Here is a 115,343-nt window from a genome sequence, read left to right as displayed (position 1 = left end):
AAGCAGGATAATAGTGGAATCACATTTGAATATAATCAACGTGGTCATCAACGTTATGATGTGATGGAGTTGAGTGCTGTAGACGGAAAAACCAAAGCAATTATTTCTGAGCGCAGCGCTACATTCATTGATTATAGCGGAAAAAAATACCGGAATGATCTCAAAAAAACAGCCGACATCATTTGGGCCTCGGAACGTGATGGATGGAACCATCTGTATCTGTTCGATGCCAGAACTGGAGCATTGAAACATCAGATTACCAAAGGAAACTGGGTGGTGCGTAAAGTCGTTAACGTCGATGAGGATAGCAAAAAAATTATTTTTGAGGCGAGTGGTATGGATAAGGGATCGGATCCCTATTTAATCCGTTATTATTCGATTGGCCTTGACGGTAAGGGAATGAAAGAACTCACCCCCGAACCGGCTAATCACCAAGCAACATTTAATAACGATCAAACCTTATTTGTGGATCTCTATTCTTGTGTTGATCAAGCGCCAAAGACAGTCTTACGACGCGCTGTAGATGGGCAGATCGTCATGGATTTGGAACAAGCTGATATTTCGGACCTGGAAGCCACGGGATGGCGCAAACCAGAGGTATTTAAATCCCTTGCTAGAGATGGTAAAACCGATATTTGGGGGATTATTGTTCGTCCTAGAAATTTTGATCCCAACAAAAAATATCCTGTGATCGAATATATCTATGCTGGTCCGCATAGCTCTTTTGTACCCAAGTCATTTTCCGCTAATCCTTCAGGACTTACTGAACTTGCGGAATTGGGATTTATTGTGGTGCAGATCGACGGAATGGGAACATCCAATCGTTCGAAAGCATTTCAAGATGTCGCTTGGAAAAATCTAAAAGATGCGGGCTTTCCTGATCGCATTGCCTGGATGAAAGCTGCCGCGCTTCAATATCCTTATATGGATATCGAAAAAGTTGGTATTTATGGTACTTCTGCCGGAGGACAATCTTCTGCTGGGGCACTGTTATTTCATCCTGAGTTTTACAAAGTGGGTGTTTCCTCTTGTGGTTGCCATGATAATCGTATGGACAAAATATGGTGGAATGAACAATGGATGGGCTGGCCCATCGGACCTGAATATGCGGCATGTTCCAATATCGAAAATGCGTATAAATTAGAAGGAAAGCTGCTATTGATCGTTGGCGAGTTGGATGATAATGTGGATCCGGCATCGACTTATCAGTTCGTCAATCAGCTGATTAAGCATGGTAAAGATCACGACTTCATTATGGTTCCGGGCATGGGACATGCTTCTGGTGGTGATTTTGGTGAAAAGAAACGTCGCGATTATTTTGTCAAACACTTGCTTGGGGTAGAACCTCCAGCTTGGAACGCTTATTAAAGAAGGTCTAGGATAATCAGGGATTTAAACTGATGTAAAAACTTCGTTTAGCCGTGCAACGTGCCAGGATGAGCACTTTAATCAGGGTAAGCAGATCTACACAGTCATTTCTTTAGGAATGAATAAAAATTGAGCTTAGTAGCTCATGAAGTCGAGCTGAGGGCTAGTATGGCCTTTAAAGAATAAACCGAGCTTGCGAGCTCACAAAGTAATGATATACCAATGAAACCATCATGAGCACCCACGCATAAAAGGCGATGAATATTGCTCATGATAGGTTCATTACAGATAAAAAACAATTTATATCAATGAAAAGTTATACAGTTTTTTTACGTTTTATCCTCGTCGCCACAATCCTAACCAAAGGGTTAAGCCCGGTACAGGCGCAAAGTGGTGATCAGATTTTGGATGGAATCGGTGAAACGGGAATGATCGCACGCTATGTATTTAATGGGGATCTGAAAGATTGGTCCCGCAACAATCTGCATGCAACCGCTGGTCGGAATGCGACATTTATCACCGATAAGCGGTTTGGGAAAGTATTGTCGTTGTCGGGCGAAAGCAATGATTTTATCCAGATTCCTACTGATGCTTTGACCGATATGGAGTCGCTGAGTATTTCGGGCTGGGTGTATCTGCGTTCGGAAAAAAAAGGTCAAGTATTTTTTGACTTCGGAAAGGATGCACGCAAACATTTCTTCGCTGCTCCTGTTGGAACAAAAAGTCAGGTTGGTTTCCAGAGTTTAATTACTTCAGGAAAAAACAACCAAAAAGGAGCAGTTTCTTCAGCGATCACGTTGAATAAATGGGTGTACCTCACTATAGTGGTGGATATCCCTTCCAAAACGATGTTGACTTATGTCGATGCTGTGCCCGTTGGTGAATCCAAACAGATTCCGCGTGAGTTGACGGAGGTTTTTGGATCTGCAGGAGAGAAGAATCAGTTGTATATCGGAAAATCACTTTTTGCAGGATCTCCTACGTTGGATGGGATGTTACATGATTTCCGGATCTATCGCGTTCCGTTGAGTAAAAATCAGCTTACCGGAATTTATACCAATTCACAGCGAGGTAGGAGTAACGTTGCTGTAAATGTAACCAAGGTGGAGGATAACCTGCCCGATTTTCCTTTAACGCAAGCACAACTCTACAATGCGTACTTAATTGCTGTGCCAGATGTACAGGTGGAAACGGCATTAGGCGATTTGCCGCGGTTACCGAGTTATGTACAAGGAATGTATAAAGAGGATATGGTAGGGCCTAAAGTACGTGTCATTTGGCCTTCGCCAAATGATAATAGTACTGTTCTGGAAGCTGGTCGCTATACCATTACAGGTCGGGTCCCAGGTACAGATTTGCAACCTAAAGCGATCGTGACTGTCAAAACAGGTACTGCAGCAGCGCCAAGCTTAAAATTGGAAAAATTTGATTTAAATCAGGTTTCATTGCAGGCCGATGCGCAGAACCAAGAAACAAAATTCATTGAAAATCGCGATAAATTTATCAGCACATTAGCAGTTACTGATCCTAACTCTTTTCTTTACATGTTTCGTGATGCGTTTGGGCTGCCACAGCCTCCAGGAACTAAACCTTTAGGGGTATGGGATAGTCAGGATACCAAACTCAGAGGACATGCCACAGGTCATTACCTAACTGCTATTGCTCAGGCGTATGCCAGTACAGGATACGATAAAACCTTGCAAGCGAATTTTGCCGAGAAAATGAACTATATGGTCAATACCCTATACGAAATGGCACAATTGTCGGGTAAACCGCAACAAGCTGGAGGTACAGCTGTCGCTGATCCGACAGCAGTGCCTTATGGTCCTGGAAAATCAACCTACGACTCGGATCTGAGTCAGGAAGGTATCCGTACCGACTATTGGAATTGGGGAGTTGGGTATATCAGTGCCTATCCACCGGATCAATTTATCATGTTGGAAAAAGGAGCCAAGTACGGTGGCCAGAAAAATCAAGTTTGGGCTCCCTATTATACCTTGCATAAAATTTTGGCCGGTTTGATCGATATTTATGAAGTGAGTGGCAATGAAAAGGCACTTCAAGTGGCGACCGGTATGGCAGATTGGGTACATGCACGTCTCAGCCAACTACCTAAGGAAACGCTGATACAAGTGTGGAGTACTTATATTGCCGGAGAATTTGGAGGAATGAATGAGACTATGGCTCACCTCTATCGGATCACGAATAAAGAACACTATTTGAAGACTGCACAGTTGTTTGACAACATCGATATGTTCTTTGGAAATGCGCAACATGCACATGGATTGGCGAAAAATGTCGATACGTTCCGAGGATTACATGCCAATCAACATATCCCTCAAATTGTAGGTAGCATCGAGCTATATCAAGCTTCCAATCTGCCTGAATACTATCGGGTAGCCGATAACTTTTGGTATAAGGCTGTCAACGATTATATGTACAGTATAGGAGGAGTTGCAGGGGCTCGAAATCCGGCTAATGCAGAAGTGTTTACAGCAGAACCTTCGACCCTATATGAAAATGGTTTTTCTGAAGGAGGACAGAATGAAACGTGTGGTACTTATAATATGCTGAAATTAACCAGTAACCTGTTTCTTTTTGATCAACGTGCAGCATATATGGATTATTACGAACGCGGATTGTACAATCATATTTTGGCTTCTGTTGCTGAAAACTCAGCGGCTAATACCTATCATGTATCCCTAAGACCTGGCGTACAAAAGCAATTTAGCAACGCCAATATGACCGGTTTTACCTGCTGCAATGGTACCGCGATCGAGAGTAGTACCAAATTGCAGAATAGTATTTATTTTAAAAGCAAAGATGATCAGGCTTTATATGTCAATCTATTTATTCCTTCAACTTTGGAATGGACGGAACGCCAGTTGACGGTAGAGCAGAAGACAAGCTTTCCAAAGCAAGACGAGACGGAGCTGACCATAAAAGGGAATGGAACATTTGATCTACATGTGCGTGTACCCAGCTGGGCAACCAACGGATTTTATGTCAACATCAATGGTCAAGATCAACAAGTGCAGGCTCAACCAGGTACTTATTTGAAATTGAGCCGTAATTGGAAAAATGGGGATCGTATCACCTTAAAAATGCCTTTCCAATTTCATTTAGATCCAGTGATGGATCAACAGAATGTTGCCAGTTTATTCTATGGCCCCATCTTATTAGCTGCTCAAGAACCCGAAGCGAGAAAAGATTGGCGTAAAGTAACTTTAGATGCGAAAGATATCAGCAAATCCATTTCAGGTGATCCACAACGTTTGGAGTTTAAAATCGATGGGGTAGATTTTAAACCATTTTATGAGACCTACGGAAGACACTCAGTTTATCTGGATGTTACATTGAAATAATTGCAATTTATACTGAAAACTTGGAGGGGTACTTTGTTTGTCGAGGTACCCCTCTTTGATACATACTGATCATGAAAAAATTATTCTTTTTAGTGCTCTTTGCTTGCTCAATAGGTTCAGTACCTGCTCAATCGTTGAAAAAGCATGAAATGCCAAATACCTTAAATCCATTATTGCCCGGATATTTTGCAGACCCAACGATAAAAAAAATAGGAGATACCTATTATATCTATGCCACGACAGATGGTAACGGTTGGGGAGCAGGACCATCGCAGGTATGGACTTCCACAGATTTTAAGAATTGGACCATACAACCCATGAACTGGCCCAATACCCATTGGTATTGGGCTCCCGATATGACTAAAGGATACGACGGAAGATATTATTTATATTATAGTCAACCGGTCGAAATATTTGGTGCGGTATCGGAGACACCGATAGGGCCTTGGCAGTCCCTGGCTGATGATCATCAATCGATTATACCCAATTATATGATTCCGGGTGTGATTACCTTGGATGGTCAAACGTTTACCGATCATGACGGACTCATGTATATGTATTGGGGCACCTGGGGGATTTATCCAGACCACGGGTGTGCCGTGGGGTTAATGAATCCGGATATGAAGAGTTTTAAAAAGATCGAATTGATTCCCAATACCGTGGCAAAGGATTTTTTTGAAGCTCCGTATATGTTTGAACGCAATGGTATCTATTACCTCATGTATTCTTCTGGTCATTGTGAAGATCATACTTATCGTGTCCAATATGTCAAGAGTACAGTTGGCCCGATGGGGCCCTTTGAATATCCTGCTGATAACCCCATCTTGGTAACCAATGAAGATGGTACGATCCATGGCCCGGGGCATCATAGTGTGTTGGAGGAGGATGGTCGGTATTATATCGTTTACCACAGGCACAATAATCCGCATTCGGGTGGTGGTTTTCATCGTCAGGTTGCAGTAGATGAATTATTTTTTACTGCTGACGGAAATATTCAAAAAGTAGTTCCCACACATCAAGGGATTGCTGATCTCATCAAACCGAAACCTTATCCCGAAGATCTAGCGTTCGGAAAACCTGTGCAGGTGTCTTCTTCTTATCATGCTGATTTTAGAGCGTCTTTTTTGGTGGATGACAATAACGGAACTTTATGGCGAGCAAAAGAAAACCATCAGCCAGCATGGTTAACGATCGATCTGGAAAAGATAACAGATGTAGAAACTGTCGCCATCCAATTTGAATATCCTACTTATGCGTATCAATATCGGATCGAAACATCAACAGATGCTAAAACCTGGACGACATATGATGACCAGTCCAATAATAATCGTTGGGCAAGTCCGGTCTTGGCCCACGGAAAGGTGAAGGCAGGCTATGTACGCTTGCATCTCTTGCAGACACAATTGCCGGGGCTACCTCGTGGAGTATGGAATATCAAGGTCTATGGTAAGTCGCTGGACCAGCAAACGGTCTGGTCAGCTCCGCAAATTATGCCTCCTGAAGAAACCATTTTTGGTCCTTTGATCCACATGGATGCGGAGGACTATCAGGAAGGGGAGCGTATCACAACGATTCAGAATAAAGGTTTACTTCAAGGAACCCTAGATAGTGAAAAGCCTATTTATGTGAAAAACTATCAAGGGAAAAAAGCATTTTTATTGAATGGTTCAGTTTCCCTTCGTTCTACATTTAAAGTGCCCCAATCACTCGCGGGCAACAGCCCCTATACAGTCTCCATGTGGATCAATAATCCACGAATCGATCGTTTTGAAAGTGTGGTTGCTTGGTCTAAAGGTAATCAGGATATCAGCAAAGCGATCGTTGGCTACGGCAAAGATGCGCAGCGAGGAGCTGTTACACATGGTGCCTGGCCAGATATGGGTTTTAAGACGCTACCGCAGGAGGATCAATGGCATCATATAATCATCTCATTTGACGGTTATATGGAACGTATATATGTTGACGGAAAGCTGCAACGTGAAGAAAATCGCATGTTATTTGTTCATCCTGCCGATTATTTTGTGGTAGGTGCTTCTGATTTATTGGATCAGCATTTTTCAGGTTATATCGCAGATATTAAGATGGCCAATATCGACTTATCTGCTGATATAATAAATGAAGAAAAGAATTTCTCCAATCCAAAAAAATTATTTTTTGCTATACAGACCGATAATCTTGCTACAGGAAAAATCAGCAAAGTGCGCAATCATGGTGCGATCATGGCTCATGAGGTTGCGGTTGATCGAGGAGAGGTTGTCATACAGGGTAACCGTACTGCACTGAAAATGGATACATGGAAAGATCCCATTTTGACCAGCATTCTTACTCAGCCGTCCTACACCTTAGCTTTTGATTGGTTTGATGGCCACCGTTGGAATCATGGTTTGGCACTGTATGATCAGGGCAAGACGGTGTTTTATAAGAACAGTAAGCAAGATCAGGTACAAAATATCAATAAATTACTTCGGATAAAGGATGGTGAAGTTGTTTTTCAGCACGCTTTTCATTTTTTTCGTGCATATCCTAAAAAATTTAATATAGACCAGATAGAGGAAAATTATCAGATCTGGAAAGCAAAAAGTGCAGCTGATTTGAACAGGTATGCGCCTAATATCGCGGTGAAGCCGTATTGGATTAACGATGACGATTTCTTTGTCCAGATCCGTGCAGATCAAGCAGACCTGATGTATCTATTTTCGACAGATCAATATGATTCGGGTTGGATTCAAGAGCCTTACTATTTATTTAATCGTGCGCATCTGGGGAAGACCATTTCGATTTTTGCGAAAGATGAGTTTGGAAATGTGAGTCAAGCACAGCTGATCGCTGTGCCGAAGCAGAAATCATCTTTACGGGTAAAGGATTTCGATCAAAACTTTACGTTAGAAGAAGAAGAAATTCCGGATTGGGACGGTTATCAAGTCGGTGTATATCCCGATAGTACAAAGGTGGGGATTAAGGGTGTAGATGGGCAATGGACCTTGAGCTCTAAGCATACAAAATGGGGTGATGCCTCCTTGTTACCACCTTTTATATATAAAGAATTGGAGGGGGATTTCACCTTAGAAGTTCAGGTAAAAGATGTCGCGGGATTAACTTCTAAAACCCGCACCTCGAGTGAAGCTGGTATTATGATACAGGCTATAGGAAACCCAAATGCTTACATGAATAATACCGTGTTAACGGGTTGGAATTTGGGTAATCTTGCCAGAAGTATAGGCGATCAGATCCATCAGGAAGGAAATAATGGAACGGGATTGCAGTATTCACCTTATATCCAGGTACAAAAAGTGGGTAGTTATTTCTTCTTGCGCAGTTCTCAGGATGGAATCACATGGATCGATCTTCCGAATACACCTTTCCTTCGTGAAGATCTGAAAGGGAAAAAGCTGCGTGTAGGACTGTATCAGATTGCAACCAATAATCAGGAAGGTTATGGTGTATTTGAGCAGTTCAAGATATGGCAATAATCCGGTGATATCAACGGAAAATATAAACCGTGATCGTCTAATCTTCGGGAGGCGATCACGGTTTTATCTTTAATAAGGGGCTATGATTAAGTATAATACGATTTTTTTTGATCATAATATAAGTGTTATTGGTTAAATTCGGATTGAATTCAAACCTGATTCTCCTTTACCTTCGAGTATCTATTAAACAACTAATATTAACTAACCAAATTAATTAATTTATGAAAAACGTAGGTCTTTTATTAGTCCTCGTGGTTCTCCTTTCGTTTGATGTATTTGCTCAACAGGTAACAGGTGTGGTCCGGGATGTATCGGGAAGTGCCATGGTCGGAGCGACGCTGAGAAATTTATCTACCCAGATAAGTGCACAAACCAATAGCAAAGGAGAGTTTACGATGGTCGCAAAGCCGGGAGATATGGTCGAGGCAAGCTTGCTTGGATACGAATCAAAAAGGCTAAAAGTGGAGGCACAGTCGCCGCTCAATTTTGAACTGAATACGACTTTCTCCACTTTAGATGAAACGGTCGTCATCGGTTATCAAAAAATCTCTAGAAAGAAAACTACCGCAGCCATTTCCAGTATTTCGGGTAAAGAATTGGCTAATCTTCCCGCGGCAAGTTTTGATCAATTGCTGCAGGGACGCCTATCGGGTGTAAATGTACAGAATTTTACAGGTGAACCAGGGGCATCTCCTACCGTTCAAGTACGTGGAAATACAAGCTTAAATCGAGAGTATGATGAGTTTAGCGTCGGTAATGCCCCGCTGTATGTTGTAGATGGAGTACCTCAGCCTCCGCAACAATACACTTCTCCAGTGACAGGTACAGGTACAAATTTTATCGCAGGTATTAATCCGCAGGATATTGAAAGTATTGATGTGCTGAAAGATGCTTCTGCTGCCGCTATCTATGGATCGAGAGCATCAAGCGGTGTCATCCTGATCACCACGAAAAAGGGTATCAGTCGTGAACCACAGGTGATGGTTTCGGCATATTCAGGCTTGACACAGCGCCCTGAGTTGCGAGATGTAGCGATAGGAGCTGAAGAGAGACGTCAAAAAATGCGCATTTTAGAAGAATTACAGCAATATCGACCTGATATTGATAATCGAAACATATCTTTTCTGCTTACGGATAGCTTAAATCCTGCTTTTAACGGAGCTACCGATTGGCAGGATATGTACTACCGAAAAGGAATGGTCAATAATGCTGATCTGAGCCTGAGTGGAGGGGGATTTGGGGGATCAAATTATCGTTTCAGTGCCGGCTTATACGACGAGAAAGGAATTGTGAAAGCCACCGGATTTAAGCGCTATTCAACACGGCTAAACTTAATGTCCAAGGCACTGAATGAACGGTTGATGATCAATCCGATTGTTGCTTATTCGCGTACAGAGCGCACCCGAGCTGGTGGCGGCGGAGTGGGGGTAACAGCTAGATACACCCCTGCATCTTATTTCAACCTCAGTGAAACCCGAAAAAATTATCTTTTGGGAATGTATAATGATGATTCGGATGTCAATACGGGTAATCAGTTTACCTTCAACCTGAATCTGGGGTATGATTTTTCAAAAGCGTTAAAATTTACCTCTCAAACTTCTTATATCTATTCCAACAGTAGACGTGATGTGAGTACACCCTCATCAGTGGCTAATTTTACAGGAAACAGACAAGATGTCTTTTCAGATAATCAGGTCAACGTGTTGTCATCTAATTATTTCAGTTATACTAAAGAATTTAACAAACATAGCCTGAGCATGATCTTGGGAAGTGACCTGGAATATAATCAATACCGGTCAGTGGGGGCGGGTGCTTCGAATGGTTCTTCAGACCAAATCAAAGTCATACAAGGATTTCAGCAACGTTATCTGACGGCTTGGTCCGATTATCAGGCTTATAGTATGGCTTCATTTTATTCGCGACTGGCATATGACTATGATTCTAGGTATCTCGTTTCTGCCAGTATCCGTGGCGATGGATCATCCCGCTTTGGCGTCGGTAATAAATGGGGGTATTTTCCGTCGGCTTCCGTAGCATGGCTCGTTTCGGAAGAATCCTTTATGAAAGACAAAGAGTCTTTGTTTTCGATGTTAAAACTGCGTGCTAGTTTGGGTACAACGGGTGGACTACCCGGAAATAATTACTTGCAATATAATCTTTATCGGGTCAATGCTGGAAATTTCTGGGGAAATAACAATGCAACCTCTTATAATGGTGTCACCGCGATAACGCCCAATCTGGTAGATGGGGTAGCACAGCCTAATATCAGCTGGGAGCGCTCGACACAGTGGAATATCGGTGTGGATGGAGAAATTGCTAATGGCCGTTTTTCTTTTGCACTGGACGTCTTTAACAAGGAAAATAAACAATCCTTGTTTGATGTTGCATTGCCGGTCACAACAGGGTATGATCGCGCATTGACCAATTCGGTTGGCGTAAGGAACTATGGTGCTGAAGTGGTGCTGATGGCTAATCCGCTTCCAAGAACAAGTCCTGTTCAGTGGTTTAGCCGATTGAATGTCTCCTATGTGAAAAATAAAATCATGAATCTGCCTAATTCGGGTCGCGATTTGGTGGTCGCCGGTTCCCGTTTTGATAAAACACATATTCTATCCGTCGGTAGCCCGATCAATACTTTTTACTTGTACCAAACGTTAGGGATTTTCTCAAATCCTAATGATATTCCAATCAATCCGCTGACAGGTGACCGCTATAATTCTGGAGGAAGCCCCTTTGCTCCGGGTGATATGTGGATCAGAGATGTGGATGGAGACTACATGATTGATCCCTTCAATGATGGCATCAATCCGGATAAACTTCCGCTAGGCGATCCAAATCCCAAATTTACCGGTGGCTGGACGAATAATGTGACTTGGAAGAATTTCAATGTTGGGGTACTCTTCACCTTTTTGTTTGACAGGGATGTGCTCAATCTATATCAATCTGATTTATTTGAGAATGGTGCAGCGACCAATTCAACCGATGGTTTTGCACAGTATGCGACACCTGATTTTAGTAAGATCAATATCTGGCGTAAACCGGGAGATCGAGCCGATTATCCAGCCTATCCTTTAGGATCTTGGCGCTATTATACCGTTGCTGGTCAAACATTTTTCATGGACAAAGGTGATTATTTCAGAGTGAAGAGTGTGAGTCTTTCTTACAGTCTGCCCAATCGTTTAGTCTCGGGATGGGGGATGAAAAGTATTCGCATGTATGGTATCGTAGATAATTTAATGATGTTCCAGCGTTCGAAAAGATTACCGGATGCCGAGGCTGTAAATTATTACGGTGAATATGAGGGTAATGGTTATCCGATCCCGAGCAAGTTTACTTTTGGTGTTGAATTACAATTTTAATCAGAGCGTCATGAAAATATTATTTATAAGCAATTATTGGAAATGGGTACTTCTTGTGACTATTGGTTTGAGCTCCATATCGTGCTCTAAATTTTTAGAAGAAGAACCTCAAAATTCCACCTTCAAAGAAGTATACTGGAAAGATCCAAAAGCAGGTGAAACTGCGATCGCTGGTAATTATTCCTTATTGAGAAATGCCTTGATGGATGGTTTTTCTGGAGTTGGAAATCGCTATTATATCTATGGGGATATGACTCCTGATATTTATATCGGTATCAATCGGGATAGTTACAGTCATCCCGAAATCGGAAAAGGAAATTGGACCAGCAATTATTTTGCACAGTCTTATGGCAATTGGACCGTATTTTATAAAACAATAGCAATGTCCAATATCATTCTCAAAGAAATGCCGTTGGTCTCAAATGATATCTTGATCTTAGAGCAGGCAGATCCAGAAGCTTTCCGTAAAAAAATTATGGGACAAGCTTATTTTATTCGGGCTTTTTCTTATTTCATGTTGACTAAAATATGGGGAGATGTTCCTTTAGTGACAGAGTCTTATGATGATCCGATCAGTGCGCCTCATCTGGGTCGTACTCCTAGAGTTGAGATCATGAAACAGATCGAGGAAGATTGTCGCCATGCAATAAACTTGTTAAGCTGGGGCTATAAAACAGTCGCAGAACGAGCTGTTACAGCAAATAGAGGTTCGGCTTATGCCCTATTGGCACATTTGTATCTTTGGCGTGCGACGACAACTGATCTCGCATCGAACAATCCGATCATGAATGATGTGAGTAGTGCCGATACGACGATCAATACTTTACTCGCTCAAGGGGGGTACACACTTGCAGATACCGCTAAATATGGTGATATTTTTAAAGGAAGATCGAGCGAAGGTATTTTTGAATTGAATGTAAGTGAAAATACATTAGAAGGATCGAGCGCTCATATTGGGATGAAATTTTTGAACAATAGCTATATCCCAACGTATGGTGCAGAAGCCGATTTCTTTACCAAACCAGCGTATTTAAGTAGTCATTTTTACAAGATCGAAGAGAAAGAGGATTGGGTCTGGCATGAAGACATTAGGCAATGGGTCTGGGAAACCGTACAAACTCGGGGACTCGATACATTGGATGTACGCTTTAAAAATAATTTTGTGAACTATACAACGAATAAACCGGTGTGTATTAAATATAGCAATATTGTCTTTAGAAATCCAGGACAGCAACTTGAACCCTATAACAGTAATAACTTAATCTTATTTAGATTGAGCGATATCAAATTGTTGCAGGCGGAAATAGCGCTCTATCAGAATAATCCGAGTCGGGCGATTACCATTATCAATGCCTCAAGAACGCGATATGGAGGTGATCCGTCGATTTTATTAAAACCGGGTCTAGCAAAAACCGAAGTGATGAAAGAATATATGATCGAACGCGGAAAAGAGCTGTATCTGGAAGGTCATCTATTTTTTGATATGATCCGCACCCGGACCTACTCAGATCATATCGCTTGGTTAAGCGAGGCTCGTTTTAAACAGGGTGGTTTTTTCTGGCCTGTAGATCCTCGTTTATTTAGTGAGAATAGACTTTTGGTACAGACAGAATACTGGCGTGGAAAGATTTAATGACGCATTTAGAAACTTAAATTCTTTAGAAATAATGACTAAAATAATAAAAAAAACTGGTGCATATCTATCATTTGCCTTGTTGTTTTTTCACATATTGACTTCATGCACGAAAGATGATTATATCAACGATGGAGGTATTCATCAAGCGAAAGTGAATATGACCACCTATGATTTTCTGGCATCGCATCCAAAATTTGATTCATTGGTGCGGATCATCGATCGGGCTAACTTAAAAGAGCTGGTGAACAGTGATATCACTTTTTATGCGACAACAAATTGGGGCGTAGCGGCATACGTGAGTGCAAAAAAGCAACAGCGTATCGCAGAGCTAGGGGATGAAAATATCTCTTTTACCATTGATGATATTGATCCAAAACGATTGGATTCATTGAAGATCTATATGTTTAAAGGAAAGGTTGAGCGCGAAAAACTCGATGTCAATGGCGCATATTTTAGCAATTTATTTGGCCCTATCAGTGGGGTACGATTTCAGTTGGGATTGAGGAGAACAAGAGATTATAGCTCTTATGTCGATTATGTGGATTATTTATATTATGCAAAAGTGAATGGAACGCTGGATGCGGAAGAACCAAACCAAAATGCGATCCCAGAAGCCGAGCGGGATCAACGCGTAGATGTACAGACTTCAGGAATTATTACCACCACAGGTGTGATCCATGTGCTGCATGGTGATCATCATTTATTTTTTAATAAAGAAAAAATGGCTGCCAATTAATTTGAAGATCATCTTCAAGATTGGGAGCTTAAAATGCTGTGTTTATAAAATTATGAGGAGTAAAAACTCAACAAAGTGATCTATACTGCTCATGATAGCATTATGACCGATAAAAATAAAATATATTCCAATGAAAAAGAATAATATAACCAGATATACGATCCTTTTATGCGTGATGGCCGGTATGATCCTCTCCTCCTGTTCGAAGATTGAGGAAGGATTTTTGAGTGATACCATTCGGTATCGTGACAGTGTGATTTACTGTAAGCGGGGAATGACGCTCACACTTTCGGATCGGATCAATGCAGATGGATCGACGCCTCCATTTGATTTTAAGATGATCAACCTGCGCAATAAATTGACGGGAGAACCTGCTCCGGCAGAATTTTCAAAGACCTACGAAATTGAAGTTTTTAAAGAAGGAATGACGTTTAATGCTGCCACTGATACCACTGTCGCTCTTCTGAAAGCAAAGCGGGAGTTGAAGCAGGTAACACCAATGGAATTTAACCCGATCAGCGGGCAGATCAGTTTTAATCGCGCATCTGCAAATCTACCTTTAGGGGTCTATACTTTTGATTTGCAGGCAACGAATCGCAAGGGCACCAAAATCTATAAAGCATTTGCCGAGATACATGTGATCGAACCATTTTTTGAGGACGTTTTTGCAATAACATATGCCTCGCTTACGGGATCAAATGCATCAGAAACGTTTACACCGGCTTATAATAGTAATATCAAATTGACCTGTAAAAAGGTTTCTGATGAAGGTGCACGTGTGATCCTAAAAGTTGTTGATAAAAATGGTCGCGCATGGGACCCAAGTGCGAGACAGGTCATCAAGCGTGGAGATCGTCCTACGTTTGAATCGCACGTTCGTTTCAATCCGGTTGTTGCCACAAACAACGCATTGGTATGTGATTATGAAGTAGCTCCGTTTCCCCTAACAAAATTCAATGATGGGAAGACAAATTGGGATTACAATATTTATTACCGTATACCGATGCGCTTTGCAGCGATGGATGGACATCCTAACCATAATATCAATCCTGTATTTGGATTTCGTGTTTTGATGGAAGGAACATTTGAAGTGGAAGTGAAGTTAACGAATGTCGCGGCGATCAATTCATCAGGAACGCCTACGACAGGAAATTAAGTCAATCACACATGCTGCGCAGATGTAACGATAATGAGAAGTGATGGAGAATGTCTCCACCATAGTCATCACTAAATAGATCGCATCATATCCAAGAGCTGAGGGAAGTTAATTATTTAACTTCCCTCAGCTCTTTTGGGTAAAAAACGGTTATCAAAAGGTAGTTTACAAGGACTGGACTTCTTTATTTTTAGTTATGTTTAGGGTTTTACCAAATGCTGGGGAACATATGAAAATTATTGAAAAAGAAACGATTGATGCGATACTTAAATACGATAAATTGATTGAAGCGCTGCGCCAGATTTTTCAATCAACATTCACGATGCCAGTTCGGCATCATCACTTTTATCAAAATGCTGAGGGAACTGAAAATACCCTTATTTTAATGCCTTCCTGGACGGACAATTATATTGGAATCAAACAAGTTGTTGTCGCTCCTGATAACCATACCAAACAACTACCGGCTATTCATGCCTTATATACCTTATTGGATGCCGTCACCGGGCAACCTGTAGCGCAGATGGATGCAGCAGGCTTGACTTCCCGAAGAACAGCCTGCACTTCTGCTTTAGCGGCATCTTATTTAGCTCGAGAAGATTCAAAAACTCTGTTAATTGTTGGAGGAGGGAAAGTTGCTCAACATCTTTTGCAAGCGCATTCGGCGGTACGTCACTATAGTCAAGTATTCATCTGGACACGTAATCCATCGAAAGGGGCGACATTGGTATCCGACTTGCAAAAGGCAGGATTTGATCACGTGACCTATGTCGATAATTTGAAGGAAGCAGTGGGTCAGGCAGATGTGATCTCCTGCGCTACGCTGAGTCATGAACCTTTGATACTAGGAGAATGGATTAAGGCGGGTACCCACTTGGATCTAATCGGGTCTCATACGCCTAAAACACGCGAAGTAGATGATACAGCCATTATGAAGAGTAGCATCTTTGTCGATTCGCGAGCAGGTGCGCTTCATGAAACAGGGGAACTAGCGATTCCAATTGCTACAGGAGTATTGGATCCGCAAAGTATAAAAGGGGATATCAAAGAACTCTGCTGTGGGGAAATTAAAGGGAGATCATCATCGACTGAAATTACACTCTTTAAATCGGCGGGACTGGCTATCGAGGATCTCGCGGCGGCTTTGCTCGTGTATCAGTCCGTTGTTTGATCTTCGGGTATCTGAATCATAACGGATGCTTGAAAATCATATGTCCCTGAATAGCATGTTTTAATATGAGATGAGTGATTATCTTGGATTGTGGTAGTACCATGGGTCATCATTTTAAAATAAATAGGTTTAATTCCACGGTCGTTCATATCATCGGAATGGATATCTTTTTGCTCATTTTTCTTCCTTTTTTAAAATAAAACAAACGTTACGCTCTGCAGACCGTTATATAGGTAGAGAATAAGAGTGGTTAGCATAAAAAATGAAAAATAATGATGAACGAAGAATTAATTCAACTTTCACAAAAATTTCCCGCCTGGTTATGGAATACAGTATTTATCCTATTTTCTTTTCTGATCGGTATTCTGATAAAAATTCTATTTATACCCATTTTACGTTATCAGGCAATAGCGCAGTCTTCCTACTCTTTATTTCGATCTTTTATACGTCGATTTAACAAGATTTTGAGCCTATTTATTCCGCTCGTTGTCTTTAATGGTCTGTTGCCCTTGAGTCGATTCAATACGTCGACACTTCATATCGTCAGTAAAATTAACGAAATCTTATTGGTCAGTTTTTTTGCGGTAGTTTTGATCCAAGCCATTAAAGTTTTTGAAGATTACCTGTATCATCGCTTCGATATCAATAAGGAGAATAATCTACGTGAACGGAAAATCAGAACGCAGATTGTGTTTATCCGAAAGGTTTTTGTTGCTATCATTATTGTCGTATGTTTTGCCATTATCTTATTGAGTTTTGAAAGCATGCAAAAAATCGGAGCTGGATTATTAACAGGTGTTGGTGTTGGAGGTATTATCATCGGTTTTGCTGCACAGAAGTCGCTTGGCAATTTATTGGCAGGTTTTCAAATTGCGTTTACACAACCGATCCGTATGGATGATGTATTGGTGGTAGAAGGGGAGTGGGGCAAGGTGGAAGAGATCAATCTGACCTATGTCGTGGTCAATATTTGGGACAAGCGACGCTTGGTCTTGCCGATCACCTATTTTATTGAAAAGCCTTTCCAAAATTGGACAAGATCTACCGCGGAGATTTTAGGAACTGCTTTTATTTATGTTGATTTTGGTATTCCTGTACAACAATTGCGGGAGAAATTAACCTCATTGCTTGAGCATCATCCTTTATGGGATGGGAAAGTTAATGTATTGCAGGTGACAGACCTGAAAGAAAAGACGATGGAGATTCGCTGTTTGATGAGCTGCCGCAATTCAGGACAGGCTTTCGATCTGCGTTGTTATATACGCGAAGAGATGATTAACTATATTCGAACAACTTTTCCAGAATGCTTGTCGAAAACGAGAGTGAATTATCAACCGGATGCGATTGGAATAAAATAAGAAGTATAATGCTATGCGAATAGGAATAGGTCATTGACCTATTCCTGTATTCTTTTGATCGCTTCTTCGGTGTCTAAGGATTGATGATTTTCGTCATAAAATACCTCAGCAATATCTGCTTTTGAAATCAGAAAGAATTTTTCATTTTTTGAATTGATAAATGTTGTCTTGACCACATTTTGTCCATCTTCCATTAAATTTTCACTAAATGTGGGACTCAGGTCATATGTCTGTTCATTTAAAATATAGAGCATAGGTAAATCGTATAAAATGAATGTTTAAGGTCTCACATTTTTAGCGTAGGCTGAGCTTTTATTCAACCAAACTCGGTATGGGAGATCGACTATTTTTAATGGTGAAATATTTTTCAGGATAAATCCACCTTCTTCTTCTAGGTATGCATCTGGATTTTCGCCATCTGCAATATGTAATACTTTAAAAATGGCATCTTTGTCCGTTTCATTAATATCCGATTGGAGCAACTTAACCTGATTTTCCAATAACCAAACACTTACATCTTTATTGCTGAGTGCCACAACATGTGTAATTTCGGAATCAAAATTAGCTAATTCCTGTGCTGCTTCGTTCGGGAAAAAATTATTTAGGTAATTTTCATAGATCTTTCGGTCTTTATTGCGTAATGCATAATTTTTGATGATCAATCGATGTGGATGTCGATCAAAATTAAAATTTGTTGGATTTTCTAAAAATCCATAATGCTGATTATACAAGATAATCCTGGCTTCCATATTATTTTTTTCTTCTTCCATAAGAGTCTTTTTAATCAATAAATTGCTATGAGTACCTTATTACCAAAGGCTTAATCTGGCATACTTAAATCTAACGATCGGTGCTTTTTTTGTTATGGATACGGTAAGCTATCGTTTTATTTAATCGATGTCTTAATTTTAACAATTTAACTTCCATTAAGTTCAGTTTAGGATGAATATAGATGATGTTTTGATTTCCATTCAAATGTTGTGCAAGTATAGCTTTTGTTCTTAGACATTATGATGATCCAAGAGTGTTTATTCGGAATTATGAGTAGGTATCGTTCTATATTCTGAATTTATTTATGTTTTTTGTATTGATCGAAACTATACTGGCGAAAAATAGATACTAGGGATTAGTAATTTTAAAAAGACAAACCTGTATGTAGATAAATTATGCTGAAAAGGAATGTAAGGCGAAATGATGATTAAATCTATTAAGATGTTAATCATATTGATGATAAAAGATAATGTTATCAAAAACATTGCCTTTTTATAAAGTTATCAAGCGATAATTTGATTTCCATTTTGATCATTAATATGGTCTATTAATGTAGGATTAAGGATATTGCAAGATTTTAACATTTCTCTAACGGGATATTTTTCAACAACATTTTTTAAAGATTGCAAGTGCTTTTCATGATGTAAATCGGTACCAACAAAATCATACATACCAGATTTGACTAGTGTCATTGCTATTGCCTTTACATCAACACCATAATATCTACTCAGGGACAATAGATTTAATTGTAGTAAGCAACCTGCATCTTTAATTTGTTTGTAAATATCAAAATTAGTATGATAGTAATTGTAACGTTCTGGATGTGCCAAAATAGGCTTATATCCTAATTTATTTATATTTAGAATAGTTTGAAATAATGCTTTTGATTCCGATAGATAAGACATCTCGATCAGTACATAACCTCCTGGCATTAAACATAAATCGTTGTTTTGAATTAATGTATGCAAACCATCGTCTATCATATGCTCCGCAGCAGGAAAAATTTCAATATTGCTACCAGCTTTTCTTAATCCTTCGAGCAGAGCTTGATGAGATTGTGTGATGCTAAATTTAGTGTTAGGATGAACACCATCCATAATATGAGGAGTACAGATAAATTTTTTAAATCCTAAACTGTTAAGCTCCTTAATAAAACCGAGCGACTGCTGCACCGAAGTACTTCCATCATCAATCCCTGGAAGTAAATGATTATGCATATCGACTTCTAGAAATTCCAATTGAATTATCGATCTAACAGAAGTAGATTTTTTTTCTCTTTTAAATAGATTACTGAAAAAAGCCATGTTTCGATATGGGAATTATTTTTCTTTTAACGAAAAATTTAATGTTACAGATAGTATTTACACCTATTTAAGAAAATATCAGCAGGAAACGATTACTATAATATCATTAAATTCTTTGTTTTTAATCAAAAATATATCAAACAACATGCCAGTTTTAAAGATTATACATGATGGCTTTGCTTATCATCTATGTAAAATGCTGAAATAGAATCGTATATAATTGTGGGTTTGCGAATATTATTTTTTTTGTAAAATTATTTTTATTCAATTGTAGCCTTCATTATTATATGGTTTCCGTTGCAAGTATTTTATGTTTTGGCACTTGATTAAAAAAGCCGATTATTTTAAGTTTAGGATATGTTATTATTCTTAAGAGTATATCTCTGTCGATAAATTATTAACAAAATCTCTTTTCTTGTAGAGAATGAACTACAAATTGATGAATACTCCTATATTTTAGCTGCTTTTAGGATATATGGATGATTAAAATAGTTATTTTTGCTTGTATTTTAAATCACAAATAATTCGGCATTAGGCAAAAATATCTAGGAAGATGTTGGCGTTCATCTGTTAACTGTAAAAATACGAACTCTTGTCCACAGTAAAAAAGAAAAAGACATTCCTGCTCAGGAAAATATTAATAGCAGCACTTATTGCTTCTTTTGCTTACCTCATGACGATATTTATATATCAGTACTTTGAGCAGCAAAAAGTAAAAGAACGGCTTAATGCCGCCTATGCAGCTTTGAATGAGCGATCATCTGGATTATACGGCTTGTTTTCTGTGTATAATGAAGCGGACAACCTTTTTCGATTACATACCGTCAATTTTGATAAAAAAAACTACGATGCTTATAAAAATAAGTTGGACACGGTCAAATTATTTGTTGATTCATTATCCAAATTAACACTACATGACCACAATTTGGAAGTCAGCGCTGCGGATGTTGCTCATAAAAAGAGATTATCGACAGAATTTGCTTCTCTCAAGCATACGGTCGATCAGCTGATCTTTTTTACCAGTGATTCTTTGTCAACATTATCTTCGGAAACTAAAACATCTTATCGGGAGCCTAAGTTTGAGAAACTGGATCCGATTGTCAATCGGATCATGAGTGATAGCTCTTTCAATACACTCAAACGCGATACGACAATCCGAAAAAAGGAAAAACTATTTAACCGGATTTTTAAAGCTAAAAATGATACGCTAGTTGCCAGTACCATCACACAGGATTTTAGTATGATCCAAAGAGATGTGATTTCGCGTAACATCGAATATTTGATCCAACAAAATAGAAAGGTTTACCGCGAGAATTTTAGCGCACTTCAAGAGAAATTTACGGCATTGCAAGATAAAGAAAAGGAACTTATTCAAGCTAATCGTGACTTGTTGGACAATCTGCGAAAAGGTATTGATAAAATCAGGGATCAGGAGACGGTACAGCTTCGTCAAGCGCAGGCAAAGGATCTGATGCTCTATCAAGTAAACACGGTTAATTTCAGAAATCAACTTGTTGCATCGTTTATTATTATCCTCTTATTAATTATTATCACCTTTTTCTATCAGTCCAACGCTGTTGCTTATGAACGGAAACTACAAGAGGAGCGGGATTATGCCGATAAGATAGCTGCTGAAAAAACGACCATTTTGGCCAGCGTAAGCCATGAGGTTCGCTCACCTCTTACTTCGTTGCGCGGTATCATTGATATTTTGAGAAAGAATAATGACAATAAATTAATTCTACCAGAATATTTGGATTCGGCATCGCATGAAATTGAGGTGATCAATACGACGGTCAATGATATTTTGAATTTGAGTAAATTGGAGGCTGGCGCACTGGAGGTTCAATACGAGTATTTTGCAGTGCATCAATTGCTCTTGGATATCATTAAGGTTCATGAGCATCAGGCTTCAGTAAAAACTATCAGACTCGTGGCTAAGATTGATATTGATCCCACCTTACTCATCTATAGCAGTGCTTTTAGAGTCAAACAAATTGTCTCCAACTTATTGAGCAACGCCATTAAGTACACCCCAAAAGGAGAGGTGTATGTCGCTGCATCCATGAAAATCAAAAATGGTGAATCATTTCTTTCTGTTGAAGTGAAGGATAGTGGTGTCGGTATTTCGGAAAAAGAGCAGGCTCTGGTCTTTAGACAGTATTATATGGCTGGTGCTAAAAATCAGTCGAGTAGCTTTGGTCTTGGTCTGTATATCTCCAAATTATTTGCCGAGCAATTAGCAGGAACCATAGACCTGGTCAGTGTACTGGAAAAAGGATCGACCTTTACACTATCAGTGCCTATCAAGCAGACGAAGAAGATCGAGCAGGTGCCACAAACGTATGTGCTGGAAGATCTTCCTGATATAGATATAGTAATCATTGAAGATAATCGGATCAATATTCTTTATCTGAAACATTATTTTAAGAATTTTCCTAAAATACATATTTTTGAAAAAGGGGAGGCCGCACTAGCCTATATGGAAGAGCAGCCTGTAGAAATTGTGATTACCGATCTGCATATGAACGATATGGACGGCTGGGAAATTCTAAATCGGGTTCGCAATAATCCAGCATGGCAGCATATCCGTGTTTTTGTCTTTACAGCCGATAGTATGTATATGGAGGTAGAACAGCAAAATCATCAAATTTACTTTGATGCTAAGCTGAAAAAACCGATGGATGCCCATGATCTTGTTTCTTGTATTAAGGATGTAAAGTGATCAGTGTAATTTATTGTTTAATATAAGCTTCATAGGCATGTGTCAGAATCTGACCATCCTCAGTTACGCGATTGAGTGTTCTATTATTCTCCAAAACATAGCGTAAGGAGGTTTTTTGATTGTTTTTCTGCGTATTCAAGATCACATTTTTATTGTCTGCGATCGTGTATGATCCTTCTTCATAGATGCTATTGACCTTATCGCCTTTTATACGCACGATTTCATAGGAGTAATCTGGCTTAAAATGTAATTTGAGATAATTATCGCCTCCCCCATAAATGATTTCTGAGGACATATCTTTTCTGAGCCAAACGGTTTGGCTTAAGATATTGATTTCTTCGGGTTCAATGTTTTCTTTTGAACTGCATGCCGCTGAGCACAGTGTAATCGTTAGCAGGACAAGTGCTAAAATCTTTTTCATAAGGGTAATATATGGTTATGTAAAATGACAAACTAAGTGCTCTTTTATAAATGTAATGACCTGTATTCTATTACATTCAACGTTTTATAAAGCAAATATAACAGCACGAGAAGCTTTTATATAGAGACCCTGGGGTTCTATTTGTAATAATTTACCGTTAATATTAAGCTATTTTTTCAAATACTTAAAATCTTATTATTAATGCGCAAAAAAATGATTCAACGTGATCAAAAAGATCGGATGCTTTGCTCATTAATTACAAAATAAAACAAAAGTATGAGCCCTGTTACGAAAATTAAATGCTTCTGTTGGGGTAATGAAAAATTGTGGACAAAGTCTAAAGATTAAAGAAACACCCGATTAGGTGTTGCCCATTACATATAACTGTGTGAGGTCTGGAGTGGGGTTACCGCCTATGGTTTCAAGTGTTATGGCGAAGGCCTGTGCTGCTGGGATCTGGTGCATTATAGTCACCTGGTCGGTTTTGTCCAATGGAAATACACCTGCATCGACAGGTTTGCCATCGACGATTGCCCATAGCTGATACTGCTTGCCTTTTGGTGCAGCAGGTAGATTTTCTAAGCTCAAGTATACATCTGTTGTTTTTGTATTCCAAAAAACATGGGCTTTGAGCTGCGGGTGCTGCTCCACACCGACCAGAGTCACGGTCTTGATCACGGGGTCTTGCAACAATTTCCATTTCTCTTGGATATGTTGAAGCTTTTGCTCAGTGGACTGGTTTTCTACTAATGCCTGTACTAGCATATCTTGATCATTGACACTTTGATTGTGGTAAAAGATATTGGCACCGATACTGGCCACCAGTAATATCGAAGCTGCAATGGCCCAATTGCGTGCGGCCAATGTGCGTACTGGTCTTTCTGCTGCAGATGATGGTGACGCCATCGGTTTGATGGACGCAAGATCTTGTTGTTGTGGTTCCAATGGACTCGAAGAGGTCGTCTCCTGTTGCGATAGTGTATTCCAGATCGCAGCTTTCAATTCGGGAGGAGGGGACATAGCTTGACGAGTGGCAAGATTTTCTAAGGTCATTTCTGCCTCCAAAATCGCTTGCTCTACTTCAGTATTATGTTGACGTATGCACATCAAGATACTCACCTCTTCTTCACTGGCGAGACCCATCACATACGCTTCTATAATTCCTGACGATATGTATTCTTTAGTATCCACTGTTATTCGTATTCTTTAAGTATTTTTTTTAATTCTAAAAGTGCGCCCCGAGTACGGGTTTTGATCGTCCCTAAAGGAATATTCAATTTCTCGGCAATCTCCTGCTGCGTGTACCCTTCGTAGTACGCCATCTCAATAAGCTCTCTCCACTCTGCTCGTAATTCATTCAATACATTTTTAAAACCAATATGATCAACGTGTGTCGAGATGCTAAAGTTATGTCTTTCTTTAACATCTACGATATCTGGAAGAGATTGGTTTTTTTGTTCGTTTTGAACACTCTTAGATTTGACATAATCGATAGCCGAGTTGCGGGCTATATTGATGATCCAAGTATAAAGCTTGCCACGTGCCGCATCAAATGAATCGATATATTTCCATATTTTGACAAATACATCCTGAATTACTTCATCCGCATATTCTTTGAACGACACGATCCGGATCACGATTCCATAGAGCGCCCCTGCATAATGATCGTATAGATAATTAAATGCACGTTGATCCTTCTTTTGCAGTAAGGAAATGAGGGTGTCTTCTTCTAAATGGTGTATCGGACTCAATCAATTAGTCTTTGAGTTCCAAATATATGTATTTAGATTAATAATTTATGCATCTCTTTAAAAATTTAATGCATTGGTAATGATGCACTAACATCGCAGCTCTTTTTTATCTTTAAAATAGTTGTTGCACATGAAATCCGCTTGCACCATAATGTCGTATATGATAGAAATGACATCTTTAAAAAACTAAGAAATGAAAACGAAATTAAATTTTATGGCACTCAGTCTGTTAGTCATGGGTGTTCTATGCAGCGGAAATGTACTGGCACAACATGCCGACAAAATGAAAACAGTAATGGTAGGCGGAGCACCTATGTATCCAACTAAAAATATTGTGGAGAATGCGGTCAACTCAAAAGATCATACCACATTGGTCGCTGCTGTCAAAGCTGCCGGCCTTGTCGAAACATTATCGTCAAAAGGTCCTTTTACGGTGTTGGCACCTACCAATGAAGCATTCAATTTATTGCCAAAAGGTACGGTGGATAATCTATTGAAGCCAGAAAATAAAAAGATGTTGACACAGATCTTGACCTATCATGTATTGGCTGGAAATTTTAATGCTGCTACCATTTTAAAAACAGTAAAAGAAAAAGGTGGTAAAGCTCAGATGGTAACGGTAGAAGGTGGAATGTTAACGTTTTGGATGAAAGGGAAAGATCTGTATATCCGCGATGCAAAAGGAAAGGATGCTAAAGTCACCATAGCTGATGTACAGCAGTCAAATGGTGTAATCCATGTGATCGATCATGTTTTGATGCCTTAAGCAGATCTTGTATTGAAATTCCTATAATTTTAAATCCATTTTAATCATTTATAATAGCTGTAATCCAATCTAGAATGGGGTTGCAGCTTTTTTTATACATTAATGTGCATATCGTTGGTGTTTCGAAGTATTAATTGCTTAAGTTTATTTACTGTAATAGCAGGAAAGTTTAATAGATTTTACTGGTTTATTTTTTATAAAAAATTTTATAAATTAACATATAGTTCCTGCTTGTTTTATGGAATGGGATCGAATTCTTCTATTATTAATTTAGGTTAATAGTCAACTTGTTTTTATTTTTAATATAAAATATAGTATAATTTTATACCTTTGTTAAGCTTAAGGAATATCACATTCTATAATCATCAACATTATGAATTATAACTTATTAAAAGAAACGATTGACCTGATCGAGCAATTCGAATACGAATGTAAAAAAGGAAAAACATATAGCGAAGACAGCAAAGGCCTTCGGAAATACATTGTCGATCACTTTGAAGCAGAACTACTAGCAGAACCCGATTGGGAAGGGAAAGCGGATGGACGCAATGCTGAGAGTGTGATCAGTACGCTAATTGTGCATATGAATCGATATGCCAGGACGTATTCCAAATCGGCTATTCATGATTCGGCGTTTTCTACACAAGAAGAGTTTATTTATTTGATCAATCTCAAGGTTTTTGGAGCCATGATCAAAATGGAACTCATCAAACGTAACATTCATGATAAGCCTCTTGGTATGCAAATTATCAATCGGCTTATTCATCAAGGATGGGTAGAACAAAAAAATTCGGAGAAAGATAAAAGGAGTAAAGTCATATCCATAACAGCTGAGGGGTTACGAGTCCTGGAAGATCAAATGCATAAAATTCGTCAAGCAAGCCAAATTGTTACAGGTGATCTGACGCATAAGGAAAAGATGGAATTGATTCGGTTGTTGCAGAAATTAGCACATTTTCATCAATCCATCTATAATCAAAATATTGATGTTGCTGATTTACTGAATTCAGTATCAGAAAATTATCCTTATAGTGATAATTAACGGGTACATACTCTAGATTGTAAAAGGGTCTGCATGATAATAGGGGGGCAAGGTGTCAATTTATGATATTTTGTGTCTTTTAAAAACAAAAAGTGTATAAATGAGGTTATTTATTTACTCTTAAACTAACAAATACCATTAATTTGATTTCAATGAAGATAGCGATTATAGGTTCAGGTTTCTCCGGTCTTTCTGCAGCGTGCTATGCGGCTAAAGCCGGTCACGAGGTACATGTTTATGAAAAAAATAGTATCCCGGGTGGACGAGCTAGGCAATTTAAAACAGACAATGGTTATACCTTTGATATGGGGCCTAGCTGGTACTGGATGCCTGATATTATTGCTGATTTTTTTCATGATTTCGGTTATCAACCCGAAGATTTTTATAAGCTTGTAGCTCTTGATCCTCAATTTGAAATGATTTTTTCAGATGGAAATTTTGAAGTTCCAAAAAATTATGATGAGTTGCGCGTGATCTTCGAAGATATAGAAGCAGGAAGTGGCCAAAAACTGGATGAATTTATGGAAGCCGCTCGCTATAAGTATGAGGTCGGGATGAAAGAGTTTGTCTATAAACCCTGTCACTCATGGTGGGAATTCTTTTCACCAAAGATTGCCAAGAGTGCCTTTAAGTTGGATTTATTATCTGACTTTAGGTCGTATGTCAAGAAATATTTTACTCATCCCAAACTGATTGCCTTAATGGAGTTTCCTGTCATATTTTTAGGGGCTTCACCGAAAAATATTCCGGCGCTTTATAGCTTGATGAATTATGGAGGGTACGCCTTGGGAACATGGTACCCAATGGGCGGGTTTTATGAAGTGATCAAAGCGATGCATACTGTCGCAGAAAATCAGGGTGTAAAATTTTATTTTAATCATCATGTGGAGCGGATCGATACGCAACATGATCAGGTAAGTACATTGCTGATCAATGGTGTTTCTATGGCATTTGATGCGGTTATCGCCTCATCAGATTACCATCATACCGAAACGCTGTTGGACGAAAAGTATCGCAATTATACCGATAAGTATTGGGAAGATCGCATATTTGCACCATCGAGTTTAATTTATTATCTTGGATTTAGTGAACCAATACCAAATCTGAAACATCATACCCTGTTCTTTGAGCATGATCTGGATATTCATATCGATGCCATTTATAAGGAAAAAAAATGGCCGGATAATCCCTTGTTCTATAGTTGCTGTCCTTCTAAGACCGATCCTGATGTCGCGCCTGTAGGCCATGAAAATATTTTTCTATTGATGCCATTGGCCATTGGGATTGAGGATGATGAGGCTGTCAGAGAGCGTTATCTGGATCAAATGCTGGCACGATTGGCTAAGCATGTAGGGGTAGAAGATCTTAAATCCAAAATTGATTATAAGAGAAGTTACTGTGTAAGTGACTTTATCGCTGATTATCATGCTTATAAAGGAAATGCATATGGCCTAGCCAATACCTTGGGGCAGACTGCGGTTTGGAAACCGGCTATTAAGAATAAGAAACTAGCTAATTTATATTATACTGGTCAATTGACTGTTCCGGGACCAGGGGTTCCTCCGGCTATTATATCCGGAAAAATAGTTGCAAATGAAGTTCATAAACTTAACCTAAAGCACCATGAAGAAACTGTTTGATGAATTATCTTACGAGGTAAGCAAATCCACGACAAAAAAATACAGTACGAGTTTTTCATTAGGTATTATGGCGCTCCATCCCTCCATCAGGCAGGCTATATATGCGATCTATGGCTATGTTAGGCTGGCAGATGAAATTGTAGATAGTTTTCATGGCTATGATAAACGGTTGCTGCTGACCCGTTTTATGGAGCAGACGGATCAAGCGCTCAATGAGCAGATTTCACTTAACCCGATACTGCAATCTTTTCAGGAGACGGTACATCGCTACGCAATAGATCGTAGCTTGGTCGATCAATTTCTGAAAAGTATGGAGATGGATTTGCATCAAGTGACATACGATGAAGATCGGTACAAGGAATATATACTGGGTTCGGCAGAAGTGGTGGGACTGATGTGTTTACATGTTTTTGTGGGTGGATGTAAAGAAGAATACCAAAAATTGAAACCTTATGCCATGAAGCTTGGTTCAGCTTTTCAGAAAATTAATTTTCTCAGAGACCTGAAAGATGATTACCATATCCTGGGGCGTACTTATTTCCCGGATGTCGATATGCGGGGGTTTGATAACCATGTTAAATTTGCGATCGAGCAGGATATCGAAAGTGAATTTAGGGAAGCACTAGTCGGAATAAAAAAATTGCCAAGTTCTTCTAAATTCGGAGTTTATCTTGCCTATAAATATTATTGGTCATTATTGAAAAAAATTAAACAGATTCCTGCCCATAGCATATTAAAAGAACGTATTCGTATCCCCAACAGTCAAAAGCTTTCTTTGATGATGAGCTGCTATGTACAATACAAGATGGAGGTGGTGAGACCATTTCGCATATTTGGTCTGTAATAATACGAACAGTTATAGCAGGTGTTTTGGATCCTAACTTAGGCCTCAAGGGTTGATGTTAGCTTAAAATTTATAAATATGATATATCAGATAGAGACCACACAGCAGTTGAATTGCGATATCCAAACGGCTTGGGATTTTTTTTCGTCACCCCATAATTTAGCTAAGATCACCCCTAAAAAGATGAATTTTGTGATTGTTAACCAATTAGCAGATAAACCCATCCATCAAGGTCTGATCATCGATTATAAAGTCACGCCTTTGTTGGGCATAAGGATGAAATGGCGAACTAAAATAACACAGGTAGAAGATTATGCCAGTTTTACGGATGAGCAGTTAAATGGACCTTATACACTATGGCGTCATTTTCATGAATTTACGCCTAATGAGGAAGGGGTAATGATGAGGGATGTCGTGACCTATAAGCTTCCATTGGGATATTTGGGTCGAATCGCGCATAAATTGATGATACGCAACAAACTCGTGGATATTTTTGCTTACCGATATGAAGTATTAGAAAAAATGTTTAACACTAAAAATCAATCTTGATGAATATCTTAATTGTAATAGCGACCTTCTTTTTGATGGAAGGAGCGACTTGGTTGATTCACAAATATGTGATGCACGGATTTCTATGGATGTTGCATAGAGATCATCATGACCACAGTACCGAGGGACATCTGGAAAAAAATGATTATTTCTTTATCATTTTTGCAATACCTGCTATTATACTCATGTATATCGGTAGCCAGCAGGGATATAGTTATATTTTCTACATAGGATTGGGGGTGACGTGCTACGGTCTGGCTTATTTTTTTGTGCACGATATTTTTATTCACCAACGGATCAGTTTTCTAAGCAATACAAAAAACCCCTATTTATTGGCCATAAGGCGTGCGCACAAGCAGCACCATAAACATCTAGGGCGAGAGCAGGGCGAATGTTTTGGATTTCTTTGGGTGCCGGTGAAATATTTTAAAATGTATTTTAAAAAAGATTAAAGATGCAGACATATACGTATATACTGATCAATTTTTTGACGGTTATCATTTGTTTTATTTTTTCATTTGATCGCAGAATACAGTTCAATAAACATTTTAAAGCATTTCTTAAAGGAAGTATTTTGGTGGCAATTCCATTTATCGCATGGGATATCGCCTTTACTAAAATGGGAGTATGGTGGTTTAACTCGAGCTATACCATGCCTTTTAGAATCGGTGGTTTACCGATCGAAGAATGGTTGTTTTTTATCTGCATACCGTTTTCATGTGTGTTTACTTATTTCTGTCTGGATAAATTTTTCAACCTCAATTGGGCAAATAAGTTGAATACGATCGTGGTGTGGTTTACCGTGTTGGTGTGCTTACTGGTGGCGTTCTTATTTCACCAAAAAATATATCCTCTGGTTACGGTGCTGATCACTGTAGCGACTGTACTTTATCTGCATTATATCGCAAAAGTAAGTTGGATAGGAAAGGGATCGTTCGTCTACCTGTGTTTGATGCCGGGTTTCTTTATGGTAAATGGGGTACTGACGGGTACGGGTCTGGAATCGCCAATCGTTAATTACAATCCGGATCAAATATTGAATATCCGTATGCTGACGATTCCAGTAGAGGATGCGGTGTATGGGTATGCACAATTTATGCTCAATATCTACTTTTTTAAACGGTTTCAAAAAAAATAACGATCATGAAAAATCACTACCGCTATATCTGGATAGCTAGCTTTTTGGTGATGCTCCTGTTTTCCGCATGTGCCATGATACCTAAAGGTGTACAGCCTATCCGTGATTTTGATGCAGATCGCTATTTAGGTAAATGGTATGAGATCGCCCGTGTTGACAATCGTTTTGAAAAAAATCTGCAGCGGGTCACTGCTCAATATCATTTGGATGATGATGGTAGTTTAATCGTATTGAATAGGGGCTATGATACCGTAAAAAACGAGTGGAAATCGGCCAAAGGTAAAGCAAAGTTCAGATCTCAGAAAACGACTGCAGCATTGAAAGTTTCCTTTTTTGGACCTTTCTATGGTGGATATAATGTTATTGCATTGGATCCTGCATATCGCTATGCCTTAGTCGCAGGTCAAAATTTTGACTACTTGTGGATCCTTTCTCGCGACACCACGATTCCGGAGGATATAAAAGCTTCCTTTATCAAAACAGCTCAAGCGATTGGTTATGATACCAGTCGATTCGTATGGGTAGCACATGACAAAGAAATAGGAGTTGGCGATGAAGAAAAATAAAGTAGTTATTTTTTGGTTTAGACGAGATCTGCGCTTAGCAGATAATAGGGGTCTGCAACAGGCCATCGCTTCTGGATACGCGGTACTGCCTATCTTTATTTTTGACAGCGATATATTGACCCGGCTAGCAACGCGTTATGATAGACGTGTAGATTATATTCATCAGGCATTGCATGCGATGAATGTGACTTTGCAAAAGCATGGCTCTACGCTGCACACCTATTCAGGAGTCCCGTTGGATGTGATAAAAATGATCTGCCAGGAGTATGATGTACAGGGGTTGTATTGCAATGGCGATTATGAACCGCAGGCGATCAAAAGAGATGATGCTGTGCAACGTGATCTAAAAGAGATCGGTATTCCATGCTATGCAAGCAAAGATCAGGTCATATTTGAAAAGTCGGAAGTTGTTAAAGCGGATGGAAGTCCCTATACTGTATATACGCCTTATGCTAAAAAGTGGAAGAGTATGCTGCAGCCTGCACACTACGGGCAGGAGACCATTGCCCTGGAAAATTTTTATAAAGCAGCATTTCAAGATATTATAAGTCTAGAAACATTAGGCTTTCAAAAGACCGACCTCGTATTTGAACAGCCGCAACTGGCGATAGATATCATAAAAGATTATGGAGAAAAGCGTGATTTTCCTGCGCTGGACCATACCACCCGACTGGGTATCGCTTTGCGATTTGGAACGATATCAATCCGAAAATGTGTGGATTTTGCGTTGAAAAATAATGAAACTTGGCTTTCTGAATTGATTTGGCGTGAGTTTTTTATGCAGATCCTGTACCATTTTCCACAGGTCGTGACAGCTAGTTTTAAACCAAAATACGATGCCATCGAATGGCGAAATAATGAGGTGGAATTTGAACGATGGTGTTCCGGAAAAACGGGATATCCCATTGTAGATGCTGGCATGAGGCAGCTCAATGAGACGGGCTTTATGCACAATCGGGTACGGATGGTGGTTGCTAGTTTCTTGTGCAAACATCTTCTCATCGATTGGCGTTGGGGTGAAGCTTATTTTGCACAAAAATTATTAGACTACGATCTTGCTGCAAATAATGGTAATTGGCAGTGGGTAGCGGGTTCAGGATGTGATGCCGCACCCTATTTTCGGATTTTCAACCCTACGGCACAAACATTAAAGTTTGATGAAGATCTCCTATATGTTAAAACTTGGAATCCAGATTATGGACAGCTCTTGGAAGCTCCTATTGTAGGACATGAATTTGCTCGAGCAAGGGCACTTCAAGCATATCAGGCGGCACTGCAAGATAAATAGCAAAAAGATATTATGGACAGAAATAAAGTTGTATTGGTTGATGAGCAAGATCATGCTCTGGGAGAAATGGATAAGATGGAAGCACACGAAAAAGGAATGTTGCACCGTGCGTTCTCTATATTTATCTTCAATAGTGAGCGACAGATGCTGATCCATCAACGTGCTCAGCACAAGTACCATGGAGGTGGATTGTGGACCAATGCCTGCTGCTCTCATCCACAATGGGGGGAAGAGATTAAAGCGAGTGCATCGCAAAGATTAGCCTATGAAATGGGATTAAAATGTGATATCGATCATCTCTTTTCTTTTATGTACCATACTCCAGTTGAAAATAACTTGATTGAGCATGAATATGATCATGTATTGATAGGATATACCGATGATCAGCCAAACTTCAATCCCGATGAAGTGCAAAATTATCAATGGATCGATAAAGCAGAACTGATGAAACAACTAACGGAGCAACCGGAGAAATTTACATATTGGTTTAGGATGGCTGTACCACAGATTATTGATGAGGTACAAACCTATTAAAAACTGCTCACGGCTATCAGTGCACAGTTCAATCTGGTACAGTTCTACTAATTCATGTTGAGTTTGATACTTCTACTGTTTCAATAAACAGCAACAAATCCTGCTATGCGACGTTTTCCGCTTGATATAGTTGTTGCGCTTGCCGATCTCAAACATCGCTATTTGTACAGATACTAATCTTGGTAGCTCTTGCATAAATCGGCATGCTATATCGGCTCCAGATAGCCGTTTTGTCCCATTAACAATCCATTTTTATTCCTGTGTAAATCGTTGCCATGCCCTGATGATGACTGCTTATACTATGCAATGGGTACCAGCCTTTTTTTGAGTATTTACCTTGTTTTCTTTCTATTATGATGATTTATTTGAGTTTTCATTGATTGTTATCAATCGCTCTATTCAGGATTTGAGCCATGATTTGATACATCGTTTTCGTATGATGTGCAATCGTTTGCTTGAATAATGAAATAGGAGCCGTGATTTATTTTTGTTTACAATTGCTGGACTATAACCAAGAGTTACACGAATAAAAACCTAATAATCACGATATGGTTAAACACAATTACTCAAAGCACAGGAGCTGGTCCAGATTATACTGTCAGCTTGCATTTTTAGCACCACTTTCGTTGAGTACACTGCCCAATTTGGCAGGCGCTCATCCCCTGTTTGCGATGGAAAAAGTAGATTCAAAAGGGGTATGGCAACAACAAATTTCAGGAAAAGTAGTTGATGCAACTGGTAGGGGCCTGGGAGGCATAACGGTCAGAGAAAAAGGTGGCAAGGGTTCTACTTCCACGGATATGAATGGTCAATATACCCTCGCTATCACAACTTCTAATCCGATTTTGATCTTCAGTTCTGTCGGTTATATCCATCAAGAAGTGGTTGCATCTGCGGCATCTGTTGTCCGTTTGGTAGCGCAGGAAGATATGCTTGATGAGGTGGTCGTGGTCGGTTACGGTAGTCAAAAGAAAACCAACCTGACCAGCGCAGTTTCACAGATCGATGCCAAAGTGTTACAGAATCGACCTTCGCCCACCGTTGTTAATATGCTACAGGGAGCAGCTCCGGGCTTAGTGATCAGTAGAAATTCGGGTAGACCGGGGGCGCAAGGATTAAATATGGAAGTCCGGGGTGCCACTTCTGCCAATGGTGGTGTTGCTCCTCTGGTTGTGATTGACGGTGTGATCAGTTCGGAAGGTACGTTTATGGCTTTAAATCCCAATGATATTGAAAATATCAGTGTGCTGAAAGATGGTGGTGCAACAGCTATCTATGGGGCGCAGTCAGCGGGTGGGGTGATATTGGTCACGACAAAAAAAGGACAAAAAGGACAATCACGGATTTCATTGATGAGCAATATGGCTTGGCAAATGCCGGCCAATATCCCTAAAAGATTGTCCTTGATTGATGAAATGAATTATGTCAATATCGCACGGGCAAATGCTGGTTTGGCTCCTGAGTATAATGAGGAGGATCTCAACTATGCGGTGAATGGACCTACATTTGTGCTGGGATCGAATGGACAATGGCGGACTTACAATCAGGAAAATCTCATTGACCAAGTCGTCAAGAAGTCTTACACGATGAACAACACCAACCTGCAGTTTTCGGGCGGTAGTGAAAATGTAACCTACATGGCTTCATTGGGCAATATGAGTCAAGCGGGTATGTTTAAGGTCGGTGAAGACCATTTTACGCGATGGAATGCGCGGGCCAATATATCGGCTAAAGTCAATGAATATATCAAATTAGATATCGGGAGTGCTTATATTAATCAAGCTACTGATAATCCACAGGATGGGGGCTATGGACTAGATGGGGGCGGAAATGGTATTTTACGTCAATTTTTCTCTTCCAGAATGCGTTTTCCGCTTTTCAATGAAGATGGCACCTATTACCGAAGTGGTACTTCATCAGCATTTGGGTATGCGTTATTGAAAGATGGTGGATTTAACCGGGACCGTAGCAGTACCTACTTCAACAATGCGACCGCGACCATACACAAGTTGGTGAAAGGTCTGGAGGTTAAATTGATGTATAGCCGTGAAGATATTACGAAACAAAATCGCAATTTCAGACGAACAGTGACCTTCTATTCGGGTCCTACAGCCAATACCGCAAGTCAATTGAATAATCCGAATAATTATGCAATCACGGATCATAAAACGTTGAGCCAGAATTATCAAGCTGTGGCAGATTATAACGTTAAAATTGCGGATGATCATCATTTCCATATCATGGGCGGGTATCAGCTCTATGCTTACGACTATCAAACCTTAAGTGCGTCGACAAAGAATTTGTATGTCAACGATAATCCGAGTTTGAACTTTACCTCAGATCGACTCAATAAGTCCAATTCGCAGTCGGTGTCTACAGAGAAAATGCAATCTTACTTTGGTCGTTTCAATTACAATTATAAAGAAAAATACTTATTTGAAGTCACTGTACGTAGTGATGAAAGTTCACGATTGACTCCAGGTGAGCGCGTTAAGGTCTTTCCTTCCTTTTCAGCGGGTTGGAATATGTCGAAGGAAGCCTGGTTTGATGGTTTATCATCTATCGTCAATGAGTTGAAACCACGCGTATCTTGGGGTAAAGTGGGCTCCAAAGTCGGGATAGGGTACTATGATTTTATTGCTCAGCTCTTGACTGGATCAAATGTACTGTTGGGCGATAGTAGACAGACTTATCTCAATCAGGGTATGATTCCGGCAACAAATCTATCTTGGGAAACGATAGAGACTCAAAATTTTGGTTTAGATTTTAGTTTCTTGAATAGAAAGTTAAAAGGTTCATTTGATTATTATAATAAGTACAACAATAATATGTTGGTTCGGGTGAGCTTACCTGCAACTATTGGTATTGATGTTCCTAAATCAAATGTTGGAAAAATGAAAACCTGGGGATGGGAACTCAGCTTGGGTTATCAAGATAAGATCGGTGATGATTTTACTTTTGGAGCATCATTTAACCTGGCGGATAATCAAAATAAATTGGTCAAGTATGGTGGTGCTGATCATATCGTTTATTCAGGCGTCAATAATCTAGTAGAAGGCTATGTGCTGAATTCGATCTGGGCCTATAAGACCAATGGCTATTTTCAGACGGAAGAGGATCTAAAAAATGCACCGAGCTATGCGAAATTGATCAATAAAGCGGGCGTACCTGGATTGGGCGATATCCGTTATGTGGATCTGGATGGCAATGGAGAGATCTCTCCGGGTAAAAATGTCCTTGGTGATACCGGTGATTTAGTGTACTTAGGCGACATCAACCCTAGATATCAATACGGTTTCAATTTTAATTTTGGATATAAAAATATCGATTTCAGCATGTTTATTCAGGGGATCGGTAAACGTAAATTCAAACCTAGCAATGAATTGATCCAACCTCAGTTATATTCGTATTATTTACCGATGAACTTTCATATGGATTACTGGACTCCAGAAAACCGCGATGCTGCTTATCCAAGACCTTACTTAGAAGGAACACAAAATTTTCAGAATTCGGATAAATGGTTTATGAGCGGGGCTTACGCACGTTTGAAAAATATTCAGTTGGGTTATTCTTTGACCAAGGAAACCATGAAAAAGTTACCATTCTCACGGGTACGCATGTATGTTTCTGGAGAAGATTTATTGACAATTTCCAAATTGGGTATTTATAAAGGTGTGATCGATCCTGAGATGAAGCCTGAAGATGGTAAAGTATCGCCATATCCATTTGCAACATCCATTTCCTTTGGTTTAAATATTGATTTTTAATTAGACAGTGATCATGAAAAAAAGAATTTTATATCTATTAGTAGCTTCTGTATCGTTAGGTTCACTTACTTCTTGCGATATCAATGAAGTGCCTGAAACTGCTATGAGTGATGCCAATTTTTGGAACACTGTGGCAGATGTGCGATTGGCCGCTAATTATTTTTACTCGACAGTACCGGGCTTAACCACTGCGGATGTAACGGTCGATAATTGGTCGACAGATGCATATCCCAATACCTCATCCAATACGATTAGTGATGGTTCTCGTGTTGCTCCTGCAACCAGTAACGATTATAGTTATTATGGGATTTTTCAGGCAAATAAGTTGATTGAAAAGTCCGAAGAGGTGATAAAAAAGGGAGGTGATCAGACACAGATTAACTGGTATGTCGGTGAAGCACGGTTTTTTAGAGCCTGGTATTACTTTGAGATGTTCAAACGTTTTGGAGGCGTACCTTTGATCACCAAAACAATGGCTGTTGATGATCCCGATGTTTTTAAAGAGCGCGCCTCTAGGGAAGAACTGTTGCAGTTTATTTTAGACGATGTTGACTATGCCATATCCGTATTGCGATCGGCAGATGAATTGAATACGGCAAAAGAGTATGGTCGTATTTCTAAAACTGCGGCTTTGGCTTTTAAGTCAAGGATTGCATTATTTGAAGGAACGCGCGAGAAGTTTAATCAATATGGCGATTCAAAGAAACATCTGACTATAGCTAAAGAGGCTGCTGAAGCGGTGATCAATTCCGGAGCACATGCCCTGTTTAGTACGTCGACAACAGGAAGCCAGGGGGAGACCAACAACAATGCGTACTATAATTTATTCCAAGAAGCGGGAGAAGGTCGTGCGAATAAGGAAAATATTATGGTCAAACTTTATGGAGTCAATCGCGAGAATAGTATTATATCTACTCCGGTACAACGCTATTATGAGGGTAACTCTGTGGTGCCCACTCAAAATTTTGTAGACAATTACCTGATGGCTGATGGATTGCCTATTCAAAAATCACCTTTATATCAGAAACCGGACAAGTCCATGACTCATGCACAGTATTTCAATAAGAAAGATCCGCGGATGAGTTTTAGTATCTTTAAGAGAGGGGATGAATTTATCTCCAGTAGTAACTATACGATCCCAAATCCGAGTTATCAGACGAGTGGATATGGTATTCGAAAATATGCCAAAAAAGATTTTTGGACACTGCAGGCTTCTTACATCGACCGTCCCGTGATTCGTTATGCTGAGGTATTGCTAAATTATGCAGAAGCTATTTATGAATTGGATGAGCAGATAAGTGATGCTGTATTGGATCAAACGATCAATGCATTGAGAGGGCGATTGCCTCAAGTGAATGTGGGGACTGGTGATGCACCTCAATATGTCGCCATGTCAAAATTGAGTAATGCTTTTGTCAAAAGTAATGGGCTCAGTATGCGCGAGGAAATTCGTCGTGAACGGAAAGTAGAGCTGGCTTTTGAAGGACATGGATATTGGGATCTCATCCGTTGGAAAACAGCAGAAGTAGAATTGCCAAAAACATTATTGGGGAGTTATTTATTTACAGAATATCTGACAGCTACGGGTGACAAATGGTCGGACAAAACGGTTGTCAATGATCAGAACTATATTGTCCTACAACCCGCATCGTTACGTAAGTTTGATGTGGAGCGAGATTATCTATGGCCACTACCCACATCGGAAATTGCCAAAAATCCAAAATTGGTGCAAAATCCAAAGTGGTAGAAATTGACAAAATATCTCGAGTTGACCTCGGGATATTTTGTTTTTAATTGTAAAAATTAATGAATCTAGCGCTAACTATTTTTTTTCGCTAAGGCAATATCGGATCGCATCATTTCATTTATCAGTTGTGCAAGGTCGTATTTAGGTTTCCATCCCAATTGTGTATTTGACTTTGTTGGATCACCTACCAAAAGATCAACTTCAGTAGGTCTATAATATTTTGGATCTACTTTTACAACTATCTTTCCAATTTCCAATTGATATTCTGGATGATGACAGGCTTTAATTTTGGCAACTTCTGTTGCCTCATTTCCTTCAAAAGCTAATTCAATACCCACTTCGGCAAATGCCATTCTGACAAACTCTCGAACATAAGTAGTAACTCCTGTTGCTATAACAAAATCTTCGGCGACATCTTGTTGTAACATAAGCCACATTGCTTCAACATAATCTTTTGCGTGACCCCAATCACGTTGAGCATTAAGATTGCCTAGATATAAGCATTCTTGTTTACCCAGAGCAATAGCTGCAGTGGCCATCGTAATTTTTCGAGTAACAAAAGTTTCTCCTCGGCGTGGAGATTCATGGTTGAATAAAATACCATTACACGCATACATGTGGTAAGCTTCACGGTAATTTTTAGTGATCCAGAACCCATATATTTTAGCAACCCCATAAGGAGATCTTGGATAAAAAGGTGTGGTTTCTTTTTGAGGTACTTCCTGTACTAGACCGTACAGTTCAGATGTGGAAGCTTGATAAATACGTGTCTTTTTTTCTAGTCCTAGAATACGAACTGCTTCTAAGATACGTAATGTACCAATTCCATCGACATTAGCAACGTACTCGGGTGAATCAAAAGATACCTTTACGTGTGACATCGCCCCTAAATTATAAATTTCATCCGGCTGTACTTCTTGGATAATGCGAATGATATTGGTTGAATCAGTTAAATCGCCATAGTGCAACTTAAAGTTTACATGGCTTTCATGTTGATCCATATAAATATGGTCAATACGTTGGGTATTGAAAGAGGAGGCTCTGCGTTTGATGCCATGTACCATATACCCCTTTTCTAATAGTAATTCTGCTAAATAAGAGCCATCTTGTCCTGTGACACCAGTGATTAATGCAATTTTCATTTTATGCTTAATTTAAGTAGTATCTAATACTTATAATTTTACTTCTTTATAGTTGTTTTGATTTTTGAGAAACCACTGATATGTGATCTCAATACCTTCTTTCAGTTCGATCTGATGTTTCCAACCCAATGCATGCATTTTGCTGACATCCATTAGCTTACGAGGTGTCCCGTCTGGTTTACTACTATCCCAAATAATATTTCCTTGGTACCCAACTATTGATTGAATAAGATGTGCTAATTCTTTAATGCTCAAATCTATGCCTGTACCAACATTGTATAGGTAATCAGGTAATTGGTTCTCTAAAGCAAAGACTACAGCTTTTGCTAAATCATCTACGAATAAAAATTCACGCATAGGATTACCAGATCCCCATAAAGTTACATAAGTATTCCCTTGAATTTTTGCCTCATGAAATTTACGTATCATCGCTGGTAATACATGAGAACTAGTTAAATCGAAATTGTCATGAGTACCATATAAATTGGTAGGCATTAGGCTGACGTAATCTTTTCCAAACTGGTTACGGATAGCTTGACAAGCTTTTACACCAGTAATCTTAGCTAATGCGTACCATTCATTGGTTGGTTCTAAGCTGTCAGTCAATAGACTAGATTCTTTTAAAGGCTGATCTGCAAATTTGGGATATATACAAGAAGATCCTAAAAAAATAAATTTTTCTACTTTGTTTTCTAGTGATTCGTGAATGAGGTTATTCTGAATCTGCATATTGTCCATTAAAAATTGATATGGATAATTATTATTGGCCAGTATACCTCCGACCTTTGCAGCAGCATCAATAACAATTGCAGGTTTTTCTTGTTTAAAAAACTCCTTTACCTGTAATTGATCTCGTAAATCTAATTCGCTGGAACTGCGGAAAATAAAATTATGATAACCTAAGTCTTCTAATTTTCGTTTTATAGCTGAACCTACCATACCACGGTGTCCTGCTATATATATTTTTTTTTCTTTCATGCTTATTCTTATTGCTTAAAGCATATTTTTAATTCTTGATTTTTTTATCTATAATGTATAGATCAATCTAATGCGTAAGCTTTTTCTTCCTATCCTTGATGCTGGTAAATGCCTAAGTAATCCATTCAGATTACTTAGGCAAATTACGAAAGAATATTTGAAATAATTACAGAATTAATAGTATGATACCAAACTGTTTTGTCTACATCTGTCAATTTACATAGTTGCACAGCTATGGTAATATTCTTAAATTTTCTATCGAATATTGGGGGATTTTTAATGGTAAAAAATAGCCCATGTAATTTTGTTACGGGCTATTTTTATTTTTTTAGGGATTAAGCTGCAGAATATGATTAAACTTCAGCAATGATTTTTTCTTGAATTTCCTCATCAAGATCTTCAAATATCGAATTTTGAGATTTGAATTCGGGAACTATTTTTTTAAGTTGCTGTACCAATTTCATATCATTTATTTCTCCTTTACCAATCGTAGTGATGTCTTCACTGAGCTTGTGGATCAGATGGCATTTTTCAGCAATATCTTCGCGATTGACCTGTGCTATCATGATCTTTGGATGATGAGTTTTTTGCGTATTTTCATCATTGGCAAGTAATTCCTCAAATATCTTTTCCCCAGGTCTTAATCCAACAATCTTAATATCGATATCTTCAGGATAGCGGTATCCTTTTAATTTGATCATGCGCTTGGCAAGATCTATAATTTTGACTGATTTGCCCATGTCAAAAACAAATATTTCGCCTCCCTTTCCCATTACACCTGCTTCTTGAACCAATAAACAAGCTTCTGGAATCGTCATAAAGTAACGTGTGATATCTTCATGTGTAAGCGTCAATGGTCCACCATGTTCCATTTGTTTTTCAAACAATGGGATTACGGAGCCATTAGATCCGAGGACATTACCAAATCGGGTTACGATAAAATTAGTTTTTCCAAGAGAGCTGCAACTATTGACATAAATTTCTGCAGCACGTTTGGTAGCTCCCATGACATTAGTCGGGTTTACTGCTTTATCTGTAGAGACCATGACAAATTTATGGATACCATAGGCTACCGCAAGATCAGCCATGTTTTTGCTGCCGACCAAATTGGTCCAAATTGCTTCATATGGATTTTGCTCCATCAAAGGAACGTGTTTATATGCTGCTGCATGGAAGATCATCTGTGGACGGTAGCGTTTAAAGATCCGTTCCATAAATACCTTGTCGCGCACATCTCCTACAATACACTTGACACGGTCAGGATGTGACGCTTTTAGCGATTGTTGTAAATCGTACAGCGGTGATTCGGCTTGATCCAATAAAATTAAGTGACGGTAATTGCGTTGTGAAATCTGACGCGACAATTCCCCTCCAATTGAGCCGGCTGCACCAGTGATTAAAATAACCTTATTATCCAATTCTGCATCAATACCTGGATTTTCAATTTTAATGGCTTTTCTTCCTAATAAATCCTCAATCTTTAATGCTCGAATTTCACGCTTCGCGCCCGAATTCAACATAACACGAGAGTTTGGCATTATTTTCAGTTCGACATTCAATTGTTGAAAGTGGTCGGTAACTTGGACTAAACGCTCGGGATCATTGTTTTCGACAGCAATAATGACTTCGGAAATCTTATATTGTTCAATAAAAGCGTGATCTATTTTTTCTAAATATAGAATGCGAAGCCCTGCTATGCGGTTACCAACTCGTGAAACTTTATCTTCAACAAAAGCGACGATGTGATTTTTCACGCGGCGGTCGTCACGTAATAGAGAATAAGCGACTAAACCAGGTCTTGAAGCTCCAAAGATCAGTACATTGCGGTTTTTACGATTGGGTAGAAATAACATTTCATAAATGCTTCTATAGGTTACACGAGCAGCAACCAACATCACCATCGTAAAAAAACTGTGCATAAATAGAATGATATACGACAGACGTAAAAAATCACCAGCTATCGTACCTTTAGGTATATAATAGCGAATAGCTATGGTTGGGATGGCCAATAACATAAAGGCAAGCCATACCGTTTTGAAGATTTTTGTAGCATCTTGAATCCCTGTTTGTCGGATAATGCCTTTATAGGTGCGCATCATCGTAAATGCTAGACTATAAACCACTAGAATGAACACACTCTTTTTAAGCATCATGGCTGTAGAATATTGTTCATGGATGCTATTGAAGATAAAGTTGGAAATAGCATAACATCCAAATACGATCACTAAATCGATCAAAAGTATCACCCAGCGCGGGTTATCTTTCCGTAGTTTTTTCTTTATCAGCGTAATATTAATCATGTTCGTGTTTCAAATATTAGGTAATTACTGATATATGGCTCAAGGAAAAATAGCTTATAGACATCAGATCCCATCGTTACTTTCATTAGCGTGATATAAGTAAAAACCAATTCCCAAATTTTGCTTCCTGTTGAAAAAATCGTGCCAAAAGACATATAATGTCTGATCTTAATCAAGCGAGGGCCTTTAAATAATTTTATAAAAGCGCTCTTCCTATCAGATGATCAAAAAAGCTGTTTTTAGTCATTAAAACAGTTATTTTTTCATTTGTATTCAAATCGCGTAATGTTTACATTATTTATGGTTTTGTAGCTACAAAGCTACAAATTTTATTGTTACCAAGTTGATTTAGTTTCTAAAGTCGCAAATGTCGTTAATTATCTCGTGAAAGAGAAAAAATAATATCAATGATTGACGAATAGTCGATGATGGTTTTGTGTATTCGTTTTTAAGTAGTGAAATTTCTAGGCCCATTATTTTTAGTTGTAAAATTCCAAAAGAATATGAAATTATTGTCATCATGATCTTAATGGTTTAGTTTTGAGGCTATTTTTTCGGGCAGTTATCCAGATATCTGTTTTTTTTTATGGTAGCTTTGTGCGGTTAATATGAATTCAATCATGAAAGATAAGATACAATTTTATAGTTATTTTAAACTTGTGATAGGCAGTATTATTGTCGCTGTGCTGTCGGGGATATTGGCGTATTCTCTTAAACATCTGACCACCTATTTTCAAGATTACCTTTTTGAGCTCGTGCCGGTCCTCCATATATACTTATATCTGATCTTTCCTTCTATAGGAATCACGATTATCTATTTTTTGAGAAAGTCTTTTTTCCAGAACAGGAAGAACAAAGGAATTCGTGAAATTTATCGTTCATTGGATACGCGTCAGGATCATCTTCCTTTTTATAAAATCCCATCACACTATATCAACGGTTTTCTGACAGTTATCTTTGGTGGATCTACCGGGATAGAGGTTTCTACTGTGGTCGCTACAGCAACTGTTGGCAATCAGTTTAGTGAAAAAGGATGGATGCCTATGAAATATAAGAGAGAGTTAATCTGTGCTGGAGTAACAGCAGGGGTGGCGATTTTATTTGGGTCTGTCCTCGGTGGCTGGTTCTTTGCCATCGAAGTTATTGCAAGGGGATGGAAAAAAACAGTGCTCCTAAGCAGTAGTATAGCTGCAGTTATTGCTTATGTTGGGATCTATTATTTTGAAAAAGAAACGTTATTACCCTTCTCTGTTCAAGATTGGCATTGGTACGGTTTGCCATTTATGGCTTTAGTGGCTGTATTGGCAGCTCTATTGGCACTTTATTTTATGAAGCTGGTACTTATTTCTAAAAAACTATTTGCAAGGATTAGTAATAATTTTCTTCGTGTTAACATAGGTGCTATCGTGATCGGCACTCTAATTTTGTTTTTCCCAGCATTATATGGCGATAGCTATCATGGGCTTAAAGAAATGATCGGATTGCTTATACAACCTGCTGCATCAGCCGTTATACCATTTTCTTTGCTGCTATTGATTTTATTAAAACCATTTGTTGCTTCTTTGACCTTAGGTGCGGGTGGAGACGGAGGGGTATTTGCACCAAGCATCGTTGCTGGAGCATTTTTAGGAATGGCTACTGCAATCCTTTGTAATCTGATTTTTGGCTTAGATTTGATCGTGCTTAATTTTGCTTTGATCGGTGCTGCTTCGACATTGGCAGCAGCGATACACGGTCGGTTTACTGCCGTTTTTCTAATCTGTAGTATGGTTCCTAATGGCTATAGCTTAGTATTGCCTTTAGCAATGGCAGTTTGGTTGGCCTATGCAGTGGCAAAAAGATTAAATCCTTATAATGTATACACTTCTCCAGAAGTAGCCTAATCATAAAGGCGGCAAATGAATGCTCATGATTTGTAACATAAAAAAAGCAGCTTCCGATGAGGGAAGCTGCTTTGCAAGAAAATATAATAGTAATTAGTTTATTCTTACATTAACGGCATTTAAGCCTTTTTTTCCGTTTTCAATTTCGTAGCTAACGCTATCGCCTTCTCTAACTTGATCTTTTAAGCCTGAAATGTGTACAAATACATCGTCTCCACCATTTTCAGGGGTAATAAAACCAAATCCTTTAGTTTCATTGAAAAACTTTACAGTTCCTTTATTCATTTTATTTAAAAATTATATTGATACAAGGATAGGTTAAATATGTTAATAATTTTCTAGTGATCTTCAAAAAAGACTTTCAGATGACAATTCTAATTGTCTTATACTTCCTTTGTAATAAAGAAGATAGGAATTAATAATTGCTAAATTTTTATTTTCATTTATTGCTAAAAGGTTTTATCTTTATTTTTGTTAAATCAATTATTTCCCTACAATCATGTTGGAAATACCCAATTTATGTCAATTTAATTTACCACATATGATTTTTAAAACCCTAAAATGGGGGATAGCATGGAGTTTAAGCCTATCCTTATTTTGTACAAGTACTGTATCTGCCCAAAAATTAAATGGTAAACCTATCGATCCTGTTGATTTGGTTAATCCTTTAATGGGAACAGATTCAAAACCTTCGCTTTCAAATGGAAACACATACCCGGCAATTGGACTGCCATGGGGCATGAATATGTGGACACCACAAACAGGGAAAAATGGAGATGGTTGGCAGTACACCTATGCTGCTGATAAAATAAGAGGATTGAAACAAACGCATCAACCTTCTCCCTGGATGAACGATTATGGACAATTCTCTTTAATGCCTGTGACGGGTAAAGCGGCTTTTGATCAGGAGGAGCGAGCAAGCTGGTTTTCACATAAGGCGGAGAGCAACGCCTTATTATTATTCGGTATACTTAGCCGATCATGATGTTACGGCAGAACTTACACCAACAGAACGTGCGGCTTATTTTAAATTCACATTTAATAAAACGGATTCTGCATTCGTTGTACTTGATGCCTTTGATAAAGGATCTGAAGTACAGATTATTCCTGAAAAAAATATGGTGATCGGTTATTCTACACGTTATTCGCGTGGTAAATTGACCAATTTTAAAAATTATTTTGTTTTAATATTTGATCAACCTTTTGATAATTATTCAACTTGGGAAGGTAAGGAACGTTTCAAAGGCAAATTAAAATCTACGGCAGATCAAACGGGAGCTATACTGGGTTTTAAAGTGAAGGATAAGACTAAACCTGTTCAGGTGCGGGTTGCCTCTTCATTTATTAGTGCCGAACAAGCATTACTTAATCTAAATGAATTGGGGAACCGTAGTTTTGATCAGGTAAAAGCTGATGGAAGAGCCATCTGGAATGAAAAATTGGGACGTCTGGCTGTTGAAGGAGATAATATTGACCAAATGCGTACATTCTACTCGACTTTGTATCGTACTTTATTCTTTCCGAATAAGTTATATGAAATCAATGAATCGGGAGAGAAAGTCCATTACAGTCCATATAATGGAAAAGTACTTCCGGGTTACCTATTCGGTGGCACTGGATTTTGGGATACCTTCAGAGCGCTATATCCATTCTTAAATCTGATGTACCCATCTATCAATGTGGAGATGCAAGAAGGACTTAAAAATGCTTATCTAGAGGGCGGCTTTTTACCAGAATGGAGCAGTCCAGGTTTTGCAGATATCATGGTTGGTAATAACTCTGCTTCTGTAGTGGCTGATGCCTTTATAAAAGGATTAAGAGGATACGATATCAATACACTCTATGAAGCGTTGAAGCATGGTGCTAATCATGAAGGACCAATGACTGCAGTGGGCCGTAAAGGAGTTGAATACTATAACAAATTGGGTTATGTGCCTTATGACGTGGGAATCAATGAAAACGCAGCACGTACACTTGAATATGCTTATGATGATTTTACAATTTATCAATTAGCTAAAGCATTAAAAAAGCCGAAAGCAGATATTGAATTATACGCTAAAAGAGCACAAAATTACCGTCATCTATTTGATCCTTCGACCAACTTGATGCGCGGAAAGAATAAAGATGGAAAATTTCAGAGCCCATTCAATCCACTGAAGTGGGGTGATGCGTTTACCGAAGGCAATAGCTGGCATTACTCGTGGAGTGTTTTCCACGATATAGAAGGACTGATTGAATTGATGGGGGGCAATAAACAATTTAATACGATGTTAGATAGTGTATTTACACAGCCACCAGCTTTTGATGATAGTTATTACGGTGGTACGATCCATGAAATCCGTGAAATGCAGATCGCGAATATGGGACAGTATGCACATGGTAATCAACCTATCCAGCATATGATCTACTTGTATAATTACAGTGCGCAGCCTTGGAAAACACAATATTGGGTTCGTCAGGTTTTAGACCGTATGTATCAAGCTACTCCTGATGGTTATTGTGGAGATGAAGATAATGGTCAAACTTCGGCTTGGTACGTTTTCTCTTCGCTTGGATTTTATCCGGTTTGTCCTGCTACCGATGAGTATGTATTGGGAGCTCCTCTTTTTGCAAAAACAACGTTAAAATTGGAAAATGGAAAAACAGTAGAAATCATCGGGAATAAAGCTAGTGCTCAGAATTTTTATGTCAATGATCTAAAAGTAAATGGGAAATCATATACCAAAAATTGGTTGAGTCATCAAGAATTATTAAAAGGGGGTACATTATCATTTGATATGACTTCTAAGCCAAACTACAATCGCGGAGCTACATTAGACGCTGCTCCTTATTCGATGAGTACAGAATTTAAAGCAATCTTTAAAAAATAATAAAAGATGAATTTTATTAAGATAGTGAGTGGTGTCATGGGGTTGATTGCTTGTCAATCAGCCCTTGCTCAAGATAATTGGCAGCATACCGAGCATGATCGCCAGGTGGCAGTTGATACGGATAGCATTACAAAAGGAGGGTATACCTTAATCTGGATCAATAAAGACCAAGATTTTAGCCCTGCATTAAAGGAAAAACTGATCCATACATTTTTTGTTAATTATCCCAAATTGGCGAAGACCTATAATAAAAAGACGATGAAAAAAGTCTCTTTTGTCATTGATCCTGATTATGAAGGTGTCGCTGCAACAGCAGGTGGCATCGTACGTTATAGTCCATCATGGTTTGCCAAAAATCCGGGAGATATCGATGTCGTGACACATGAAGTGATGCATATTGTGCAGGGATATCCGAATGGATCAGGTCCTTGGTGGATTACAGAAGGTATAGCCGATTATGTCCGATTTGTGGATGGTATCGATAATGCTGGAGCAAACTGGAAATTGCCGGAATGGAATGCAAAACAAAACTATTCGGATTCCTACCGCGTGACCGCCCGTTTTTTCTACTGGATTGAAAAAAAGGTCAAAAAAGGATTTGTTAAAAATCTTGATGCTGCCATGCGTGATAAGACATACACAGAGGGATTTTGGAAAAAACAAACCGGAAAAACAATTGATGAGTTGTGGGATAGCTACAGCAAAAATCCCGCTTTATAAAACTTAAATCCATGATCAATAAACCACTTCTATACTTAGGTCTGTTCTTGTTTCCGAGCCTATTGCAAGCGCAGTCATCTCATTTAATACAATATGTAAAACCGTTAATTGGTACTGCCCGAATGGGACATACATTTCCAGGTGCAACCGTACCTTTTGGCTCTGTACAGTTGAGTCCCGATACCGATACTATTCCTTATTCAGTAAACGGTCAATATAACGGTGATGTTTATAAGTATTGTGCGGGATATCAATATGATGATCCTACAATTGTAGGATTTAGCCATACTCATTTTAGTGGTACTGGACATTCGGATTTGGCAGATATCTTAGTGATGCCTACCCAGGGGAAAGTTCAGCTCAATCCAGGCACGGCAGACCGACCACAAGATGGTTATCGCTCACCCTATTCGCATAGCAATGAAGTTGCTGAGGCAAACTATTACAAAGTGCTATTGGATAAACATCAGATCAAAGCAGAGATGACGACCACGACCCGTGTCGGAATACATCGATATACATTCCCAAAATCGGATGCCTCCCATTTAATCTTGGATCTGACAGCCGGTATCTATAACTACGAAGGGAAAAATGTATGGACTGTAGTGCGGGTTTTGAATGACTCAACATTGGTGGGATATCGCCAGACGAATGGTTGGGCTCGTACGAGAACCGTTTATTTTGCGATTAAAACCTCCAAAGCATTTAAAAATTATGGTACTAAATATGAAGATGGCAAACAGGTATATGCTGGTTTTTGGCGTAAATTTGATCAAAAGAATAATTTTCCAGATCTAGCGGCTCATCAAATTAAGATGCACTTAGATTTTGATACGAAGGAGGGAGAAGAAGTCTTGATGAAAGTGGCGTTGAGTCCAGTGAGTATGAAAAATGCGCTCGCCAATATGGAACAAGAGGCGCCACACTGGAATTTTGAAAATTATGTTCAGGCCGGACAGCAGTCTTGGGAACAGGAGTTGAACAAAGTTCAAGTGGATATGCTCAATAAGGAAGATTTGGTGAATTTCTATACAGCGATGTATCATGCCAGTCTGATGCCGACGGTATATATGGATGTCAATGGGGAATATAAAGGTTTGGATCAAGAGGTGCACCAAGCAAAGGGATTTATCAATTATACTTCCTTTTCGCTGTGGGATACTTTTCGTGCATTTCATCCCTTGATGAATTTGATCAACCCAACACGAAATGCCGATATGGTCGCTTCGATGATGGCGCACTATGATCAAAGTGTGTTGCATATGTTGCCGATCTGGTCGCATTATGCCAATGATAATTGGTGCATGAGTGGTTATCACTCGGTATCGGTCGTGGTAGATGCAATTTTGAAAGGTGTCTATAAAGGCGATGCAGAGGCAGCTCTAGCAGCTTGTATACAGACAGCAAACGCTCGAAAATATGAAGGAATCGGACCCTATATCGATATGGGCTATGTCCCTGATGAGTTATCAGGAACTTCAGTTTCCAATACCCTGGAGTATGCTTATGATGATTGGTGTATTGCACAGCTTGCCAAAAAGTTAGGAAAAGATGATGTTTATGAGACCTTTATTAAACGAGCTGCTAACTGGAAAAATGTCTATGATCCGACAATCGGGTTTATGAGACCTAAAGATTCTAAAGGAGTATTTAGAGCAAAATTTGATGCGCTGGAAACTCATGGGCAAGGTTTTATAGAAGGAAATACCTGGAACTATAGTTTATACGTACCGCATCAGCCTGCAGCAATGATGGAGATGATGGGGGGAAAGAAAAAACTGGAAAATTATCTGGATTCTTTATTTACCATGGAATTGCCGGATAAATATTTTGAACATACTGAAGATATAACGCGTGATGGGATCATCGGTAATTATGTTCATGGTAATGAACCGTCACACCATGTGGCTTATTTGTATAATTTAACGGACAGTCCTGGGAAAACACAGGCACGTGTACGCCAGATCATCCGCAATCAATATCATAATGGTCATGCAGGACTGGGTGGCAATGATGACTGTGGACAGATGTCGGCTTGGTACCTATTTACAGCTTTGGGATTTTATCCTGTAGCACCGGGTGAAGATGCTTATTGGATAGGCAGTCCATTGGTCAAATCGGCGAAGATTAACTTAGAGCATGGTAAGACGATCACAATACAAGTGAAAAATCAATCGGAAAAGAATGTGTATGTGAAAAAAGTAAGTCTAAATGGGCAAACTTTATCGGGATTGAAACTATCTTATGAGGCGATCAAAAATGGTGGCGAACTGCAATTTGAGATGGCAAGTAAACCAAGTAAGTAGTAGATTACTTTATACATCAAGCACAGTCGATCAATATCATAGGCAGGACATAGACTAAATATCAGGTTTGAAAAATGTCAATGGTCAAATATACACCTAAGAAGATAAGTAAAATTAAGATCATACAAGCGGTAGCAATTACCAGTTTTGTGGTCTTAATTTTTCTGCAGCTCCGATTGATATCGAGTGTTTATAAAATCGAACAACTTGATTTTTTAAAAAATGAAAAAGCGGGAATTAAGTTAGAATATGAACAATCGATCATCAATGATAAGGTCTATCGTGGTGGGCAGAAGATCATCGATTCCATCTTGATTCCGCAATACACCACATTGGAAAAGCTAGTGCGAGAAGATCAAAAGCTTTTTAAACAAAAATTGTATCAATTAGGAGATCAAGTCTTACTAGCACTCAAAAAAAAGGCAAACTTTACTGTTGAATTTGAAAATATAGTTCGGAAACAAAAACTTGATCGCGCAGAATATAATTATGCGCTATATATGGACCGGCTTAGTCTCACATTTGATGGGAGCACCTATTATTCCTTATTTGATATCAGTACAGGAGATCCTAAGGGGTTAATAGATGGTCATCTGGAGGTTGTAAGACCCCAAAATATTGTCTCCGCAATTACCGTTACACTACCTTCTGCGTATTCTAATTTAGTAGGTTTTAAACTTTATGTGAGTAAGCATAATCAGGTCAAAAATATCCTATTGGCCATTGCACCATTTTTACTGTTATCCTGTAGCAGTATTATTGTCATTGTTTTTTTATTTTTCATCACCATGCGCAATTGGATCAGGCAAAAGAAATTGAACGAAATTTCTGCTGACTTTTTCAACCATGTGACGCATGAATTTAAAACCCCGCTCACCACAATACAGGTATCCGCCAAAAATCTGAAAGCAGATCTAGAAGACAAAAAATGGACAGGAGGCTTTAGAAGTGTTGAGGTCATCAACCGACAAGTGCAGCGCCTGGACAAATTGGTCAATCAGGCCTTGGAGGTTTCGTCTTTCGACCCGCAGGCAGCACAATTTGATGAACATTTTTTGATCACAGATTTATATGATATTATCCTCGATAGTCAGATCAAGTGGAAAAAAGAAGCCACAATTACCTTGTTTTTTGATGATCACATAGCCGAATTGTGTGCTTATTATGACCACTTTATGTTCACGACATTAATCACAAATTTGATCGAAAATGGATTAAAGTATAATGTAAGTAATGAAAAAAATGTGCGTGTGCAAGTTGTACAGCTATCTACGAAGCTGTTGGAAATTGAAATTCGTGACAATGGTTATGGAATCGAAAAACGTGACCAAAAGCGTATATTTAATAAGTTTCAAAGGGGTGATCAGCTGCGGTCTATGACAGGACTGGGCTTAGGATTATATTTTGTTCATAAAATTGTTGAGGTCCATAAATGGAAACTCGATCTGGATAGTACAATAGATGTAGGAACTATTTTTAGAATTACAATTCCAATTATTAAAATAGTATGGAAGGGAAAATATTGCTGATAGAGGACGACGCAGATCTAGGTTGCGAAGTGCAATGGTATCTGGAACGAAGCGGTTTTGAAGTGCACTTGGTCGATGACGGTGATCAAGCATTAGCGCTAAGTAAAAGACAAAATTTTGATTTACTACTTGTTGATGTGCAGTTGCCATCTTTTGACGGCTTTGAATTAATTAAGCGTATCAAAATATTGAAGCCAGAATTTCGGTTTTTATTTTTGACTGCAAGAAATGCGAAAGAGAGCTGCATCACGGGGTTGAAACTGGGGGCAGAAGATTATATAACTAAGCCATTTGATACCGAGGAGCTTTTGTGGCGTATGAATAATATTTTAGCACGTGGAAAAGAAAAGAAAATGGAGGAATTACAAATTGCTGATGTTACTTTATTCTGTAGTGCGATGGAAGTACGGGTGAATGGTGGAAAAACGCTTCGTTTGACAGCCCGTGAATTTGAGCTTTGGAAATATTTATTGCAAAATCTGGATCGTGTATTGACCAGGGAAGAAATCTTAAATAAAATATGGGGCGAAAGTGATTATTTTATGGGCAGAAGTTTGGATGTCTTTATTTCTAGGATACGTAAAGTCTTACAAAATTCAACTCAATTGAAAATTGAAACGGTATACAAGGTTGGCTTTATCACCCGACTGCTCAAGCATGGATAAAAAAAATCTTTGTTAACAATTGATTAACAAGTTTTTGAAATAGGCTTTTCTATATTAGACTACTAATCCGTTTTAGTAAATCTAATTAAGCCTATTATGAACAAACTAACCAAATCTAGGCGATTGTTGCTTCTTGTTAGCATACTGTTGTCTTTTAGTGCTTGCCAGAAAACTGAGGTCAAGAACTATGAATTATTACCTGCTGAAAACGAACCAGAAATGGATATTACCATTTATGGTAAATTGACCGTGAACCATGAAAATAGTGGTGGTATTACTGCAGGTGAGGGTTCTCCAAAAGTTGTCGATAATGACTATTCAACCAAATTTTTAATTAATCCCTATGTCAATGATCTATTTCTACAATTAACTTTCCCTGGTGGGATTGCTGTCACCTCTTATGTATTAGCTTCTGCAAATGATGCTTCAGGACGAGATCCGAAAGATTGGGATCTCGTTGCTTCCAATGACGGTGAAAATTGGACCACACTGGAGAGCAAAACAGGATATGCTTTTCCTGATCGTAATTTTAAAGTTCGTTTTGACATCTCCAATACAGCAAAATATAAGTTTTATAAACTGAATATTAAGGCAATTGCAGGTGGAACAGGCTTATTTCAACTGGCCGAGTGGCGGCTGATCTCCGATCCTCAAAAAAGTACTAATCAATAATTAACCTACCAGATGATGAAAAAAATAATCGGAACAATAATCGTTCTTGTCGCTTTTTGCAGTAGTTTTTGGGGCAATGAAGCTGTTGCGCAACAGGCAGGACAAGTACTCGTAAAAGGAGTCGTGCGTGATGAGATGAATGTCAATCTTTCAGGAGTAACAGTTACCAATTTAATGACTAAAACTTCTGCTGCAACAAAAGAAAATGGGCAATTCGAGATCCTTGCTAGCCGAGGAGACTCCTTGACCGTTACTAATGTGGGATATGAATCTTATCGTGTTGCAATCAATAATGCCATCAATTTAAATATTATTTTGAAAGCTATCAATAACGGTATTAATGAAGTCGTTGTTGTAGGCTATGGGCAACAAAAGAAAATTTCTGTTGTGGGTGCCCAATCCAGTGTGAATGTTGAAGATCTGAAATTGCCGGTAGCCAATCTGAGTACCATGCTGGCAGGACGTATCTCCGGACTTGTTGGAGTACAGCGTTCTGGACTCCCGGGTGCAGACGGTGCCGATCTCTGGATCCGTGGTATTTCAAGTATGTCGGGAAATACAGGACCCTTGGTCGTCGTCGATGGAGTGCAGGGGCGTGATATCAATGGCCTAGATCCAGAGGATATCTCCTCGTTGACGATCCTGAAAGATGCATCAGCGACAGCGGTTTATGGTGTGGCGGGTGCCAATGGTGTGATCTTAATCAGTACCAAAAAAGGTATAACAGGCAAACCTGCTTTAATGTTTAATTACAATCAAGGCTTTACATCATTTACAAAAAGACCCGAACTGACGGATGGAGTGACGTATATGCTCTTGCGCAATGAAGCTCGAATAGCGACAGGTATGCAAAAAGAATATTCCAATAATTATATCAACAATACTATTCTTGGCAATGATCCTTACCTATATCCCAATGTCAATTGGATGGATCAGCTCTTTAAAAATTCGGCAAGCAACCGTCGCGCAAATTTTAGTGCTCGAGGAGGATCTGAATTTGCAAGTTATTATGTGTCTGGAGCGTATTATGATGAGTCAAGTTTGCTCAGGACAGATGATCTGCAAAAATATGATGCTACCACACGATATAAGCGGTATAATTTCACTTCGAATATCTCCATGAACTGGACATCAACAACCAAATTCGAATTGGGGACGCAAGGTAATATCGGTAACATCAATTATCCAGGAGTGAGGCCGGAAGAAGCTTTTGGCAATGTGATGCAAACAAATCCAGTGTTGTATCCTGCTATGTATCCGGGAAATTTTGTTCCTGGAGTGAGTTCAGCTGGAGCACAACCTAATCCGTATGGACAAATAACACAAACGGGTTACCAAAATATATTCAGTAATCAAATCATGACAAATGCTCGATTGACACAAGATCTTTCATTTTGGTTAAAAGGATTGAATTTTTCAGCATTATATTCCTTTGATATCTGGAATGAGCATACCATCAATCGAACCCGAAATCGGAGTACTTATTTGATCAATCGCTTATTCCCATACGATGATCAGGGAAATCCAATCTTGAATATTATTTCCCAAGGGGCAGATGATCTCGCATTTTCAAAATCGAATAATTCCAATAGACAATTTTATACCGAAGCGGCATTGAATTATAATACCGTGATTGCAGAGAAACATCAGCTATCGGCGATGTTATTATATAACCAACGGGAGATCGTGGAAGCCTTTGCAGATAATGTGACATCGTCGCTACCTTTTCGTAATATGGGTACGGCAGGTCGTGTGACCTACTCCTATGACGATAAGTATTTTATTGAAGGTAATTTTGGTTACAATGGCTCGGAAAATTTTGCTCCAGGGATGAAGTTTGGATTTTTCCCTTCATTTGGTGTCGGTTGGGTAGTTTCCAATGAGAAATTTTTTGAACCGGTAAAAAATGGGATTAACTTTTTGAAATTGCGCTATTCTGACGGTAAAGTTGGAGATGGTAGTAATGGCGGAACCCGTCGCTTCGGTTACCTGACTTTAGTGAATACCGGTGCCGGCGGATATACTTTTGGTAACGGTACCAATAATACGGGCTATGGTGGAACTGCGATTTCAGATTATGGTACTAATGTGCAATGGGCTGAGTCTCTCATAAACAAAATCTAGGTCTTGAAATCAAAACATTGAAAAGTAAATTATCATTGACAGTTGATTTTTTTAAAGAAAAAAGAACAGGTGTATTTTTACAGAGAGCTTCACTTCCTGACTATGTCGGATTGACCAATAATCCTTGGGCAAATTTAGGTATTATTGAAAACAAGGGGATAGACGGAACTCTTGAGTTGGCTCCTTTTCCGGTTGGAAATGTCCATGTAGACATGCGTGCTACTTTTACTTATAACAAAGATAAGATCATTGAGAATGACCAACCTAAACAGCCATTTCCTTATATGGAAAGAAGGGGCAACAATGTGTTGGGGATCTATGGATATCAGGCCGATGGTTTGTTTCAATCGCTAGAAGAGATCCAAAATCATGCTGATCAAAGTGCTTTGGGAGCACAGCGTGTCGGTGATATTCGGTACAAAGATCTAAATGGTGACGGACTGGTAGATGCCAATGATGTCAGCTGGATAGGACATGGTGATGTGCCTAATGCTGTCTTTGGTTTTGGTGTCAATGTTTCCTATAAACAGTTTTATTTTGGCGCATTTTTTCAAGGTACTTCGGGGGCTGAGCGCCTTATTGGTGGAGATGGTATTATACCTTTCAATAATAGCACTGGAGCGGAGAGAAGTAATCTCTATACCATTGCTGAAGATCGCTGGATCGAAGAAAATCCTTTAGAAAACCCCTTTTATCCACGTTTGGCTTATGGTAATGCTGCAAACAAGAACAATTCTGCTGCTTCTACTTGGTGGGTGAAAGATGTGGATTTTCTACGTTTAAAAACAATGGATATCGGCTATAATTTTAAAAAGGACTTTTTGCAGAAGATAAACATGAAAAATGCACGCATCTATATACAAGGCGTAAATCTACTTTATTGGAGTAAATTTAAACTCTGGGATCCTGAATTGAATACAGGAAATGGAACTCGCTATCCAAATGTGCGGACCATATCAATGGGCGTACAGGCCACATTTTAACTTTTAATCTTACAAAAATGAAAATATATAAATATAGCTGGGTGTTAATTGCAGCTTTAGCTTTGGCATCTTTCAATAGTTGTAAAAATTATTTGGATCAGGTACCTGATGATGTTATTACGGTAGAGGATATTTTTAAATCCAAAACGAATACGGATAAGTTTCTCGCCAATATCTATAGTGTCATTCCCAATGAGTTGGTACAGCGATTTACGAATTCGGGCAATGCGGGTCCGTGGACTGCGGCTTCTGATGAAGCCAAATATACCTGGGATTTCAATTATGCCAACAATATGACTTCGAGTGTGTGGAGCAATACCGATGGTGTTGTCGCAGGATTTTGGAACAGTTACTATGAGGGTATTCGCAATGCATCTTATTTTATTCAAAATATCGATAATGCAAATCCTGTTGAGGTGACTTCAGTCATGAAATCGACTTACAAAGCTGAAGCGCGCGCACTTCGGGCACTGTATTACTATTATCTAGTGAAGACCTATGGGGCTGTGCCACTTATTGGAGAGCAAATATTGGATATCAACGCACCCTTAGAAGATCTTAAACTAGCAAGGAGTCCCTTTGATGCCTGTATCGATTATATTGTAACCGAGCTGGATGAAGCTTACCAAGAATTACCTTTTGTACCGAGTAACAATGAATATGGTAGGATCACAAAAGGTGTCGTGAAAGCATACAAATCTGAGGCGCTGTTATTGAAAGCAAGTCCATTATATAATGGTAACGCTGATTTTGCAGCTATTAAAAATGCAGATGGAACAGCATTATACAGTGCAACTGAGGATCGACAAAAGTGGCAAGTAGCAGCAACAGCCTCTAAAGAATTTATAGATGAATTTGTACCAAACTATTATGATCTTTATCAGGAAACCAATGCAGATCCTTTTGTCGCAGCATATTTATCCTGCCGTAATGTGATGACGACAGATTGGAATCGGGAATGGATATTTGCCCGATCGAACAGTGGAAACAATACGCAGTATGATCGTACACCAAAACATGTTGGTTTTCCGTCGGCAGCTCAAGGTGGTGGTGCGCTCGGAGCAACTCAATTCATCGTCGATGCTTATTTTATGAAAAATGGATTGCCTATTTCTGATCCTAAATCAACGTATTCGGAAGAGGGATTTGCCAATTATAAGGCACCGTATGATCCCGCAGAGCGTACCACATACAGGATGTATGTCAATCGCGAACCACGTTTTTATGTCGGGATCACTTACAGTGGAAGCTATTGGTTAAACCAAGCAAATAGTAGTGCTCCGGTTATTTCTTTGTTCAACTATAGTGGTAATTCAGGACGATCGCAAAGTACATCCGATGTAACACCGACAGGTTATACGGTGAGAAAGAATGTGGGATCTAATGGTAATAGCAGAGGAGCGCTATTGTTAAGATTAGCAAATATATATCTGAACTATGCAGAGGCGCTTAATGAATCTTCACCTGGACATGCAGATATCATAAAATATGTCAATCTGATTCGCAAACGTGCGGGTGTACCTGGATACGGAGAAGGAGATGTTGCGCTTCCTGTGGGGCAGGTAGCGATGCGTGAAGCTATTCGAAAGGAACGTCAGGTAGAATTAGCTTTTGAAAATGTGCGTTATTTTGATGCTCGCCGTTGGAAAATTGCTGAAAGTACGGCTAGTACTGCTGTGTACGGAATGAATCTCAATGCAGACGGTAATGACTTCTTTAAACGGACCCTTATTGAAACCAGGATATTTAAAAAAAGGGATTATTTATTCCCAATTCCAAATAACGAAGTGTTGAAAAATGAAAAATTAGTACAGAATGCAGGTTGGTAATGTTTGTTTGTAATCGAATCAAGGTCCCAAAAGGGCCTTGATTTATTTATTGCGAGCCATCTTAAATCCTTTGGTATTCATAATAACCAGAGCTTATTTAGGAGTTAACGTGAAGATGTGTAAATTTATAAAAAACTATTTTTAAAGATTAAAGCATGACCTTTGTCTATTTTGATCGAAAAGAAAAACAACATAATGAATTTAAAAAAAATTGTAGGATCGCTTTTTTTCATGTTCTCCATCTGTGTAAGTGGAGCACAATCTCTTAGTCCAGTTGATTATGTCAACCCATTGATCGGTACCCAGTCCAAGTACGAATTATCCAATGGCAACACCTACCCGGCTATTGCTGTGCCCTGGGGAATGAATTTTTGGACGCCTCAGACCGGTAACATGGGGGATGGTTGGGTATATACCTATACTGCCGATAAAATTAAAGGGTTTAAACAAACCCATCAGCCGAGTCCATGGAATAATGATTATGGACAATTTTCAATCATGCCGACAACAGGTGAACCGGTCTTTGATCAAGAGAAACGTGCAAGCTGGTTTTCGCATAAAGCAGAAATCGTGAAACCTTATTTCTATAGCGTTTATCTGGCAGATTGGAATATAACTACAGAGTTGACCCCATCGCAGCGCGGAGCGATATTTCGGTTTACATTTCCTAAAACAGCAGAAGCAAATATCGTTGTCGATGCCTTTGATAAAGGATCTTATGTGAAAATTATTCCAGAGGAAAATAAAATTATTGGATATAATACCCGAAATAGTGGCGGTGTACCAGAAAATTTTAAAAATTATTTTGTAATCGTTTTTGATCGTGCTTTTGATTTTAAAGCTGCGGTAAAAAGTGGTGCAATCAAGAGTAACGTGCTGGAATTAGAGGATAATCACGCCGGAGCCATCATCGGATTTAAAAATTTAAAACGAGGCGAGCAAATTTTAGCTCGAGTAGCATCATCGTTTATCAGTTTTGAACAGGCAGAACTCAATCTAAAAGAAGTGAATGGTAAAACATTTGATGAAATTGCAACCGCAGGAAAAGCTAAATGGAATGAGGTCTTAGGACGTATTGAGGTCACAGATCCAGATATAGATCGTTTAAAAACTTTTTATTCCTGTTTATACCGTTCGACTTTATTTCCACGTGATTTTTCGGAGATAGACCGTCAAGGAAACCGCGTACACTATAGCCCTTATAATGGTCAGGTACTTCCTGGTGAGATGTTTACCGACACGGGGTTTTGGGATACATTCAGAAGCTTGTTTCCTCTGTTAAATTTAGTGTATCCCGAAATGAATGACCGGATGCAAGCGGGTTTGGTAAACGCCTATAAGGAAAGTGGATTTCTACCCGAGTGGGCTTCACCAGGACATCGCGAATCGATGATCGGTAATAATTCTGCTTCAATCGTTGCGGATGCTTTTGTGACAGGGAGGAAAGGGTACGATGCTCATATATTATGGGATGCTGTCGTGCACGGAGCGCATCATGCGCATCCTAAAATTTCGGCAACTGGAAGGTTTGGTCATGAGGTCTATAATCAAATGGGTTTTATTCCCGCTGATAAAAATATCAATCAAAATGTGGCTAGAACATTGGAGTATGCTTACAACGATTGGAGTATCTATCAATTTGGTAAAGCATTGGGTAAACCCGCATCTGAAATATCCATCTATGCAAAGCGTGCCCTGAATTATAAAAATATTTATGATGCCGAGACAAAATTGATGCGAGGTAAAAAATCCGATGGTACTTTTATTGCACCTTTTGATCCAAGTGCTTGGTCAAAAGAATATACCGAGGGAAATGCTTGGCATTGGAGCTTTTGCGTGTTTCATGATCCTCAAGGACTGATTGATCTGATGGGAAGTAAACAAGCCTTTAATGCGATGTTAGATACCGTATTTGTGATCCCAAGTGATGAAGGTATGAAAAGTAGAAGCATGATTCATGAAATGCGTGAAATGCAGATCATGAATATGGGACAGTATGCGCATGGCAACCAACCGATTCAGCATATGCCTTATCTGTATAATTATGCTGCTGAACCTTGGAAGGCACAATATTGGGTACGAAAAATAATGGATAAGCTTTATCTGCCGACTCCAGATGGTTACTGCGGTGATGAGGATAATGGACAGACATCTGCATGGTACGTTTTTTCAGCGTTGGGTTTTTATCCTGTAGCACCGGGATCGGGAGAATATGTACTGGGGTCGCCACAATTTCAATCCGTTAAGTTAAAATTGCAGAATGGGAAAGTATTGACAATTGATGCCACCAATCAAGACAAAGGAAATGTCTATGTCAATCAAGTCAAGATCAATGGAAAATTGTATACCAAAAACTTTTTTAGGTATGAGGAACTGATAAAGGGGGCGAAAATACAATTTGATATGTCTGATCAGCCCAATAAAAAAAGAGGAATAAAGGATGAAGATGCTCCTTATTCCTTTAGTAAAATGGAATTAAAGTAATGTAATCATTGTTCATCATCTCCAGATCAAAATTGTACTGGGAGTTGGTATACTGATACACACAATGGCATCAAATGGATGGCACTGTAAAAATGGGGTAGACAATTTTTGTCTACCCCATTTTTGTGAATTACAGGTAAAATATGATATATTTAACCGCAACCACGGGGGAATTTAAATAATGACTAAACGCTTAACAGTTCTTTTTTTACTTTATTTTTTTGTTTTTACGGGTATTGCCCAAGATTTGAGTGATAGTACGAGTGTGTATCGCAAATTGGAGTACGTCATGGAAAATCAAGAACTTTATGTGAAAAAGAAGGAAGATCAAATCGCCAGACTTAAAAAAGAAGCGGTCATGATCCAACATGATAAAGGTTTATATCTGAACAAAAACTACGAAATATTTAAAAGTTATAAAAAATTTCAATCTGATTCGGCGCTTCATTATATTATGCTTTGCAGAAAATTGGCTTTGAACAAATCAGATTCCTTAGCAGTTGTGATTAATCTGGATCTTGCGTGGATTTATTCTTCAATAGGAAGATATATCGAGGCAGCTCAGGTGTTGGCGCAATTGCAGTCTCAGACTTTACCTCAGGCTCTGTTACCTAAATATTATGAAATTTACAGTGCTTTTTACAGCCATTATGGACAAAGCAATAATCATGATCAATATTATCAGGCAAGTGAACGCTATCGGGATTCCCTCCTCATGGTTCTTGATCCAACATCATCTGCATATAAAAGTACAATTGCCATTAAAACCCTATTTCAGGGAAAGAGAGATGAGGCCAAGGCATTATTTAAGTCTATGTGGATAGATCATGAAGAAAATTTGGAACAAAGAGCTCTTATTGCCTATTTCATGGGATTGATCTATAAGCAAGAAAAGAATATTGTAGCTCAACGCTATTATTTTGCTCGCTCAGCGATTGCTGATATTGAAATTGCCAATCGAGATAATGCTTCTTTACAAGACTTGGCTTTGACTTATTATGAATTACGGGATTTTGATCATGCATTCAAATTTATTGAAAAAGCAATTGATGATGCCATGGGTTGTAATGTTCGTTATCGTATCGTTGAGGGGACCTCTTTTTATCCGATTATCAATGCCGCTTATCAGAAAAAAATTAATACTCAAAATAAGCAATTGCAAATGATGCTCTTTGTCATTAGTTTTTTATCGGTGATTTTGATTATTGGTTTGATATTTATCTTTAGGCAAGTACAGCGATTGCGGCAAACAAGAGAGGAGCTATCAGTGACCAATACCAATTTACGAAAGTTGAACGATGAGATCAATCATAAAAATAGTCAACTTTCCGAATCGAATCATATAAAAGAGGAGTATATAGCCCAATTTTTTGATCTCTGCTCCAATTATATTGACAAAATGGAAGACATCCGTAAAGCGCTTCTTAAAAAAGCAAGTGCGCAACACTGGGATGCGATCAAAGATCAATTGAAATCCACACAGATGGTCGAGCGGGAAGTACAGCAGCTGTATATTAATTTTGATCGTATTTTCTTAAATCTTTATCCTTCATTTGTAGTAGACTTCAATAAACTCCTCGTCCCAGAAGAGCAAATTCTACCGAAGAAGGGTGAGTTTTTAAATACCGAACTTCGTATTTTTGCATTGATCCGACTAGGTATTACGGACAGTGTAAAGATTGCCAGTTTTTTACGATACTCGTTGCGAACGGTGTATAACTACCGAACCAAAGTGCGCAATAAAGCGATCGGAAATCGCGATGATTTTGAAGATTTTGTCCGCCAGATAGGCGTAATTGATCGTTCTTAACGATCAATTAAGTACTTTTTGACTTATGTGTATTTTTGTAAAAATCTCATTTGTAATTATTTAAAAAAATAATCCAGTACTTTTTAAGATTGCACCCTTTTATTCCGATTGGGGTTCTAGTAGCTTTGTTTGAGCCACAGAGCGGGGGAACTCTATGGCTATTTGAGTAGTTCTCAAACTAATTCTAGAAACCATTTTATAAATACTTATGATTTTCTTTACTAAGAAAGCAACTCTTTTTATGTGGCTAATTTGTTTCTTTGCGATGATGGGTTCATCTTTTGCTCAGGATAGAATGCAGATCAGTGGGCGTGTCATTGACGCTCAAGATCAAAAACCATTAGGTGGAGTGACGATTGTTCAAAAAGGAACAACAAATGGCGTATCTTCTCAAGAAGATGGACGTTTTCAAATTTCGGTTCCAGCAGGAACAGCCCTTTTAGTGACCTATGTCGGTTATGACAGCAAAGAGGTACTAGCGAATACCAGCAATCTTACCGTACAGTTAAGTGCATCGACCAATCTGTTGGACGACGTCGTAGTGATTGGCTATGGCTCTGTCAAACGAAAAGATGTCACCACTGCGATTTCATCGGTATCAACCAAAGATCTTGAAAAAAGACCGATCGTCAATGTGGGGCAAGCGATCCAAGGGAAAGCAGCGGGTGTAGCCGTGATGCAACCGAATGGTGCACCTGGCGGTGAGTTCAATATCCGTGTACGTGGTACAACTTCTTTTAATGGAAGTAATGATCCGTTGTATGTAGTCGATGGTGTACCTGTGGATAACATCAAATTTCTATCGCCCAATGATGTGACTGATATTCAGATTCTCAAAGATGCATCTTCTGCCGCTATTTATGGATCGAGAGCTGCCAATGGCGTCGTCTTGATCACGACTAAAACAGGTAAAGTTGGGGAGGGAAAAATTACATTTGGAGCGCAATTGACCTCTAACATCGTGAACAATACCGTAAATGTGTTGAATACGCAGCAATATCGAGATCTTCAAAACGAAATAGGTATGGTCAACCTTCCTATTGGATTGACAGATCAAACCGATTGGTTTAAAGAGACCTATAAAACGGGTATTCAACAAAATTATCAATTGACGATTTCGGATGGTACGGAGAAATTAAGGTATTATCTTTCTGGAGGTTTTACAGATGACAAAGGAACATTAAAAGGTTCGTTTTTTAAACGTTATAATTTTAAAGCTAATATTGACAATCAAGTCCGTAAATGGTTAAAAGTTAATGCCAATATTACCTATTCTGATTACAATGATAATGGTATTACATCAGGTTTAGGCTCTAATCGAGGAGGAGTGGTGACTGCTGTAATTACAACACCGACTTATGCACCGATATGGGATCCAACGGATCCGGAGCGTTACTATAATAATTTCTATGGAATCAATAATATCACGAGCCCTATTGAAAATCTCGCCAGAACAAAATATAACAACAATCGCGAAAATAGAATATTAGCATCGGGAAGTGCCTTGATCACCTTTGATCCCAATTTGAATTTTAAATCTTCCTTCACTTTAGACCGTAGAAATGGTTTATTGACTACTTTTTTAGATCCGTTGACCACGACATGGGGGAGAAATCAATATGGTGAGGCATCAGATATCCGTAACATGAATACGGTATTGACATGGGATAATGTATTGACCTATAACAAACGATTTGGAAAACACCATATCGAAGCCATGACTGGTTCGTCCTGGACAGATTCAAAGTACACCAATAGCTATATCAATGGATCGCACTATGCAAACGGCTTGATACAAACATTAAATGCCGCAAACAAAATTTTGTGGACTGCCGCAGGCTCTGCATCAGCAAACAACCTAGAGGTAAAAAGTGGTACAGGCTCGGGGGCTACAAGCTGGGGGATCATGTCCTATTTCGCAAGGGCGATGTACAATTACGATGGTAAATACCTGTTGACAGCAAACATGCGTGCAGATGGCTCTTCCAAATTAAATCCAAATCATCGGTGGAGATATTTTCCTTCGGTTTCTGCAGCATGGAGACTCTCATCGGAAGATTTCTTGAAAGATGTGGAGTGGATTGATGACTTAAAGATAAGAGGTGGTTGGGGACAAACAGGTAATCAATCGGGTCTAGGTGATTATTCTTATTTAGCATTCAATGAAATAGAAAGATTACCATGGTTTGAAACTAAATATCAATATGCGACTCCAAATATTACGCAATCTAACACGTTGAGATCTAGTGATCTAGGTTGGGAGACCACCACTCAGACAAATGTAGGCTTTGATCTTACCGCTTTTCAAAATAGAGTAACCTTGACGTTAGATTATTACCATAAAAAGACAACGGATATGTTGATGGAAGTTACGCTTCCAGCAGGATCGGCAGCAGCAAATGTGATCAAGCGTAATGAAGGAGAGATGACGAATAAGGGTCTTGAAATTGCGCTAGGATCAAAAAATTTAGTAGGTGAATTGACATGGAACACTGACTTTAATATATCATTCAATAAAAATCGTCTCGATAAACTGGTACTAAGTCAGCTTTATAATGACGCGATGACCAATGACAATGTGCATGATTATGCTGTTCGAAATGAACCTGGACGTGCACTAGGAGGTTTCTTTGGTTATATTAGCGATGGTGTAAACCCAGAGACCGGTCAGTTGATGTATCGTGATTTGAATGGAGACCAAAAAATATCATCTTCAGATAGAACGTATATTGGTGATCCAAATCCCAAATTTACTTACGGTATGACCAATAGTTTCTCTTGGAAAAACTTTGATCTCAGCATATTTATTCAAGGGACTTACGGCAATGATATCTTTAATGCAAGCCGTATGGAAACCGAAGGCATGTATGATGGCCGTAATCAATCTACAGTGGTATTAGACCGCTGGCGTGTGCCAGGACAGATAACCCATGTACCGAAAGCGGGATTTGATATGAAAAACTCGACTTATTTTGTGGAAGATGGAAGTTATTTGAGATTGAAAAACATCTCATTGGGTTATGCTATTGCTCCAGAACGATTGAAAAGAATGGGTATTCAAAAAATACAACCTTATTTATCTGCTAGCAATTTGTTGACCTGGACCAAATATTCAGGTATGGACCCTGAAGTCAACCAGTATGGAAACTCTGGACGTGTACAGGGTATCGATTGGGGAACTTATCCGCAAAGTAGATCATTTGTAGTTGGGGTAAACGTAGAATTTTAATGGAATAATCATGAAAACAATAGCTATAAAATTATTTTTCAACTTGCTTATCATCACTCTTCTGGCCTCTTCTTGTTCTTTAAATAGAGACCCATTAGATAGTTATTCGGATGATACTCAGGGAAAGACCGAATCAGGAACTCAGATTGTTTTTAAGAACAAGAGTGAAGTGGATAATTTCTTAACGGGAATTTACCAACAGATGCGCGACAGACAAGAACATTGGTATGTAGATTTATTACTCATCTCCGAATCACATGCCGACAATGCCTATGCAGGAACAACAGGGGCTGAGGTTTTACCCTTTGAGAATAATTCCATTGAAGGATCTAACTCCGTTATCGATCGGGATTGGGGTCGTTATTTAGAAGATATCGCTCGTGCTAACCGATTAATTATTAATATCGATAGTGTAGCAGATAAATCCGTAAGTGATTCGGATATTAAATCATACAAAGCACAAGCTAAAATCTTCCGTGCATTGGCGATGTTTGATATGGTACGTATTTTTGGATCTATTCCGGTCATCACGACGCAAGCTGCAGATATTACAGCTGAAAATATTGAAGAGGTATATCCACAATATTTTCCGTTCCAAAGCACCGAAGAAGAAGCATATCGTCAGATTGAAAAGGATTTAGTGGAAGCATTGGCGGATGCGCCTAATGGATCTGCAACTGATAAAACACGGTTTACAAAATCTGTAGCCAAAGCCATGTTAGCAAAAGTATATGCTGAAAAACCGATTCGTGATTATGCCAAAGTAATCCAATATGTAGATGCACTAACAGCTGATGGCTTTGACTTGAATACCAATTATGCTGATATATATGCGATGAATGCTGGCAACACTGACCTGGCACAGCGCAATACACGCGAATCCATATTAGAAGCACAATTTATGCCTGGAGCAGGTAATTGGGCGACATGGATGTTTGGTCGTGATCTGGCAAATTATGAAAATAGCTTTACATGGGCTAAGTGGGTCACCCCATCTCGGGATTTGATTCAAACTTATGAAAATGAAGGTGATCAAATTCGAATGAATCAATCCATCGTCTATTATGTAGCCAAATGGAGTAATTACTATCCAGCTTCGCATTATCCATTTATGTTCAAACTGCGATCTTCAATGAGCAGTATGGTTAAATTAAGATATGCTGATTTATTATTACTAAAAGCCGAAGCATTGATTATGCAGGCAAGTCCAAATTTGACTGCTGCTGCTGAAATCATTGATCGTGTCCGTGAAAGAGTAAAACTTCCAAAATTAGATAATGCTACACGAGCAGGCAAAGATCGTATGTTGGAAGCATTACTGAAAGAACGCCGACTGGAATTGGCGTTTGAGGGACAGCGTTGGTTTGACTTAGTTCGATTGGATAAGGTAGAGTCTGTGATGAATGCTGTATATGCTAAAGATTCGGCACGTAAATCTCAAGTCTATCCCTTTAATCAGTATTCATACCGCTTGCCTATACCACAAGCCAAGATCGATCAGAATCCAAATTTGGTACAAAATCTAGGATACTAATTAATTTAAAACTTTATGAAACGTAAAAATAATAATACTATGATATATACACTCTTGTTGTCCTGTTTAATGACGGCAACATCATGTAACCGAGACAGCTATACACCTTCTGCTATAGATGCCATAAAAGATAATGGCGATATCACCATATATACAACAACAAATACCCGTTCGCAAGATTTTAGTAAAGGGTTTATAGATTTCAGTACAAAATTTAATATGTCGCCCAATACGATCACCTTAGATCCTACTCAAAAGTTTCAGACTATGGATGGTTTTGGTGCAGCAATAACGGGATCTACTTGTTACAATCTGATGAAGATGACTCAAGAAGATCGGACAAAATTTTTAACAGAAACTTTCTCCGATGACAAAGGTATGGGAATGAACTACATTCGCATTGCTATTGGATGTTCGGATTTCTCTCTCAGTGAGTATACCTGTTGGGATAAAGAAGGTAAGGAAAACTTTGCTTTGCAGTCAGAAGAGAAACAATATGTTCTGCCGGTATTGAAAGAAATACTTGCCATCAACCCATCGATCAAAATTATGGGATCTCCTTGGACTGCACCAAAATGGATGAAAGTGAACAATCTAACAGATTTAAAACCTTTCGATTCTTGGACAAGCGGTCAGTTAAATCCTAAATATTACCAAGATTATGGATGGTATTTTGTGCAGTGGCTGCAGGCCATGAAAAAAGAAGGAATCCATATTTCTTCGATTACAGTTCAAAATGAACCTTTAAATCGTGGAAATTCGGCTTCTATGTATATGACTTGGCAAGAGCAACAGGCTTTTATTAAACAAGCCTTAGGTCCACAGTTGAAGGCTGCTTCTTTAGATACAAAAATCTATGCCTTTGATCATAATTATAATTATGATAATATCGCAGATCAAAACGATTATCCAGTAAAAATTTATAATGATGCCGGAGCAGCTTCCTTTATTGCTGGTGCAGCATTTCATAATTATGGTGGTGATAAAGCGGAGTTATTGGATATCCATAATCAACGCCCAGATAAAGAATTGGTGTTTACTGAAACATCTATTGGTGAATGGAATGAAGGCCGTAATCTTGAAAAGAGACTGATGGAAGATATGCGTGAGGTCGCTTTAGGAACTGTTAATAATTGGAGTCGAGCAGTCATTGTTTGGAATCTGATGTTGGATAACGATAAAGGTCCGAATCGCGACGGAGGTTGTCAAACCTGTTATGGTGCAGTAGATATCAGTAAATCTAACTTTAAAAAGATTACACGCAATTCCCATTATTACATCGTGGGGCATCTTTCAGCTGTCGTAAAATCTGGAGCGGTGCGCATTGGAGCAAGCGGTTACACGGCGGAAGGCCTGATCTATACGGCATTTAAAAATATAGATGGTTCGTATGCTCTAGTATTGCTAAATGATGCTAATGAGAATAGAAAAATAACCATAAATGATACAAAAAATCACTTTAGCTACGAAGTTCCCGCTAAATCGGTGGTTTCTTATCGTTGGGCTAATTAAAATATGACATTATGAAAAGACTTATTTTAAATTTCCTGTTGGGTACGGCTGCACTAGCAGCTTTGTATTCCTGTAAAAAGGATGAAAAATATGTGTATCAAATAGGAGAACCTAAAATCGAACTGAAATCTGATGTTTCATCGGCTCATTTTGGAGATAGTTTAGTATTTAAACTCCACGCATCGGATCAAGAAATAGCATTGTCAACAGTAAAAGTACAACTATTTTTTACCGATGATAAAGTGTCTGAAACTATTATTCGCACAAAGGAGAACGGGGAATATAGCGGAAAGATTTTGATACCCTTCTATAAGAATATTCCAAACGGAAAGGCGACATTGAAATTTGTCTTGCAGAATATAAGTCAAAAAACGACTGAGCAAGCTTATGAAATTGAGTTGACTAGACCTGATTTTCCTTACTTAAATTTAGTAACTGAATCTAAATCGTATAAAATGGAAAAAGTAGGGCCAAATGAATATGCTGCGACAGAAAGTTTTCCATCTTCAGTAAAAGGATATATTCATGCTCCTAAGGTAGGAACACAAGGAAATGAAATGAATTTTGGATGGGTAAATAATACGGTAGATATTGGTTCTATTGCAGAGATTCCATTTACTAATTTAACAACTGGTGTATATAGTATCAAGTTTAACACCTTGACTTATGCAGCATCACCTTTTATTAATATTTATATGAATGGTACGTTGTTCAGTCGTATCGATGATGATCATTTTAAAGGAGAGATGGAATTGAAAAATGGTGATAAAATTGATTTTGATGGAATTGATGGCTTAGAAAGCTGGTGGATTGATCCCGATTATTTTACTCAAAAATCAGATGGAACAATCAATTTCAATGGTATCAATGGTAAATACCGTGTGACAGCAGATTTTAAAATGAAATATTTTGTTGTAGAAGCGATGGATGGAACAAACTTAGCGACTTTAAAGGCAGATGGTACAGGAGCCATCTGGATTATTGGCGAGGGTATCGGTAAACCAACTATTGCAGTTAACCAAGTCGGGTGGAATCCGGGGAATGCTTTATGTTTAGTACCAATAGGTAATAAAAAGTATCAAATTACGGTTAAAGCGGGTGAGTCTATTCATAAAGACAATATCAACTTTAAGTTTTTCCACCAAAAAAATTGGGGAGGTGAGTTTGGAGCAACAACGATCAGCACTGAAAGTGATTTAATATTTATTGGCACTGGAACAAATGGTCGAGATTCGGGTAACCTCGGCATTGTTGCTGGTAAATCACTTACTGTAGGTGAAAGTTATATCCTAACGGTAGATCTGAGCCAAGGGAATAGCAAAGCAGTGTTGACTGTAGTAAAAAAATAGGTCATCAATGCATAACAATAAAAGGTAATATTGACCAAATAACTAAGCGATAATATGACATTTCAGACAAAATGTCTATTATCAACGCAACTATTGCAAAGGGCTTGTACAAACATCATTGTACAAGCCCTTTTACATATCTGTAGTTTTTTTTGCCCAATAACAATTCTTCATTCGAATCTATAAATCCAACCTTTTGATTTTCCAATGTCAGTTATATATAAGTTTTTATAGCGGATGTGTGACTGATCATTTTGATAAAACCCTATCATTTTGATTGACAATTTTGGACGTAATTTGGCTTGAATTGTAATGAAATTGTTGTTTTAATGTCTGTTTTCATTGTTTTTGTGCTGATGGCACGTTATTCGTAGTAGTGGCAAATAAGTTGGCAAAAGAAGGATAGAAAAAACGAGAAGAATGCCCTGGATCTGGTATGATTTTGATCAATCAATCTTAGAAAAAATAAATGAGCATAATATATTGGCGAAAAGATCGTAAAAAATAAAGGTACGAGTCAATATGAGATATGTGTTATCGTTTTTGATGGAAGAACCTGTGTTAAAACTTATTAACTAAATCAAGGCAAATAGAAAAAATAATATGGATACAATTAATGAAAATAAAGCAACGGATTATATAACTGCTTATTATAAAGAAATACATGACGAAATACGTCAATTGTCTAGTCGGGAAAACTTCGCAGGCATTCTTCAGGCAGCTGTGAATTTCTTGAAACTTTTACTTACAAACGGGCAAATACAAAAGATTGGAGATCGGATCAAAGTGATGGGATGGTTACATAAACGTGGAAATGACTACGTAAAATTTATCATTGAAAACTTGTTTGTGAGATCATTTGATGGGATGAAAAGAAGATGCACGACAGTAGAGTGGAATAACTTATACAAAGGTATCCCTGTTGCTTTGAAGAAAGTATATATTGCACAAAAAGCATTGGCATAACCTAGCTTTGTTGTTATATTATTAAAATCAGATTGGGTATCCAGTATATATTGGATACCCAATCTGATTTTAATAACTCCGATGTACTTCGTATAAGCCTAGACCTAATTGCCATACATCTATAGCCCTAAAATAGATTTTAGATCTTTTAATTCCTTTCTAAAAGACCAGCTTACTGCTGATTCTGCTAGAACAAATAAGATGAATACAGTTGTCAAGCTCATGATGATTAAATTTATTTGACTTGGTATCAATATTTCTAATTTATTGATAAGAGATATGAGGGTTATTTTATTGAAGTAACAATAAAGAATGCCAAAACCAGATGCAATAAAAGTTGTGATATAATGAAAGCTTTTGTAATGAGCTAATTCGATACGTAGTTCATGGTAAAACCAGTTTGCATCTTGTCTATTTTCAGAATTGATGTTCTCTGCCTTTTTATAAAAGGAATAAAACTTGCTGATATAATAGATGGCAAAGATGAGCATAATGGTGTAAAAGAAATAGTAGACAAGAGCAAGCTGCTTGGTAAATCCAAAATAGGTGGGTAAAAAAGCCAGAAGGAGCATGCCTAGCACCTGCACTGAAAATTCAATTTTCATTTTCGATTTGACCGACCGGATGATGTTTAAAGTATTCATATTTTTTAGTTTAAAATTGTTATAATTTTTTAATGTATGTCCAGTAAGTCATCAGAATTTGCAAACGTTACATTTTTTTTTGATTTTTTTGAAACTCGGATTTAGTACTTATCTATTATGCTAAATTGCTAGCTAACTTTTATTTTTATGAATTTATTCAGACAGTTCTGTCTGCGTTGGATTCTTGTATCTTCTTGCTAATTCATACCTTTGTCATTGAAAATGAAGAAAAGTAGATTTTTTATCGAGGTAGCTTATTTTGGAAAGAATTACCATGGATGGCAGGTTCAAAACAACGCCGTTTCTGTTCAAGAAAGATTGAATGATGCATTAGCTATTTTATTGCGTGTGCCGACGGAAACGATTGGAGCGGGAAGAACAGATGCTGGTGTTCATGCAAAACAGTTATTCGTTCATTTTGATGCAGATGCGACAGGAATATTGGCCAATCCAGAGCGTTTTTTATATGCGTTAAATGGACTTTTGCCTCATGATATTTCCGTTAAATCCGTCGTTCCGATACATGAAGATGCACATGCACGTTTTGATGCGATACGCCGTTCTTATGAGTACCATCTTCACTTTGAGAAAGATCCTTTTAGATATGAATACTCTTCATTTCTAAGGGATATTCCCGATGTTGAAAAAATGAACAAAGCTGCGGAATTTTTGTTAGGAAAAAAGGATTTCAGTTGTTTTAGCAAATCGAATACACAAGTCTTTACTAATATATGTACCATATCAAGAGCGCAATGGATCTGGGAGGACGAAGGAAAACTTGTTTTTCATATTACCGCGGATCGATTCTTGCGTAATATGGTACGTGCTATCGTTGGAACCTTGTTGGAGATCGGAATAAAAGGTAAACCAATTTCATTTATGGAAGAAGTCATCGCGAGTCAGAATCGATCAATGGCAGGAACATCAGTTCCAGCTCATGGCTTATATTTGACGGAAGTGGCCTATCCTTACCCTGTAAACTAGAAAAAGTGAGTCAAGAGAAAATACTAGGAAAAACTTATGACGTAAATTTGTTGCGTCGGATGGTCAAATATATGAAGCCTTATGGTGGTGTTTTTTGGATATCCGTAGTATTGACGATTTTACTGGCAGCTGTCGCTCCAGCATTACCGATGCTGATCCAGTATACACTGGATAAATACATTTTACAATTTAATACAGCAGGATTGAGTTTGATGTTCATCCTGATGATCGTATTGTTAATTGTACAGACACTCGTACGGTATTATCATACTTTAATGACCAATACCTTGGGGCAATCTGTGATTCGGGATATTCGTATTGAAGTGTTTAATCATATTACAAAACTTCGTTTAAAATATTTTGATCAGACACCTTTAGGGAAATTGATCACACGTACCATTTCAGATTTAGAGACTATATCAAATATCTTTTCTGAGGGCTTGATCCAAATTATTGGCGATTTATTGCAGCTCATCGTTATTCTAGGGGTCATGTTTTATACGGACTGGAAACTAACATTAATTGTATTGGTACCTATGCCGCTTATGGTCGCCGCAACTTATATTTTTAAGGAGGCGATGAAATCTGCTTTTCAAGATGTTCGTAAATGGGTTTCAAATTTGAATACCTTTTTGCAGGAACATATTTCAGGTATGGGTATTATCAAATACTTTGCTCGGGAAGAACAGGAGATGGATAAATTTAAAGAGATCAACGGTCACCATCGCAATGCTCATATCCGTGCAAATTGGTACTTCTCTATATTTTTCCCTGTTTTAGAGATTATCATGGCCATTTCATTAGGTTTGTTGGTCTGGTTTGGAGCTAAGCAGATTTTGGGAGATGTGATCTCTCCAGGAGTTGTGGTTGCATTTATCATGTATATTAATATGATCTTTCGCCCAATCCGAGAATTGATCGATAAATTCAACACCTTACAAATGGGAATGGTAAGTGCTGAACGTATATTTGAAGTATTGGATACCGATGAACATACTCCTAATTCAGGAACATTAGAACCCGATCATATTCGTGGAGAGATCGAATTTAAAAATGTATGGTTTGCTTACAATGATGAAAACTGGGTGTTGAGAGATGTCAGTTTTAAAGTTGCTCCAGGTGAGACACTAGCTTTAGTCGGTGCGACGGGGGCAGGGAAATCATCGACCATTAATATTCTAAGCCGTTTTTACGAAATCAATAAAGGACAGATTTTATTGGATGGTGTTGATATTCGGCAATATGAGTTAAATTTTCTTAGAAAAACGATAGCAACTGTACTTCAGGATGTATTTTTATTTTCAGATTCCATCTTACACAATATAGATCTGCACGATGAGCATATCACGCGAGAATCTATCATTGCAGCTGCTAAACAGGTCGGTGCACACGATTTTATTATGCGTTTGCCGGGCGGATATGACTATCAGGTTCAAGAAAGAGGAGCCACCTTGTCATCAGGTCAAGCCCAGTTGATTTCATTTATTAGAGCATTGGTGCATGATCCACGTATTTTGGTACTCGATGAAGCCACATCTTCTGTTGATACAGAAACCGAAGAGCTCATCCAACATGCTATAGACAATCTAATGGTAGGAAGAACAGCTATAGTGATTGCACATCGACTCTCTACCATTCAAAGGGCAAATAAAATTATCGTATTGGAAAAAGGAGAGATCATGGAGGTGGGAACCCATCATGAACTACTCAATATCGATGGTTACTATAAGAAATTATACGACCTGCAATTCCATTCTGCAGGTATTTAAAGCATTCCTAAGCCCATCTTCAAATGTGAGATGGGCTTAGGAGTATAAATCTTACGAAGAGCGTTTCGAGATCAGCAAACTATTTTATTTAAAAAATTATTGCACAGGTATTGTGGTTTCGATATAGCTGTCTTTAGCGATAGTTTCTTCTGCTGGTATATGGATATTGGCACTAATCTCGGATCCCCGTCCGATCAGTACATTGCTGCCGATAGTACTATTGGCCCCGATATTGACGAAGTCTTCAATAATTGTATTACTTCCAATGACAGCATTGCTGCTGATGATACAGTGATTGCCGATCTGTACATCTGGTGCTATTGATGCTCCTGGTAAGATAATTGTACCTTTGCCCACTTCTGCTCTTTTTGAGATATTAGCTTTGGGATGTAGTAGCGAGCAGTACGCCCAACTGTGATTTTCTAAAACAATGCGTTGACGTAATCCTGAATCATGAACGGCAATGAAAAATTGTTCATCATCGTTATTGACCTCATGACGAAGTTTAACAGGATAATCAAAAACGGATGCTATTAGCAATGATTTATCAATAAGACCTAATATTCTGATATGTAGTTCTTCGGCAGTTTCAACTGAAACTTTAGCGTGTGCTGTAGCGCCATAAATATATAACATAACACAAAAGTAAAAATAAGCAAATCAAAAGTTCAATTTAATTGTTATTATAGGGAGTGCTGACTATTACTGTGTATTTTGTTATTGTAAAATTGGAAGTTTCTTGCCAACTGATCAAAATAGCAGCGAGAAAACGACCTTGGAGGCCGTTTATATGAAGGATTGAAGAATCATCACAGATACGTATCAAAGGCTGATAGGTGTTCTTTAAAATAGCTAATAGCGAACAAATTTCCTTTTGATTATACACTAAATATATTGTGTTTACAATCAAATTTATCTAAGTTTGTCATCAATCAATTTAATATATAAAAATGATTCAACGTATTCAAACCATTTATTTACTCGTTGCTGGACTGATTTTGTTTGGCTTATTTTTGTTTCCTTATGTTCATTATAATGACCTTGTAGGTCTCGGAAAAGACGTTAAAGTTACAGGTGTGTATGGTACATCAGCAGGCCTGCCGACACATGAAACTAGTTTTTGGTATATATTGCAAATCATTGCAACAGTGGTCGTGGGGCTATTGCCGATTTATACCATATTCAAATTTAAAAATCGAAAGACTCAAATCAAATTGATCATACTAGATATTGTTTTGATTATTTTGCTTGCGATCTGGTTATATGCAAGTGCTAGTGGTCATTTGGTTACTGTCAATCAATTTTTAGGTGCTGGAACGATCGGTGTAGGTTTCTTTTTATTGCCAATCTCGATTATCTTTCTTTCCCTAGCCCTTGGAGCAATTCGTAGAGACGAGAAGTTAATTAAATCCGCAGATCGATTGCGATAATATAAAATTTAATATCATATAGCAAGCTATGTACATATTACATAGCTTTTTTTCATTTTAAAAAATGAAACCAGCATAAGCATCACGTTCACAAACAGCAGTGAATATGCTTATACGAGCTTTATTACCGTTAAAAAATAAATTATATTCTAATGAAAATAAGTGTAAAATATTTAGTAATCTTTTGTGCATTTTTATTTTTAGGGCAGTTTGCCTTTGCACAGGTTGGTCAAGTTGAAAAAGATCTACTTGTGGTTGATGAAATTCAAATCGATGTTAAAAGTGTGCAAATTGATGCTAAATCGAATACGGCATCGGTTGAATTGTTTTTGACCTCCTATACTAGAAATGGAAGAGAATTAAAGTTAAATACTTTTGGAACGCAACTCGTGGATATGAAAAATAAAACTTATTTATTTGGAACGATTACGTTGGGCAAGATCATGGTAAAACTGGAGGATAAGCAAAATTATATTAATTATTTAATGAAAACGGATGAACCCGTTTTGCTGAAAGTAACGGTTCCAAATTGGGGAAAAGTGAAACCAAAAGAAATAGTTGTAGTCTTTGAAGATAGTGAAGAAGAAGGGCATTATATAGAAACGGCTGTTCAATTGTAATTGAACAGCCGTTTACCGTTAGTTTTGTTAGCCTTATCTGCTATAACGAATTTGTTGACGATCCATCATACCCATTTGATCTTTCATCATTTTAATCTGATCAGCCAACAATTTGTTTTTATCTGCTTTTTTAGCTTCCTGTAAATATTTCTCTGCCTCACGTTTGTTGCGTTTGGCCATAGAGATACCAGCTAAGCTGAGTTTTGCAAGAGCAATATTGTGATCCATATGAAGACCCAATGTCAATGCTTTTTTGAAATACTTCTCAGCTTGCATAGGAGCACGTTGCGATTCGATCAAGCCGATCAACATATTATAGTAACCATATTGAGCAGGTATTAGCTGTTTCTCATAGTTTGTGATTTTATTTAACCATTTTTCAGCTTTTGGCATATCTTGTTTGCGAAGAAACCATTGAGCCAACAACATATATTCGTGGAAGAATACCGTTACAAATCCAATAATTGTCAGCAATATCCCTAAAATACCCCATCCCCATTGGCCGAACCAAAATAAAGCAACAGTTCCAACCAATAGCAAACTGCTAATAATAATTCTTACAAGATTTGACATATGTCTATATTTAATGTAAATGTATACCAAGTTTAATTTTGCAAATATCCGTTAAATTGTGCGCTAAAGCAACTTGTTTAGTTGTTATTTTGTAAAATTGTATATTTAAAGTATGGGAAAACGTTTTGATCAATCTTGGGAACCTATTTTAGGTCCACTTTTAGATCAGCCTTATATGGCTGAACTATCATTTTTTGTACAGCAGGCGAGAAATCAGGGTCGTGTATTTCCACCTCGAGAATTGGTTTTTAATGCATTTAAGCTAACAGGATTTGATTCTTTAAAAGTCGTTATTTTAGGACAAGATCCTTATCATAATGATGGACAAGCACACGGGTTAGCATTTTCTGTTCCGGATGGTATTGCTTTACCACCATCGTTAAAAAACATATTCAAGGAGTTGGAGACTGATATTCCAGGTTTTAAAACACCGCGATCTGGAGATTTATCGCACTGGGCAAAGCAAGGGGTACTCTTGTTAAACGCAACATTAACAGTCAATGCCCATCAAGCTGGTTCACATCAAAAAAGAGGATGGGAGCACTTTACTGATCAGGTTATAGAAGCTATTTCCGATCAGAAAGATGCTGTTGTGTTTTTATTGTGGGGTGCATATGCACAAAAGAAAGCAAGTTTAATAGATGGGAGTAAGCATTTAATTTTGAGTACCGTTCATCCCTCTCCTTTGTCCGTTTATCGTGGTTTTTTTGGTTGTCGGCATTTTTCGCAAGCAAATTATTTCTTGCAAAAACATGGAGAAAAACCAATCGATTGGAAGCTGGTGTAAATATGTTAAGCAGTCATTTCTTCTTCGAGTAGGGATTGTAGCTCTTGAGTGGAAATATGATGTAGGTGATTTACTTTTAACTTTTTGTGGTGAAGTAGGATATGCGTGACCATGAGATGACTATCATAAGTGACTTTTAGGTCTTTAAGACTTTTTATTCTTTCTTCAGTTTCGCCTATAATGGCATATTCGAAAGTGCCTGTGATGGTAAATCGCTGAATGAGTAGTTGGTTGTTTTTAAGCAAAGTGAAGTCAAACCACGCTCCTTCTCCTACACCGCCAAGATATTGAGCATTTTCTGGGATATGGAGGGGCTTGTGTTTGTGTAGCATACTACCAATAGTAATGTCTTCTGGTAATAAGGCAGCCTGACTGCTATATACATTTTCGCTTAATTTCTTAATCAGGAATAGGAGGGATTGGATGCGTGACATCCTGAAATTATGTAACCCATGTTGCGGAGTATAACTGTAAATCATTTTATTTTCGGCCGAATTGACCAAATTACTTATTGGACTTGCTTTAATGGTTTCTGGGAAATTGATCGGATGAATCCAAGAAAATTGTTTGGAAGAAGCAAATAGTAGGCGGGTAATGAAGCGCGAACAGTTGTTGTTGCCTTTTGCTACGGCCCCGTAGGGATAAGAACCTTTTTGAACCCAAGAATCAGCAAATTTTTTCGCCTGTTTAAAGTTTAGACTTTTTACAATAGAAAAATACAACTCTCCGCTACCCTGCATAGCAGGCTTCATACTTTCAAAATGCATTGCTATAGTTTCTAAATTGGAAATATCCCCATTGTCAAATGTTGCTTTGATCGCAATGTTTAAAAGGGGATCCGAATCCTTAGATCGTGCTCGACCATATCCCCTGGGTGAAATATATCGTCCGAAATCGTAATATAATAATTCACCTGTGTTGGCGGAAATAAGTACAATACCTGTATGTCCAACTTTAAAATTTAGATTTTTTACAATACCAATTTTTTTGAAAAACATCATCCATTTTTCATCACCTCTTATTGTGGCGTCTGGCCAAGATAAAATAAGTGCAAAATCATGATATGCTGTTGGTTGATCTCTCATAACTGTCTTGTAAAGGTAATAAATATAATGTACAGACCTGACCTTTTCGATTGCGGTGAGTGTCCATCAGATTATGTGTTTAAAAACTGCTACGATTAATGGTAGGTATTGGCGTCATCCACGTATCGCAAACGGTCTAGGGCTACGGCGGATAAGAATGGAGTGAGTTGAATGTAGCTGAGAAGCTGGTGCTAGGCTGCGATACATCATAATATTGCTTTTGTTGCAAAAGCTTCTCTACGTTTTACATGAAGCAAGATGAGAATGGCAATCACATCTTGCTTTTATATTTCTGATTCAGAATCAGTAGGACATTACAAAAAAAATTAAATGTTCTTTATCAAGAGCGTTCATGAACTATTAACCTGTATTTTAATGATAATCAACATTTCCTCCTGGTTATCTTAACCTAAACCAATACCCTATTTAAATAGTAGCAGTTGCTTTTAAAATTAGTTTTAATATTCCAATGGAATAATGGGCTCTTTCTTGCTGGTGGACATAATCATCATCGTCTGAAAAGTCTTCACAAAAGGAATCTTGGCTATTTTCTCCATGATAACTGCTTCATAAGCTTTGATATCTTTGACATATACCTTAAGCATAAAATCACAGCTACCCGTTACGTGGTGACATTCCGTAACCTCAGGAATCATTTTCACGGCTAAAACAAATTCTGGAATAGCATTATGGGTGTGAAAATCCAAAGATATCTGTATAAACGATTTGATTCCTAAACCTAATTTCTCTTCATCAACAAAAGCATGATAGCTTTTAATAAATCCTGAATTTTCAAGTTTTCTAACACGTTCTAAAGTCGGAGCTGGAGAAAGGCCAATACTTGATGCTAATTGCAAATTGGTAATGCGTCCGTTCTCTTGCAATAATTTAAGAATTTTTAAATCTGTTTTATCTGGCAAAAATGGCATATTCAACTATTTTTAATGGTGATATTCTGTAAATATACACAATTGTTCCAAATTTAATTTGGTGATGGTGCGTGTTTTTGGTTTTTAATTTTTTATATAGCTTTTGTTTATAGTTTGAATGATGTATTATAGATTTTCACTATCTTAAATCATTTATTTGTAAAAAAGTGATATACGTTAAGCTTAGAACGCGTAGAAAGTGACTTTTGTCACTTTTTTAATCAAAATGAGGTTCTAAACTGCTAAAAGTAACGTTTTATTGACAGGTAAATCGTAACTTTGTCGTTCAGAAGATTGTGGGTTTTACCCGAGTGCAATTTTTTAAACCGTGAGAGCGAACTATGAGTACTAAAGACGACGATTTACTAAAAGAGCTAGAGCTCGAAGAATATAAATACGGGTTCACGACAGACATCGAAATGGAATTTGCACCGATTGGTCTTACAGAAGACACCGTGCGTTTTATTTCGGCAAAGAAAAATGAACCTGAATGGTTATTGGAGTGGAGATTGAAAGCATTCCGTCATTTTCAGACCTTAAAAATGCCTAAATGGCAAAATTTTGAAACACCTGAAGTTGATTTTCAAGGTATCTCTTATTATGCGGCACCTAAGGTGAAACCGCAATTAAATAGTTTAGACGAAGTAGACCCAGAATTGTTGTCTACGTTTGCTAAATTGGGGATCCCATTGGATGAACAGAAAATCTTAGCAGGTGTGGTTGCTGTAGATGCTGTATTTGATTCGGTCTCTGTGAAAACGACTTTCCGTGAAAAACTAAAAGAGCAAGGTGTCATCTTTTGTTCTTTTGGAGAAGCTGTTCAAGAGCATCCAGAATTGGTGAAAAAATATTTGGGGACAGTTGTTCCTCAAACTGATAATATTTATGCGGCATTAAATTCTGCTGTATTTTCTGATGGGTCATTTGTATATATTCCGAAAGGCGTTCGTTGTCCGATGGAATTGTCTACTTATTTTCGTATCAATGCGCAAAACACCGGTCAATTTGAGCGTACGTTGATCGTAGCTGAAGAAGGAGCATATGTTTCTTATTTGGAGGGTTGTACTGCACCTATGCGTGATGAAAATCAATTGCACGCAGCAGTGGTAGAATTGATCGCTGAAAAAGACGCAGAAATAAAATATTCTACTGTTCAAAACTGGTATCCTGGTGATAAAGATGGTAAAGGTGGTATTTTTAACTTTGTTACAAAACGAGGAATCTGTAAAGGAGACAATAGTAAGATCTCTTGGACACAGGTGGAGACTGGTTCTGCAATTACATGGAAATATCCAGGTGTAATCTTGAAAGGCGATAACTCAGTTGGTGAGTTTTACTCCGTAGCGATGACCCGTAATATGCAAGTCGCTGATACAGGCACCAAGATGATTCACATCGGAAAGAATACAAAATCAAAAATTATTTCTAAAGGTATTTCTGCTGGTAAAAGCCATAACAGCTATAGAGGTTTGGTGAAAATCGGTCCTCATGCAGACAATGCAAGAAACTTTACACAATGTGATTCTTTACTAATTGGAGACCGTTGTGGTGCACATACTTTTCCTTACATCGAAAATCGTAATAATACAGCAACTTTAGAGCACGAAGCAACGACTTCAAAAATTGGAGAAGATCAAGTCTTTTATCTCAATCAACGGGGTATTGATTCTGAAAAAGCTGTAGGACTTATTGTCAATGGTTACGCCAAAGAAGTGTTAAATCAATTGCCAATGGAGTTTGCAGTAGAAGCTCAAAAATTATTAGCAATCTCATTAGAAGGTTCAGTAGGATAGATATAAAAATATAGTTGCGTAATAAGAGCTAGCTAATAGCACTTGAGGCAATACACAATACTAATAAAGAAATGTTAAGTATAAAAAATTTACACGCGTCTGTAGACGGCAAACAAATTTTAAAAGGTTTAAATCTTGAAGTAAAAGCAGGTGAGATTCATGCCATCATGGGGCCAAATGGCGCTGGTAAAAGTACTTTAGGAAATGTTTTAGCTGGTCGTGATGCGTACGAAGTAACTGAAGGTGAAGCTTTATTGGACAATGTTGATCTATTGGATTTATCTCCTGAGGATCGTGCTCGTGAAGGTCTATTCTTAGCTTTCCAATATCCAATCGAAATACCAGGGGTATCAAACATTAACTTCTTAAAGACAGCGGTTAACGATATTCGTGCATATAAAGGTTTGCCTCCTATGGAAGCAAAGGAGTTCTTAAAAACGGTTAAAGAAAAACAACAATTGGTTGAATTCTCTGCTAACCTAGCGAATCGTTCATTAAATGAAGGATTTTCTGGTGGTGAGAAAAAACGTAATGAAATTTTTCAATTGGCGATGTTAAATCCTAAATTATCTATCTTGGACGAGACAGATTCAGGATTGGATATTGATGCTTTACGTATCGTAGCTAACGGTGTGAATCAATTGCGTTCTAAAGATAATGCTTTTGTAGTGATCACACACTATCAACGTCTTTTAGATTATATCGTGCCTGATGTTGTGCACGTATTATACAACGGACGCATTGTGAAATCTGGTCCTAAAGAACTTGCTTTAGAATTAGAAGAAAAAGGTTACGATTGGTTAAAAGAATTAGACGCACAAAACGCATAATCACCCTAAATCTTGTGAAAGAATAGAGTTTTTTAAGCGATTTGATTAAAATATAAAATGAATACATTAGTTTCAGAATCATTACTTCAACAAGTGTTGAACAGTTTTCAAGAGCAAGTGGCAGAGCCTGCTTTTTTGTCGACGATACGTCAGCAAGCTTTTGATCGCTTTTCGGCAGTTGGCTTTCCTACTGTGAAAGATGAAGAATGGAAATATACCAATATTCATAAACTTATCGATCAATCATATGTATTGAATTCGGATGTGGATATTGAAGGATTAGATTTTAGTGCTGGCGAAATTCCAAACTTGGATGCTCACCGCATCGTATTAGTTAACGGTCAATACATGCTTTCATTCTCTTCGTTGGAAGAGGAAAATGGTCTTATCGTAAAAACTATGGAAGATGCTGTAGAGGAACCTGCTTTTAAAGCTCATTTTGCGCAGCATGCTGATAAAGCCAATAACCCTTTCGTAGCATTAAATACTGCCGGTTATACAAATGGTGTTTTTATTGCATTAGCAAAAAATACAATTTTATCAAAACCAATTCATATTATCCATGTTGCGACAGGCCGTGAAGATTTCTTCTCGCAAACACGTAATCTGATTGTTGTAGATGCCAATGCTGAGGTAGAGATTATTGAGTCCTATATGACAGTGGATGGTGCTGCTAAAAACATTCAAAATAAAGTTTCGGAAATCGTGATCAAGGAGAATGCGAAAATGCAGCACTATTATTTGCAAATCGCAGAAGCTGTCAGTCATTATTTCAATCATACCGAAGTATATCAAGAGAAGTATAGCCTTTATAATAATTATAACTGTAACTTCCCTGGCGCATCTTTTATTAGAAATAATATCAATATACGTCTTGATGCCGAAAATGTAGAGAGTCACTTATATGGTATCAATTTGACAGATGATAAACAGTTGGTGGATAACCATACGGAAGTCGATCATATGAAACCGCATTGTGAATCTTACGAATGGTACAAAAACATTACGCAAGGCGAGTCAACAGCTGTTTTTAACGGTAAAATTTTTGTGCGTGAAGATGCTCAAAAAACGAACGCATTCCAGCAAAATAATAATTTGTTGATTTCAGATCAATCAGCAGTTTATACAAAACCGCAGTTGGAAATTTTTGCTGACGATGTTAAGTGTTCACATGGTTGTACCATCGGACAGTTTGACAATGATGCCTTGTTCTATTTAAGAGCGAGAGGCATAAGAGAACAAGCAGCACGTATTTTATTAGTACATGCATTTGCATTTGATGTAACAAGTCGTTTTTCAAATGATGTTGTTCGTCAATATGTAGAAGAATTAGTTGAAGAAAGTTTAACAAGCAAATAGGTCACTCCCAATTGCTCTATCTATAAAAAAGCGTTTGAACTCTAATTCAAACGCTTTTACTATGAAATAATTTCAATTGCTGGATTTACTTTTAAAATTTCCTGGAGAAAAGTATCCTCGGAATTTGGATTGATAAAGACATCATCATATATATTAAAGTGTACCACCAGCCCCTTTTGATATGGATTAAAAAATGGGTACAGTCCTCTAGTTTGATTTCGTTCAATTTTTCGGATTGAAGGAATTGAAATTGTCTTCTGTTCTAAAAAATGATTCAACTTCAAGGATTTGTCAACAATACTATATTTTGGAAATATAAAAATGATGTACCAGATGGAACCAAGAAATACGGTTGATAACAGTGCACTTAGATAAATTCCATTATTAATACTTCCATAATATTTAAAAATAAGGATAGTTAAGATAATCAGTAACCAAATGCAGGTTCCTCCATTGATTTTTGGTCTATAATTTTTCATAATGAAGTATTTTTGTGGTATTCAATACTTTAAGTTAGTATTTTTTCTGCTATTTCCATATAAATTTTTCAAGATATAGTAATTCATAGGTCATTTGATCTTTTAAATTGATGAATAGTTGTTTTAATTTTTGATTTTGAATAAATACATAGTGGCTTCAATTTCTTTTACACGTAATAGAATACGCATCTTAGGTCTGGCACTCGTTTTTGTAGTGTCCATATATATCATCATGTTTCGTGTGATAGATCAACGTTTGGAGCGATTGAATAAACGTATTTTAAAGGAGGTATCATTAGAAAAATCAGAGCTTGTTCAAAAAGAATTTGACGATTTTGATCGCATTTTTCACTTAATGGGACTTGCTGCAGATGAAGGTCAGCAAGAGTTTATGAATAAACTCATTGAACAAGACAGCGTTAAACGATTTCTTGTTGCCTATACGTACTGGAAGCCTGAATCGGGAAATTATTCAAAAAGGCTCACATGGTATGTTGATTCGCTAAATATAGACTCCGCTATTATTAGTAATGAATTATCTGTTGACCGCTCTTCGACTCGTTTTATAAAGAGTAACAAAGGAATGTACATACATGCTTATGTCACGACCAGTGCCGGAATATTGCAGCTGACATTAGATCTACATAAGTTGAACGCTTATTTTTGGGGAAGAAATTTTGGAAGGCATGCCTATTTTGAAGTTTATGATGCAGATGGGATATGTCTCATTTATCCTGATGTAAAGCGTATTGGACAAAAGAGAGTGACGACCTGGAAGAGATACCCATTAAAAGATAGTACAATGGTGTCGGACTATATACACATGGAAGTTTTGATGGAAGAGTTTAAGCTTCAAGGCATATGGTCAAACAGTAAACTTTTTGTAAATGTATTATTAATAATGACAGAAGAAGAAGTTCGCGATATTGGTAATACAACTTTTCTTCTTGGAGCAATTGGAATAGCTACTATGTTGGTTTTTATGTTTTTAATTGATTTGCAAAACAGAAAAGCGAAGCAATTGATGTTAAGGAATTTGGAGTACCAGAAAGAAGATGCTTTGCTGCGATTTGAAAATTTAAAAAGAAAAGTCGATCCTCATTTTTTATTCAATGCATTGGGTTCTTTGCAGCAATTAATAGGTAAAGACCCAATCCAAGCAAAGGCTTTTGTGGGCAAAATGGCAAAGGTATACCGTAAGTTCTTAAGTCGTGATGAAACTGGGTTGACAACAATAAAAGAAGAAATCGTACTAGCAGAAGAATATTTTTTTCTACAAAAGATTCGCTTTGCAGACACCTTAAATCCTTTAGAAATCAATATTTCGACAGAATCGATGGCTTTATATATTCCCCGTTTTAGTTTGCAGATCCTGATCGAAAATGCGATTAAGCATAATGAGCTCAATAGGGAAAAACCACTGTCGATCTCCATTATTGAAACCCACGGCCAGCTTGTTGTGCGAAACACGGTGTTGTTAAAAAATCCAGATGTGGATTCAGCGGGCTATGGAACACAAATGATCGCACATGTGTATGATTTTTATCATGTCCAAGGTTTTGAAATACAGTATACTGAGGCATATTTTATAGTTTACCTCCCCTTTATTCATATCGATAGTCAATAAAGTTAAAATAATAATTTAATAGCGCTAGACTATTCTTCTAGTATTACTGCGGATTCACTCCTGAAATCAACGCCTTCACTCGGTTTTGCTTTTTGGAACGATAATATATTGGCATCTTCACCACCCTATATCTATGAGTCCTATATTAATTTAATACAAATGAATAATCTGCCTTTCAAAAGAAATTCAGCATTAGCAAGCTTAAGTTTCTTTTCCATTTTTATCCTCAATTCTTGTCAGCTGCTCAGTCCATTAGGCTTAGGTAAAAAGAAAGATGTTGTCGCTGATTCCACAAAAAAAAATTCGGCTTTGGTATATGATAAGTTTTTAAAAAATGCCAAAATTGATAGCGGAATTTTTAATGTGATTAATAAAGAGAAAGATTTCTTTTTTGAGATACCTGTAGAAAAGCTAGATCAAGATTTTTTATTGATCAATAAAATCTCTTCAGTGCCATTAGCATTGAACGAAGCCGGTTTAAATAAGGGAATGAATTACGAAAATAAAGTTATTCGTTTTTCTCTGAAAAAAGCACGTAAAGAAATTTGGGCTAGTGAAATCAAGCCACAGGTTGAAGTGCCTAAAGAAGATGCGATAGCGCGTTCAGTAGCGGATAATTTTACACCATCTTTCATTGAATCCTTCAAAATTGAGGGATATAATAAGGATTCTTCTTCGGTCATCATCAAAGTGAATAAAGTATTCGATGGTACGGAAAAAAGTTTCAATGATGTATTTACCAATATTGGTCTAGGCACATCACCAAAGACTGCTTTATCGATTATCGATCAAATGAAATCATTTGATAACAATATTGTCATCCGTTCCGTTTTATCGACTCGAGTAACAGAGGGCAATGAATCGATTCCGATTAGTTTGACGATAACAAGTAATATATTAGAACTGCCAAAGAATGCCATGAAACCTAGATTCTCAGATCCAAGGGTTGGTTATTTTACGACTCCGCGTTGGTACTTTTCAGATAAACAGCAAGAATTAGAGAAGCGGGAACTCGTAACTCGTTGGCGTCTAGAACCTCGTGAAGAAGATGTACAACGTTATTTAGCAGGTGAATTGGTTGTGCCTAAGAAACCTATTGTTTTCTATATTGATCCGGCTACTCCGCAACAATGGCGTCAGCAAATCATCGAAGGAGTACATGATTGGCAAAAGGCTTTTGAAGAAGCTGGTTTTAAAGATGCGATCATTGCAAAAGAAGTTCCTAAAGAAATGGATTTTGATATGGATGATGCCAATACATCTGCAATTACCTATGCGGCATCTCCACAGGCCAATGCCATGGGACCCTCAGTTGTAGATCCTCGCACTGGTGAAATTCTAGAAGCAGACGTTATTTGGTGGCACAACGTAATGACCGCATTGAACTCATGGATGCGCGTACAGACTGGTATTATTGACCCAACAGTTCGTGGTAATATATTTTCGGACGAAAAAATGGCGCATGCTATTCGTTTTGTGTCTTCTCATGAGATTGGTCACACCTTAGGGCTGAAACATAATATGGGTTCTTCTTTTGGCTTTCCTGTAGACTCTTTGCGTTCGGCATCTTTTACACAAAAGATGGGTGGTACAGCAACATCCATTATGGATTATGCTCGTTTTAATTATGTTGCACAGCCTGAAGATCAAGTGCAAGCCATTACACCAGTGATCGGGTTGTATGATAAATATGCGATTGCATGGGCTTATCGTTGGTATCCAAATAAAACAGCTTGGGAAGAACTACCATTGTTGAAAAAAGAAATCGAAGCCAAGCAAGACAATCCTTACTATTGGTATGGAGAACAACAAGACCCTAAAAATACAATTGACCCAAGATCACAATCTGAGGATTTGGGCGATAATGCGATGCTTGCCGGAACCTATGGTTTGAAAAATTTAAAACGCATCATGCCTCAAATTATTAATTGGACAACGACTTCTGGTCAAGATTATTATAAAGCAGGTAAATTGTATATGGCAGTGATCGGTCAGTGGTATACTTATGCCGATCATGTATCTAATAATATTGGAGGTATCTACTTAAATAATCCTGTTTTGGGAGATGGCAAAGATGCTTATGCAGCAGTACCACGTCAGACACAAATAGAAGCATTAGCTTATTTGAAACAACATGTCTTCACGCTGCCAGAATGGTTGTTCCGTAAGGAATTGATGACAAAAACTTTCCCATTAAAAGATAGTCCAGTAGGATCATTTGAATATGCGCCCTATACATTAAAAAGAGAGTTTCAATACAGTTTGTTGTATAATTTGCTTCAAGACCAACGCTTACTGCGTATGACAGAGATGGAATTATTATTTGGACGTAGCCAAGCTTGGAGTGTAGAAGAATTTTTGAAAGCACTGCGTCAAGATATTTTTGCAAAAACGATAGCAAAGCAAAACTTAGATATCGATGCACGTATGTTGCAGCAAAATTATATCGATATTTTATTGATTACCAATAATAAAAGTATGGATAAGTTAAACACAAAGAAATTATCTTTTGTGGACCAATTTATGCAAACAGCCAAGCCAACTTTTTGTCCGATACACGGCACAACACATGCGGTTATTGATGAATCTCATTTACGTAATGTACATGTTTCGGGTATGAGTAGAACCGCTGAAATGTTGACCGTAAAACGTGCTGAACTCATTCAGATCCAAAAGTTGTTGAAAGCGGCACAATCATCAGGCGATTTTACCACACAAGCACATTATCAAGACCTATTAATGCGAATTAGTAGTACTTTAAATATGAGTAAATAACTAAATCTATATATCAAAAACAAATGAACAAATTCTTACTCTTTATTGCGTTTTCTTGTTTCCATTTACTGACTTTTGCCCAAGAGACAGTCATCTTAAAAGGAAAGGTGTTGGATAGCAAGACGCAAGCTCCAATTTCAGGAGCAACTGTATTTATTGAAAGTACAGCAGTAGGGGAATCTACTGGGGTATCTGGCCAAATACAACAATCGGCTTTGGGGGCCGTGACTGATCATACAGGTAGCTTTACGTTAACTGTTCCTACAGATGTAAAGTATTTTACAGTTTCTTTTGTGGGTTATCAGAATAGACAGATCCAGGTTGCCAAAGTATTTAATACGATTTATTTGGAGTCTCTTGAAAATGCCTTACAAGAGGTTATCGTGACTGGATATAATCCAATTGCAAAGAAAAAAAATACTACTGCTTATACTAAACTTAAAGTCGATGATATCAAGCAAACAGGAGTATCGAGTATTGATCAATTATTAGAAGGTCAGGTAGCTGGGTTACAATTGACCAACTTAACTGGAGGACCAAATTCAGCTCCGCAGATCCGTATTCGCGGTACTGTATCTATAAATGGTACGCAGGATCCACTTTGGGTAATCGATGGTTTGCCCATTGAAGGAACAGCTCTGCCAAACTCCTTTGATAAGGATAACTTAAATAGTTTACAAAATTTACCTATCGCGGGTATCAATCCTGATGATATTGCCGATATCACGGTATTAAAAGATGCAGCGGCAACATCCATCTATGGTGCTAGAGCAGCCAATGGTGTCATCGTCATTACAACAAAAAAAGGTAAGCGTGGTCCTACCCAAGTTGCAGTTTCTGCCAATAGTTTTGTAACTCAAAAACCAGATTTTGATCGCTTGAACTTAATGAATTCGTCGCAGAAAGTTGATTTCGAGTTGGCTATGGCTCAACGTAATGATTTAGATTACAGAGCCGGTAAAGGTGCTATTGCACGTTTATTGAATCAGTCAAATGAGTTGGATCTCTTCCGTCAGAGTGGCTTATCGGCTTTATCTAATAATACGCAAGATGCTATTCAAAACTTAAGGAATCAAAATCAAAACTGGGGGGATGAATTGTTCCGTGCAGCACTAAACCAACAATATTCAGCATCCATCTCTGGAGGGTCTGATAATCATGATTTCTACCTATCTGGTGGTTTTTATGATGAGCAAGCAGCAACAAGGGGAGTAGGAATGCGCCGTTACTCATTGACATTAAATAATAACTTTACCATTAGTAATAAGTTAAAGGCCGGAATTAATTTATTAGGTTCAACAACTGGAAGAAATAACTTTATTCAAGACGCTGATGCGTTTACGAATCCTGTGAATTATATCCGTTCGGTTAACCCATATCTCTCCAAAAGAGATGCACAAGGTAAATTTGTTTATGACCCCGATATTGATGGATATGAAAATGCATATATCCCGTTTAATTCTATTGAGGAACGTCAAAATACAAGCTATAACTTAGATAATAAAGCTTTAAAAGCAATTGCGAACTTATCTTATCAAGTATTGCCTTCCTTATTGTTACGTACTGAATTTGGTCTGCAGTTTGATGAGAACCGTTCAGAGAGATTTGCGGACAAGGAGTCTTACAATACGAGAAAATTAAGAGAGGGTACACGTTACTATGACTCTGTCGCGAAAAAGAATAAGTACTTCTTGCCTGATGGCGGAACCATTCAAAATGATAATCGGAGCATCTTTCAATATAACTGGAAATCCTTTGCACAATATAACCTAACCTTAAATGATAAACACGATTTTGAATTTATGGGTGGTACAGAATTACGTCGATCAAAATCTGTTGGAATTGCTACTAAAGGCTTTGGTTATAACCCAAAAACCTTGACGACTCAAAGTATTCTTTTTCCAAATGCAACGAATATAGATAATCCATTATATCGCCAATATGCCAAAGTAATTGGGGAGACATCTTACGCATCTTTCTATGCGAATGCTTCCTATACCTATAATCAAAAATATAATGTGTACGGAAGTATTCGTTACGATGGTTCAAATATGTTCGGTGTAGATCCCAAATATAGATTTTTACCGATTTGGTCAATCTCTGGTTCATGGAATGCCAGTGAGGAAGATTTTATCAAAGAGCAAACTTGGATTTCGAATTTAAAAGTTAGAGGTTCTTACGGTATTCAAGGAAATATTGATCGGAATACCTATCCTTTCATCATTGGTAATTACAGTACAGGAACAGTATTACCAGGGAATACAGAAGAAACGATTGTGGTTACTACACCGGCAAACGATAAATTGCGTTGGGAGAAAACAAAATCATGGAACCTAGGCTTAGATTTAGCGGTCTTAAAAAATAGACTACAGTTTACAGTAGATTATTACAACCGCAAATCTACAGATCTAATTGGTACAAGTAGTTTACCTTTAGAAAATGGTTTCGAGAATGTACAACGTAACTGGGCTTCAGTAAATAATGATGGTATTGAATTCATGATCAGTAGCCGTAATATTGTACGAGAAGATTTTACTTGGTCTACCGATTTTAATATTGCACATAACCGTAGTAAATTGACTCGTGTTATCAGTAACCCGAAGGCTTATTCAGTAGATGTACGTGAAGGAGACCCAATTAATTCTTTATATGTATTAGAAACCGCTGGCTTAGACAAAGACGGTCTACCTCAGTTCTATAATGATAAGAGAGAGGTTGTTTCTTATGAAGATTTTTATGGTTTATATGATGGATGGGCAGATTTTCTACCGGGCTATAATGTGTCAACAAGCCTAACAGAAAAGACATATCAGGAGAAATTTAAATACCAAGGTTCATTGGATCCTAAATTTATTGGAGGTATGACCAATAGATTTCGTTTAGGAGCCTTTGATTTAGCAGTTTCTGCAGTATTTAATGTGGATAAATGGATGCGTCGTACACCAACTTATAATCCATCTATGGTGGATCGTGGGTTTAATTATACTACAGATGTTTTAACAGCGGTACAGGGTGGGGCAGCTGGTATTCCAAAAATTGGCTCTTCAAATTCAGAATTAAATGATCGTTGGATGGCTTATAGCTGGATGATGGACAATGATCCAGTCGGATCGTATAAGAACTTAGATATCTGGTCAAAAAAGATGAGTTATGTGCGCATCAATAGTATTCGTTTAGGGTATACCTTGCCTAAATCTATTGCTAGTAAAGTACAGGCATCAAACATTCGCTTTAATGTCGAAGGACGTAACTTATTGGTATTTGGATCAAGTTATAAAGGTTACTTCGATCCAGAGACTTATGGAAATAACTACGCGCAACCCATCTCTAAGTCTATTTCCTTTGGTTTAAATGCATCATTTTAATTAAGCTAAATATGAAAAAGAATTTATTATTTATCGGATTACTTGCAGCAGTTTTATTGACCTCTTCTTGTAATAAGTATTTAGATATACAACCCGTAGGAACGGTTATTCCTAAAACAGAATCAGATTTTAGAGCCTTAATGGTTTCGGCATATATCAGTTATCCAGCGCATAAATCGCGACTGAATTTGCGTACAGATGAATTAATTTTGGATGAATATTCAGTAGATATTGGAGAAATTAAAGATTTATATCTTTGGAATGATCAGAATCCAGATGTGAAAACCTTTCCTATGGCTTGGGAGACCATCTATAAGTCAATTTTTTATGCAAACTATGTGATTGCTGAAGGAAAGAATGTGGCTGGAGACTCTGATGAGATGCAACAAATTCGTGCGGAAGCCTATTTAATTCGTGCTTATTCGCATTTCGAATTGTTAAATACCTATTCGGAAAACTTTAATCCGGCTAGTGCAGCAACAGATCGTGGTATACCTATTTCTTTACGTGTTGATTTGGAACAATTGTTTAAACCAGCTTCGGTAGAAGAGGTATATGCACAGGTATTAGCGGATATGAAAGAGGCTGAAGCTTTGTTGCATGTAAGCGATAATGCAAACAATGTAAAATATAGATTTTCCAAAAGAGCATATTATGCTTTTGAAGCTCGTGTACGTTTGTATAGAGGAGAATGGTCATTAGCAGTGGAAGCCGCAAATAAAGCTTTGGCAATAAATGCTGATCTGGAAAATTTGAATCTGCCGACTTCAAAAATTCCGACAGATTTCGAATCAAAAGAAATGATCCAGGCTTGGGAAAGAGTAGGAGACTCGAAAGTGAGTCGTTCAACTTTTATTAATCCTCAGTTTATGGCAAGTTATTCAAAAGGGGACTTGCGTTTAACTCGTTTCTTCCAAAAATCAGGTCATGATTATGTTTCTGCAAAAGGAACAGATACACGATATAATTCTACGTTTAGAAATGCAGAATTGTATTTGATTAAAGCCGAAAGCGAAGCGCAGTTGGGTAAAAAGGATCAGGCAATAGCTTCGTTATCTACTTTATTGAAAAATAGATTAATCCCAGAGACATACTCAGAAGCAATACAGAGATTGGCAACTTTATCCAATGACGCTTTAAAGGCAGAGATTATTGCTGAAAGAGGACGTGAATTGACTTTAGAAGGTTTACGCTGGTATGATTTAAAACGGAGTAGTAGACCCGCGATTGAACACCATTATTTGGATCAAGTTTATCAGTTGCAGAAAAATGACCCCCGTTATGTGATTCGTTATCCAAAAGAATCAATTTCGAATAATCCAGATTTATAAAATTAACGCATTTTTATAAAATTCAATCCTCATTCTGAAAAGAATGGGGATTTTTTTATAAATTCAGCACATGTTTAAAAAGATATTAATCGTAGAGGATGAAAATTGGGCTTCGGAAAGTTTACTGGAGAAATTGAGCCAATTGATTTCCTCAAAGTTTGAATCTACGGTTAAAACGACAGTGCGCGAAGCTGCCGATTGGTTGCTTAAAAATGAGGTCGATCTCATTTTTATGGATGTTCAGCTTGGTGATGGACTCAGCTTTGAGATCTTTGATCAAGTAAAAATCAACGTACCTGTTATCTTTACAACCGCTTTTGAAGATTATGCATTAAAAGCATTTCAACATCAAGGCTATGCCTATCTATTGAAACCTTATGATGAAGACGAGTTACAAGAAGCTCTGAATAAAATTACACCCTTTTTTGCTCAAGAAACCGATGAGGTAAAGTACAAAAGTCGTTTTTTGGTACGCTATGGAATAAGGCTAAAATCTATCCCAACAGTTGATATTGCTTACTTTATGGCTGAAGATAAACTGCTTTATGGATATACCAAAGATGGCGATCAGTTTATTGTGGAAGATACTATTACAGGACTTGGATCAAGGCTAGATCCAGAGTTCTTTTTTCAGATCAATCGCAAATTTATCATACATATTGATTCCATTTCGGATATGTTAAAAGTAGGACGAAACCGTATTCGCCTGCAACTGCAACCAGCTCTGCCGGTAGGAGTTGAAGTCATAGTCAGTGAAGATAAATCATCCGATTTTCAAATGTGGTTGGATCGCTAAATTTTTTCTATTTTTGTGCCATTATGAAAGTCGCTTTATATACAACATTTTATTTCTAATCTGAGGACAATTTCGTTCATTAGGTTTTTTGTTTCATGAGGTCAGTGATATTGTACTATCACTGACAGTTGTATTTTACTGAATTATTTTATGGAAAAGAAAAATTGGTTTCAGACCTATCTCTATATTTGGATTGGACAGTTTGTATCGTTATTGACCAGTTCTGCGGTTAACTTTGCTGTAATTGTGTGGTTAAGTTTAACCCACAAATCTGCAGAAGTATTGGCCTTGGCCGGAATAGCTGGCTTATTGCCTCAAGCATTGATCGGCCCATTTGTTGGTGTTTTTATCGATCGTTGGGACCGCAAAAAGGTGATGATTTTTGCAGATGCTTTTATTGCGCTTTGTACTTTGCTCATGACATTTGTCCTTCAAGGATCAACTGTCGGCTTATCTTTGATCTATCTGTTATTAGCATGTCGCTCTATTGGATCTGCTTTTCATGCTCCTGCGATGCAAGCTATAGCACCATTGATGGTGCCCGAGGATAAGCTCTTGCGTGTATCAGGGATCAATCAGATGCTTCAATCGGTGAGCAGTATCGCAGGACCTGCACTAGGTACATTGGCTATTACTTATTTTTCAATTTCACAAGTGCTTTATCTCGATGTTATTGGTGCTGCTGTAGCCATTATATCCTTACTCTTCGTGACCATACCACATCTAGCGGTAGAGTCCACCTTGTCGATTGCACAGGTTTGGGATGATTTGAAACAAGGTATGAAAGCCATCTATCATAATCGTGGATTGAGCCTACTGTTTTTGTATGCCATGATCGCCACTTTTTGTGTAATGCCTATAGCCATCATGTTTCCTTTGCTGACCATTGGTCATTTCAACGGTGGTAAATGGGAGATGAGCGTAATTGAAATTATCTGGGGAGTTGGTATGTTAGTCGGAGGTGGCTTGTTGAGTGCATTTAAAGTTCAGTTCTCGAAAGTGATCATGATTAATACCATGCATATCGTGCTGGGATTGACATTTGCATTTTCAGGCTGGTTTCCTGCTACCTGGTTTATCCCATTTGTCGTAGTGACTGCGATTGGAGGAATGGCGATGTCGCTGTTCTCTGCCTCATTTATGACCACTATACAAGAAGAAGTAGCTCCGCAAATGTTGGGACGTGTGTTTTCCCTTTATTTTAGTCTTGCTATTTTACCAAGTGTCGTTGGACTACTTTTTACCGGTTTTATTGCAGATGTTATTGGAGTTGCTCATGCTTTTGTGATCGCAGGAATACTGATGATGGTTGCAGGCATATTATCCTTTTTTACACCAGCAGTAATGCGCTTAGGAAAGAAATAGTTTAAAATCTCCTGAAAAAAATAAAAGCTTCCAAATTTTGGAAGCTTTTATTTTGAGCGAAAGACGAGATTCGAACTCGCGACCCCAACCTTGGCAAGGTTGTGCTCTACCAACTGAGCTACTTTCGCATTTGTCTTACAAAAATACGGCTTTATTTGAATTTTTGCAAGACCAATTTAAAAATTTATCAATTTAAAGGATCGCGTCTGCACAATTCATCCCATCAATCGCTGCAGAAATAATACCTCCAGCAAAGCCAGCGCCTTCAGCGCATGGATAAAGTCCTTTAATTTCAGGATGTTGTAATGTTATTTTATCGCGCGGAATGCGAATAGGAGATGATGTCCGAGATTCTACGGCAACTAGGATCGCTTCATTCGTATAATATCCTTTCATCTTTTTCCCAAAAATAGGTAGCGCACCACGTAGCGCCTCATATACAAACTGTGGCAATACTTGAGTTAAATCAGCAGAAATTGTACCCGGTTTGTAAGAGTTTTCAGGGAGATCTTTGGAGATACGTCCTTCTACGAAATCAATCATACGTTGGGCAGGTGCGACCATTTTGCCTCCACCAGCTTCAAAAGCGCGTCTTTCTATTTCACGTTGAAAATCTAATAGGGCAAATGGATTACTTTCAGATCCCTCAACATCTTCGAGATTGATTTGAATGACTGTACCTGAATTGGCATGTGGATTATTCCGCTTAGAAGGTGACCAGCCATTGACCACAATTTCATTGTCTGCTGTAGCACAAGGAGCAATAACTCCACCAGGACACATACAAAAAGAAAACACTCCGCGACCATTTACCTGCTCCACGAGACTATAATAAGCCGGTGGAAGATGTTCGCTTCTTATTTCGCAATGGTATTGCGCCTGATCGATAATCTCTTGTGGATGTTCGATGCGTACTCCCAAAGCAAAGGCTTTTGCCTCTAGTAACCAGTTTTTTTTACGGAAGAGTTCAAATATATCACGTGCAGAGTGTCCCGTTGCGACGATGACATGGCTTGCAGTTAATGATGTACCATTGGCAAGTGTAACTCCCGTAACGTGACCGTTTTCCGTATTGATATCGACCACACGCTGTTCAAAAATAACCTCGCCTCCATAAGAAATGATGGTCTCACGAATCGCTTGGATAATATGCGGTAATTTATTAGTGCCAATATGTGGACGTGCATTGACCAGGATATCTTCATTTGCACCGTGAGAGACAAATAGTTTTAATACTTTTTCAACATCACCACGTTTGTCAGAGCGTGTATACAATTTGCCGTCTGAATAAGTTCCAGCACCTCCTTCGCCAAAACAGTAGTTTGAATCTTCATCCACGATACCCTCGCGATTTAACTTGGCAAGATCGCGACGACGGTCCTGTACACATTTGCCACGCTCGATGACGATCGGTTTTAGACCTTTTTCAAGACACTGGAGTGCCGCAAATAAACCCGCTGGCCCAGCACCAATAATTAAAACAGGTTGTGAATCTTGGACAGATTGATAGTTGATCTTAAAACTTTCGGTAATGGGGTGCTCGTCTATAAAAAAGATAATACGAGCTCTAAAAACAACATGACGACTTCGGGCATCTATTGAACGTTTACGGATTTTAAATCCTTTAATCCGTTCAAGTTTTATATTCAAGGATTTGGCACCTTGATTTAAAATGTAAGTATCGTCTTCCATTCGTTCTGGAGCGATAGCCAATTCAATTTCTTTCTGCATAAATTTCTTGCTGGGTTTTTATCCCAAAAACAGGTCAAAGTTAAGGATATCTACTGTATTTTTTTAGTGATTAGTAGGTGTGCACCTAAAATTATTCTTATATTCGTGGGAGTGGTATAAGCTTTGTAGTAAGCATATCATTAAAATTTATTTGAAATATATTAATTCAACGAAAAAATGAAAAGATTATTAGTCGCATTCTTTGGTTTAATGGTCGCATTATCTTTCAGTTCATGTGGGTACAATACAATGGTATCGCAGGACGAAAATGTAAAAGGTAAATGGGCTCAGGTTGAAAATGCATATCAGAGACGTGCAGATTTAGTTCCTAATTTGGTCAATACCGTTAAAGGAGCTGCAAAGCACGAAGAAAGTACATTAACAGCTGTTGTTGAAGCTCGTGCAAAAGCGACTTCTATTACGGTAGATCCTACTAATTTGAATGAAGAAACGATTGCACAATATCAAAAGGTACAAGATCAATTTTCTGGTTCTTTGAGTAAATTGATGGCGACAGTAGAAGCTTATCCTGATTTGAAAGCAAATCAAAACTTTTTAGAACTGCAAGCACAATTAGAGGGCACTGAAAACAGAATTTCAACAGAGCGTAGAGCGTATAATGAAGCTGTACAGCAGTTTAATACTACGGTAAGAAGCTTTCCTAATAATTTGATGGCAGGTATGTTTGGCTTCAAAGCGAAAGGAACCTTTACAGCACAAGAAGGTGCAGATAAAGCACCAGCAGTATCTTTCTAAATATACCACAATAGTTTACTAGAAAAGATGAATGATGGGCTTATCTTGTGCACACATTCATCTTTTTTTATTTTTATAAGACTTTAGTAATGGGAACATTTTCATCAGAACAGCAGGAAAAAGTGGTGCATGCCATCAGTATAGCGGAGAATAAAACTTCGGGTGAGATACGAGTGGTGGTTGAAAAACACTGTCCTGGAGAAGTTTTTGATCGGGCAACATATTATTTTGAGAAATTGGCGATGCATAAAACTGCTTTAAGAAATGGAGTTTTAATTTATTTGGCGCATGAAGATCATAAGTTTTCGATCATTGGAGATGCTGGTATTCATAAGAAAGTATCGGACGATTTCTGGGAGTGTACAAAAGAAATTATGGTGCAAGAATTTCGAAAAGAACAGTTTGTAGAAGGATTGATTCAAGGAATTGTGCATGCTGGAGGCCAATTGGCAAAATTTTATCCGAGAGAAGAGGATGATATTAATGAATTACCGAATGATATTGTTTTTGGCGATAGATGAAAATGAATAAACTGAAGGAATATAGGTCATTGACCAAAATTAGATTTTCAAGCATCAATATTTTTGCATTGACGATTGCTATGCTGTGCAGTGTGGTCAGTTTGCTTGCTCAGGATTTTCCGGCTGTACCAAACCGATTGGTCAATGATTATACAAAAACATTGACATCAAGTCAGGTGGATCAACTGGAACAAAAGCTCCTAGCTTTTGAAGACTCAACTTCTATACAGATTGCCGTAGTCCTGATGAATTCGACAGGATCTTATGATATTAGTGATTATGCAGTACGACTTGCTCAACAATGGGGCGTTGGAAATAAAAAGTACAACAATGGTATCATGCTCCTTGCAGCAATTGGAGATCGGGCAGTTACTATTCAAACTGGATATGGTATAGAAGGATCTGTCCCCGATGCGATCGCACATCGAATCATTGAAAATGAAATAAAGCCTGCCTTTCGAGCGCAAGATTATTATACAGGAGTAAACCGTGCGACAGATGCATTGATTTCATATACTAAAGGAGAATATAAAGCAGACCCGAAGCAACCAGAAGGAAAAGGTGGTGGTTCAAAAATGTTGATCATCATTGTGGTTGTCATGATTGTTATTGCTCTAATCTCACGCAAAGGGGGCAATGGCGGTAACGGCGGTGGTAAAGTAATGAATGGTAGAGGAACTTCTGATTTGTTTTGGTGGACTTTACTTAATAGTCTAGGTCGAGGTGGATCTGGCGGCGGCGGCTTCGGCGGCGGTGGTGATGGAGGTGGCTTCGGCGGTTTTGGTGGTGGCGGCTTTGGCGGAGGCGGTGCCAGCGGCAGATGGTAACAGATAACAATTAGAGAATAGCAAAGGATAAATAAATTTTTAAGATAACGAAGCCATCATGAGCAAGTGTGATCAAACACGGATGAATTTTGCTCATAATAGCTTCATAATAGATCAAAAACAAATTATATACTGATGAAAAAAGGAATATTATTGGGATTAAGTTGTATCCCAGCTTTAATTTTTGCACAAGAAAACTTCACCTTAACAGGTAAGGTAAAAGGTGCTTCGGATAAAGCAAAAGTTTTTATGCAATATGTTGAAAATAATGCACGTAAAATTGATTCTACGACTATAACTGGAGGACAGTTTAAGTTTAATGGTTCAGTTGCTGGACCAGTAAAAGCTTATGTAATACTTTCTGCCGATGGCACATCCATCAAAGAAATTCAAAACCCTGATCTAACACAAGTTTATTTGTCAAGTGGTGTCATTAAGGTAGACACTGATGGCGAAATGAAAAATGCTATTATTTCAGGTAATGCTATTAATACTGATTTTGCAAAATATCAAGCAGCAACCAAGTCTTATACAGATGCATTTCAGGGTTTAAATAAACGCTATGCTGAAGCTACGGATGAGCAACGTAATGATCAAACTTTTATAGCAGGTTTACAGAAAGAAGCAGGTGAGATCAATGAGAAACAAGAAGTAGCGGACGAACAATTTATTCAGGATAATAAATCAAGTTTTATTACATTGGATCTACTTTCTGATAAGTTAGATAGTGAAAATGTCAATTCGTTAATTATTCCAAGTTATCAAGCACTTTCTGCTGATCTGAAAAATAGTAAAAAGGGTAAAGAATTAGCGGCTAGAATTGAGAAATTGAAGGCAGTTGCTATCGGTTCAATGGCACCCGATTTTTCACTGCCAGATACTGCCGGAAATGAAATCGCATTGTCTTCTTTAAGAGGTAAGTATGTGTTATTAGATTTTTGGGCAAGTTGGTGTGGACCATGTCGTCATGAAAACCCCAATGTAGTAGCTGCATTTAACAAATTTAAAGACAAAAACTTTACTGTATTTGGTGTCTCATTGGACAACCCGGGTAAAAAGGATGCTTGGATGAAAGCAATCGCTGACGATCAGTTGGGACAATGGCCACATGTATCAGATTTGCAAGGTTGGAAATCAGCACCAGTAGGATTATATGAAGTACGTGGTATTCCACAAAACTTTTTAATTGATCCGACTGGTAAAATTATTGCTTCAAATCTTCGTGGAGAAGAACTACAAGCTAAATTGGCAGAATTGCTAAAGTAATAGCAGTGTAAGGATACTATTTAAAGCTTTTCGATTCGTCAAAAAGCCCTTTTATTTTTACTATTGTAAATGCGTATTTTTTTTTACCTGATATGGGCAACGGTTTTAGTGACCAGTTGCCAGAACAAACAAGAAGCGGGAGTACCGATTCTTAATCTAGCGGCTTTATCCGCCATTCCTTTGGAAAAGCCAATCGATAGTTTGGCAAAGGGCGATACCTTTATTGATGTTCAACTGCCTGTAGGAGCACGTATTGAAGAGTTATCTAAAGATGATTTAAGTCTATTGAAAGCTGCGGCCTATCGTTTTTTTGGTAAAGTTAAATTAGTCGATAATCAATATGTTGCAGATATTAAAGATGGAAAAGAAATTGAAGTTTCAGATGCTGTTGTTTCTGCATATTTGAAGGCCATATCCAGTACAAATGCTTTTGCAGATTCCCTTAAAAAGGAAGGACAAGAGATTCAATTGCCCGCTATCACGGATGAATACCGAAATGCTTTATTGAAATAACGGTAAACAGGCGTGTCAAATTAACGATTGCCCCAATGACTACTTAATTTTTAGAAGCGTCGATTGAAATAAAAAAAGGAAAACCAACGCTATAAATTTTGGTTTTCCTTTTTTTTAATTAAAATGATTTGATCGTGTACTACAACGTTTATAATTATAAGTTTCACACTATTTTCCTATTTTTTTTACTTTACTTCATCGTGTAAACAGAACTATACTTCGATAATTTTTCCGTACTTCTGATATTGGAAGGTTCGCTTTCGTTTTTCATACGGTCGAGTGCTGTCACAAAATAATAATACTGCTCTTTTGGATTGATATCAATATCGGTATACTGCAGATCATCTTCATGATAAGTAATGTGGATGATCTTGCTGCTATTGTTTAAGTCTAGTTTTTCCCCCTCCTTGAAACGATATACCACATAACCATAAGCTGACTCACCATCTGCAGCACGATCAGGTTTTTGCCATACGAGATTATTCATTCTTTTATTATCTGATGGTTTTAGTTGTAATCCAAAAGGAGCATGCGGTGGAATGCTATCGATCCATGGCATAGTTGGTGGTAAAGAAGATGCGTGATACAAATTACGTTGAAGCGAATCTTGTAATCCAGCAAGATTATCGGTTAATGATTTGGAACTAAAGAAAATACTACCTTGGACATTTGGCTGTTCGCGTAGATAACGAATTTGCCGCGGAATTTGGCTCCGGTCGGTCCATCCTGGTTTTTTTTCATTTACCCGGTACGCTCCATGTCCGATATAAAAATGACGGCCATAAGTATGATTTTGCCACCATGCTACTAATATTTCATAGGCTGCAGCGCGGTTTTGAAATGGAAAATAAATCTGAGGATTGATATAATCGATCCATCCCTCTTTGATCCACTTTACACCATCGGCAAAAAGAGTTCGGTAACCGCTTAGACCATGGGTATTAGAACCATCTTTATTTGCATCTTTATTGTCCCAAATACCAAATGGACTAACGCCATATTTGATGTAGGGCTTCTTGGCCTTAATCGCAATTCCTAGATCACGTATGAGTATATCTACATTGTTTCTTCTCCAATCATCGATATTCGAAAAATTGTTGGCATATTGCCCGAATGTGATGCGATCAGGTATCGGAGTGTTACGACTATCAGGATAGGGGTAGAAATAATCATCAAAGTGTATTCCATCAATGTCATAATTATTGACCACGTCCATGATGACACCAATTATATATTCACGAACCTCAGGAATACCTGGATTGAATAGTTTTTTGCCTGCATAAGTAAAAAACCATTCAGGTTTCTTTTTGGTAATATGATCTTCAGAAAAATGATTGGGATTGAGTGTTGTAGATGCACGATAAGGATTAATCCATGCATGTAATTCCATTCCTCTTTTGTGACACTCGTCGATAATGAAATCCAAAGGATCATAGAATGGATCGGGAGCTTTTCCTTGTTTACCTGTTAAATAACGACTCCATCCCTCTCTTCCACGACCGTAAAAAGCATCTGCCGATGGTCGTATCTGAAAAAGAATGGTATTCATACCTGATTTTTTGTGCTCATCCAAAATATGAATAAGTTCTTGCTTTTGTTTTTCAACATTGGTGCCTGTGGCCAGTGTGGGCCAATCAATATTTCCGACAGTGGCAATCCAAACACCACGAACTTCTCGTTTGGGGCTAGGTTGGGCGCATAAAAGTTGTGCTGTTAGTGCGATTAGAAAAAATACTCCAAGTAAGTGCAGAACGTGTTTAAATCTCATTTGTTTAATGATAAGTTAACAAAGATAATTAAGCTTTATTGATAAAGTATTAAATCTTTGTAAGAACTTTGTTGTTGTTTTATATTCTGTAAATTGCAATGTTTTTGGACTGTCCTAAAAACATGATTTTGATAGCGCTTTATAACTATAGAATGAGCAAAGAACAAATTTCCGTTTTTGATATGTTTAAAATTGGTATAGGACCTTCCAGTTCGCATACCTTAGGCCCATGGCGAGCTGCACAGCAATTTACGAAAGTATTGCATGATAAAGCTGTGCTCGATATGGTGGAGTCTGTCAAAATTTTACTCTATGGTTCTTTAGCGAAAACAGGGACAGGACACGGAACAGATATTGCAGTCCTTTTGGGATTAAGTGGAGATGATCCCGTTACTTTTGATGTCAATCAAGTAACTCCAAAAGTAGAACATATCAAATCTGTACATGAATTGAGATTGGCAGGTACCCATCCAATCTCTTTCTCCTATCAGGAAGACTTACTTTTTCTTTATAGCGAAAGTTTACCCTATCATCCTAATGCAGTTACTTTTCAGGCTTTTTTAAAAGATGGTAAAGCACTTAGTGAGACCTATTATTCGATTGGCGGTGGATTTGTGGTACAGGAAAATGAAACAAGTAACACTTCTACAGAGGTTGATTTACCTTTTCCAGTTGAAACCGCGCAGGACTTATTGCACTGGTGCCGGAAGACTGGATTGAAAATATCTGAACTCGTTTTAGAAAACGAACATGCTTGGCGTGAAGAAGCAGAAACGCGTGCTGGTGTTTTAAATATATATAAAACAATCTATGAGTGTATATATCGAGGCTGTCATACCTCTGGTACTCTTCCTGGGGGGTTAAATGTTGAAAGGAGAGCTGCAAAGCTAAATCATCGATTGCTTAAGGATCGTACTTATCATGATTATGACAGTTGGATCGCTGCTATAAAAGCCGGTGGAGAAAATTTTCAGTATATCTTGGATTGGGTAAGTTGTTTTGCTTTGGCTGTTAATGAGGAAAATGCTTCTTTTGGTCGAGTTGTGACCGCACCAACGAATGGTGCTTCAGGTGTTATTCCTGCAGTATTACAATATTATATCACCTTTCATCATGGTGGTTCTGAGGATAAAATCATTCAGTTTATATTAACAGCATCAGAGATTGGGTCAATCTTTAAAAAAGGAGCTACGATTTCCGCTGCTATGGGTGGTTGCCAGGCAGAGATTGGAGTCTCATCAGCAATGGCTGCAGGTGCATTAACAGAGTGTCTTGGAGGGTCTCAAAGACAGGTGCTAATGGCAGCAGAAATAGCGATGGAACATCATTTAGGTTTGACGTGCGATCCGATCGGTGGATTGGTTCAGATTCCTTGTATTGAGCGTAATACAATGGGAGCGATCAAAGCCATTACAGCTGCACAATTGGCTTTACAGTCCAATCCTGATAAAGCTAAAGTAAGTTTGGATGCGGTCGTAAAGACCATGTGGGAAACGGCTTTAGATATGAATGTTAAATATAAAGAAACAGCAGATGGTGGATTGGCTGTACAAATACCACTAAGTTTACCCGAATGTTAATTTTTCAGATTGTTATCGCGCCATAATCAGCTACTCGGTTGGCAGAAATACAGGGTGAATATGAGCCACGATCTTTAAAGAATAAATAGTAATATATATGAAATATTGTGCTATTGCCTCTGGCAGTAATGGAAATTGTTATTATGTCGCTAAAGGGGATACGGCTATTTTAATTGATGCTGGCATAAACAGTAAGCACATACATCTGCGTATGTATAACTTGGGCATATTGCCTACACAAATTAAAGCCGTATTCATCACACATGAGCACAGCGATCATATTCGTGGTTTATCTGTCTTTGTCAAAAAGTATAATATACCTGTATATATTACAAATGGAAGTTATGAAGGTACACGCTTGAATCTTCCATCACATTTGGTTCATATCATCGCACCAGATGCGGTGACAGAAATTGGTGACATGAAAATTTATGGTATTCCAAAGTACCATGATGCTAAAGAGCCATGCAGTTTTTTGGTTTCAGACGGAGCGCATAATATTGGAATTTTAACCGATATCGGACGCCCTTGCAAAAATGTTGAACATGTGATTAAGCATGTTGATGTGCTGTTATTAGAATCTAATTTTGACGAAGAGATGCTGAAAAATGGTCGTTACTCTTACTTTTTAAAAAATAGAATTAGTAGTGGTTGGGGTCACCTTTCCAATACTGTCGCTCTAGATTTGTTTAACACACATCGTACATCCAGATTAAAGCACTTGATGTTAACCCATCTTTCTGGCGAAAATAACAGCGTAGAACTTGTTCACGAAACTTTTAGATCGCACTGTGAAGATATTTTACTTTCAGTGGCAACTCGCTATGAGGAAACCGAAGTTTTTGATGTAATCAATTTGAATACCCTTCAACATGATATGAGATCAAGTATGTGCGGTTAATAAAAGGTTGATGATTGATCGTGTCATACTTCGAAACTATATTAAGTATTTTATCCCCTATTCAACATACAATAGCAGTCCTTCAAAATTTATCTAACGCAATATCTCTGTCTTGATTTTAATAGTTTAAAAAACAGTATTTTTTTGATTCTATTAATTAGTTTCATTTGTTATTAAAATCTGAATTTCATGTAGGTAAGTGTGTTCTTTTTATAGTGAAATATATGCCTACGGCTCTGTAAAGTGGAATTTAACGTAAACTCACTTAGAAATCATTATTATGTAATTATCCTTGTAATAGGAAAAAAACACACACATTTTGTGCAATCGTGTGCGTAAAAATAGAACAATCGTTTGCGATGCAATTAAGTTAATTCTTTTGTTTAAGATGAAAATTAAGCTAATGTAAAATTTGAGTTACCATTTCAATTGCTGTAAATTAACCTAAAATTTACTAACCAAATCAATTGTTATGAAGAAAATTTTACCAATTTTTCTCTTCTTTTTGATGTCGTGTAATTTATTGTTTGCACAGGTAACTAATATTACTGGAACAATAAAAGACGAAAAAGGAAGAACATTACCTGGGATAACAATATCCGAACGAGGTACCAAAAATCAAGCTTCAAGTGGAGGTGATGGAAACTTTACTATTAAAGTTAAAGGTATTCCTACTGCCTTAATTATTAGTGGTGTTGGGTATAAAAAACAAGAAATACCAGTGAATAAAGATGCGCATGTCACCATTAATCTTGAAGAATCTACTAATGATCTGAGCGAAGCTATTGTGACAGGTTATACTACAATTAGCCGACGAAAAACAACAGGATCTATTTCGAGTATTACGAGTAAAGAAATTGAAAACTTGCCAGCAGCTAGTATTGATGTTCTTTTACAAGGTAAATTGCCAGGAGTCAATGTCCAGAATTTTACAGGACAGCCAGGTGTTAAGACTTCTTTGGTAATTCGTGGAAACACAAATATTCCAAGATCAAGCGGTGACTTTGATGCAGATAATTTAAGTAGTAATCCTTTATATGTACTCGATGGTATACCAGTATCAGATGATGAGATTAAAAACTTTAATGTTACTGGAACAAATTATTTAGCGAGTTTAAATCCAAATGATATTGAATCTGTCGATGTATTAAAAGATGCATCTGCGGCAGCATTATATGGCGCTCGAGCAAATAATGGGGTTATCATTATTAAGACGAAAAGAGGGGTGCTTGGAAAGCCTAAATTGAGTTTAAATACCTACCAAGGTTATGTGACGAAACCAGGAAAGGTGGAAACATTGATCGGTGCCGCAGAGCGTAGAAAAAAGATGGAATTAATTTATAAATATGCTAATGATGCACAAGAGCAAAATATTCCTCAATTACTTACCGATAGTTTAAATCCTGCATTTAATAATAATAATGATTACCAAGATCTATTTTATCAATCAGGCTACGTTCAGAATTATGATTTAGCTGTATCCGGTGCTACTGAAAATGTAAATTATCGTATCAGTGGAGGTATGTACAACGAGAAAGGAATAGTTAAAAGTACAGGTTATAAACGGTATTCTTTTACCAGTAATGTAAATTTTAATATTACTCAGAATCTTGAGTTCCTAACTAATTTTAAAGCTTCTACAGGCAAAAGATTAGAAGGAAAGGGGACCACTGATTTCTTAAAACAAGGTAGATATAGAAGTGTATTCGGGATTAATCCAATCAGTATGCCAACTTCATTGCTAGGTATGAGCGATGATGATGTAAATAGTATCATTAATCCATATGATTATCAGCGGAATGATAATGTGAACGTTGATCTAAGTGGAGTTGGAGAATTACGTTATACTTTCTTAAAAGACTTTCGTATCAGTACAAGAAGTATTATTAATTATTCAACAGCTAAAAATGACTTTGCTTCTCCTTCCATTATTAATACAGATGGTTTAGCATACGCAAAATCGACTTATACACAATATCGAAAATACTTATTGACCAATAATATATTGTGGACTAAGACTTTAAATGATAAACATAATATTACTGCAACTTTTGTGCAAGAATATGAGACTCGTAAAAATGAGGGCTTATATTTGCTAGGCAGAGATATTCCAAATGATAACATTCAGGTTATTAAAGGTATTGCATCTCAAAATTTAAGTGGCTATTCCGATCAATCTACATATGCAAAGTTATCCTTTCTAGGAGCTGCTCACTACGATTATAAGGGCAAATACCTTTTTGATGCAGTTTATCGTGGAGATGCTTCTTCACGTTTCGGAAAGAATAATAAGTGGGGATATTTTCCATCGTTAGGAGCAGGATGGATTTTAACAGAAGAAGATTTCTTATCGCAGTCGGAATGGGTTAAAGAACTGAAACTACGTGGAAGTTGGGGTAGAACAGGTGATGAAAGTAGTATCGGTGATAATGATCGTTATAATGCTTATATCGCTGGTAATGGGAATTACCCAGGAAATTATGGTAGTACATATGGTGGTGGTACCGCAGTTATACCAAACTATGCCGGTATAACAAATGATGATATCACTTGGCAAAGAACGGAGACTTGGAATGCTGGTGTAGATGCATTGCTTTTCAATGGAAGACTGACGGTCAATGTAGATGCTTATGTGAGAACTACGACTGGACAAATGTTAAGTGTATGGATTCCAGAATATACTGGATATCTGAGTACATTTACAAATGCAGCCGGTGTGCGTAATTCAGGTCTTGAAATTAACCTAATGGGAAAAGTATTTGGTAGGGAAAAAGCTTTACAATGGACACCATCTATTAATTTTTCATTCAATAAAAATATAGTAACAGCTCTTCCAGATGGAAATCGTGACCTGTATTATGATCAAGCAGTTTATGTTGTTGGGAAACCATTAAATATGTTTTATGGTTATTTAGTAAATGGTGCAATTAGTACTTCCAATGATATTATTGTAAATCCATATACGGGTGCTGTGGGCGCTTCAAAATGGGGAACATTACAGCCGGGATATCCAAATTGGGTCGATGTAAATGGTGATTATAAAATATCGGATGCAATAGGTGAAAATGATATGACTTTTTTTGGTGATCCAAACCCTAAAGTAACAGGTGGTTTTACCAATTATTTTAGTTATAAGGATTTCTCATTGCAAATTCTGACAACGTTTACTTTTGGAAGAGATATTATCAATAGTACTTTTGCGCAGCGTATGTCTAATGGGTTCTTCTATGGTAATCCTAAAGATCTTTCAAAAGCGTCAATTGGTAATTTAGATAATTATGATTTTTGGCAACAAGAAGGTGACATAAGTCGTTATCCTGCCGCGAATCCATATATGGGATTATATGCCTGGAGAGCTGGTCAATCGATGTTCATGGAACCAGGTTGGTACATTAGAATCAAAAATATCAACCTAGCGTACCGTTTTGATAAAACAAAACATGCTTGGATGAACCGTGCAGGTATAAATTCATTCCGTATTTATGGTACTATGGACAATGTACATATGTTTCAAAAATTTTCAGGGATTGATGCTGAACGTGTTGATGGGAGAGGATTTGACTATGGAGATGGTTATCCACTACCATCAAAATATACATTGGGTGTACAATTCGAATTTTAATAGATACTATTATGAAAATACAGTTTAAACAATATATAAAAATTGTGGTAGCGGCCTTGATTTTAATTGGTTTATTTGGAACGAGTTCATGTAATAAAGACTTGGAAAATAAATTGATAAACGATACGTATTCAGATACGTATTGGCAAAATGAAAAAGATATCAATGGTGCCGTTTTAGGGACATATGGTTTATTCCGTAAGGCAATGACTACAAATCAATGTTTTTTTATTTGGGGAGATGCACCAATAGGAATATTAACGACGCTTGAAGGAACAAATCATTCAGGAGTATATACATCTGGTAATTTTGCACTTCCATATCGTGAAACAGGGGTTCATAATTGGACAAACTGGTATCGAGTGGTAGATTTAACCAATCTGATTATTAAGCGGGTACCAGAACTTGATGATAATAAATTTTCATCGGGAAATAAGAACTATCTTTTGGGGGAGGCATATTTCATGCGGGCGCTGGCTTATTTTTATATGTCTCGTGTCTGGGGCGATCTTCCATTGCAAACTACGCCAACTGAAACGGCTAATCAGGCTATTTTGAAAGGAAGAACTCCTACAGATGAAATTCTTAAATTAATTGTCGAAGATGCACAAAAAGCATCATCATTATTAACTTGGGAGGGTGTTGAAGGCAACGGTAGACGTCGTGCTAATAAAGCGGCTGCATTAGCTTTATTAGCCCATACAACTGCTTGGCAAAATGACTATGCTAAAACTATTCTTTATACAGATTCAATAATTTCAAAAAAGGAAATCTTTTCATTGCAACCAAAAGGAAGTATTCGTAATGTTTTCAAAGATGCAAATGCAAAAGAGAATATTTTTGTATTTACAACTAAAGATAGTGAAAATGAATCATCACAATATGATGGTAATGTAAACATATTTTCTGCTGCAGTAGGATTCATAACTGTTTCGAATCAAATTTATGTCAACATGCCGTTTAATGTACCAAATTATTTTATTACAAATTCAAAACTTGATGAAATTTACGGAGATAACTCAGTTGAAGATTCGCGTAAATTAGAATTCTTTCGTAATATGACGAATACTGAAAACAATTCTTTAATGAAGTATTCAGATATTGTTTATAAAAATGCTGCCACCAATTCGGACCCTCGACTAGAAAGTAATTATGTGATATTCCGTTTGGCTGATATGATTTTATTAAAGGCTGAAGCACTAAACGCTTTAAATCGTGATGGAGATGCGTTGACAGCTGTAAATAGCATACGAACAAGAGCAGGTGCAAAAACGATGTTAAATAGTGGTGGAGCAAACCTTAAACGTGATATATTAAAAGAAAGACAAAGAGAATTAATTGGAGAAGGACATGCGTATTTTGATATTGTGAGAAACACATGGAAATCAGGAAATAATAATTTATTTGTTCAGCTGACTTCATGGAGTATGGATGCCGGAAGATTAGCTCAAAAAGGTTATTTATTTCCTATTCACAATTCGATCTTAAATACTAACCGTTTAATTTCCCAGAACCCATATTGGATGGGCAGATATTAATGAAGAAAACTATGAAAAACATATTATTTTTAACAGCAACATTTATTGTCTTTTTTACAAGTTGTAAAAAAGATGACGTAATCGATGGAGGATTAAGCACTGAATATGTAAATATGACTACTTATGATTTTTTAAAATCACACCCCCAACATTTATTCGATACGACTTTGATGATTATTGATAAAGCTGGACTTAAAGATAAAGTCAATGCGGCTAAAACATTTTTTGTCCCTACAAATTATTCAATTCGCAATTTTCTGTTGTCTAAACAGCAAGAAATTCGTAAACAGAATGAAAAATTGAATTTTAATATTGATTCGTTATTTAAATACTATACGCCTAAGATGTTACAGGATTCGATGAGTCTCTATTTTTTCTCGGATAGAATTACGCGTAATGATCTGACAGAGAAAGGGACTATTTATCAGACGGAGGAATCATCTACTAAATTATTAGCAACTTTAGAACAATCAACAAGTAATGATTACTTGGTAGATGGTATTATTTCGCAAGGACCAAAATTTATTTATTTGACTAAGATTATTGGTGAACGTGATATTATGAAAAATGGTTCATTGAATGATCCCTCAGGTAATACAAAGTTAAATGATATCAGGGTCTTGTGCCAGACAACAGGACTTTTAACTAATACAGGAGTTATACATGTTCTGAATAACACACATATTTGGGCTTTTAGGAGATAATTTTAAATTGAATCAAAATGAAAATTAATTATAAAAAAATTATTATAGCCACTGCGGTTTTCTCTCTTTTTTACACAGGGTGTAAGAAAATAGAAGTCGGTTATTTGAGTGATAATATTCGTTATGGATCTAATCCTATTACGGTTGATCAGGGCACATTTTATATAGCTACAGGAATTATTCCTGATGCCTCCACTCCTCCATTTAAAATCACTTTATTGGATATTAGAAATAAAGAGACCGGAAAGCGGGAAGAAGCTTTTTTTAAAGAGTATGATGTTATGGTTTGGAAAGAAAAATATGATCCTAAAACAGATACCACTTTAGAATTAATAAACAATAAAAGAGCTATTGAAAAAAGATTACCTTTTACGGTTTTGGAAAAAAGTGGGCAATTTATGTTTACTCAGGCGACTGAAAATATAGCTGCAGGCGATTATGAAGTTGATTTACGTGTTGAAAATCCCAAGGGAACTAAAGATTATAAAGGAATAACGACTGTTCGACTTTCTCCTGTTAAGGAATATACGTATGAGAATGCACCTTACTTTATCGCTGTTGAAGCAAATAGTGAAACAAGTATTCGTTATCCATATGATGACCAATGGATTGATCAAACTAAAGGTCAAACCACAAATACAACGTTAAAAATAACACGGGTTGCAGATGGACCAAATCAAATTGTACTTAAAGTTATTGACAAAAATGGAGCAGTGTTTCCAGGTAAAGCATTAGAGAGAAGACCTTCTGGTAATGATTTTCTTAAAACATTGTCAACATTTGCATATAAAACAACTGTTACTGATACTGCTGTTTTATATGATTATGCTCAGACAAGATTTCCAGATATTTACTGGGATACTCAATCAAATGGCCTTAACTGTTATTATAGAATATACTCACAATGGATAAAATCTGTAGACTACGCTGATTCTAAAAATTGGAATCCACCATTTGGTCTAAATTATTTGACGAAGGAGGTACCAGTGAAATTAAATATTCGTTTCAATACGAAAATTAATAGACCTGGTAAGTATATTTATGAACTTCATTTGAAAGCAACTAAAAATCCAAATGCAAAATAATTTATAGAGTGATTTAATTATATTTTTCAATATAGTGCTAGGACTCGATTTTAATTGTCTTTTGTTAAGACTTCAAGAATTGATAGATTAATCAAGAAAACCTCGAACTTCAGTTTTGAGGTTTTCTGTTTTAACGGAAAACTAATTTGATCATTTATTGTCTGGAATATTCAAATTGACTATTTACTCATACATGGTTGAAGCCGTAAAAATTGTTGGATATGTAAGCAAAGTCTGCGCGCACGGGATAGCACTTTTTATTTCATATTCAGTTCCGCTTTTTAAGCCATTTATTACATAATAAGTTTTCCTTGGTCCATTCAATGATCCGGTCCAAGAAGAGTGAATTGTGAAAATTGTAACGATTGAGCTTATTAGAATCTTAAGTATTTAGTAAGATTCAACCAACTTCTTTTATAGATAGATTTTCTGTTATAATATAAGCATCAGTCAAGATGCCTGATTTCAACTTAATATCAGAGTCTTGTTTATTTCTTTTTAGAATAGCCTTTGAAAAGATGAACCGGTTTATGAGCGATATTGCGGATATGTAATTTATTTTTACTCTTAAGTAAGCATACTCCTGGTAGGGATACTTTGCACTTTGATCTAAACATTTTGTCCCACTTTTACTTTTGAGCACTTCAATTGAGGAAATAGTCTTTTACTATAATAATCATCTTTGTTAGCATTGACATAATAAATTTCATCGCCCATTCTCATCAATTGATTCTTTTGTAAAAAAGTCACTATATACCATCATACTTTTTGAAGTGATACCTATCACATACTGTGGTGATAACAGAAGTTGATAATATCAATTCGCACTCTGTTTATTTTGCTTTAAAAAATAGTGCAAATGTAGTCGTGTTCGGCAACAGCTTGTATTTGGTTGCAATGGGTGCATAGTAAAGAGGAGGCTCTGTCTTCCGATAGTAAACTTATGACTGCTGAAATATTTGATGCGTTAGTAATTCGCGATGGTCAGCTTTATCATTACGAAGAATAGAATTTTCTGATGTGAAACCTGCTGAATTCCTGATTTTGATGATGAGGTGGATTGGGTATAATAAGTTTTTGATGGGAGTCGTATTTTTTAAAGGGCGTGTATTCTATTTGTCGATTTTTAAGGGAGGAAAATCTAATAGGGAGTCTGAAAGGCTATATCAAGTAGTTGGTGAGTTCATTTGCTACATTTTTGAGGTGTGTTGTCCCGTTTTACTATGGTGTATCAGTAGATACTGAGATTAAATGTAACATGGTATTCAGACGCCTTATTATTGCGGGTTTTCTTATCGCATACGCGTTCTATTATTGTTGCGCTATGGTAGATTTTATATGCGCATATGCAGGTAGAGGTAAGGTAATACCGTCATTTTCGTATATGTAATATAATGCATGCGCCAAACAGATGAGAAACTCGCGAATAGCAATAATCTTATCTCCAAATTGTGCATTGTCTAGAGATCTCTTCAAAGTTAGTTGTTCCATTAATTCATCCATGATCTTATACCATTTTCTTAATGAATGATAAGAGAAAAACTTACAAATCAAATCGTAGGGATTTTTTTTGTCATTACAGGTGAATTTAGGTCCATACGAGTAGTTGAAGTAATCGTTTCTTGTCGCGAATAATTTTAAAGGATTCTGGTGTTTCGTGAGGCCACATTGTTTGAAAATGACATAGGCAACTTCAATCTGTTTGATCATTTGATTACAATTGTAACCATTTTCGGGATGACCTCCAGTGGACATTGCAGGATAGGCCCCACTTATAACAAAGAGATGGATATCATTTTGCCAGTTAATGAGATCGGTTTGGTTGCGGAAAAAATCATGGATGTAGAGCATCGGATTATCGATAATCTCCTTAGTTAAGTAGCGAAAATTTTTCGCTTTTAGTTTCTTTTGTGTATTTTTCATAATCATTAGTTAAGTTATGCTTCTGGTAGAAGCTATTATATTATAGTTGTTTGTTAAAAATAGGATATTATAATATCTTTTACAAATTAAATTAAAAATAATGTCTGGTATTAAAGAACGTGTCCTGTTAATCGCGGAAAGTAAAGGGATCAATAAAGCAGTTTTCTTTGAAGAATTAGGGCTTTCATATGCTAACTTTAAAGGTGTGCAAAAATATTCCGCACTAAGTTCAGATACGATGGTCATTATTTTAAATAAGTATGTCGATATAAGCCCTGTATGGCTCTTGATGGGGATTGGGGAAATGTATAAGAATGATTTTGGTAATATGAGAGATCATGCAATCCCTTATCAACAGACCGTTGCTTCGCAAGATAAAGATAGTCTGATGGTCGATTCTTTGAATAAAGTGATCAATGCGCTAGAGCAGACAATACGTAGTCAAGAGAAAACAATTCTTGCTCTTGAAAAACAAATAAGTTTTTTAGAGAAAAAATGATTTTGGATATTATTTTATCCTTTTCGTTTTAGCATACTTAAACATAGCTATTGCACTTACAAACTTATCTACCATTATATTCAATCATAATAATTTAAAAAAATAACGGATTAAAGGAAGTTTATTGCTGAGATTTTAGCTTAATTTTGTTGAATGAAGGTATTCTGTTTATAAAGTACGGTCCTTCTTGAAATCTTTTAATATCTACTAATAC

At 37.6% G+C, this 115,343-nt stretch carries 83 protein-coding genes, 1 tRNA gene and 1 pseudogene (1 of these 85 only partly in view); 65 read left to right on the top strand and 20 right to left on the bottom strand.

The window, feature by feature from the left end:
- The 9 genes from AC06G9_RS20375 to AC06G9_RS20335 form a co-directional block, all read left to right on the top strand.
- Nucleotides 1–1,368, top strand: the 3' portion of a protein-coding gene (locus AC06G9_RS20375; RefSeq protein ID WP_480957041.1) for a S9 family peptidase. Its footprint begins 876 nt before the window's first position; only the last 1,368 of its 2,244 coding nucleotides appear in the window; the start codon falls outside the window, past its left edge; its stop codon occupies nt 1,366–1,368.
- 308 nt (nt 1,369–1,676) lie between these two features.
- Entirely contained in the window at nt 1,677–4,733 is a 3,057-nt protein-coding gene (locus tag AC06G9_RS20370) for a beta-L-arabinofuranosidase domain-containing protein (protein ID WP_480957040.1), read from the top strand.
- 71 nt (nt 4,734–4,804) lie between these two features.
- Nucleotides 4,805–8,203 (top strand): family 43 glycosylhydrolase, encoded by a 3,399-nt coding sequence (locus AC06G9_RS20365; protein WP_480957039.1) that lies wholly within the window; start codon nt 4,805–4,807, stop codon nt 8,201–8,203.
- A 221-nt stretch (nt 8,204–8,424) separates the two neighbouring features.
- Nucleotides 8,425–11,562, top strand: a complete 3,138-nt coding sequence (locus AC06G9_RS20360; RefSeq protein ID WP_480957038.1) for a SusC/RagA family TonB-linked outer membrane protein — start codon at nt 8,425–8,427, stop codon at nt 11,560–11,562.
- A gap of 10 nt (nt 11,563–11,572) precedes the next feature.
- Nucleotides 11,573–13,195 carry a RagB/SusD family nutrient uptake outer membrane protein gene (locus AC06G9_RS20355; protein ID WP_260947951.1) on the top strand — a complete coding sequence of 541 codons (1,623 nt, stop codon included), beginning with the start codon at nt 11,573–11,575 and terminating at the stop codon, nt 13,193–13,195.
- Between the two features lie 34 nt (nt 13,196–13,229).
- Nucleotides 13,230–13,934 carry a hypothetical protein gene (locus AC06G9_RS20350; RefSeq protein ID WP_260947952.1) on the top strand — a complete coding sequence of 235 codons (705 nt, stop codon included), beginning with the start codon at nt 13,230–13,232 and terminating at the stop codon, nt 13,932–13,934.
- A 130-nt stretch (nt 13,935–14,064) separates the two neighbouring features.
- A complete protein-coding gene (locus AC06G9_RS20345; RefSeq protein WP_281046742.1) occupies nt 14,065–15,090 on the top strand; it encodes a DUF5007 domain-containing protein in 1,026 nt (341 codons plus the stop codon).
- Between the two features lie 229 nt (nt 15,091–15,319).
- Entirely contained in the window at nt 15,320–16,258 is a 939-nt protein-coding gene (gene lhpI / locus AC06G9_RS20340; RefSeq protein ID WP_281046743.1) for a bifunctional Delta(1)-pyrroline-2-carboxylate/Delta(1)-piperideine-2-carboxylate reductase, read from the top strand.
- 272 nt (nt 16,259–16,530) lie between these two features.
- Entirely contained in the window at nt 16,531–17,616 is a 1,086-nt protein-coding gene (locus tag AC06G9_RS20335; protein WP_260947958.1) for a mechanosensitive ion channel family protein, read from the top strand.
- Nucleotides 17,617–17,654: 38 nt separating this feature from the next.
- Here AC06G9_RS20335 and AC06G9_RS20330 read toward each other — a convergent pair whose 3' ends face one another.
- The 3 genes from AC06G9_RS20330 to AC06G9_RS20320 all read right to left on the bottom strand — a co-directional run bounded on the left by AC06G9_RS20330 (nt 17,655) and on the right by AC06G9_RS20320 (nt 19,691).
- Nucleotides 17,655–17,870, bottom strand: coding sequence for a hypothetical protein (locus AC06G9_RS20330; RefSeq protein WP_045753582.1), 216 nt, complete (start codon nt 17,868–17,870; stop codon nt 17,655–17,657).
- Nucleotides 17,871–17,894: 24 nt separating this feature from the next.
- On the bottom strand, nt 17,895–18,386 hold the full coding sequence (locus tag AC06G9_RS20325; RefSeq protein ID WP_045753581.1) for a hypothetical protein: 492 nt from the start codon (nt 18,384–18,386) through the stop codon (nt 17,895–17,897).
- Nucleotides 18,387–18,890: 504 nt separating this feature from the next.
- On the bottom strand, nt 18,891–19,691 hold the full coding sequence (locus AC06G9_RS20320) for a tyrosine-protein phosphatase (protein ID WP_281046744.1): 801 nt from the start codon (nt 19,689–19,691) through the stop codon (nt 18,891–18,893).
- A gap of 592 nt (nt 19,692–20,283) precedes the next feature.
- On the opposite strand from AC06G9_RS20320, the gene AC06G9_RS20315 reads away from it, so the two are divergent.
- Nucleotides 20,284–22,416, top strand: a complete 2,133-nt coding sequence (locus AC06G9_RS20315; RefSeq protein ID WP_045753578.1) for a hybrid sensor histidine kinase/response regulator — start codon at nt 20,284–20,286, stop codon at nt 22,414–22,416.
- A gap of 10 nt (nt 22,417–22,426) precedes the next feature.
- Here AC06G9_RS20315 and AC06G9_RS20310 read toward each other — a convergent pair whose 3' ends face one another.
- The 3 genes from AC06G9_RS20310 to AC06G9_RS20300 form a co-directional block, all read right to left on the bottom strand.
- Nucleotides 22,427–22,837 (bottom strand): hypothetical protein, encoded by a 411-nt coding sequence (locus tag AC06G9_RS20310; RefSeq protein ID WP_045753577.1) that lies wholly within the window; start codon nt 22,835–22,837, stop codon nt 22,427–22,429.
- 360 nt (nt 22,838–23,197) lie between these two features.
- On the bottom strand, nt 23,198–24,028 hold the full coding sequence (locus tag AC06G9_RS20305) for an anti-sigma factor (RefSeq protein WP_045753576.1): 831 nt from the start codon (nt 24,026–24,028) through the stop codon (nt 23,198–23,200).
- 2 nt (nt 24,029–24,030) lie between these two features.
- On the bottom strand, nt 24,031–24,588 hold the full coding sequence (locus AC06G9_RS20300) for an RNA polymerase sigma factor (RefSeq protein ID WP_045753575.1): 558 nt from the start codon (nt 24,586–24,588) through the stop codon (nt 24,031–24,033).
- A gap of 193 nt (nt 24,589–24,781) precedes the next feature.
- On the opposite strand from AC06G9_RS20300, the gene AC06G9_RS20295 reads away from it, so the two are divergent.
- From AC06G9_RS20295 to AC06G9_RS20240, 12 genes are all read left to right on the top strand, one after another.
- A complete protein-coding gene (locus tag AC06G9_RS20295) occupies nt 24,782–25,354 on the top strand; it encodes a fasciclin domain-containing protein (RefSeq protein ID WP_045753574.1) in 573 nt (190 codons plus the stop codon).
- Between the two features lie 373 nt (nt 25,355–25,727).
- Nucleotides 25,728–26,396 carry a MarR family winged helix-turn-helix transcriptional regulator gene (locus AC06G9_RS20290; RefSeq protein WP_045753573.1) on the top strand — a complete coding sequence of 223 codons (669 nt, stop codon included), beginning with the start codon at nt 25,728–25,730 and terminating at the stop codon, nt 26,394–26,396.
- 152 nt (nt 26,397–26,548) lie between these two features.
- Nucleotides 26,549–28,036, top strand: a complete 1,488-nt coding sequence (locus AC06G9_RS20285) for a phytoene desaturase family protein (RefSeq protein WP_260947965.1) — start codon at nt 26,549–26,551, stop codon at nt 28,034–28,036.
- Nucleotides 28,020–28,880, top strand: coding sequence for a phytoene/squalene synthase family protein (locus AC06G9_RS20280; RefSeq protein WP_045753571.1), 861 nt, complete (start codon nt 28,020–28,022; stop codon nt 28,878–28,880). The genes AC06G9_RS20285 and AC06G9_RS20280 overlap by 17 nt, the downstream gene beginning before the upstream one ends.
- A gap of 78 nt (nt 28,881–28,958) precedes the next feature.
- Nucleotides 28,959–29,429, top strand: coding sequence for an SRPBCC family protein (locus tag AC06G9_RS20275; RefSeq protein ID WP_045753570.1), 471 nt, complete (start codon nt 28,959–28,961; stop codon nt 29,427–29,429).
- The gene (locus AC06G9_RS20270) at nt 29,429–29,881 is read left to right on the top strand and encodes a sterol desaturase family protein (RefSeq protein ID WP_084405312.1); all 453 of its coding nucleotides are present in this window, start codon (nt 29,429–29,431) and stop codon (nt 29,879–29,881) included. Before AC06G9_RS20275 ends, AC06G9_RS20270 begins: the two co-directional genes overlap by 1 nt.
- A gap of 2 nt (nt 29,882–29,883) precedes the next feature.
- Nucleotides 29,884–30,567 (top strand): lycopene cyclase domain-containing protein, encoded by a 684-nt coding sequence (locus AC06G9_RS20265; protein ID WP_260947972.1) that lies wholly within the window; start codon nt 29,884–29,886, stop codon nt 30,565–30,567.
- A 5-nt stretch (nt 30,568–30,572) separates the two neighbouring features.
- Entirely contained in the window at nt 30,573–31,133 is a 561-nt protein-coding gene (locus tag AC06G9_RS20260; RefSeq protein WP_281046746.1) for a lipocalin family protein, read from the top strand.
- A complete protein-coding gene (locus AC06G9_RS20255) occupies nt 31,120–32,421 on the top strand; it encodes a cryptochrome/photolyase family protein (RefSeq protein WP_045753567.1) in 1,302 nt (433 codons plus the stop codon). Before AC06G9_RS20260 ends, AC06G9_RS20255 begins: the two co-directional genes overlap by 14 nt.
- A 12-nt stretch (nt 32,422–32,433) precedes the next feature.
- A complete protein-coding gene (idi, locus tag AC06G9_RS20250; protein ID WP_045753566.1) occupies nt 32,434–32,955 on the top strand; it encodes an isopentenyl-diphosphate Delta-isomerase in 522 nt (173 codons plus the stop codon).
- A gap of 548 nt (nt 32,956–33,503) precedes the next feature.
- Nucleotides 33,504–36,722, top strand: a complete 3,219-nt coding sequence (locus AC06G9_RS20245) for a SusC/RagA family TonB-linked outer membrane protein (protein ID WP_480957037.1) — start codon at nt 33,504–33,506, stop codon at nt 36,720–36,722.
- A gap of 13 nt (nt 36,723–36,735) precedes the next feature.
- Nucleotides 36,736–38,469 (top strand): RagB/SusD family nutrient uptake outer membrane protein, encoded by a 1,734-nt coding sequence (locus tag AC06G9_RS20240; protein WP_480957036.1) that lies wholly within the window; start codon nt 36,736–36,738, stop codon nt 38,467–38,469.
- Nucleotides 38,470–38,540: 71 nt separating this feature from the next.
- Here the strand turns inward: AC06G9_RS20240 and gmd are convergent, their stop codons facing one another.
- The 3 genes from gmd to AC06G9_RS20225 form a co-directional block, all read right to left on the bottom strand.
- Nucleotides 38,541–39,611 (bottom strand): GDP-mannose 4,6-dehydratase, encoded by a 1,071-nt coding sequence (gene gmd / locus AC06G9_RS20235; protein WP_480957035.1) that lies wholly within the window; start codon nt 39,609–39,611, stop codon nt 38,541–38,543.
- 30 nt (nt 39,612–39,641) lie between these two features.
- Nucleotides 39,642–40,589 (bottom strand): GDP-L-fucose synthase family protein, encoded by a 948-nt coding sequence (locus AC06G9_RS20230; protein WP_248755446.1) that lies wholly within the window; start codon nt 40,587–40,589, stop codon nt 39,642–39,644.
- A 353-nt stretch (nt 40,590–40,942) separates the two neighbouring features.
- Nucleotides 40,943–42,889, bottom strand: a complete 1,947-nt coding sequence (locus AC06G9_RS20225; protein WP_248755447.1) for a polysaccharide biosynthesis protein — start codon at nt 42,887–42,889, stop codon at nt 40,943–40,945.
- A gap of 620 nt (nt 42,890–43,509) precedes the next feature.
- Here AC06G9_RS20225 and AC06G9_RS20220 point away from each other — a divergent pair.
- Complete coding sequence (locus AC06G9_RS20220) at nt 43,510–44,772, top strand: chloride channel protein (protein ID WP_480957034.1); 1,263 nt, start codon at nt 43,510–43,512, stop codon at nt 44,770–44,772.
- 93 nt (nt 44,773–44,865) lie between these two features.
- Here AC06G9_RS20220 and AC06G9_RS20215 read toward each other — a convergent pair whose 3' ends face one another.
- Nucleotides 44,866–45,057: a cold-shock protein gene (locus tag AC06G9_RS20215; RefSeq protein WP_021190047.1), complete on the bottom strand. Its 192-nt coding sequence runs from the start codon at nt 45,055–45,057 to the stop codon at nt 44,866–44,868.
- A gap of 256 nt (nt 45,058–45,313) precedes the next feature.
- Here AC06G9_RS20215 and AC06G9_RS20210 point away from each other — a divergent pair.
- The 16 genes and pseudogenes from AC06G9_RS20210 (at nt 45,314) to AC06G9_RS20135 (ending at nt 71,354) form a co-directional block, all read left to right on the top strand.
- Nucleotides 45,314–47,642: pseudogene (locus tag AC06G9_RS20210) on the top strand (GH92 family glycosyl hydrolase).
- Between the two features lie 6 nt (nt 47,643–47,648).
- Nucleotides 47,649–48,362: a basic secretory protein-like protein gene (locus AC06G9_RS20205; RefSeq protein WP_480957033.1), complete on the top strand. Its 714-nt coding sequence runs from the start codon at nt 47,649–47,651 to the stop codon at nt 48,360–48,362.
- 11 nt (nt 48,363–48,373) lie between these two features.
- Nucleotides 48,374–50,668 carry a GH92 family glycosyl hydrolase gene (locus AC06G9_RS20200; RefSeq protein ID WP_480957032.1) on the top strand — a complete coding sequence of 765 codons (2,295 nt, stop codon included), beginning with the start codon at nt 48,374–48,376 and terminating at the stop codon, nt 50,666–50,668.
- Between the two features lie 80 nt (nt 50,669–50,748).
- Nucleotides 50,749–52,197 carry a sensor histidine kinase gene (locus AC06G9_RS20195; RefSeq protein ID WP_480957031.1) on the top strand — a complete coding sequence of 483 codons (1,449 nt, stop codon included), beginning with the start codon at nt 50,749–50,751 and terminating at the stop codon, nt 52,195–52,197.
- Nucleotides 52,176–52,862, top strand: coding sequence for a response regulator transcription factor (locus AC06G9_RS20190; RefSeq protein ID WP_346568436.1), 687 nt, complete (start codon nt 52,176–52,178; stop codon nt 52,860–52,862). Before AC06G9_RS20195 ends, AC06G9_RS20190 begins: the two co-directional genes overlap by 22 nt.
- Nucleotides 52,863–52,958: 96 nt before the next feature.
- A complete protein-coding gene (locus AC06G9_RS20185) occupies nt 52,959–53,534 on the top strand; it encodes a discoidin domain-containing protein (protein WP_346568434.1) in 576 nt (191 codons plus the stop codon).
- Nucleotides 53,535–53,546: 12 nt separating this feature from the next.
- Nucleotides 53,547–55,658, top strand: a complete 2,112-nt coding sequence (locus AC06G9_RS20180; protein ID WP_480957030.1) for a SusC/RagA family TonB-linked outer membrane protein — start codon at nt 53,547–53,549, stop codon at nt 55,656–55,658.
- Between the two features lie 17 nt (nt 55,659–55,675).
- Complete coding sequence (locus tag AC06G9_RS20175) at nt 55,676–56,641, top strand: hypothetical protein (protein ID WP_480957029.1); 966 nt, start codon at nt 55,676–55,678, stop codon at nt 56,639–56,641.
- A 17-nt stretch (nt 56,642–56,658) separates the two neighbouring features.
- A complete protein-coding gene (locus AC06G9_RS20170; protein WP_480957028.1) occupies nt 56,659–58,470 on the top strand; it encodes a RagB/SusD family nutrient uptake outer membrane protein in 1,812 nt (603 codons plus the stop codon).
- Nucleotides 58,471–58,665: 195 nt separating this feature from the next.
- Nucleotides 58,666–60,954 (top strand): GH92 family glycosyl hydrolase, encoded by a 2,289-nt coding sequence (locus tag AC06G9_RS20165; protein ID WP_480957027.1) that lies wholly within the window; start codon nt 58,666–58,668, stop codon nt 60,952–60,954.
- A gap of 181 nt (nt 60,955–61,135) precedes the next feature.
- A complete protein-coding gene (locus AC06G9_RS20160; protein WP_480957026.1) occupies nt 61,136–62,764 on the top strand; it encodes a DUF6377 domain-containing protein in 1,629 nt (542 codons plus the stop codon).
- A 241-nt stretch (nt 62,765–63,005) separates the two neighbouring features.
- Nucleotides 63,006–65,993 (top strand): SusC/RagA family TonB-linked outer membrane protein, encoded by a 2,988-nt coding sequence (locus AC06G9_RS20155; protein ID WP_480957025.1) that lies wholly within the window; start codon nt 63,006–63,008, stop codon nt 65,991–65,993.
- Between the two features lie 10 nt (nt 65,994–66,003).
- Nucleotides 66,004–67,527 carry a RagB/SusD family nutrient uptake outer membrane protein gene (locus tag AC06G9_RS20150; RefSeq protein WP_480957024.1) on the top strand — a complete coding sequence of 508 codons (1,524 nt, stop codon included), beginning with the start codon at nt 66,004–66,006 and terminating at the stop codon, nt 67,525–67,527.
- A gap of 39 nt (nt 67,528–67,566) precedes the next feature.
- Nucleotides 67,567–69,039: a glycoside hydrolase family 30 protein gene (locus AC06G9_RS20145; RefSeq protein WP_480957023.1), complete on the top strand. Its 1,473-nt coding sequence runs from the start codon at nt 67,567–67,569 to the stop codon at nt 69,037–69,039.
- Nucleotides 69,040–69,050: 11 nt separating this feature from the next.
- Nucleotides 69,051–70,388 carry a DUF5125 domain-containing protein gene (locus AC06G9_RS20140; RefSeq protein WP_480957022.1) on the top strand — a complete coding sequence of 446 codons (1,338 nt, stop codon included), beginning with the start codon at nt 69,051–69,053 and terminating at the stop codon, nt 70,386–70,388.
- Nucleotides 70,389–70,991: 603 nt separating this feature from the next.
- Nucleotides 70,992–71,354: a DUF7674 family protein gene (locus tag AC06G9_RS20135; RefSeq protein ID WP_045754262.1), complete on the top strand. Its 363-nt coding sequence runs from the start codon at nt 70,992–70,994 to the stop codon at nt 71,352–71,354.
- A gap of 119 nt (nt 71,355–71,473) precedes the next feature.
- Here AC06G9_RS20135 and AC06G9_RS20130 read toward each other — a convergent pair whose 3' ends face one another.
- Nucleotides 71,474–71,998 carry a hypothetical protein gene (locus tag AC06G9_RS20130; protein ID WP_480957021.1) on the bottom strand — a complete coding sequence of 175 codons (525 nt, stop codon included), beginning with the start codon at nt 71,996–71,998 and terminating at the stop codon, nt 71,474–71,476.
- 222 nt (nt 71,999–72,220) lie between these two features.
- Here AC06G9_RS20130 and truA point away from each other — a divergent pair, with 222 nt between their 5' ends.
- Nucleotides 72,221–72,982, top strand: coding sequence for a tRNA pseudouridine(38-40) synthase TruA (gene truA, locus AC06G9_RS20125; RefSeq protein ID WP_480957020.1), 762 nt, complete (start codon nt 72,221–72,223; stop codon nt 72,980–72,982).
- Nucleotides 72,983–72,987: 5 nt separating this feature from the next.
- Nucleotides 72,988–74,751, top strand: a complete 1,764-nt coding sequence (locus tag AC06G9_RS20120) for an ABC transporter ATP-binding protein (RefSeq protein ID WP_480957019.1) — start codon at nt 72,988–72,990, stop codon at nt 74,749–74,751.
- 96 nt (nt 74,752–74,847) lie between these two features.
- Here AC06G9_RS20120 and AC06G9_RS20115 read toward each other — a convergent pair whose 3' ends face one another.
- Nucleotides 74,848–75,387 carry a PglD-related sugar-binding protein gene (locus AC06G9_RS20115; protein WP_480957018.1) on the bottom strand — a complete coding sequence of 180 codons (540 nt, stop codon included), beginning with the start codon at nt 75,385–75,387 and terminating at the stop codon, nt 74,848–74,850.
- 314 nt (nt 75,388–75,701) lie between these two features.
- Between AC06G9_RS20115 and AC06G9_RS20110 the strand changes: the two genes are divergently transcribed.
- On the top strand, nt 75,702–76,181 hold the full coding sequence (locus AC06G9_RS20110; RefSeq protein WP_045753403.1) for a DUF4293 domain-containing protein: 480 nt from the start codon (nt 75,702–75,704) through the stop codon (nt 76,179–76,181).
- Between the two features lie 152 nt (nt 76,182–76,333).
- Entirely contained in the window at nt 76,334–76,801 is a 468-nt protein-coding gene (locus AC06G9_RS20105) for a hypothetical protein (RefSeq protein ID WP_248755464.1), read from the top strand.
- A gap of 33 nt (nt 76,802–76,834) precedes the next feature.
- Here AC06G9_RS20105 and AC06G9_RS20100 read toward each other — a convergent pair whose 3' ends face one another.
- Entirely contained in the window at nt 76,835–77,374 is a 540-nt protein-coding gene (locus tag AC06G9_RS20100) for a tetratricopeptide repeat protein (protein WP_480957017.1), read from the bottom strand.
- A gap of 112 nt (nt 77,375–77,486) precedes the next feature.
- On the opposite strand from AC06G9_RS20100, the gene ung reads away from it, so the two are divergent.
- Nucleotides 77,487–78,161: a uracil-DNA glycosylase gene (ung, locus tag AC06G9_RS20095; RefSeq protein ID WP_045753405.1), complete on the top strand. Its 675-nt coding sequence runs from the start codon at nt 77,487–77,489 to the stop codon at nt 78,159–78,161.
- A gap of 5 nt (nt 78,162–78,166) precedes the next feature.
- Here the strand turns inward: ung and AC06G9_RS20090 are convergent, their stop codons facing one another.
- Nucleotides 78,167–79,246: a DUF6695 family protein gene (locus AC06G9_RS20090; protein ID WP_346568418.1), complete on the bottom strand. Its 1,080-nt coding sequence runs from the start codon at nt 79,244–79,246 to the stop codon at nt 78,167–78,169.
- A gap of 458 nt (nt 79,247–79,704) precedes the next feature.
- Complete coding sequence (locus AC06G9_RS20085) at nt 79,705–80,175, bottom strand: Lrp/AsnC family transcriptional regulator (protein ID WP_045753407.1); 471 nt, start codon at nt 80,173–80,175, stop codon at nt 79,705–79,707.
- A gap of 341 nt (nt 80,176–80,516) precedes the next feature.
- On the opposite strand from AC06G9_RS20085, the gene sufB reads away from it, so the two are divergent.
- The 3 genes from sufB to sufD all read left to right on the top strand — a co-directional run bounded on the left by sufB (nt 80,517) and on the right by sufD (nt 84,157).
- A complete protein-coding gene (gene sufB, locus AC06G9_RS20080) occupies nt 80,517–81,968 on the top strand; it encodes a Fe-S cluster assembly protein SufB (protein WP_045753408.1) in 1,452 nt (483 codons plus the stop codon).
- 71 nt (nt 81,969–82,039) lie between these two features.
- Complete coding sequence (gene sufC, locus AC06G9_RS20075) at nt 82,040–82,798, top strand: Fe-S cluster assembly ATPase SufC (protein WP_021192429.1); 759 nt, start codon at nt 82,040–82,042, stop codon at nt 82,796–82,798.
- 57 nt (nt 82,799–82,855) lie between these two features.
- Nucleotides 82,856–84,157 (top strand): Fe-S cluster assembly protein SufD, encoded by a 1,302-nt coding sequence (sufD, locus tag AC06G9_RS20070; RefSeq protein ID WP_480957016.1) that lies wholly within the window; start codon nt 82,856–82,858, stop codon nt 84,155–84,157.
- Between the two features lie 59 nt (nt 84,158–84,216).
- Here the strand turns inward: sufD and AC06G9_RS20065 are convergent, their stop codons facing one another.
- Nucleotides 84,217–84,636, bottom strand: a complete 420-nt coding sequence (locus tag AC06G9_RS20065; RefSeq protein ID WP_480957015.1) for a PH domain-containing protein — start codon at nt 84,634–84,636, stop codon at nt 84,217–84,219.
- 136 nt (nt 84,637–84,772) lie between these two features.
- On the opposite strand from AC06G9_RS20065, the gene AC06G9_RS20060 reads away from it, so the two are divergent.
- From AC06G9_RS20060 to AC06G9_RS20035, 6 genes are all read left to right on the top strand, one after another.
- On the top strand, nt 84,773–86,263 hold the full coding sequence (locus AC06G9_RS20060) for a sensor histidine kinase (RefSeq protein ID WP_480957014.1): 1,491 nt from the start codon (nt 84,773–84,775) through the stop codon (nt 86,261–86,263).
- 159 nt (nt 86,264–86,422) lie between these two features.
- Complete coding sequence (locus tag AC06G9_RS20055) at nt 86,423–89,038, top strand: zinc-dependent metalloprotease (protein WP_480957013.1); 2,616 nt, start codon at nt 86,423–86,425, stop codon at nt 89,036–89,038.
- A gap of 23 nt (nt 89,039–89,061) precedes the next feature.
- Entirely contained in the window at nt 89,062–92,403 is a 3,342-nt protein-coding gene (locus AC06G9_RS20050; RefSeq protein ID WP_480957012.1) for a SusC/RagA family TonB-linked outer membrane protein, read from the top strand.
- Between the two features lie 11 nt (nt 92,404–92,414).
- Nucleotides 92,415–93,734 (top strand): RagB/SusD family nutrient uptake outer membrane protein, encoded by a 1,320-nt coding sequence (locus tag AC06G9_RS20045; protein ID WP_480957011.1) that lies wholly within the window; start codon nt 92,415–92,417, stop codon nt 93,732–93,734.
- A gap of 70 nt (nt 93,735–93,804) precedes the next feature.
- Entirely contained in the window at nt 93,805–94,530 is a 726-nt protein-coding gene (locus AC06G9_RS20040) for a LytR/AlgR family response regulator transcription factor (protein WP_094773157.1), read from the top strand.
- A gap of 150 nt (nt 94,531–94,680) precedes the next feature.
- Entirely contained in the window at nt 94,681–95,895 is a 1,215-nt protein-coding gene (locus AC06G9_RS20035; RefSeq protein ID WP_480957010.1) for an MFS transporter, read from the top strand.
- Nucleotides 95,896–95,950: 55 nt separating this feature from the next.
- On the opposite strand, the gene AC06G9_RS20030 is transcribed toward AC06G9_RS20035, so the two are convergent.
- Both AC06G9_RS20030 and AC06G9_RS20025 read right to left on the bottom strand, forming a co-directional pair.
- Nucleotides 95,951–96,023 (bottom strand) — tRNA-Gly (locus tag AC06G9_RS20030).
- Between the two features lie 64 nt (nt 96,024–96,087).
- Nucleotides 96,088–97,626, bottom strand: coding sequence for an NAD(P)/FAD-dependent oxidoreductase (locus tag AC06G9_RS20025; protein WP_480957009.1), 1,539 nt, complete (start codon nt 97,624–97,626; stop codon nt 96,088–96,090).
- Between the two features lie 177 nt (nt 97,627–97,803).
- Here AC06G9_RS20025 and AC06G9_RS20020 point away from each other — a divergent pair, with 177 nt between their 5' ends.
- The 5 genes from AC06G9_RS20020 (at nt 97,804) to AC06G9_RS20000 (ending at nt 101,509) form a co-directional block, all read left to right on the top strand.
- The gene (locus tag AC06G9_RS20020; RefSeq protein ID WP_021188860.1) at nt 97,804–98,382 is read left to right on the top strand and encodes a LemA family protein; all 579 of its coding nucleotides are present in this window, start codon (nt 97,804–97,806) and stop codon (nt 98,380–98,382) included.
- 89 nt (nt 98,383–98,471) lie between these two features.
- Entirely contained in the window at nt 98,472–98,903 is a 432-nt protein-coding gene (locus AC06G9_RS20015) for a TPM domain-containing protein (protein ID WP_045756235.1), read from the top strand.
- Nucleotides 98,904–98,983: 80 nt separating this feature from the next.
- Nucleotides 98,984–99,730 carry a TPM domain-containing protein gene (locus AC06G9_RS20010; protein WP_480958196.1) on the top strand — a complete coding sequence of 249 codons (747 nt, stop codon included), beginning with the start codon at nt 98,984–98,986 and terminating at the stop codon, nt 99,728–99,730.
- Between the two features lie 135 nt (nt 99,731–99,865).
- Entirely contained in the window at nt 99,866–100,996 is a 1,131-nt protein-coding gene (locus tag AC06G9_RS20005; protein ID WP_480957008.1) for a redoxin domain-containing protein, read from the top strand.
- 69 nt (nt 100,997–101,065) lie between these two features.
- Nucleotides 101,066–101,509, top strand: a complete 444-nt coding sequence (locus tag AC06G9_RS20000) for a hypothetical protein (RefSeq protein ID WP_260948061.1) — start codon at nt 101,066–101,068, stop codon at nt 101,507–101,509.
- Nucleotides 101,510–101,699: 190 nt separating this feature from the next.
- On the opposite strand, the gene AC06G9_RS19995 is transcribed toward AC06G9_RS20000, so the two are convergent.
- Nucleotides 101,700–103,277 (bottom strand): glycoside hydrolase family 10-like protein, encoded by a 1,578-nt coding sequence (locus tag AC06G9_RS19995; RefSeq protein ID WP_346568400.1) that lies wholly within the window; start codon nt 103,275–103,277, stop codon nt 101,700–101,702.
- A 152-nt stretch (nt 103,278–103,429) separates the two neighbouring features.
- Between AC06G9_RS19995 and AC06G9_RS19990 the strand changes: the two genes are divergently transcribed.
- From AC06G9_RS19990 to AC06G9_RS19965, 6 genes are all read left to right on the top strand, one after another.
- Nucleotides 103,430–104,857, top strand: a complete 1,428-nt coding sequence (locus tag AC06G9_RS19990) for an L-serine ammonia-lyase (RefSeq protein WP_346568398.1) — start codon at nt 103,430–103,432, stop codon at nt 104,855–104,857.
- 97 nt (nt 104,858–104,954) lie between these two features.
- On the top strand, nt 104,955–105,758 hold the full coding sequence (locus AC06G9_RS19985; protein ID WP_480957007.1) for an MBL fold metallo-hydrolase: 804 nt from the start codon (nt 104,955–104,957) through the stop codon (nt 105,756–105,758).
- A gap of 472 nt (nt 105,759–106,230) precedes the next feature.
- On the top strand, nt 106,231–109,380 hold the full coding sequence (locus AC06G9_RS19980) for a SusC/RagA family TonB-linked outer membrane protein (RefSeq protein ID WP_480957006.1): 3,150 nt from the start codon (nt 106,231–106,233) through the stop codon (nt 109,378–109,380).
- 11 nt (nt 109,381–109,391) lie between these two features.
- Complete coding sequence (locus AC06G9_RS19975) at nt 109,392–110,918, top strand: RagB/SusD family nutrient uptake outer membrane protein (protein WP_480957005.1); 1,527 nt, start codon at nt 109,392–109,394, stop codon at nt 110,916–110,918.
- 11 nt (nt 110,919–110,929) lie between these two features.
- Nucleotides 110,930–111,622, top strand: a complete 693-nt coding sequence (locus tag AC06G9_RS19970) for a hypothetical protein (protein ID WP_480957004.1) — start codon at nt 110,930–110,932, stop codon at nt 111,620–111,622.
- 17 nt (nt 111,623–111,639) lie between these two features.
- Nucleotides 111,640–112,707, top strand: a complete 1,068-nt coding sequence (locus AC06G9_RS19965; protein WP_480957003.1) for a DUF5007 domain-containing protein — start codon at nt 111,640–111,642, stop codon at nt 112,705–112,707.
- A 1,311-nt stretch (nt 112,708–114,018) separates the two neighbouring features.
- Here AC06G9_RS19965 and AC06G9_RS19960 read toward each other — a convergent pair.
- On the bottom strand, nt 114,019–114,630 hold the full coding sequence (locus AC06G9_RS19960) for a hypothetical protein (RefSeq protein ID WP_248755481.1): 612 nt from the start codon (nt 114,628–114,630) through the stop codon (nt 114,019–114,021).
- 100 nt (nt 114,631–114,730) lie between these two features.
- Here AC06G9_RS19960 and AC06G9_RS19955 point away from each other — a divergent pair, with 100 nt between their 5' ends.
- Entirely contained in the window at nt 114,731–115,129 is a 399-nt protein-coding gene (locus tag AC06G9_RS19955; protein ID WP_045753082.1) for a hypothetical protein, read from the top strand.
- The last annotated feature ends 214 nt before the right edge of the window (nt 115,130–115,343 follow it).

The organism is Sphingobacterium sp. MAE, assembly GCF_056711605.1.
The sequence above is the reverse complement of the archived record's forward strand: the minus strand, read 5'-3'. Positions and strand labels throughout refer to the sequence as shown.

What these genes read in the sequence shown, in the direction of transcription:
- AC06G9_RS20370 (WP_480957040.1), top strand. Translation starts at nt 1,677, where the DNA reads ATGAAAAGTTATACAGTTTTTTTACGTTTTATCCTCGTCGCCACAATC.
- AC06G9_RS20365 (WP_480957039.1), top strand. Translation starts at nt 4,805, where the DNA reads ATGAAAAAATTATTCTTTTTAGTGCTCTTTGCTTGCTCAATAGGTTCA.
- AC06G9_RS20360 (WP_480957038.1), top strand. Translation starts at nt 8,425, where the DNA reads ATGAAAAACGTAGGTCTTTTATTAGTCCTCGTGGTTCTCCTTTCGTTT.
- AC06G9_RS20355 (WP_260947951.1), top strand. Translation starts at nt 11,573, where the DNA reads ATGAAAATATTATTTATAAGCAATTATTGGAAATGGGTACTTCTTGTG.
- AC06G9_RS20350 (WP_260947952.1), top strand. Translation starts at nt 13,230, where the DNA reads ATGACTAAAATAATAAAAAAAACTGGTGCATATCTATCATTTGCCTTG.
- AC06G9_RS20345 (WP_281046742.1), top strand. Translation starts at nt 14,065, where the DNA reads ATGAAAAAGAATAATATAACCAGATATACGATCCTTTTATGCGTGATG.
- lhpI (WP_281046743.1), top strand. Translation starts at nt 15,320, where the DNA reads ATGAAAATTATTGAAAAAGAAACGATTGATGCGATACTTAAATACGAT.
- AC06G9_RS20335 (WP_260947958.1), top strand. Translation starts at nt 16,531, where the DNA reads ATGATGAACGAAGAATTAATTCAACTTTCACAAAAATTTCCCGCCTGG.
- AC06G9_RS20330 (WP_045753582.1), bottom strand. Translation starts at nt 17,870, where the DNA reads ATGCTCTATATTTTAAATGAACAGACATATGACCTGAGTCCCACATTT.
- AC06G9_RS20325 (WP_045753581.1), bottom strand. Translation starts at nt 18,386, where the DNA reads ATGGAAGAAGAAAAAAATAATATGGAAGCCAGGATTATCTTGTATAAT.
- AC06G9_RS20320 (WP_281046744.1), bottom strand. Translation starts at nt 19,691, where the DNA reads ATGGCTTTTTTCAGTAATCTATTTAAAAGAGAAAAAAAATCTACTTCT.
- AC06G9_RS20310 (WP_045753577.1), bottom strand. Translation starts at nt 22,837, where the DNA reads ATGAAAAAGATTTTAGCACTTGTCCTGCTAACGATTACACTGTGCTCA.
- AC06G9_RS20295 (WP_045753574.1), top strand. Translation starts at nt 24,782, where the DNA reads ATGAAAACGAAATTAAATTTTATGGCACTCAGTCTGTTAGTCATGGGT.
- AC06G9_RS20290 (WP_045753573.1), top strand. Translation starts at nt 25,728, where the DNA reads ATGAATTATAACTTATTAAAAGAAACGATTGACCTGATCGAGCAATTC.
- AC06G9_RS20285 (WP_260947965.1), top strand. Translation starts at nt 26,549, where the DNA reads ATGAAGATAGCGATTATAGGTTCAGGTTTCTCCGGTCTTTCTGCAGCG.
- AC06G9_RS20280 (WP_045753571.1), top strand. Translation starts at nt 28,020, where the DNA reads ATGAAGAAACTGTTTGATGAATTATCTTACGAGGTAAGCAAATCCACG.
- AC06G9_RS20275 (WP_045753570.1), top strand. Translation starts at nt 28,959, where the DNA reads ATGATATATCAGATAGAGACCACACAGCAGTTGAATTGCGATATCCAA.
- AC06G9_RS20270 (WP_084405312.1), top strand. Translation starts at nt 29,429, where the DNA reads ATGAATATCTTAATTGTAATAGCGACCTTCTTTTTGATGGAAGGAGCG.
- AC06G9_RS20265 (WP_260947972.1), top strand. Translation starts at nt 29,884, where the DNA reads ATGCAGACATATACGTATATACTGATCAATTTTTTGACGGTTATCATT.
- AC06G9_RS20260 (WP_281046746.1), top strand. Translation starts at nt 30,573, where the DNA reads ATGAAAAATCACTACCGCTATATCTGGATAGCTAGCTTTTTGGTGATG.
- AC06G9_RS20255 (WP_045753567.1), top strand. Translation starts at nt 31,120, where the DNA reads ATGAAGAAAAATAAAGTAGTTATTTTTTGGTTTAGACGAGATCTGCGC.
- idi (WP_045753566.1), top strand. Translation starts at nt 32,434, where the DNA reads ATGGACAGAAATAAAGTTGTATTGGTTGATGAGCAAGATCATGCTCTG.
- AC06G9_RS20245 (WP_480957037.1), top strand. Translation starts at nt 33,504, where the DNA reads ATGGTTAAACACAATTACTCAAAGCACAGGAGCTGGTCCAGATTATAC.
- AC06G9_RS20240 (WP_480957036.1), top strand. Translation starts at nt 36,736, where the DNA reads ATGAAAAAAAGAATTTTATATCTATTAGTAGCTTCTGTATCGTTAGGT.
- gmd (WP_480957035.1), bottom strand. Translation starts at nt 39,611, where the DNA reads ATGAAAATTGCATTAATCACTGGTGTCACAGGACAAGATGGCTCTTAT.
- AC06G9_RS20230 (WP_248755446.1), bottom strand. Translation starts at nt 40,589, where the DNA reads ATGAAAGAAAAAAAAATATATATAGCAGGACACCGTGGTATGGTAGGT.
- AC06G9_RS20225 (WP_248755447.1), bottom strand. Translation starts at nt 42,889, where the DNA reads ATGATTAATATTACGCTGATAAAGAAAAAACTACGGAAAGATAACCCG.
- AC06G9_RS20220 (WP_480957034.1), top strand. Translation starts at nt 43,510, where the DNA reads ATGAAAGATAAGATACAATTTTATAGTTATTTTAAACTTGTGATAGGC.
- AC06G9_RS20215 (WP_021190047.1), bottom strand. Translation starts at nt 45,057, where the DNA reads ATGAATAAAGGAACTGTAAAGTTTTTCAATGAAACTAAAGGATTTGGT.
- AC06G9_RS20205 (WP_480957033.1), top strand. Translation starts at nt 47,649, where the DNA reads ATGAATTTTATTAAGATAGTGAGTGGTGTCATGGGGTTGATTGCTTGT.
- AC06G9_RS20200 (WP_480957032.1), top strand. Translation starts at nt 48,374, where the DNA reads ATGATCAATAAACCACTTCTATACTTAGGTCTGTTCTTGTTTCCGAGC.
- AC06G9_RS20195 (WP_480957031.1), top strand. Translation starts at nt 50,749, where the DNA reads ATGGTCAAATATACACCTAAGAAGATAAGTAAAATTAAGATCATACAA.
- AC06G9_RS20190 (WP_346568436.1), top strand. Translation starts at nt 52,176, where the DNA reads ATGGAAGGGAAAATATTGCTGATAGAGGACGACGCAGATCTAGGTTGC.
- AC06G9_RS20185 (WP_346568434.1), top strand. Translation starts at nt 52,959, where the DNA reads ATGAACAAACTAACCAAATCTAGGCGATTGTTGCTTCTTGTTAGCATA.
- AC06G9_RS20180 (WP_480957030.1), top strand. Translation starts at nt 53,547, where the DNA reads ATGATGAAAAAAATAATCGGAACAATAATCGTTCTTGTCGCTTTTTGC.
- AC06G9_RS20170 (WP_480957028.1), top strand. Translation starts at nt 56,659, where the DNA reads ATGAAAATATATAAATATAGCTGGGTGTTAATTGCAGCTTTAGCTTTG.
- AC06G9_RS20165 (WP_480957027.1), top strand. Translation starts at nt 58,666, where the DNA reads ATGAATTTAAAAAAAATTGTAGGATCGCTTTTTTTCATGTTCTCCATC.
- AC06G9_RS20160 (WP_480957026.1), top strand. Translation starts at nt 61,136, where the DNA reads ATGACTAAACGCTTAACAGTTCTTTTTTTACTTTATTTTTTTGTTTTT.
- AC06G9_RS20155 (WP_480957025.1), top strand. Translation starts at nt 63,006, where the DNA reads ATGTGGCTAATTTGTTTCTTTGCGATGATGGGTTCATCTTTTGCTCAG.
- AC06G9_RS20150 (WP_480957024.1), top strand. Translation starts at nt 66,004, where the DNA reads ATGAAAACAATAGCTATAAAATTATTTTTCAACTTGCTTATCATCACT.
- AC06G9_RS20145 (WP_480957023.1), top strand. Translation starts at nt 67,567, where the DNA reads ATGATATATACACTCTTGTTGTCCTGTTTAATGACGGCAACATCATGT.
- AC06G9_RS20140 (WP_480957022.1), top strand. Translation starts at nt 69,051, where the DNA reads ATGAAAAGACTTATTTTAAATTTCCTGTTGGGTACGGCTGCACTAGCA.
- AC06G9_RS20135 (WP_045754262.1), top strand. Translation starts at nt 70,992, where the DNA reads ATGGATACAATTAATGAAAATAAAGCAACGGATTATATAACTGCTTAT.
- AC06G9_RS20130 (WP_480957021.1), bottom strand. Translation starts at nt 71,998, where the DNA reads ATGAATACTTTAAACATCATCCGGTCGGTCAAATCGAAAATGAAAATT.
- truA (WP_480957020.1), top strand. Translation starts at nt 72,221, where the DNA reads ATGAAGAAAAGTAGATTTTTTATCGAGGTAGCTTATTTTGGAAAGAAT.
- AC06G9_RS20115 (WP_480957018.1), bottom strand. Translation starts at nt 75,387, where the DNA reads ATGTTATATATTTATGGCGCTACAGCACACGCTAAAGTTTCAGTTGAA.
- AC06G9_RS20110 (WP_045753403.1), top strand. Translation starts at nt 75,702, where the DNA reads ATGATTCAACGTATTCAAACCATTTATTTACTCGTTGCTGGACTGATT.
- AC06G9_RS20105 (WP_248755464.1), top strand. Translation starts at nt 76,334, where the DNA reads ATGAAAATAAGTGTAAAATATTTAGTAATCTTTTGTGCATTTTTATTT.
- AC06G9_RS20100 (WP_480957017.1), bottom strand. Translation starts at nt 77,374, where the DNA reads ATGTCAAATCTTGTAAGAATTATTATTAGCAGTTTGCTATTGGTTGGA.
- ung (WP_045753405.1), top strand. Translation starts at nt 77,487, where the DNA reads ATGGGAAAACGTTTTGATCAATCTTGGGAACCTATTTTAGGTCCACTT.
- AC06G9_RS20090 (WP_346568418.1), bottom strand. Translation starts at nt 79,246, where the DNA reads ATGAGAGATCAACCAACAGCATATCATGATTTTGCACTTATTTTATCT.
- AC06G9_RS20085 (WP_045753407.1), bottom strand. Translation starts at nt 80,175, where the DNA reads ATGCCATTTTTGCCAGATAAAACAGATTTAAAAATTCTTAAATTATTG.
- sufB (WP_045753408.1), top strand. Translation starts at nt 80,517, where the DNA reads ATGAGTACTAAAGACGACGATTTACTAAAAGAGCTAGAGCTCGAAGAA.
- sufC (WP_021192429.1), top strand. Translation starts at nt 82,040, where the DNA reads ATGTTAAGTATAAAAAATTTACACGCGTCTGTAGACGGCAAACAAATT.
- sufD (WP_480957016.1), top strand. Translation starts at nt 82,856, where the DNA reads ATGAATACATTAGTTTCAGAATCATTACTTCAACAAGTGTTGAACAGT.
- AC06G9_RS20065 (WP_480957015.1), bottom strand. Translation starts at nt 84,636, where the DNA reads ATGAAAAATTATAGACCAAAAATCAATGGAGGAACCTGCATTTGGTTA.
- AC06G9_RS20055 (WP_480957013.1), top strand. Translation starts at nt 86,423, where the DNA reads ATGAATAATCTGCCTTTCAAAAGAAATTCAGCATTAGCAAGCTTAAGT.
- AC06G9_RS20050 (WP_480957012.1), top strand. Translation starts at nt 89,062, where the DNA reads ATGAACAAATTCTTACTCTTTATTGCGTTTTCTTGTTTCCATTTACTG.
- AC06G9_RS20045 (WP_480957011.1), top strand. Translation starts at nt 92,415, where the DNA reads ATGAAAAAGAATTTATTATTTATCGGATTACTTGCAGCAGTTTTATTG.
- AC06G9_RS20040 (WP_094773157.1), top strand. Translation starts at nt 93,805, where the DNA reads ATGTTTAAAAAGATATTAATCGTAGAGGATGAAAATTGGGCTTCGGAA.
- AC06G9_RS20035 (WP_480957010.1), top strand. Translation starts at nt 94,681, where the DNA reads ATGGAAAAGAAAAATTGGTTTCAGACCTATCTCTATATTTGGATTGGA.
- AC06G9_RS20025 (WP_480957009.1), bottom strand. Translation starts at nt 97,626, where the DNA reads ATGCAGAAAGAAATTGAATTGGCTATCGCTCCAGAACGAATGGAAGAC.
- AC06G9_RS20020 (WP_021188860.1), top strand. Translation starts at nt 97,804, where the DNA reads ATGAAAAGATTATTAGTCGCATTCTTTGGTTTAATGGTCGCATTATCT.
- AC06G9_RS20015 (WP_045756235.1), top strand. Translation starts at nt 98,472, where the DNA reads ATGGGAACATTTTCATCAGAACAGCAGGAAAAAGTGGTGCATGCCATC.
- AC06G9_RS20010 (WP_480958196.1), top strand. Translation starts at nt 98,984, where the DNA reads ATGCTGTGCAGTGTGGTCAGTTTGCTTGCTCAGGATTTTCCGGCTGTA.
- AC06G9_RS20005 (WP_480957008.1), top strand. Translation starts at nt 99,866, where the DNA reads ATGAAAAAAGGAATATTATTGGGATTAAGTTGTATCCCAGCTTTAATT.
- AC06G9_RS20000 (WP_260948061.1), top strand. Translation starts at nt 101,066, where the DNA reads ATGCGTATTTTTTTTTACCTGATATGGGCAACGGTTTTAGTGACCAGT.
- AC06G9_RS19995 (WP_346568400.1), bottom strand. Translation starts at nt 103,277, where the DNA reads ATGAGATTTAAACACGTTCTGCACTTACTTGGAGTATTTTTTCTAATC.
- AC06G9_RS19990 (WP_346568398.1), top strand. Translation starts at nt 103,430, where the DNA reads ATGAGCAAAGAACAAATTTCCGTTTTTGATATGTTTAAAATTGGTATA.
- AC06G9_RS19985 (WP_480957007.1), top strand. Translation starts at nt 104,955, where the DNA reads ATGAAATATTGTGCTATTGCCTCTGGCAGTAATGGAAATTGTTATTAT.
- AC06G9_RS19980 (WP_480957006.1), top strand. Translation starts at nt 106,231, where the DNA reads ATGAAGAAAATTTTACCAATTTTTCTCTTCTTTTTGATGTCGTGTAAT.
- AC06G9_RS19975 (WP_480957005.1), top strand. Translation starts at nt 109,392, where the DNA reads ATGAAAATACAGTTTAAACAATATATAAAAATTGTGGTAGCGGCCTTG.
- AC06G9_RS19970 (WP_480957004.1), top strand. Translation starts at nt 110,930, where the DNA reads ATGAAAAACATATTATTTTTAACAGCAACATTTATTGTCTTTTTTACA.
- AC06G9_RS19965 (WP_480957003.1), top strand. Translation starts at nt 111,640, where the DNA reads ATGAAAATTAATTATAAAAAAATTATTATAGCCACTGCGGTTTTCTCT.
- AC06G9_RS19960 (WP_248755481.1), bottom strand. Translation starts at nt 114,630, where the DNA reads ATGAAAAATACACAAAAGAAACTAAAAGCGAAAAATTTTCGCTACTTA.
- AC06G9_RS19955 (WP_045753082.1), top strand. Translation starts at nt 114,731, where the DNA reads ATGTCTGGTATTAAAGAACGTGTCCTGTTAATCGCGGAAAGTAAAGGG.